The sequence below is a fragment of the Pseudomonas sp. YY-1 genome (assembly GCF_002843095.1).
Taxonomy (GTDB): domain Bacteria; phylum Pseudomonadota; class Gammaproteobacteria; order Pseudomonadales; family Pseudomonadaceae; genus Aquipseudomonas; species Aquipseudomonas sediminis_A.
The window spans coordinates 54,366-169,708 of sequence record NZ_PJLX01000001.1 but is presented as its reverse complement, the minus strand read 5'-3'; the positions used below and the strand labels follow the sequence as shown (position 1 = coordinate 169,708).

The 115,343-nt window shown below is 62.7% G+C and carries 100 protein-coding genes and 3 pseudogenes (2 of these 103 cut by a window edge); 50 read left to right on the top strand and 53 right to left on the bottom strand.

Features of this window, described 5'->3' with window-relative positions:
- On the bottom strand, positions 1-1,252 hold the 5' portion of the coding sequence (locus CXP40_RS00790) for a hydroxymethylglutaryl-CoA reductase, degradative (protein WP_106732207.1). Its footprint begins 35 nt before the window's first position; 1,252 of the gene's 1,287 nt are visible here — the first part of the coding sequence; it begins with the start codon at positions 1,250-1,252; its stop codon lies off the left edge, out of view.
- A gap of 117 nt (positions 1,253-1,369) precedes the next feature.
- On the opposite strand from CXP40_RS00790, the gene CXP40_RS00785 reads away from it, so the two are divergent.
- The 11 genes from CXP40_RS00785 to CXP40_RS00735 all read left to right on the top strand — a co-directional run bounded on the left by CXP40_RS00785 (position 1,370) and on the right by CXP40_RS00735 (position 13,046).
- Positions 1,370-2,755: a PLP-dependent aminotransferase family protein gene (locus CXP40_RS00785; RefSeq protein WP_106732206.1), complete on the top strand. Its 1,386-nt coding sequence runs from the start codon at positions 1,370-1,372 to the stop codon at positions 2,753-2,755.
- Between the two features lie 87 nt (positions 2,756-2,842).
- Positions 2,843-3,955, top strand: coding sequence for a tRNA 2-thiouridine(34) synthase MnmA (gene mnmA / locus CXP40_RS00780; protein WP_106732205.1), 1,113 nt, complete (start codon positions 2,843-2,845; stop codon positions 3,953-3,955).
- Positions 3,952-4,572 (top strand): high frequency lysogenization protein HflD, encoded by a 621-nt coding sequence (gene hflD, locus CXP40_RS00775; protein WP_099523925.1) that lies wholly within the window; start codon positions 3,952-3,954, stop codon positions 4,570-4,572. The genes mnmA and hflD overlap by 4 nt, the downstream gene beginning before the upstream one ends.
- A 2-nt stretch (positions 4,573-4,574) precedes the next feature.
- Positions 4,575-5,438 (top strand): DMT family transporter, encoded by an 864-nt coding sequence (locus CXP40_RS00770; RefSeq protein ID WP_106732204.1) that lies wholly within the window; start codon positions 4,575-4,577, stop codon positions 5,436-5,438.
- 148 nt (positions 5,439-5,586) lie between these two features.
- Positions 5,587-6,957: an adenylosuccinate lyase gene (purB, locus tag CXP40_RS00765; RefSeq protein ID WP_106732203.1), complete on the top strand. Its 1,371-nt coding sequence runs from the start codon at positions 5,587-5,589 to the stop codon at positions 6,955-6,957.
- 78 nt (positions 6,958-7,035) lie between these two features.
- Entirely contained in the window at positions 7,036-8,202 is a 1,167-nt protein-coding gene (locus CXP40_RS00760; protein WP_021489191.1) for a cupin domain-containing protein, read from the top strand.
- Positions 8,195-8,620 carry a GNAT family N-acetyltransferase gene (locus tag CXP40_RS00755; RefSeq protein ID WP_036999437.1) on the top strand — a complete coding sequence of 142 codons (426 nt, stop codon included), beginning with the start codon at positions 8,195-8,197 and terminating at the stop codon, positions 8,618-8,620. The genes CXP40_RS00760 and CXP40_RS00755 overlap by 8 nt, the downstream gene beginning before the upstream one ends.
- An 8-nt stretch (positions 8,621-8,628) precedes the next feature.
- Positions 8,629-9,270, top strand: coding sequence for a histone acetyltransferase HPA2 (locus CXP40_RS00750; RefSeq protein WP_106732202.1), 642 nt, complete (start codon positions 8,629-8,631; stop codon positions 9,268-9,270).
- Positions 9,267-10,076, top strand: coding sequence for a secretin N-terminal domain-containing protein (locus CXP40_RS00745; protein WP_059392148.1), 810 nt, complete (start codon positions 9,267-9,269; stop codon positions 10,074-10,076). Before CXP40_RS00750 ends, CXP40_RS00745 begins: the two co-directional genes overlap by 4 nt.
- A gap of 559 nt (positions 10,077-10,635) precedes the next feature.
- Positions 10,636-12,231 carry an isocitrate lyase gene (locus CXP40_RS00740; protein WP_106732201.1) on the top strand — a complete coding sequence of 532 codons (1,596 nt, stop codon included), beginning with the start codon at positions 10,636-10,638 and terminating at the stop codon, positions 12,229-12,231.
- A 152-nt stretch (positions 12,232-12,383) separates the two neighbouring features.
- Entirely contained in the window at positions 12,384-13,046 is a 663-nt protein-coding gene (locus tag CXP40_RS00735; protein ID WP_106732200.1) for a hypothetical protein, read from the top strand.
- 45 nt (positions 13,047-13,091) lie between these two features.
- Here CXP40_RS00735 and CXP40_RS00730 read toward each other — a convergent pair whose 3' ends face one another.
- On the bottom strand, positions 13,092-14,489 hold the full coding sequence (locus CXP40_RS00730) for a pectin acetylesterase-family hydrolase (protein ID WP_106732199.1): 1,398 nt from the start codon (positions 14,487-14,489) through the stop codon (positions 13,092-13,094).
- Between the two features lie 568 nt (positions 14,490-15,057).
- Here CXP40_RS00730 and CXP40_RS00725 point away from each other — a divergent pair.
- The 13 genes from CXP40_RS00725 (at position 15,058) to nuoN (ending at position 29,880) form a co-directional block, all read left to right on the top strand.
- Entirely contained in the window at positions 15,058-15,471 is a 414-nt protein-coding gene (locus tag CXP40_RS00725) for an NADH-quinone oxidoreductase subunit A (RefSeq protein WP_024308132.1), read from the top strand.
- 10 nt (positions 15,472-15,481) lie between these two features.
- Positions 15,482-16,159, top strand: a complete 678-nt coding sequence (locus CXP40_RS00720) for an NADH-quinone oxidoreductase subunit B family protein (protein ID WP_013715478.1) — start codon at positions 15,482-15,484, stop codon at positions 16,157-16,159.
- Between the two features lie 63 nt (positions 16,160-16,222).
- On the top strand, positions 16,223-18,004 hold the full coding sequence (nuoC, locus tag CXP40_RS00715; RefSeq protein ID WP_106732198.1) for an NADH-quinone oxidoreductase subunit C/D: 1,782 nt from the start codon (positions 16,223-16,225) through the stop codon (positions 18,002-18,004).
- Positions 18,001-18,501 carry an NADH-quinone oxidoreductase subunit NuoE gene (gene nuoE, locus CXP40_RS00710; RefSeq protein ID WP_106732480.1) on the top strand — a complete coding sequence of 167 codons (501 nt, stop codon included), beginning with the start codon at positions 18,001-18,003 and terminating at the stop codon, positions 18,499-18,501. The genes nuoC and nuoE overlap by 4 nt, the downstream gene beginning before the upstream one ends.
- Positions 18,498-19,844: an NADH-quinone oxidoreductase subunit NuoF gene (gene nuoF, locus CXP40_RS00705; RefSeq protein ID WP_106732197.1), complete on the top strand. Its 1,347-nt coding sequence runs from the start codon at positions 18,498-18,500 to the stop codon at positions 19,842-19,844. The genes nuoE and nuoF overlap by 4 nt, the downstream gene beginning before the upstream one ends.
- 58 nt (positions 19,845-19,902) lie before the next feature.
- Complete coding sequence (gene nuoG / locus CXP40_RS00700) at positions 19,903-22,611, top strand: NADH-quinone oxidoreductase subunit NuoG (protein ID WP_106732196.1); 2,709 nt, start codon at positions 19,903-19,905, stop codon at positions 22,609-22,611.
- Entirely contained in the window at positions 22,608-23,600 is a 993-nt protein-coding gene (gene nuoH / locus CXP40_RS00695) for an NADH-quinone oxidoreductase subunit NuoH (RefSeq protein WP_106732195.1), read from the top strand. The genes nuoG and nuoH overlap by 4 nt, the downstream gene beginning before the upstream one ends.
- 11 nt (positions 23,601-23,611) lie before the next feature.
- Entirely contained in the window at positions 23,612-24,160 is a 549-nt protein-coding gene (nuoI, locus tag CXP40_RS00690; RefSeq protein ID WP_013715472.1) for an NADH-quinone oxidoreductase subunit NuoI, read from the top strand.
- Between the two features lie 9 nt (positions 24,161-24,169).
- Positions 24,170-24,679, top strand: coding sequence for an NADH-quinone oxidoreductase subunit J (nuoJ, locus tag CXP40_RS00685; protein WP_041979356.1), 510 nt, complete (start codon positions 24,170-24,172; stop codon positions 24,677-24,679).
- On the top strand, positions 24,676-24,984 hold the full coding sequence (nuoK, locus tag CXP40_RS00680) for an NADH-quinone oxidoreductase subunit NuoK (RefSeq protein WP_003460477.1): 309 nt from the start codon (positions 24,676-24,678) through the stop codon (positions 24,982-24,984). Before nuoJ ends, nuoK begins: the two co-directional genes overlap by 4 nt.
- Positions 24,981-26,831: an NADH-quinone oxidoreductase subunit L gene (nuoL, locus tag CXP40_RS00675; RefSeq protein WP_106732194.1), complete on the top strand. Its 1,851-nt coding sequence runs from the start codon at positions 24,981-24,983 to the stop codon at positions 26,829-26,831. The genes nuoK and nuoL overlap by 4 nt, the downstream gene beginning before the upstream one ends.
- Before the next feature lie 15 nt (positions 26,832-26,846).
- A complete protein-coding gene (nuoM, locus tag CXP40_RS00670) occupies positions 26,847-28,376 on the top strand; it encodes an NADH-quinone oxidoreductase subunit M (protein ID WP_106732193.1) in 1,530 nt (509 codons plus the stop codon).
- 19 nt (positions 28,377-28,395) lie between these two features.
- A complete protein-coding gene (nuoN, locus tag CXP40_RS00665; protein WP_106732192.1) occupies positions 28,396-29,880 on the top strand; it encodes an NADH-quinone oxidoreductase subunit NuoN in 1,485 nt (494 codons plus the stop codon).
- A 128-nt stretch (positions 29,881-30,008) separates the two neighbouring features.
- On the opposite strand, the gene tam is transcribed toward nuoN, so the two are convergent.
- Complete coding sequence (tam, locus tag CXP40_RS00660; RefSeq protein WP_106732191.1) at positions 30,009-30,770, bottom strand: trans-aconitate 2-methyltransferase; 762 nt, start codon at positions 30,768-30,770, stop codon at positions 30,009-30,011.
- Between the two features lie 312 nt (positions 30,771-31,082).
- On the opposite strand from tam, the gene CXP40_RS00655 reads away from it, so the two are divergent.
- A complete protein-coding gene (locus CXP40_RS00655) occupies positions 31,083-32,090 on the top strand; it encodes a TRAP transporter substrate-binding protein (RefSeq protein WP_106732190.1) in 1,008 nt (335 codons plus the stop codon).
- Between the two features lie 24 nt (positions 32,091-32,114).
- On the opposite strand, the gene CXP40_RS00650 is transcribed toward CXP40_RS00655, so the two are convergent.
- The 9 genes from CXP40_RS00650 to CXP40_RS00610 all read right to left on the bottom strand — a co-directional run bounded on the left by CXP40_RS00650 (position 32,115) and on the right by CXP40_RS00610 (position 50,416).
- Complete coding sequence (locus CXP40_RS00650) at positions 32,115-34,163, bottom strand: bifunctional diguanylate cyclase/phosphodiesterase (protein ID WP_106732189.1); 2,049 nt, start codon at positions 34,161-34,163, stop codon at positions 32,115-32,117.
- 154 nt (positions 34,164-34,317) lie between these two features.
- Positions 34,318-35,844: an efflux transporter outer membrane subunit gene (locus CXP40_RS00645; protein WP_177429605.1), complete on the bottom strand. Its 1,527-nt coding sequence runs from the start codon at positions 35,842-35,844 to the stop codon at positions 34,318-34,320.
- Positions 35,841-38,945 (bottom strand): multidrug efflux RND transporter permease subunit, encoded by a 3,105-nt coding sequence (locus tag CXP40_RS00640; RefSeq protein ID WP_106732188.1) that lies wholly within the window; start codon positions 38,943-38,945, stop codon positions 35,841-35,843. Before CXP40_RS00640 ends, CXP40_RS00645 begins: the two co-directional genes overlap by 4 nt.
- A gap of 118 nt (positions 38,946-39,063) precedes the next feature.
- Positions 39,064-42,156, bottom strand: a complete 3,093-nt coding sequence (locus CXP40_RS00635; protein WP_106732187.1) for an MdtB/MuxB family multidrug efflux RND transporter permease subunit — start codon at positions 42,154-42,156, stop codon at positions 39,064-39,066.
- Complete coding sequence (locus CXP40_RS00630) at positions 42,153-43,382, bottom strand: MdtA/MuxA family multidrug efflux RND transporter periplasmic adaptor subunit (protein WP_106732186.1); 1,230 nt, start codon at positions 43,380-43,382, stop codon at positions 42,153-42,155. Before CXP40_RS00630 ends, CXP40_RS00635 begins: the two co-directional genes overlap by 4 nt.
- 238 nt (positions 43,383-43,620) lie before the next feature.
- On the bottom strand, positions 43,621-44,121 hold the full coding sequence (gene tpx / locus CXP40_RS00625; RefSeq protein ID WP_099523878.1) for a thiol peroxidase: 501 nt from the start codon (positions 44,119-44,121) through the stop codon (positions 43,621-43,623).
- Between the two features lie 174 nt (positions 44,122-44,295).
- Complete coding sequence (locus CXP40_RS00620; protein WP_106732185.1) at positions 44,296-47,979, bottom strand: translocation/assembly module TamB domain-containing protein; 3,684 nt, start codon at positions 47,977-47,979, stop codon at positions 44,296-44,298.
- On the bottom strand, positions 47,976-49,703 hold the full coding sequence (locus tag CXP40_RS00615; RefSeq protein WP_106732184.1) for an autotransporter assembly complex family protein: 1,728 nt from the start codon (positions 49,701-49,703) through the stop codon (positions 47,976-47,978). Before CXP40_RS00615 ends, CXP40_RS00620 begins: the two co-directional genes overlap by 4 nt.
- An 80-nt stretch (positions 49,704-49,783) precedes the next feature.
- Positions 49,784-50,416, bottom strand: a complete 633-nt coding sequence (locus CXP40_RS00610; RefSeq protein WP_106732183.1) for an N-acetyltransferase — start codon at positions 50,414-50,416, stop codon at positions 49,784-49,786.
- 135 nt (positions 50,417-50,551) lie between these two features.
- Between CXP40_RS00610 and xthA the strand changes: the two genes are divergently transcribed.
- From xthA to CXP40_RS00590, 4 genes are all read left to right on the top strand, one after another.
- A complete protein-coding gene (gene xthA, locus CXP40_RS00605; RefSeq protein ID WP_106732182.1) occupies positions 50,552-51,364 on the top strand; it encodes an exodeoxyribonuclease III in 813 nt (270 codons plus the stop codon).
- A 101-nt stretch (positions 51,365-51,465) separates the two neighbouring features.
- Positions 51,466-52,848 (top strand): substrate-binding domain-containing protein, encoded by a 1,383-nt coding sequence (locus tag CXP40_RS00600; protein WP_106732181.1) that lies wholly within the window; start codon positions 51,466-51,468, stop codon positions 52,846-52,848.
- Positions 52,849-53,010: 162 nt separating this feature from the next.
- Positions 53,011-53,997, top strand: coding sequence for a TerC family protein (locus CXP40_RS00595; protein ID WP_106732180.1), 987 nt, complete (start codon positions 53,011-53,013; stop codon positions 53,995-53,997).
- 9 nt (positions 53,998-54,006) lie between these two features.
- On the top strand, positions 54,007-54,186 hold the full coding sequence (locus CXP40_RS00590; protein ID WP_106732179.1) for a hypothetical protein: 180 nt from the start codon (positions 54,007-54,009) through the stop codon (positions 54,184-54,186).
- Between the two features lie 62 nt (positions 54,187-54,248).
- Here CXP40_RS00590 and CXP40_RS00585 read toward each other — a convergent pair whose 3' ends face one another.
- Positions 54,249-55,478, bottom strand: a complete 1,230-nt coding sequence (locus CXP40_RS00585; RefSeq protein ID WP_099523860.1) for an acyl-CoA dehydrogenase — start codon at positions 55,476-55,478, stop codon at positions 54,249-54,251.
- A gap of 149 nt (positions 55,479-55,627) precedes the next feature.
- On the opposite strand from CXP40_RS00585, the gene CXP40_RS00580 reads away from it, so the two are divergent.
- Entirely contained in the window at positions 55,628-56,563 is a 936-nt protein-coding gene (locus CXP40_RS00580) for a LysR family transcriptional regulator (protein WP_099523858.1), read from the top strand.
- Between the two features lie 63 nt (positions 56,564-56,626).
- Here the strand turns inward: CXP40_RS00580 and CXP40_RS00575 are convergent, their stop codons facing one another.
- Both CXP40_RS00575 and CXP40_RS00570 read right to left on the bottom strand, forming a co-directional pair.
- Positions 56,627-57,061, bottom strand: coding sequence for a DoxX family protein (locus CXP40_RS00575; RefSeq protein ID WP_106732178.1), 435 nt, complete (start codon positions 57,059-57,061; stop codon positions 56,627-56,629).
- Positions 57,062-57,166: 105 nt separating this feature from the next.
- Entirely contained in the window at positions 57,167-58,582 is a 1,416-nt protein-coding gene (locus tag CXP40_RS00570; RefSeq protein ID WP_106732177.1) for a transglycosylase SLT domain-containing protein, read from the bottom strand.
- Positions 58,583-58,856: 274 nt separating this feature from the next.
- Between CXP40_RS00570 and CXP40_RS00565 the strand changes: the two genes are divergently transcribed.
- Positions 58,857-59,684, top strand: a complete 828-nt coding sequence (locus tag CXP40_RS00565) for a TatD family hydrolase (RefSeq protein WP_106732176.1) — start codon at positions 58,857-58,859, stop codon at positions 59,682-59,684.
- Positions 59,685-60,123: 439 nt separating this feature from the next.
- Positions 60,124-61,230: a methyl-accepting chemotaxis protein gene (locus CXP40_RS00560; protein ID WP_371916921.1), complete on the top strand. Its 1,107-nt coding sequence runs from the start codon at positions 60,124-60,126 to the stop codon at positions 61,228-61,230.
- Between the two features lie 149 nt (positions 61,231-61,379).
- On the opposite strand, the gene CXP40_RS00555 is transcribed toward CXP40_RS00560, so the two are convergent.
- From CXP40_RS00555 to CXP40_RS00520, 9 genes and pseudogenes are all read right to left on the bottom strand, one after another.
- Positions 61,380-62,177, bottom strand: coding sequence for an acyl-CoA thioesterase II (locus CXP40_RS00555; protein WP_106732478.1), 798 nt, complete (start codon positions 62,175-62,177; stop codon positions 61,380-61,382).
- A gap of 106 nt (positions 62,178-62,283) precedes the next feature.
- The gene (locus CXP40_RS00550; RefSeq protein ID WP_106732174.1) at positions 62,284-63,054 is read right to left on the bottom strand and encodes a CHAD domain-containing protein; all 771 of its coding nucleotides are present in this window, start codon (positions 63,052-63,054) and stop codon (positions 62,284-62,286) included.
- Between the two features lie 72 nt (positions 63,055-63,126).
- A complete protein-coding gene (locus CXP40_RS00545) occupies positions 63,127-65,112 on the bottom strand; it encodes a DUF3488 and transglutaminase-like domain-containing protein (RefSeq protein ID WP_106732173.1) in 1,986 nt (661 codons plus the stop codon).
- The gene (locus CXP40_RS00540) at positions 65,109-66,062 is read right to left on the bottom strand and encodes a DUF58 domain-containing protein (RefSeq protein WP_106732172.1); all 954 of its coding nucleotides are present in this window, start codon (positions 66,060-66,062) and stop codon (positions 65,109-65,111) included. Before CXP40_RS00540 ends, CXP40_RS00545 begins: the two co-directional genes overlap by 4 nt.
- Positions 66,062-66,979: a MoxR family ATPase gene (locus tag CXP40_RS00535; RefSeq protein ID WP_106732171.1), complete on the bottom strand. Its 918-nt coding sequence runs from the start codon at positions 66,977-66,979 to the stop codon at positions 66,062-66,064. Before CXP40_RS00535 ends, CXP40_RS00540 begins: the two co-directional genes overlap by 1 nt.
- A gap of 95 nt (positions 66,980-67,074) precedes the next feature.
- Entirely contained in the window at positions 67,075-67,791 is a 717-nt protein-coding gene (locus tag CXP40_RS24155; RefSeq protein ID WP_371916920.1) for a methyl-accepting chemotaxis protein, read from the bottom strand.
- A gap of 141 nt (positions 67,792-67,932) precedes the next feature.
- Positions 67,933-68,163: pseudogene (locus CXP40_RS24150) on the bottom strand (HAMP domain-containing protein); the annotation flags it as partial.
- A 1,021-nt stretch (positions 68,164-69,184) separates the two neighbouring features.
- Positions 69,185-69,790, bottom strand: coding sequence for a flavin reductase family protein (locus tag CXP40_RS00525; protein WP_106732169.1), 606 nt, complete (start codon positions 69,788-69,790; stop codon positions 69,185-69,187).
- Positions 69,790-70,068, bottom strand: a complete 279-nt coding sequence (locus CXP40_RS00520) for a hypothetical protein (RefSeq protein ID WP_106732168.1) — start codon at positions 70,066-70,068, stop codon at positions 69,790-69,792. Before CXP40_RS00520 ends, CXP40_RS00525 begins: the two co-directional genes overlap by 1 nt.
- 233 nt (positions 70,069-70,301) lie before the next feature.
- On the opposite strand from CXP40_RS00520, the gene CXP40_RS00515 reads away from it, so the two are divergent.
- Entirely contained in the window at positions 70,302-71,312 is a 1,011-nt protein-coding gene (locus CXP40_RS00515; protein ID WP_106732167.1) for a patatin-like phospholipase family protein, read from the top strand.
- Here CXP40_RS00515 and CXP40_RS00510 read toward each other — a convergent pair whose 3' ends face one another.
- The 11 genes from CXP40_RS00510 to CXP40_RS00460 all read right to left on the bottom strand — a co-directional run bounded on the left by CXP40_RS00510 (position 71,313) and on the right by CXP40_RS00460 (position 80,905).
- Positions 71,313-72,398, bottom strand: coding sequence for an AI-2E family transporter (locus tag CXP40_RS00510; RefSeq protein WP_106732166.1), 1,086 nt, complete (start codon positions 72,396-72,398; stop codon positions 71,313-71,315).
- A 74-nt stretch (positions 72,399-72,472) separates the two neighbouring features.
- A complete protein-coding gene (locus CXP40_RS00505) occupies positions 72,473-73,276 on the bottom strand; it encodes a DUF4892 domain-containing protein (RefSeq protein WP_106732165.1) in 804 nt (267 codons plus the stop codon).
- A 139-nt stretch (positions 73,277-73,415) separates the two neighbouring features.
- A complete protein-coding gene (locus CXP40_RS00500; RefSeq protein WP_106732164.1) occupies positions 73,416-74,279 on the bottom strand; it encodes an alpha/beta fold hydrolase in 864 nt (287 codons plus the stop codon).
- Positions 74,276-75,079, bottom strand: a complete 804-nt coding sequence (locus CXP40_RS00495; RefSeq protein ID WP_106732163.1) for an alpha/beta fold hydrolase — start codon at positions 75,077-75,079, stop codon at positions 74,276-74,278. The genes CXP40_RS00500 and CXP40_RS00495 overlap by 4 nt, the downstream gene beginning before the upstream one ends.
- Positions 75,080-75,178: 99 nt before the next feature.
- A complete protein-coding gene (locus CXP40_RS00490; protein ID WP_106732162.1) occupies positions 75,179-75,811 on the bottom strand; it encodes a LysE family translocator in 633 nt (210 codons plus the stop codon).
- Between the two features lie 41 nt (positions 75,812-75,852).
- On the bottom strand, positions 75,853-76,656 hold the full coding sequence (locus tag CXP40_RS00485) for an AraC family transcriptional regulator (protein WP_106732161.1): 804 nt from the start codon (positions 76,654-76,656) through the stop codon (positions 75,853-75,855).
- Between the two features lie 58 nt (positions 76,657-76,714).
- Positions 76,715-77,158: a hotdog fold thioesterase gene (locus CXP40_RS00480; protein WP_106732160.1), complete on the bottom strand. Its 444-nt coding sequence runs from the start codon at positions 77,156-77,158 to the stop codon at positions 76,715-76,717.
- 53 nt (positions 77,159-77,211) lie between these two features.
- Positions 77,212-78,879: an AMP-binding protein gene (locus tag CXP40_RS00475; protein ID WP_106732159.1), complete on the bottom strand. Its 1,668-nt coding sequence runs from the start codon at positions 78,877-78,879 to the stop codon at positions 77,212-77,214.
- 171 nt (positions 78,880-79,050) lie between these two features.
- On the bottom strand, positions 79,051-79,509 hold the full coding sequence (gene sixA, locus CXP40_RS00470; protein ID WP_106732158.1) for a phosphohistidine phosphatase SixA: 459 nt from the start codon (positions 79,507-79,509) through the stop codon (positions 79,051-79,053).
- Positions 79,506-79,853 carry a DUF4389 domain-containing protein gene (locus tag CXP40_RS00465; protein ID WP_106732157.1) on the bottom strand — a complete coding sequence of 116 codons (348 nt, stop codon included), beginning with the start codon at positions 79,851-79,853 and terminating at the stop codon, positions 79,506-79,508. Before CXP40_RS00465 ends, sixA begins: the two co-directional genes overlap by 4 nt.
- Positions 79,854-79,882: 29 nt before the next feature.
- A complete protein-coding gene (locus tag CXP40_RS00460) occupies positions 79,883-80,905 on the bottom strand; it encodes an NAD(P)H-dependent glycerol-3-phosphate dehydrogenase (RefSeq protein ID WP_106732156.1) in 1,023 nt (340 codons plus the stop codon).
- Positions 80,906-81,187: 282 nt separating this feature from the next.
- Here CXP40_RS00460 and CXP40_RS00455 point away from each other — a divergent pair, with 282 nt between their 5' ends.
- The 3 genes from CXP40_RS00455 (at position 81,188) to fabB (ending at position 85,318) form a co-directional block, all read left to right on the top strand.
- Positions 81,188-83,086: a response regulator gene (locus CXP40_RS00455; protein ID WP_177429604.1), complete on the top strand. Its 1,899-nt coding sequence runs from the start codon at positions 81,188-81,190 to the stop codon at positions 83,084-83,086.
- 484 nt (positions 83,087-83,570) lie between these two features.
- Positions 83,571-84,086, top strand: coding sequence for a 3-hydroxyacyl-[acyl-carrier-protein] dehydratase FabA (fabA, locus tag CXP40_RS00445; protein WP_106732153.1), 516 nt, complete (start codon positions 83,571-83,573; stop codon positions 84,084-84,086).
- Between the two features lie 11 nt (positions 84,087-84,097).
- Complete coding sequence (fabB, locus tag CXP40_RS00440) at positions 84,098-85,318, top strand: beta-ketoacyl-ACP synthase I (protein WP_017677145.1); 1,221 nt, start codon at positions 84,098-84,100, stop codon at positions 85,316-85,318.
- 58 nt (positions 85,319-85,376) lie between these two features.
- Here the strand turns inward: fabB and CXP40_RS24145 are convergent, their stop codons facing one another.
- From CXP40_RS24145 to CXP40_RS00415, 6 genes and pseudogenes are all read right to left on the bottom strand, one after another.
- Positions 85,377-86,240 carry a methyl-accepting chemotaxis protein gene (locus CXP40_RS24145; protein WP_371916919.1) on the bottom strand — a complete coding sequence of 288 codons (864 nt, stop codon included), beginning with the start codon at positions 86,238-86,240 and terminating at the stop codon, positions 85,377-85,379.
- Positions 86,235-87,002 (bottom strand): annotated as a pseudogene (locus tag CXP40_RS24140) (MCP four helix bundle domain-containing protein); the annotation flags it as partial. The gene CXP40_RS24145 and the pseudogene CXP40_RS24140, both read right to left, overlap by 6 nt.
- Before the next feature lie 135 nt (positions 87,003-87,137).
- On the bottom strand, positions 87,138-87,488 hold the full coding sequence (locus CXP40_RS00430) for a hypothetical protein (protein WP_106732151.1): 351 nt from the start codon (positions 87,486-87,488) through the stop codon (positions 87,138-87,140).
- Positions 87,489-87,492: 4 nt separating this feature from the next.
- Positions 87,493-88,173, bottom strand: coding sequence for a dual specificity protein phosphatase family protein (locus CXP40_RS00425; RefSeq protein WP_106732150.1), 681 nt, complete (start codon positions 88,171-88,173; stop codon positions 87,493-87,495).
- The gene (locus tag CXP40_RS00420) at positions 88,170-88,895 is read right to left on the bottom strand and encodes a phosphatase PAP2 family protein (RefSeq protein WP_106732149.1); all 726 of its coding nucleotides are present in this window, start codon (positions 88,893-88,895) and stop codon (positions 88,170-88,172) included. The genes CXP40_RS00425 and CXP40_RS00420 overlap by 4 nt, the downstream gene beginning before the upstream one ends.
- A 9-nt stretch (positions 88,896-88,904) precedes the next feature.
- Positions 88,905-90,863: an LTA synthase family protein gene (locus CXP40_RS00415; RefSeq protein WP_106732148.1), complete on the bottom strand. Its 1,959-nt coding sequence runs from the start codon at positions 90,861-90,863 to the stop codon at positions 88,905-88,907.
- Between the two features lie 103 nt (positions 90,864-90,966).
- Here CXP40_RS00415 and CXP40_RS00410 point away from each other — a divergent pair, with 103 nt between their 5' ends.
- The 5 genes from CXP40_RS00410 (at position 90,967) to CXP40_RS00390 (ending at position 94,768) form a co-directional block, all read left to right on the top strand.
- Positions 90,967-91,650 carry a response regulator transcription factor gene (locus CXP40_RS00410; protein ID WP_099523789.1) on the top strand — a complete coding sequence of 228 codons (684 nt, stop codon included), beginning with the start codon at positions 90,967-90,969 and terminating at the stop codon, positions 91,648-91,650.
- On the top strand, positions 91,640-92,908 hold the full coding sequence (locus tag CXP40_RS00405; RefSeq protein ID WP_106732147.1) for a HAMP domain-containing sensor histidine kinase: 1,269 nt from the start codon (positions 91,640-91,642) through the stop codon (positions 92,906-92,908). Before CXP40_RS00410 ends, CXP40_RS00405 begins: the two co-directional genes overlap by 11 nt.
- Positions 92,909-92,989: 81 nt before the next feature.
- Positions 92,990-93,679: a class I SAM-dependent methyltransferase gene (locus CXP40_RS00400; protein ID WP_106732146.1), complete on the top strand. Its 690-nt coding sequence runs from the start codon at positions 92,990-92,992 to the stop codon at positions 93,677-93,679.
- A gap of 1 nt (position 93,680) precedes the next feature.
- Positions 93,681-94,385 carry a lipopolysaccharide kinase InaA family protein gene (locus CXP40_RS00395; RefSeq protein WP_106732145.1) on the top strand — a complete coding sequence of 235 codons (705 nt, stop codon included), beginning with the start codon at positions 93,681-93,683 and terminating at the stop codon, positions 94,383-94,385.
- Entirely contained in the window at positions 94,382-94,768 is a 387-nt protein-coding gene (locus tag CXP40_RS00390; RefSeq protein ID WP_099523781.1) for a diacylglycerol kinase, read from the top strand. The genes CXP40_RS00395 and CXP40_RS00390 overlap by 4 nt, the downstream gene beginning before the upstream one ends.
- Here the strand turns inward: CXP40_RS00390 and CXP40_RS00385 are convergent, their stop codons facing one another.
- On the bottom strand, positions 94,769-95,233 hold the full coding sequence (locus tag CXP40_RS00385) for a DUF3859 domain-containing protein (protein ID WP_106732144.1): 465 nt from the start codon (positions 95,231-95,233) through the stop codon (positions 94,769-94,771).
- A 66-nt stretch (positions 95,234-95,299) separates the two neighbouring features.
- Positions 95,300-96,310, bottom strand: a complete 1,011-nt coding sequence (locus CXP40_RS00380) for an amidohydrolase family protein (protein WP_106732143.1) — start codon at positions 96,308-96,310, stop codon at positions 95,300-95,302.
- Positions 96,311-96,557: 247 nt separating this feature from the next.
- On the opposite strand from CXP40_RS00380, the pseudogene CXP40_RS24135 reads away from it, so the two are divergent.
- The 8 genes and pseudogenes from CXP40_RS24135 to CXP40_RS00345 all read left to right on the top strand — a co-directional run.
- A pseudogene (locus CXP40_RS24135) lies at positions 96,558-97,388 on the top strand (methyl-accepting chemotaxis protein); the annotation flags it as partial.
- An 18-nt stretch (positions 97,389-97,406) separates the two neighbouring features.
- Entirely contained in the window at positions 97,407-97,952 is a 546-nt protein-coding gene (locus CXP40_RS24130) for a hypothetical protein (protein ID WP_371254543.1), read from the top strand.
- A 59-nt stretch (positions 97,953-98,011) separates the two neighbouring features.
- The gene (locus tag CXP40_RS00370) at positions 98,012-98,413 is read left to right on the top strand and encodes an OsmC family protein (RefSeq protein WP_099523773.1); all 402 of its coding nucleotides are present in this window, start codon (positions 98,012-98,014) and stop codon (positions 98,411-98,413) included.
- Positions 98,410-99,270 (top strand): pirin family protein, encoded by an 861-nt coding sequence (locus CXP40_RS00365; RefSeq protein ID WP_106732141.1) that lies wholly within the window; start codon positions 98,410-98,412, stop codon positions 99,268-99,270. The genes CXP40_RS00370 and CXP40_RS00365 overlap by 4 nt, the downstream gene beginning before the upstream one ends.
- 59 nt (positions 99,271-99,329) lie before the next feature.
- The gene (locus CXP40_RS00360; RefSeq protein WP_106732140.1) at positions 99,330-100,142 is read left to right on the top strand and encodes an FG-GAP repeat protein; all 813 of its coding nucleotides are present in this window, start codon (positions 99,330-99,332) and stop codon (positions 100,140-100,142) included.
- Positions 100,143-100,261: 119 nt separating this feature from the next.
- Entirely contained in the window at positions 100,262-100,810 is a 549-nt protein-coding gene (locus CXP40_RS00355; protein WP_106732139.1) for a sigma-70 family RNA polymerase sigma factor, read from the top strand.
- Positions 100,807-101,520 (top strand): anti-sigma factor domain-containing protein, encoded by a 714-nt coding sequence (locus CXP40_RS00350; protein WP_106732138.1) that lies wholly within the window; start codon positions 100,807-100,809, stop codon positions 101,518-101,520. Before CXP40_RS00355 ends, CXP40_RS00350 begins: the two co-directional genes overlap by 4 nt.
- A gap of 184 nt (positions 101,521-101,704) precedes the next feature.
- Positions 101,705-102,484: a DUF4394 domain-containing protein gene (locus CXP40_RS00345; RefSeq protein WP_106732137.1), complete on the top strand. Its 780-nt coding sequence runs from the start codon at positions 101,705-101,707 to the stop codon at positions 102,482-102,484.
- A 61-nt stretch (positions 102,485-102,545) separates the two neighbouring features.
- On the opposite strand, the gene CXP40_RS00340 is transcribed toward CXP40_RS00345, so the two are convergent.
- The 7 genes from CXP40_RS00340 to CXP40_RS00310 all read right to left on the bottom strand — a co-directional run bounded on the left by CXP40_RS00340 (position 102,546) and on the right by CXP40_RS00310 (position 112,481).
- Positions 102,546-103,334 (bottom strand): dienelactone hydrolase family protein, encoded by a 789-nt coding sequence (locus tag CXP40_RS00340; RefSeq protein WP_017677161.1) that lies wholly within the window; start codon positions 103,332-103,334, stop codon positions 102,546-102,548.
- Between the two features lie 107 nt (positions 103,335-103,441).
- Entirely contained in the window at positions 103,442-104,434 is a 993-nt protein-coding gene (locus tag CXP40_RS00335; RefSeq protein ID WP_106732136.1) for a two-component system response regulator, read from the bottom strand.
- Positions 104,431-108,072, bottom strand: coding sequence for a PAS domain S-box protein (locus tag CXP40_RS00330; protein WP_256579200.1), 3,642 nt, complete (start codon positions 108,070-108,072; stop codon positions 104,431-104,433). Before CXP40_RS00330 ends, CXP40_RS00335 begins: the two co-directional genes overlap by 4 nt.
- Positions 108,073-108,258: 186 nt before the next feature.
- Entirely contained in the window at positions 108,259-110,157 is a 1,899-nt protein-coding gene (htpG, locus tag CXP40_RS00325; RefSeq protein WP_106732134.1) for a molecular chaperone HtpG, read from the bottom strand.
- 84 nt (positions 110,158-110,241) lie between these two features.
- Positions 110,242-111,489, bottom strand: a complete 1,248-nt coding sequence (locus CXP40_RS00320) for an MFS transporter (RefSeq protein ID WP_106732133.1) — start codon at positions 111,487-111,489, stop codon at positions 110,242-110,244.
- Positions 111,490-111,558: 69 nt separating this feature from the next.
- Entirely contained in the window at positions 111,559-112,005 is a 447-nt protein-coding gene (locus CXP40_RS00315; RefSeq protein WP_099523753.1) for a PaaI family thioesterase, read from the bottom strand.
- Positions 112,002-112,481: a PaaI family thioesterase gene (locus CXP40_RS00310; protein ID WP_106732132.1), complete on the bottom strand. Its 480-nt coding sequence runs from the start codon at positions 112,479-112,481 to the stop codon at positions 112,002-112,004. The genes CXP40_RS00315 and CXP40_RS00310 overlap by 4 nt, the downstream gene beginning before the upstream one ends.
- A 174-nt stretch (positions 112,482-112,655) precedes the next feature.
- Between CXP40_RS00310 and CXP40_RS00305 the strand changes: the two genes are divergently transcribed.
- On the top strand, positions 112,656-112,952 hold the full coding sequence (locus CXP40_RS00305; RefSeq protein ID WP_106732131.1) for a hypothetical protein: 297 nt from the start codon (positions 112,656-112,658) through the stop codon (positions 112,950-112,952).
- 42 nt (positions 112,953-112,994) lie between these two features.
- Here CXP40_RS00305 and CXP40_RS00300 read toward each other — a convergent pair whose 3' ends face one another.
- The 3 genes from CXP40_RS00300 to brnQ all read right to left on the bottom strand — a co-directional run.
- Positions 112,995-113,390: an MAPEG family protein gene (locus CXP40_RS00300; RefSeq protein WP_106732130.1), complete on the bottom strand. Its 396-nt coding sequence runs from the start codon at positions 113,388-113,390 to the stop codon at positions 112,995-112,997.
- Positions 113,387-114,121 carry a DUF599 domain-containing protein gene (locus CXP40_RS00295; RefSeq protein WP_106732129.1) on the bottom strand — a complete coding sequence of 245 codons (735 nt, stop codon included), beginning with the start codon at positions 114,119-114,121 and terminating at the stop codon, positions 113,387-113,389. Before CXP40_RS00295 ends, CXP40_RS00300 begins: the two co-directional genes overlap by 4 nt.
- A 105-nt stretch (positions 114,122-114,226) precedes the next feature.
- Positions 114,227-115,343: the 3' portion of a branched-chain amino acid transport system II carrier protein gene (gene brnQ, locus CXP40_RS00290; protein WP_106732128.1), read on the bottom strand. Its footprint extends 200 nt past the window's final position; only the last 1,117 of its 1,317 coding nucleotides appear in the window; its start codon lies beyond the right edge, outside the window; it ends in the stop codon at positions 114,227-114,229.

The following is a 115,343-nucleotide window of genomic DNA, read 5'->3' as shown; positions in this document are numbered from 1 at the left end:
CGCGATCCGCGCGCACATCTCGCGCCTCGACCATCCGTTTGACCAGCCAGTCCACCTCATCACCACGAGCACCGGCCGACAACGCGACATTACGCGCATGCAAGGCCATGTGACCGCGCTGAATGCCTTCGGTGGCCAGGGCACGCAGAGCCCCCAGGTTCTGCGCCAGCCCAACGGCGACTGCGATTTCGCCAAGCTCTTGGGCACTCTTGACGCCCAGAATGCGCAGCGACAACTGCGCCAGGGGATGAGTCTTGGTGGCGCCGCCCACCAGCCCCAGCGGCATGGGCATTTCAATAGTGCCGACCAGGTGACCTTGGCTGTCCTTCTCCCAGGTGGTCAGGGAACCGTAGTGACCATTGCGGCAGGCATAGGCGTGAGCACCGGCCTCAACCGCTCGCCAGTCGTTACCGGTGGCCACTACCAATGGATCGATGCCATTCATGATGCCTTTGTTGTGGGTCGCGGCTCGGTAGGGATCGATCGCCGCAAAGGTATAAGCATCGATCACCCCTTCGATAACCTCGGCGCCTTTGTACTCCGGCGTATCCAGCTGCTCCGGCGCGATACGCACCTGAGCGCGGGCCAGACGCAGATCGGCGAGGTTGGAGAGAATGCGCAAACGCACCTTGCCTCCGGTGAGCTGCTCCATCAGCGGCGCCACCGCCTCTGCCATGGTATTGACCGTATTGGCGCCCATGGCATCGCGCACATCGACGATCAGGTGAGCCACCAGCATCGGCCCGCGCGGGCTATCGATGAAGGTGTGCACCTCGATATCACGACAGCCCCCACCCAGGCTATTCAGCAACTGATCCTTGCTGTTGGCCAAGGCGATGATCTCGTCCTTACTGCGCAGCAGGCTGAGCCGAGCATTGTAGGGGTCGCTGACGCCAATGATCTGCACCTGAGCACGCATCAGTGGCGCGCTACTGGAAGTCTGGAAACCACCTGTCGGACGCGCCAGCTTGGCCATGAACGAAGCCGCAGCAACCACCGAGGGCTCCTCCACCACCAGTGGAATCACTACATCCCTGCCATTGATGCAAAAGTTGCTCGCCAACGCGTAGGGCAGCTCGAACGTGCCGATCACGTTCTCGATCATGCCGTCGGCGATTTCTATCGGCAGTGCACCGGCATCGCGGAGCAGAGCCGAGTCCTCGGCAGACAGACCGACCAGTTGCTGAACGTAGTCGAGTCGTTTCGAAGGCGACAGATTGCGGAAATTGGGCAGGCGGGAGTCGATGGACATCGGGAGGCTCTCTTGGAGTCGTTTGTTCTTGGTTGCGGAACACTATCCGCACTGTATCCCTGAAAAAAGGTACAGTTTGCCCAGACACTTCTTCCTTGTACCCACGACCTTTTCACCATGCCCAAACAAACCCTTGCACAAAAAGTGGCCGACGCCATTGCCAGGCAGATAGCCGAAGGCGCCCTGCAAGAGGGCAACAAACTGCCTTCGTTGCGCGAGTACATGCGCTTGCACGGGTACGCCAAGAACACCGTTATCACCGCCTACGAACACCTGGCATCACAGGGACTGGTGGAGGCTCGGCATGGCAAGGGGTTCTTCGTCTGCAAGAACCTCAAAGCACGCAAGGAGGAGGACGAACCACAGCCTTACACCCGAGCGCTGGACACCATCTGGATGATGCGCCAGCAGTTCGTGCGCGACCCTGGCCACTCACACCTGGGCGAAGGGTTTCCGCCGATTGAATGGCTGATGGACATGCGCCTGGACAAATTCCACCGGCAAGTGGTGCGCGGCGGCGTGTCGACCCTGTTTCGCTACGGGACACGGCTGGGCAATCCCGATTTGCGCCAGCGCCTGGTGCAGAAGCTCGCGGACTACCAGATTGCCGTGTCACCACGGCAACTGGTCACCACCTTGGGCGCCAATCATGCAATGGACCTGATCATCCGACGCTACGTGGCCCCTGGTGACACGGTGCTGGTCGAGGACCCTGGCTACTACCCGCTGTTCGGCAAGCTGCAACTGCAAGGAGCGCGCATGCTCGGCATTGCGCGAGAGACCGATGGCCCGGACCTGAACACACTGGAAAGTCTGCTAAAGAAGCACCGTCCCAAGCTGTTCTTCCTCCAGTCCGTGGGCCACAACCCGACCGGCTCCGACCTGTCTCCAGCCAAGGCACACCAGCTGCTGCAGCTTGCAGAAGCGCATGACCTGCTGCTGGTGGAAAACGACGCCATGGCTGACTTCAAGCCCAGCTCGGCGATAAAGCTGACAGCCCTGGACCAGTCCGAGCGCACCCTCTACCTGGGCAGTTTCTCCAAATCGATTTCAGCCGCCTTGCGCGTCGGCTTCATTGCCGGCAGCAAAAAACGCATCGAGGAACTGGCCGACCTGAAGATGCTGCTGCACAACAGCGGCGCCGAGTACAGTGAACGCACCATCGATGTGATCCTCGCCGAAGGGCACTTCCTGCGTCACCTGTCGCGCCTTCAGGAGCGATTGCGCGCCGCCACGCAACGAGGCCTGGAAGTACTCAATGGGCTGGGTGCCGAGGTGTTCTGCCGGCCCGAACAAAGCCTCTATCTGTGGGCTCGTTTTCCCGGAGCCGATGACGCCAACACCCTCACCCGCCAGTGCCTGAGCCAGGGCGTGATGCTTGCCCCAGGCTCGATCTTCGCAGTCGACCGGCAGATGCCCGTAGCCTGGACGCGGCTCAATGTCGCCTACCTGGATGACCCGGCCTTTCGCCGCAGCCTCACACACCTGGGGCTGGCGCGATAACCTCGCCCGCCTCCTCGCCTGCGCACTGAACGGGCGCGGGCTTTCTGGTAGACTCGGCAGCTTTTCAGGCTTCACTCGCAGACTCCCATGCAAGCACCTAGCACCCAACGCGTGATCGTCGGCATGTCCGGCGGCGTCGATTCGTCCGTTTCCGCCCTGCTGCTGATGGAACAGGGTTACCAGGTCGAAGGCCTGTTCATGAAGAACTGGGACGAAGACGACGGCACCGAATACTGCACCGCCATGGACGACCTGGCCGACGCCCAGGCCGTATGCGACCGCATCGGCATCAAGCTGCACACTGCCAACTTCGCCGCCGAGTACTGGGACAACGTGTTCGAGCACTTCCTCGCCGAATACAAGGCCGGCCGTACGCCGAACCCGGACATCCTGTGCAACCGCGAAATCAAGTTCAAAGCCTTCCTCGACTATGCCCTATCGCTCGGTGCCGACCTGATCGCCACCGGTCACTATGTGCGTCGCCGCGACATCGATGGCCGTACGGAGCTGCTCAAGGGCCTGGACCCGAACAAGGACCAGAGCTATTTCCTGCACGCCGTCGGCGGCGAGCAGATCGCCAAGACCCTGTTCCCGGTTGGCGAGCTGGAAAAGCCGCAGGTACGCGCCATCGCCGAGAAGTACGAGCTGGCCACGGCGAAGAAGAAGGACTCCACCGGCATCTGCTTCATCGGTGAGCGCCGCTTCAGTGATTTTCTCAAACAGTACCTGCCGGCCCAGCCAGGCGACATCGAGACCACCGAGGGCCAGATCATCGGCCGCCATCACGGCCTGATGTACCACACTATCGGCCAGCGCCAGGGTCTTGGCATCGGCGGCCTCAAGGACGCCAGCGATGATCCCTGGTACGTGTTGCGCAAGGACCTGACACGTAACGTACTGGTCGTCGGCCAGGGCAACGAACATCCCTGGTTGTTCTCCCGCGCCCTGCTCGCTTCGGACATTTACTGGGTCAACCCAGTGGACCTGAGCAGCCCTCGCCGCCTGACCGCCAAGGTGCGCTACCGCCAGAACGACCAGCGCTGCACCCTGGAGAAGACCGAGACCGGCTATCGCGCCGTGTTCGATGAGCCGCAGCGCGCCGTCACTCCGGGTCAGTCCGTGGTGTTCTATGACGGCGAGGTGTGCCTGGGTGGTGGCGTGATCGAAACCGCAGAAGCCTGGTACGAGGACGCCCAATGAGTCCGCTGCAGGAGCAACTGGTCGCCCTCGGCGCCGTATTCGAGGCAGCAGTGCTGGCCGACAAGATCGCCCGCACCGGCCAGGTCAGCGAAGCCTCGATGGGCTGCATGCTCGGCAGCCTGCTGGTACGCGATCCGAAAAGTACGCTGGACGTCTACGGCGGTGACGACCTCAACCTGCGCGACGGTTATCGCGCACTGATCAGCTCGCTGGAACGCAATCCATCCGCCCTGCAGCGCGAGCCGCTGCGCTATGCACTGGCGATGGTCGGCCTGGAGCGCCAACTGGACAAGCGCGGCGACATGCTGCAGGTGATGGGCAGTCGCCTCGACCAGATCCAGCAACAGGTCGAGCATTTCGGCCTGGTCCATGACAACGTCATCGCTGCGTGCGGCGGCCTGTATCAGGACACCATCAGCACCTTCCGCCAGCGCATCCAGGTGCATGGCGACATGCGCTTCCTGCAGCAACCGAACAACGCCGCGAAGATCCGCGCCCTGCTGCTAGCCGGTATTCGCTCGGCGCGCCTCTGGCGTCAGCTCGGCGGCCACCGTTGGCAGTTGGTGTTCAGCCGCAGCAAGCTGCTCAAAGAACTCTACGAACTGACGCGAAACTGACCATGGAACCCGCCAGCCGCAGCGTAAAACCCCTACAGGGTGCCCTGCTGCTGGCGCTCTCGGCGCTGCTGTTCGCTTTTACCGGCGTCGGCATCCGCGAGATATCCAGCAGCGTCAACAACGAGTCGGTGGTGTTCTTCCGCAATCTGGTCGGCGTGTTGTTCTTCCTGCCTTTGCTACTGGTGCGCGGCGTTCGCCCGTTGCGCACGACACGCCTGAAGTCCCATCTGTGGCGTACCACCTACGGCCTGGCGGCGATGTACTGTTTCTTCTACGCCATCGCCCACCTACCATTGGCCGACGCCATGCTGTTCACCTACTCGGCGCCGGTGTTCACCCCGCTGATCGCACATATCTGGCTAAAGGAGCCGCTGACTCGACGCATGCTGGTCAGCAGCCTGATCGGCCTATGCGGGGTACTGCTGGTGGCCAAGCCCAGCGCCGCCCTGTTCGAGGGGCCCGCGCTGTTTGGCCTGGCCGCCAGCCTGCTGGCCGCCTTCGCCTTCGTCTCCATCCGCGAAATGAGCGACAGCGAACCGGCCACGCGCATCGTCTTCTATTTCTCGCTGTTCAGTGCACTGTTCTCCGCCATCCCGCTGACCTGGAGCTGGCAACCGCTCGACTCCACGCAACTGAGCTGGCTGCTGGGCATCGGCCTGCTGGCCACCGCCAGCCAGGTGATCATGTCACGTGCCTACGGCCTGGCACCGCCCGGGCTGATCGGTCCAGTGGCTTACCTGGCCATCGTCTTCGCAGGCATCATTGCCTGGCTGCTCTGGGGCGAGACGCCAGACACGCTTTCGCTGCTCGGTGCAGCATTGATCTTCGCCGCCAGTCTGTTATCGGTCGCAAGACGCAGGGCATAGGCGGCCAAGCGCTGGTTTTCATGTATGATATGCGCCCTTTTCGTCAGAGGTCGTCCCGGCACCTGAGCTAGCGCCCGCTTCATCGAAGCCAGCACGATGCGCAGTGACCCAGGATGGCTTTTCAGCCCGACAGCCCGAGAACGCCTACATGCAGCTTTCCTCGCTCACCGCGGTTTCCCCCGTCGACGGCCGCTACGCCGGCAAAACCAGCGCCCTGCGCCCTATCTTCAGCGAATACGGCCTGATCCGTAGCCGCGTACTGGTCGAAGTGCGCTGGCTGCAGCGCCTGGCTGCCCACGAAGGCATCCCGGAAGTCGCGCCCTTCTCCGCCGAAGCCAACGCCCTGCTCAACGAGCTGGCCGAGAACTTTGCCGTCGAGCACGCCGAGCGCGTCAAGGAAATCGAGCGCACCACCAACCACGACGTCAAGGCCGTGGAGTACCTGCTCAAGGAGCAGGCCGCCAAGCTGCCAGAACTGAACAAGGTCAGCGAGTTCATTCACTTCGCCTGCACCAGCGAGGACATCAACAACCTGTCCCACGCTCTGATGCTGCGCGAAGGCCGTGACAATGTGCTGCTGCCGCTGATGAAGCAACTGGCCGGCGCAATTCGTGAACTGGCGGTGAAATTCGCCGACGTGCCCATGCTCTCGCGCACCCATGGCCAGCCGGCCTCGCCGACCACCCTGGGCAAGGAACTGGCCAACGTCGTCTACCGCCTGGAGCGCCAGATCGCTCAGGTCGCGGCTGTACCGCTGCTGGGCAAGATCAACGGCGCCGTGGGCAACTACAACGCGCATCTGTCGGCCTACCCGAGCATCGACTGGGAAGCCAACGCCCGCCAGTTCATCGAAGGTGACCTGGGCCTGAGCTGGAACCCCTACACCACCCAGATCGAGCCGCACGACTACATCGCCGAGCTGTTCGACGCCATCGCCCGCTTCAACACCATCCTGATCGACTTCGACCGCGACGTCTGGGGCTACATCTCCCTCGGTTACTTCAAGCAGAAGACCGTGGCCGGCGAAATCGGCTCCTCGACCATGCCGCACAAGGTCAACCCGATCGACTTCGAAAACTCCGAGGGCAACCTGGGTATCGCCAACGCGATCTTCCAGCACCTGGCCAGCAAGCTGCCGATCTCCCGCTGGCAGCGCGACCTGACCGACTCCACCGTGCTGCGTAACCTGGGTGTCGGCTTCGCTCACAGCGTCATCGCTTACGAGGCAAGCCTCAAGGGAATCAGCAAGTTGGAGCTCAATGCTCAGAAAATCGCTGAAGACCTGGATGCCTGCTGGGAAGTGCTCGCCGAGCCGATCCAGACCGTCATGCGTCGCTACGCCATCGAGAACCCGTACGAGAAGCTCAAGGAGCTGACCCGCGGCAAGGGCATCAGCCCCGAGGCCCTGCTGGCCTTCATCGACAGCCTGGACATGCCGGCCGCCGCCAAGGAAGAGCTCAAGCAACTGACCCCGGCGCGCTACATCGGTAACGCCGTGGCCCAGGCCAAGCGGATCTAAGCGCGATCAGCCTCGAGGACGCCCGGCTGAGCCGGGCGTTTTTGTTTTAAGGTTTTTATCTATTTCAAGGGCTTACTGATGAATCCTGATACTCCGCTGCAATTGCTGGGTGGCCTCACGGCTCGTGAGTTCCTGCGCGACTACTGGCAAAAGAAGCCGCTGCTGGTGCGTCAGGCGATCCCGGACTTCGAAAGCCCGATCAGCCCGGACGAACTGGCTGGCCTGGCGCTGGAAGAAGAAGTCGAATCGCGCCTGGTGATCGAGCACGGGGAACGCCCCTGGGAGCTGCAGCGCGGCCCGTTCAACGAGGACACCTTCCAGGACCTGCCCGAGCGCGACTGGACCCTGCTGGTACAAGCCGTCGACCAGTTCGTCCCGGAAGTGGCCGAACTGCTGGAAGACTTCAAATTTCTGCCCAAGTGGCGCATCGACGATCTGATGATCAGCTTCGCTGCCCCCGGTGGTGGCGTCGGCCCGCATTTCGACAACTACGACGTATTCCTGCTGCAGGCGCACGGCCATCGCCGCTGGCAAATTGGCCAGATGTGCGATGCCGACAGCCCGCTGCTCCCCCACGCCGATCTGAAGATCCTGGCTCAATTCGAACCAACCGATGAATGGGTGCTGGCACCCGGCGACATGCTTTACCTGCCGCCATGCCTCGCCCACTGTGGCACCGCTGAGGATGATTGCATGACCTATTCCGTGGGCTTCCGCGCGCCGAGCGCCGCCGAAGTACTGACCCATTTCACCGACTTTCTCGGCCAGTTCCTGCCCGACGAAGAGCGTTACAGCGATGCCGACATCCAGCCGAGCGAGGATCCCAACCAGATCCAGCGCGACGCTCTGGAGCGCCTCAAGGCCCTGCTCAACGAACACATGAGTGACGAACGTCTGCTGATGACCTGGTTCGGCCAGTTCATGACCGAGCCCAAGTACCCGGAGCTGGTCGCCGGCATCGAGATCGAGGAAGAAGACTTCCTTGGCGCACTGGAAGATGGCGCGATCCTCATCCGCAACCCCAGCGCACGCATGGCCTGGTCGGAAGTCGGTGAAGACCTGGTGCTGTTCGCCAGCGGCCAGAGCCGCCTGGTTTCTGCCCGCCTGCGCGAGCTGCTGAAGCTGATCTGCAGCGCCGATGCGTTACATGTGGAAAACCTCGGCGCCTGGCTGGCCGACGACGAGGGGCGTACCCTGCTATGGGAACTGGTCAAGCAAGGCAGCCTGGGATTTGCCGATGAGTGAGATCACTGTCCGTGTCGCGGACTGGCACAGGGACAATGCCGAGCTTCGTCGTATCCGCGACAGCGTTTTCGTCGCCGAGCAATCGGTACCGCCGGAGCTGGAATGGGACGCCGAGGATACCGACGCCGTGCACTTTCTCGCAGAGGAAGGCGATTACCCTGTTGGCACCGCGCGCTTGCTGCCCGACGGCCATATCGGTCGCGTATCGGTGCTCAAGGATTGGCGCGGCCTCAAGGTCGGCGAGAAACTGATGCAGGCGGTGATCGCCGAAGCGGAAAAACGCGGCCTGCATCAGCAAATGCTCACCGCTCAGGTGCACGCGACACCGTTCTATGAAAGGCTAGGCTTCAGGATTGTCAGCGACGAGTACCTCGACGCCGGCATACCTCACGTGGATATGGTGCGCACCAGCCAGTAGAGACTGAAATGAACGACAAAGACGCCCCGGTCGAACCGAACGATACGCCAGACTCCATTGAACTGGCGGCCATCGAATTCGAGTCGCCGGGGCGTTTTGCCGTGCACAACCCCGCCCCCGTCACGCCAGATGCGGCGCAATGGGAGCCGGCCCCGTTCATGATCGGCCAGCACGAGCGCCTGGAGCGCTTCAGCCAGCCACAGCAGGCTCGCGCCCACATCCTGGCGTTGATCCAACAGGCCCAGCGCAGCCTATGCCTGTACAGCGATGACCTGGAGCCCTGGCTCTATCACCACAGCAGTGTGCAGCAGGCCTGCACCCGGTTCTTGCTGAGCAGCCCACGAGCGCGCCTGCGTATCCTGCTACGCGACCCGACTCGCGCCGTGAAGGAAGGCCATCGTCTGCTCGCTCTGTCACGCCGACTGTCGTCCAACCTGCATATCCGCAAGCTACACCCGGACTACGCCAACGAGGAACTTGCCTACCTGATTGCCGATGACAGAGGCCTGTTCCTGCGGCCTGAACTCGATCAGCAATCCGGCTACGCCCTGTACAACGACCCGGCGCGCGTGCGCCAACGCCAGGCCCAGTTCGACCAGGCCTGGGACACCAGCATCACCGACCCCGACCTGCGGAGCTTTCTGCTATGACCCTGCGCACGCTGTTCGCCGCCCTGCTTCTCGGCCTGTGCCTGCCACTGCAAGCGGCCACCGAGGTAATCCCGCTGAATTACCGCACCGCCGACGACGTACTCGGCGTGGTGCAATCGATGCTCGGCAACGAGGGCAAGGTCAGCGCCTATGGCAACCAACTGATCGTCAATGCATCACCGGCCAAGATCGGCGAGGTGCGCGTCCTACTGCAGCAACTCGACACCCGCCCGCGGCGCCTGCTGATCACCGTCGAAAGCGCTGACAGCAATTACCAGAACGACCGCGGCTATCGCGTCGACGGCACCCTCAGCGCCGGCAATGCCGAGGTTCAGGTCGGCCGCGGCGAAGTGAACGGTCGCGACCAGGTGCGCATCATCCGCCGCAGCACCGACAGCCGTGGTGGTGGCACCCAGCAGGTACAGGCAACCGAAGGTTATCCGGCACTGATTCAGGTCGGCCAGAGCGTGCCGCTGACCACCACCAGTACCGGCCCGTACGGCCAGGTTTACCAGGACACCCAGTATCGCGACGTGACGCGAGGTTTCTACGTGACAGCCAGCCTCTCTGGCGAACTCGTCCACGTTGCCATCAGCAGCCAGCGCGATCGCGTCAGCAACAGCCGCCCCGGCGTGATCGACGTGCAAAGCACCGACACGCGCGTCAGCGGCCGTCTCGGCGAGTGGATTACCTTGGGCGGCGTCAGTGAGGAAACCAGCTCCAGCGGCCGTGACGTGTTGCGTCGACACACCACCCAGGGCCGCGAGGACATGTCGCTGCGCCTGAAGGTCGAAGCGATCGACTGACCCCCCGACCAAAGTCGCATCCCTTTCCCTCGCAAGAACCATGGACAACTCACGCAACCCGCGAAATGCCTGAAACGCCCACCCCATGGGCTGCACAGCGTGACCAGGCAGTCGCCGACTGAATATGTAGTAGTTTTAAAAAACCACTACAAAACGTTTGACGAAGCATTTTCCCAGAGGCATGATGGCCTCGCTCCCGCTAGCCAGGGGTCCTGAAAAGGATCTCCAGACCGCCCGCGAAGTACTTCGCGACGGTCCGTGTCCCAACAGCCCACAAGGCCGTACGACGAGGTTGCGACTGGAACGAAGTTGTCCTGAGGGACGGGGAAGCGTTTAGCGTCAGACAGATCGAAAACCCAGCAGGTGCCCAAGGTTTCCACGAGCCAACCGGCAAACGCGACGTTCTCGAAATGCTCGCCACATCCCCCCTCCTCGCGGTCAATCCTCGCCCCAGCCGTATTCTCGCCGTCAAAGTGGAAGCCTCCCGCAGCCGCTGCATCCGTGCACGCATTGCGTGGGTAGTCGGTGCTCAACCAACACATTTTTTGAAGGATTGACCATGTCCGCATATCAAAACGACATCAAGGCTGTAGCCGCTCTGAAAGAGAAGTTCGGCAGCAGCTGGAGCGCTATCAACCCCGAGTCCGTCGCCCGTATGCGCGCTCAGAACCGCTTCAAGACCGGTCTGGAAATCGCTCAGTACACTGCTGACATCATGCGCAAGGACATGGAAGAGTACGACGCCGACTCCTCCGTCTACACCCAGTCGCTGGGTTGCTGGCACGGCTTCATCGGTCAGCAGAAGCTGATCTCGATCAAGAAGCACCTGAAGACCACCAACAAGCGCTACCTCTACCTGTCCGGCTGGATGGTCGCTGCTCTGCGCTCTGACTTCGGCCCGCTGCCGGATCAGTCGATGCACGAGAAAACCGCCGTCTCCGACCTGATCGAAGAGCTGTACACCTTCCTGCGTCAGGCCGACAGCCGCGAACTGGACCTTCTGTTCACCGCCCTGGACGCTGCTCGCGCAGCTGGCGACCAGGCCAAGGCTGCCGAGATCCAGAACCAGATCGACAACCACGAAACTCACATCGTGCCGATCATTGCCGACATCGACGCTGGTTTCGGTAACCCGGAAGCCACCTACCTGCTGGCCAAGCGCATGATCGAAGCCGGTGCTTGCTGCATCCAGATCGAGAACCAGGTTTCCGACGAGAAGCAGTGCGGCCACCAGGACGGTAAAGTGACCGTTCCTCACGCCGACTTCCTCGCCAAGATCGCTGCCGTTCGCTACGCCTTCCTCGAGCTGGGCATCGACAACGGTGTGATCGTTGCGCGCACTGACTCCCTGGGCGCCGGCCTGACCAAGCAGATCGCCGTAACCAACGAGCCGGGCGACCTGGGCGACCTGTACAACAGCTTCCTGGATTGCGAAGAAGTTTCCGCTGCCGATCTGGGCAACGGCGATGTCGTGATCAACCGCGGCGGCAAGCTGCTACGTCCGAAGCGTCTGCCGTCCAACCTGTTCCAGTTCCGTGCTGGCACCGGCGAAGCGCGCTGCGTACTGGACTGCATCACCAGCCTGCAAAACGGCGCCGACCTGCTGTGGATCGAAACCGAGAAGCCGCACGTTGGCCAGATCGCGGCCATGGTCAACGAAATCCGCAAGACCATCCCGAACGCCAAGCTGGTTTACAACAACAGCCCGTCGTTCAACTGGACCCTGAACTTCCGTCAGCAGGTATTCGATGCCATGGCTGCCGAAGGCAAGGACGTTTCCGCCTACGACCGCGCCAAGCTGATGAGCGTCGAGTACGACGAAACCGAACTGGCCCAGGTTGCCGACGAGAAGATCCGTACCTTCCAGCGCGACGGTTCGGCTCAGGCTGGCATCTTCCACCACCTGATCACCCTGCCGACCTACCACACCGCAGCTCTGTCGACTGACAACCTGGCTAAAGGCTACTTCGCCGACCAGGGCATGCTGGCCTACGTGAAAGGTGTTCAGCGTCAGGAACTGCGTCAGGGTATCGCCTGCGTCAAGCACCAGAACATGGCTGGCTCCGACATCGGCGACAACCACAAAGAGTACTTCGCTGGCGAAGCTGCTCTGAAGGCGAGCGGTAAAGACAACACCATGAACCAGTTCCACTAAGAACGGTTCACCTGCTGCGGACCACGCATCCGCAGCAGCCTGTTTGCCTAATCCGCCCCGGCTTGCCGGGGCTTTTTTTCGTCTGCGTTTATTGTCCAGGCAAACCGGTCTTTCAGCTCCTAAGCTCAAATGACGCCTCCTGGAACCTGCCTATGCCCTCGCCTCGTTACGCCCTGCTATTGGGCAGTTGCCTTCTGATCGGCAGCGCAACCCTGACCTGGTACTGGCAACGCCCCGCCATTGAAGAACGCCTCAGCCTCGAGCCCGAGCAGCTGCCGACACCTCAAGCCGCGCAAGCCAGCCCGACGCCTGCATCGTCGCCCCTCAGCACGGAGCAGCTGCAACTGCTGGCCCGCCCGGAGATCCAGCAACAGGAACAACGCCTGGGATTTCATCAGCGCTATAGAGACTTCATCGAGCATGCAAAACAGCTAGACGCCGAAAAGCGCGAAGCACAGGCGGAGGACCTGAGCAAAGGGCTCGATGCGATGGAGCAGCGAGGCGAGCTTGCATTGAGCGAGACCCTGCTGCTGCAGATTGCCCTGATCAAGGCCGTCAGCGAGGACGAAGCTGAGCAGAAAACACGCGCCGAAGCGCTGATCAAACGCTATCAGGTCATCAGCGCAGAGCGCGAAGCCAGACTGGAGCAGCAGCCTGACCGCAACTTCGAGCGCTACAAGGCCGAGGAAAAACGCATCGTCGAGGAGGTGCTCGAACTGCAGACCATCCCCGATGGACTCACACGCGACCAATATCTACGACAACGCCTGCAAGAGGCCCGCGAGCGCAATTACCGACAAGCTCCCAATGACTGAACGCGGCGACAACCCAAGTTGTCGCCGCGTTGGTTCAACCCCTGTTCAGAGCATCTGGTCCAGCAGGTAATAAAGCAGATTGAAGGGTTTGTTGCGGTCAGCCATATCACTGCTTTCCGAAGCATCCAGTACCTGTCCACTGCCATCGAGAACGCTGCTGACGAAGCTGTCCAACTGCAGATTCTGCTCCTGGATATCGGAGTTGGCGAACTCGATGATGCTGGTGCAATGGCTTTCGTTGACGTTACGGAACTGCGGGAAATAACCACCGACATTACCCAGGCTGGCCAGTTGGCTGCGCAGACGCGTGGTGTCCGTCGCCCAGCGCTGCTTGATCAGGGCTTCCTTGGCAGCCTGATTCGGCGCATTGACGATCTCCGGGTAGAAGCGCTCATAGGAATAGGACGAATAGTTCAGGTCCTGCCAGAAATGCGTATGCCCCATGCGATCACCCGGCAGATTGCTTGAAAGCGCCGGATACAGGCTGCCCAGGTCGTTGCTGTTGAAGCCCGGCAGACGCGCCTGCAGGTACTGCAACGGCCCCTGAGCGGCATCGAGGCCCCAAGCCTGACGGATCAGGGTCTGCAGCGGATAAGAGGGGTACGCCTGATTATCGCCAGCCAAGGCGGTGTACACCGGCCCGGAGTCGTTGATCAGATAACCACGATCCGGCGCGATGTCCTGGCGCAGGTTGGCGTAGTTGGTCAGGCTGCCGGCGCCGCCTGCACTGCATCCCGTGGTGAGCATCTGCGTCGGTCGTGGCAGGTTGTCCTTCAGCCACCCGACAACCGCGCGCATGTTCCGCAAGCCGTTGTGGTGCCATACCAACGGCGGATTTGCCCCTTGCGGGTCTTCGTAGATCGCCACCTTGTCGCCGGAGTAGATATCGCCCGTGCAATACGGCACATAGACCATGTTCCAGTTCTGCGTCTTGACGCGCGTCCAGGGGTGCAGACGCACGACGAAGGGGCTGACCAGACTTGCGCCCGGATTGAGCAGCGACATGTAGTCATTGGCAATCCCATCCGGATTGCGCGCACCACGTATGCCACTTTGCCCGCTGCAACTGGCGTAGTCCCAGCAGGCACCACCGCCCTCCAGGTAAACGATGGTATTGCGCGTGTTCGGCACGCGATTGATGAAGAACTTGTATGGCGAGCCATTGCCGCACACCGCACCGGTCTGCGGCGCCATCTGAATCGTTTGCCAACCGTAGTAATTGCCGGGATTGAAGCCGCTGTTGAAACCACTCGGGTTAGCCAACAACGGGTAGGGTCCGACACGCTGCGCAGGCGTCACCGGATTGTCGGCCCTGGGCGGCGACACCAGATTGCTCAAGCTCTGCCAGAAATTGTAATCACCCAATTCCGCGCTGGCAGGCGCGCTCAGGGCTAGCAACAGAACGGCTGGGACAATACGCGGCAACGACTGGACAACAGGCATGGCATAACCCCTCATATTGTTATTCGTACGAAGGGTCGGCATACCCAGGCAGGGCAACATCGCAGACCCAGCGGATGGTGGGCACTGCTCGATCAACTGCGCATCGCCATGGGGCGATTCATGCACGCTAGTACAAGATCAGTTAGACGGCACCTGGAGATGAATAACGTTTAGTGATAAGCCATGCCGCCGGCTATACGCTTTGAGAATCCAGCAAGCCATTCGATGCTTTCGCCTTAACACCAAAGTGGCAGCGAATTGCTCATCTCGCTGAGGGCAATAACGCTGCGAAATGAGGCAAATTAGCCGGATGAATGCGCCTTGAAATTGCCAGAGCAGAGTCATCAGCTATAGTCCTGAAACGCCAGCCCACATGGCTCGCTTCAGAATTACACCGATGCGACAAATCAATCAGCAATGATCGAATTTCAGGAATAATTTTTCTCTGAAAAATTTACTTACAGTTGGTCTGCACATAGTATTGTATACACACTTCGCGCCAACGCCCTCGACGGTGTCTGGTCGCTAAATAGATTAAAAGCCGTTCCTTAATTCAAGGAGTACCGGCATGCCTGATGCGGTAACGACCATGTCCCAGAACTGGGCTTTCGCTGTTTTCTTGCTGGGTGTCTGCGGGCTCATCGCCTTCATGCTCGGTCTTTCCAGCCTGCTCGGCAGCAAGGCCTGGGGGCGCAGCAAGAACGAACCCTTCGAGTCGGGCATGCTTCCCACCGGCAGCGCGCGCCTGCGCCTGTCAGCCAAGTTCTATCTGGTCGCGATGCTCTTCGTGATCTTCGACGTTGAAGCCCTCTATCTCTTCGCTTGGGCAGTCTCGGTGCGCGAAAGCGGCTGGGCGGGCCTGATCGAAGCTACAGTTTTCATAGCAATTCTGTTGGCAGGTCTTGTCTATCTTTGGCGTATCGGCGCGCTCGATTGGGCACCGCAGGGACGTCGTGAACGGCAGGCGAAGCTAAAACAATGAGGCTTTGGCGATGCAATACAAACTTACTCGGGTCGACCCGAATGCGCCCAACGAGGCGTATCCGATCGGCCAGCGGGAGGTCGTCTCCGACCCGCTGCTAGAGGATCAGGTTCACAAGAACATCTACATGGGCAAGCTCTCGGACGTGCTTAACGGCGCGGTCAACTGGGGGCGCAAGAACTCCTTGTGGCCTTACAACTTCGGCCTGTCCTGCTGCTATGTGGAAATGACCACCGCCTTCACCGCCCCGCACGACGTGGCGCGTTTCGGTGCGGAAGTCATTCGCGCATCACCCCGCCAGGCCGACTTCATGGTCATCGCCGGCACCTGCTTCATCAAGATGGCGCCGGTCATCCAGCGCCTCTACGAGCAGATGCTGGAGCCCAAGTGGGTCATCTCCATGGGTTCATGCGCCAACTCCGGCGGCATGTACGACATCTACTCGGTCGTTCAGGGCGTGGACAAGTTCCTCCCCGTGGACGTCTACATTCCCGGCTGCCCGCCCCGTCCGGAGGCGTTCCTGCAAGGCTTGATGCTGCTGCAGGAATCCATCGGCCAGGAGCGCCGCCCGCTATCCTGGGTAGTTGGCGATCAAGGCATCTACCGTGCCGAAATGCCTTCGCAGAAGGAACAGCGACGCGAGCAGCGAATCGCCGTTACCAACCTGCGTAGCCCCGACGAAGTCTGAGCCGATGCTTGCCTGCGCAAGCGTCATGCCCACTTTCTACGTTGATCGACAGCGACCGAGACCATGACTCAAGACACCGTTGTGTCCATACCGCCTTACAAGGCTGACGACCAGGACGTCGTCGCCGAACTGCGCGCCCGTTTTGGCGACGACAGTTTCACCCTGCAAGCGACCCGCACCGGCATGCCGGTTCTCTGGGTCGCCCGTGAGCGCCTTATCGAAGTGCTCACCTGCCTGCGCAACCTGCCGCGTCCCTACGTGATGCTCTATGACCTGCACGGCGTCGACGAACGCCTGCGTACCCAGCGTCGCGGCCTGCCGGACGCCGACTTCACGGTGTTCTATCACCTGATGTCGCTGGAGCGTAATAGTGACGTGATGATCAAGGTCGCCTTGTCCGAGCGCGACCTCAACCTGCCCACCGCCACCGGTATCTGGCCCAACGCCAACTGGTACGAGCGCGAAGTCTGGGATCTGTACGGCATCACCTTCACCGGCCACCCGCACCTGAGCCGCATCATGATGCCGCCGACCTGGGAAGGTCACCCGCTGCGCAAGGACTACCCGGCGCGCGCCACCGAATTCGATCCGTTCAGCCTGACCCTGGCCAAGCAGCAGCTTGAGGAAGAGGCAGCGCGCTTCCGCCCCGAAGACTGGGGCATGAAACGCGGCGGTGAGCACGAGGACTACATGTTCCTCAACCTCGGCCCCAACCACCCGTCCGCCCACGGCGCGTTCCGCATCATCCTGCAGCTCGACGGCGAAGAGATCGTCGATTGCGTGCCGGAGATCGGTTACCACCACCGTGGCGCCGAGAAAATGGCCGAACGGCAGAGCTGGCACAGCTTCATCCCCTACACCGACCGCATCGACTACCTCGGCGGGGTAATGAACAACCTGCCCTACGTGCTTTCGGTTGAGAAACTCGCCGGTATCAAGGTGCCGGCCCGTGTCGACTTCATCCGCGTGATGCTCGCCGAGTTCTTCCGCATCACCAGTCACCTGCTGTTCCTCGGTACTTACATCCAGGACGTCGGCGCCATGACCCCGGTGTTCTTCACCTTCACCGACCGCCAGCGCGCCTACAAGGTGATCGAAGCCATCACTGGCTTCCGCCTGCACCCGGCCTGGTACCGCATCGGCGGCGTCGCCCACGACCTGCCACGCGGCTGGGACAAGCTGGTCAAGGAATTCGTCGACTGGCTGCCCAAGCGCCTCGACGAATACGAAAAGGCGGCGCTGAAGAACAGCATCCTCAAGGCCCGTACCATCGGCGTGGCGCAGTACAACACCAAGGAAGCGCTCGAGTGGGGCACCACTGGCGCCGGCCTGCGCGCCACCGGTTGCGATTTCGACCTGCGCAAGGCGCGCCCCTACTCCGGCTACGAGCACTTCGACTTCGAGGTGCCGCTGGCGGCCAATGGCGACGCCTATGACCGCTGCATGGTGCGCGTGGAAGAGATGCGCCAGAGCATCCGCATCATCGATCAGTGTCTGAAGAACATGCCGGAAGGCCCGTACAAGGCCGATCATCCGCTGACCACGCCGCCGCCGAAAGAGCGCACGCTGCAGCACATCGAAACCCTGATCACTCACTTCCTGCAGGTTTCCTGGGGCCCGGTCATGCCGGCCAACGAAGCCTTCCAGATGATCGAGGCGACCAAGGGCATCAACAGCTACTACCTGACAAGCGACGGCAGCACCATGAGCTACCGCACCCGGATTCGCACCCCCAGCTTCGCCCACCTGCAGCAGATCCCTTCGGTGATTCGCGGCAGCATGGTGGCGGACCTGATCGCCTATCTTGGCAGTATCGACTTCGTCATGGCCGACGTGGACCGCTGATCATGAGCACGCTAATTCAGACCGACCGTTTCACCCTCAGCGAAACCGAGCGCTCGGCCATCGAGCACGAGATGCATCACTACGAAGACCCTCGCGCCGCCAGCATCGAGGCGCTGAAGATCGTGCAGAAGCAGCGTGGCTGGGTGCCGGACGGCGCCGCTGACGCCATTGGCGAAATCCTCGGCATTCCCGCCAGCGACGTCGAGGGCGTGGCCACCTTCTATAGCCAGATATTCCGCCAACCCGTTGGTCGTCACGTGATTCGCGTGTGCGACAGCATGACCTGCTATATCGGCGGCCATGAGTCGGTGGTCAGCGAGATGCAGAAGCAGCTCGGCATCGGCCTTGGCCAGACCACCAGCGATGAGCGCTTCACCCTGCTGCCGGTGTGCTGCCTGGGCAACTGCGACAAGGCCCCGGCGCTGATGATCGACGACGACACCTTCGGCGATGTCCAACCTGACGGCGTCGCCAAGCTGCTGGAGGCCTACAAATGAAGACCCTGACCTCCATCGGCCCGGCCAACCGTATCGCCCGCAGCGAAGAAACTCATCCGCTGACCTGGCGCCTGCGTGACGACGCCCAGCCGGTTTGGCTGGAGGAATACCAGCAGAAGAACGGCTACGCGGCCGCACGCAAGGCACTGACCGAGATGGCTCAGGCTGACATCGTGCAGACCGTCAAGGAATCCGGCCTCAAGGGTCGCGGCGGCGCAGGTTTCCCCACGGGCGTGAAGTGGGGCCTGATGCCGGCCGACGAATCCATGAACATCCGCTATCTGCTGTGCAATGCGGACGAAATGGAGCCCAACACCTGGAAAGACCGAATGCTGATGGAACAGCTGCCCCACCTGCTGGTGGAAGGCATGCTGATCTCCGCGCGCGCGCTCAAGGCCTATCGCGGCTACATCTTCCTGCGCGGCGAGTACGTCGACGCCGCGGCCAACCTCAACCGAGCCATCGAGGAAGCCAAGGCCGCAGGCCTGCTCGGCAAGAACATCTTTGGCAGCGGCTTCGATTTCGAGCTGTTCGTGCACACCGGCGCCGGTCGCTACATCTGCGGCGAAGAGACCGCGCTGATCAACTCGCTGGAAGGCCGCCGCGCCAACCCACGGGCCAAACCGCCCTTCCCGGCCGCCGTCGGCGTATGGGGCAAACCGACCTGCGTCAACAACGTCGAAACCCTGTGCAACGTGCCGGCCATCGTCGGTCAGGGCGTGGACTGGTACAAGGGCCTCGCCTGCCCGGGCAGCGAAGACCATGGCACCAAGCTGATGGGCTTCTCCGGCAAGGTGAAGAACCCCGGCCTGTGGGAACTGCCATTCGGCATTACCGCGCGCGAGCTGTTCGAGGACTATGCTGGCGGCATGCGTGACGGCTACAGGCTCAAGTGCTGGCAGCCTGGCGGTGCCGGTACCGGCTTCCTGCTGCCCGAGCACCTCGAGGCACAGATGTACGCCGGTGGCATCGGCAAGGTCGGCACGCGCATGGGCACCGGCCTGGCGCTGGCGGTCGACGACTCGATCAGCATGGTCTCGCTGCTGCGCAACATGGAAGAGTTCTTCGCCCGCGAGTCCTGCGGCTGGTGTACGCCGTGCCGCGACGGCCTGCCGTGGAGCGTGAAGATTCTGCGTGCCCTGGAGCGTGGCGAAGGCACCCGCGAGGACATCACCACCCTGCTCGGCCTGGTCAACTTCCTCGGCCCGGGCAAGACCTTCTGTGCTCACGCGCCGGGTGCCGTGGAGCCGCTGGGCAGCGCGATCAAGTATTTCCGTGAAGAGTTCGAGGCCGGTGTGGCCAAGGTGGCGAGTACGCCCCGCACGCCGGCAACCGCGAGCTGAACAGACGAATTCCCTTAGCCAGCCGCTTTAACCAGCGGGCAAACGAAGACTTGAAGAAATGGCCACTATCCACGTAGACGGCAAAGATTTCGAAGTCGATGGTGCAGACAACCTCCTGCAGGCCTGCCTGTCCCTCGGACTCGATATCCCCTACTTCTGCTGGCACCCGGCGCTTGGCAGCGTCGGGGCGTGCCGCCAGTGCGCGGTCAAGCAGTACAACGACGAGAACGACACCCGTGGTCGTATCGTCATGTCCTGCATGACGCCTGCCACCGACAACACCTGGATCAGCATCGACGACGAAGAGTCCAAGGCGTTCCGCGCCAGCGTCGTCGAATGGCTGATGACCAACCACCCGCACGACTGTCCGGTCTGTGAGGAAGGCGGCCACTGCCACCTGCAGGACATGACGGTGATGACCGGGCACAACGCCCGTCGCTACCGCTTCACCAAGCGTACCCACCAGAACCAGGAACTCGGCCCCTTCATCGCCCACGAGATGAACCGCTGCATCGCCTGCTATCGCTGTGTGCGCTACTACAAGGACTACGCCGGCGGCACCGACCTGGGCGTCTACGGTGCGCACGACAACGTGTACTTCGGCCGTGTGGAGGACGGCACGCTGGAAAGCGAGTTCTCCGGCAATCTGGTCGAGGTCTGCCCGACAGGCGTATTCACCGACAAGACCCACTCCGAACGCTACAACCGCAAGTGGGACATGCAGTTCGCCCCGAGCATCTGCCATGGCTGCTCCAGCGGCTGCAACATCAGCCCCGGTGAGCGTTACGGCGAACTGCGCCGCATCGAGAACCGCTTCAACGGCTCGGTGAACCAGTACTTTCTCTGCGACCGTGGCCGCTTCGGCTATGGCTACGTCAACCGCGAGGATCGCCCGCGTCAGCCGCTGCTGGCTGGCCAGGCCATCGGCATCGATGCCGCGCTGGACAAGGCCGCCGAGCTGCTCAAGGGCAAGCGCGTGATCGGCATTGGCTCGCCGCGTGCCAGCCTCGAATCCAACTTCGCCCTGCGCGAACTGGTCGGTGCCAATAACTTCTATAGCGGCATCGCCGCTGGCGAGCTGACCAATATCCGCCTGATCCGCGACATCCTGCAGAACGGCCCGCTGCCGACGCCGACCCTGCGCGACGTCGAGCTGCACGACGCCATCTTCGTCCTCGGCGAAGACCTGACCCAGACCGCCGCACGCATGGCCCTGGCCCTGCGCCAGGCGGTCAAGGGCAAGGCCACCGAGATCGCTGCCGGTGCGCGTATTCAGGATTGGCACATGGCGGCCGTGCAGAACGTTGCGCAGCATGCTCGTCACCCGCTGTTTGTCGCCAGCGTCACGGAAACCCGCCTGGACGACGTGGCCGCCGAAAGTGTGCACGCCGCGCCGGCCGATCTGGCTCGCATCGGTTTCGCCGTGGCTCACGCCATCGACCCGAGTGCACCGGCCGTCGACGGCCTGGAAGCCGAGGCGCAAGCGCTGGTACAGCGCATCGCCGAGGCCCTGCTGGCAGCCCAACGCCCGCTGATCGTCTCCGGCGCCTCGCTGGGCGACAAGGCCCTGATCGAAGCTGCCGCCAATATCGCCAGCGCGCTGAAGAACCGTGAGAAGAACGGCTCGCTGAGCCTGGTGGTGCCGGAAGCCAACAGCCTGGGCCTGGCGCTGCTGGGCGGTGAATCCGTCGATGCCGCGCTGGATGCCTTGAGCAACGGCCAGGCCGATGCCGTGATCGTGCTGGAAAATGACCTGTACCGCCGCGCCGATGCCGCCAAGGTCGATGCCGCGCTCAGCGCCGCACAGACAGTGATCGTCGCCGATCACCAGCGCACCGCCACCAGCGAACGCTCCCACCTGCTGCTGCCGGCGGCGAGCTTCGCCGAAGGCGACGGCACCCTGGTCAGCCTCGAAGGCCGCGCTCAGCGCTTCTTCCAGGTCTATGAGCCGAGCTACTACGACAACAATTTTCTGATCCGCGAAGGCTGGCGCTGGCTGCACGCGCTGCACAGCACCCTGCAAGGCAAGGTCGTGGACTGGACGCAACTGGATCAGGTCACCGAGGCCTGCGCCGCCAGCAACCCGCATTTGTCCGGCATCAAGGATGCCGCACCGAGCGCCTCGTTCCGCATCAAGGGGCTCAAGCTGGCGCGCGAGCCGCATCGCTACAGTGGCCGCACCGCCATGCGCGCCAACATCAGCGTGCACGAGCCGCGTCAGCCGCAGGATCAGGACTCGGCCTTCGCCTTCTCCATGGAAGGCTATGCCGGCAGCAAGGAAGACCGGCAGCAGATTCCGTTCGCCTGGTCGCCGGGCTGGAACTCGCCGCAGGCCTGGAACAAGTTCCAGGACGAGGTCGGCGGCCATCTACGCGCCGGCGACCCCGGCGTACGCCTGCTCGAAGCTGCCGGCAACGCCCTGCCCTGGTTCGCCGTGAACGCCGCGTTCAACCCGGCAGCCGGCACCTGGCAGGTGGCGCCGCTGCACCACCTGTTCGGCAGCGAGGAAAACTCCGCGCGCGCCAAACCGATTCAGGAGCGCATGCCCGAACCTTACGTGGCCCTGGCCCGCGATGAAGCGGCACGCCTGGGGGTGAACGACGGTGCGCTGCTGGCCCTGCGCGTCAATGGCCAGGCCCTGCGCCTGCCGCTCAAGGTGCGCGATGACCTGGCCATCGGCCTGGTCGGCTTGCCGCTTGGCCTGCCTGGGATTCCGGCGGTCATCGCCGGTGCCAGCGTGACCCTGCTGCAGGAGGTCGCGCAATGAGCTGGTTGACGCCCGAACTGATCGAGATCGTCATCGCGGTACTCAAGGCCATCGTCATCCTGCTGGTGGTGGTGGTTTGCGGCGCGCTGCTGAGCTTCATTGAGCGCCGTCTGCTCGGCTGGTGGCAGGATCGCTACGGCCCCAACCGCGTGGGGCCGTTCGGCATGTTCCAGATCGCCGCCGACATGATCAAGATGTTCTTCAAGGAGGACTGGACGCCGCCGTTCGCCGACAGGTTCATCTTCATCCTGGCACCGATGATCGCCTTCTCGGCGATGCTGATGGCCTTCGCCATCATCCCCATCACCCCGAACTGGGGCGTGGCGGATCTGAACATCGGCATCCTGTTCTTCTTCGCCATGGCGGGTTTGTCGGTCTACGCGGTGCTGTTCGCCGGCTGGGCCAGCAACAACAAGTTCGCCCTGCTCGGCAGCCTGCGTGCCTCGGCCCAGACCATCTCCTATGAGGTGTTCCTGGCCCTGGCGCTGATGGGCGTGGTGGCGCAGGTCGGCTCGTTCAACATGCGCGACATCGTTGATTACCAGGCGCAGAACCTGTGGTTCATCATTCCGCAGTTCTTCGGCTTCTGTACCTTCTTCATCGCCGCCGTCGCCGTGACCCACCGTCACCCGTTCGACCAGCCGGAAGCCGAGCAGGAGCTGGCCGACGGTTACCACATCGAATACGCCGGGATGAAATGGGGCATGTTCTTCGTTGGCGAATACGTGGCCATCGTCACCGTGTCGGCGCTGCTGGTAACCCTGTTCTTCGGTGGCTGGCACGGCCCGTTTGGCATCCTGCCGCAGATTCCGTTCTTCTGGTTCGCGCTGAAAACGGCCTTCTTCATCATGATCTTCATCCTGCTGCGCGCGTCGATCCCACGCCCGCGCTATGACCAGGTCATGGCCTTCAGCTGGAAGTTCTGCCTGCCGCTGACCCTGATCAACCTGCTGGTGACCGGCGCCGTCGTGCTGGCCACGGCCCAGTAAGGAGAAAAGCAATGTTCAAGTACATCTGGGACGTGCTGGTCGGTACCGGCACCCAACTGCGCAGCCTGGCCATGGTCTTCAGCCATGGCTTTCGCAAGCGCGACACCCTGCAATACCCGGAAGAACCGGTCTACCTGCCGCCGCGCTACCGTGGCCGCATCGTCCTGACCCGCGATCCCGACGGCGAGGAGCGCTGCGTGGCCTGCAACCTGTGCGCCGTGGCCTGCCCGGTAGGCTGCATCTCGCTGCAGAAGGCCGAGACCGATGACGGTCGCTGGTATCCGGAGTTCTTCCGCATCAACTTCTCGCGCTGCATTTTCTGCGGCCTGTGCGAGGAAGCCTGCCCGACCACCGCGATCCAGCTCACCCCCGACTTCGAGATGGGCGAGTTCAAGCGCCAGGATCTGGTGTACGAGAAGGAAGACCTGCTGATCAGCGGCCCCGGGAAGAACCCGGACTACAACTTCTACCGCGTTGCCGGTATGGCCATCGCCGGCAAGCCCAAGGGCGCCGCGCAGAACGAGGCCGAACCGATCAACGTGAAGAGCCTGCTGCCTTAGGAGTTTCTGATGGAATTCGCGTTTTACTTCGCCGCCGGTGTGGCGGTGGCAGCAACGGTCGGGGTGGTCACCAATACCAACCCGGTGCATGCCCTGCTCTATCTCATCGTCTCGCTGCTGGCGGTATCGATGGTGTTCTTCGCCCTCGGTGCGCCCTTTGCCGGCGCGCTGGAAATCATCGTCTACGCCGGCGCCATCATGGTGCTGTTCGTCTTCGTGGTGATGATGCTCAACCTCGGCCCGGCTGCCGCCGAGCAGGAGCGCAAGTGGCTGACGCCCGGTATCTGGGTCGGCCCGGCAATCCTCAGTGCCTTGCTGCTCGGTCAGTTGCTCTATGTGCTGCTGAACCACGTCAGCGACGCCCATATCGGCCACACCACAGTGGAAGCCAAGGCCGTCGGTATCAGCCTGTTCGGCCCCTACCTGCTGGCCGTGGAGCTGGCCTCCATGCTGCTGCTCGCCGCACTGGTCGCTGCCTACCACCTGGGCCGCCACGACGCCAAGGAGCCCACCGTATGACCGGCATACCTCTGGAACACGGCCTGGCCCTGGCAGGCGTGCTGTTCTGCATCGGCCTGGTCGGTCTGATGGTGCGGCGCAACATCCTGTTCATCCTGATGAGCCTGGAAGTGATGATGAACGCCGCAGCGCTGGCCTTCGTGGTTGCCGGCGCACGTTGGGGCGCGGCTGACGGCCAGGTGATGTTCATTCTGGTGATCACCCTGGCAGCCGCCGAGGCCAGCATCGGCCTGGCGATCCTGCTGCAGTTGTATCGCCGCTTCAATACCCTGGATATCGACGCTGCCAGCGAGATGCGCGGATGAACCTTCTAGTCCTGACTCTATTCTTCCCGCTGCTCGGCTGGCTGCTGCTGGCCTTCTCGCGCGGACGCTTCTCGGAAAACACCAGTGCGCTGATCGGTGTCGGCTCCATCGGCCTGGCCGCCGCCAGCGCCAGCTGGGTCATTGCCGCCTTTCTCGGCAATCCGCCGGCTGACGGCACCTACAGCCTGACCCTATGGCAGTGGATGAGCGTCGAAGGCCTGGCGCCGAGCTTCACCCTGCATCTGGATGGGTTGTCCGCGACCATGCTCGGTGTGGTCACTGGTGTGGGATTCCTGATCCACCTGTTCGCCAGCTGGTACATGCGCGGCGAGGAAGGCTATTCGCGCTTCTTCGCCTACACCAACCTGTTCATCTTCAGCATGTTGCTGCTGGTATTAGGCGACAATCTGCTGGTGCTGTTCTTCGGCTGGGAAGGCGTCGGCCTGTGCTCGTACCTGCTGATCGGCTTCTACTACAAGCACGTACCCAACGGTAACGCAGCGCTCAAGGCCTTCATCGTCACCCGCGTCGGCGACGTGTTCCTGATGATCGGCATGTTCCTGCTGTTCATCAACCTCGGCACCCTGAACATCCAGGAGCTGATGGTGCTGGCACCGCAAAAATACGTGGCCGGTGACGCCTGGCTGTGGCTCGCCACCCTGATGCTGCTGGGCGGCGCGGTCGGTAAATCCGCCCAGTTGCCGCTGCAGACCTGGCTGGCCGATGCCATGGCAGGCCCGACGCCGGTGTCAGCGCTGATCCACGCGGCGACCATGGTCACCGCCGGGGTGTACCTGATCGCCCGTACCCACGGCCTGTTCCTGCTGACCCCGGAAATTCTCGAGCTGGTCGGCATCGTCGGCGGCGTGACTCTGGTGCTGGCCGGTTTCGCCGCGCTGGTGCAGACCGACATCAAGCGTATCCTCGCCTATTCGACCATGAGCCAGATCGGCTACATGTTCCTCGCCCTGGGCGTCGGCGCCTGGGACGCGGCGATCTTCCACCTGATGACCCACGCCTTCTTCAAGGCCCTGCTGTTCCTCGCCTCCGGTGCGGTGATCCACGCCTGCCACCACGAGCAGAACATCTTCAGGATGGGCGGCCTGTGGAGGAAGCTGCCGCTGGCCTACGCCAGCTTCGTCGTCGGTGGCGCGGCACTGGCCGCCCTGCCACTGCTGACCGCCGGCTTCTACTCCAAGGACGAGATCCTCTGGGAGGCCTTCGCCAGCGGCCATAGCGAGCTGCTCTACGCCGGCCTGGTCGGTGCCTTCCTGACTTCGATCTACACCTTCCGCCTGATCTTCATCGCCTTCCATGGCGAGCAGAAGACCGAGGCGCACGCCGGCCATGGCATCGCCCACAACCTGCCGCTGATGGTGCTGATCGTGCTGTCGACCTTCATCGGCGCCTGGATCACCCCGCCGCTGGCTGGCGTGCTGCCGGAAAGTGCCGGCCATGCCGGTGGCGAGGCCAAGCACAGCCTGGAACTGCTCTCGGGGCTGATCGCGGTGAGCGGTATCGTCATCGCCGCCCTGCTCTTCCTCGGCCGGCGCCGCGTTGCCTCTGCCGTGGCGCAGAGCGCACCAGGCCGCCTGTTGAGCGCCTTGTGGTTCGCCGCCTGGGGCTTCGATTGGCTCTACGACAAGCTGTTCGTGCGCCCCTACCTTGCGCTCTGCCATCTGCTGCGCCGCGACCCCATCGACCGTGGCATTGGCCTGATTCCACTGCTCGTGCGTGGCGGCAACGCCGCACTGGTACGCAGCGAGAACGGCCAGGTGCGCTGGTACGCCGCTTCGATCGCCGGGGGCGCCGTGCTGGTGCTCGCCGCCATCCTCTTTCTGAGTTAAGGAAAACAGCCTGTCATGATTCTGCCCTGGCTAATCCTGATTCCCTTCATCGGCGGCCTGCTGTGCTGGCAAGGCGAGCGCTTCGGCCACGTCCTGCCGCGCTGGATCGCCCTGATCACCATGGGCCTGCTGTTCGGCCTGAGCCTGTGGCTGTGGGTCAGCGGTGACTTCACCCTGGCGCCGGCCCCGGACGGCGGCCCGCGCTGGGCCCACGAGTTCGTCATCGACTGGATCCCGCGTCTGGGCATCACCATCCACCTGGCGATGGATGGCCTGTCGGTGCTGATGGTGGTGCTCACCGGCCTGCTCGGTGTGCTCTCAGTACTCTGCTCGTGGAACGAGATCCAGAACCGCGTCGGCTTCTTCCACCTCAACCTGATGTGGATTCTCGGTGGCGTGGTCGGCGTGTTCCTCGCCGTCGACCTGTTCCTGTTCTTCTTCTTCTGGGAAATGATGCTGGTGCCGATGTACTTCCTCATCGCGCTCTGGGGTCATAGCGGCAGCGACGGTCGTACCCGTATCACCGCCGCTACCAAGTTCTTCATCTTCACCCAGGCCAGCGGCCTGATCATGCTGGTGTCGATCCTGGCCCTGGTGTTCGTGCACTTCAACCAGACCGGCGTGCTCAGCTTCAACTATGCCGACCTGCTGAAGACCGAACTGGCGCCTGGCACCGAATACCTGCTGATGCTCGGTTTCTTCGTCGCCTTCGCGGTGAAGTTCCCGGTGGTGCCGGTGCACTCCTGGCTGCCGGATGCCCATGCCCAGGCGCCGACCGCTGGCTCCGTTGACTTGGCGGGTATCCTGCTGAAAACCGCCGCCTACGGCCTGCTGCGCTTTGCCCTGCCGCTGTTCCCCAACGCCTCGGCCGAATTCGCACCCATCGCCCAGTGGCTCGGCGTGTTCGCCATCATCTACGGCGCGCTGTTGTCGTTCGCGCAGACCGATATCAAGCGCCTGGTGGCCTACTCCAGCGTCTCGCACATGGGCTTCGTACTGATCGCCATCTATTCGGGCAGCCAGATCGCCCTGCAAGGTGCGGTGGTGCAGATGGTCGCCCACGGCCTGTCCGCTGCTGCGCTGTTCATCCTCTGCGGCCAGCTCTACGAGCGCGTGCACACCCGTGATCTGCGCCAGATGGGCGGGATCTGGGCGCGCATGCCCTGGCTGCCGGCCATCAGCCTGTTCTTCGCTGCCGCCGCACTGGGCCTGCCGGGCACCGGCAACTTTGTCGGCGAATTCCTCATTCTGCTCGGCAGCTTCCCCAGCGCGCCGTGGGTCGTGGTGCTGGCTGCCACCGGCCTGGTGCTCGGCTCGGTGTACGCCCTGGCGATGATCCACCGCGCCTACTTCGGCCCGGTGCAACAGGACGCGCCGCTGCCCGGCCTCAAACCACGCGAGCTGGCCATGGTGCTCGGCCTAGGCGTACTGCTGATTCTGCTTGGCGTTTACCCGCAACCGGTGCTCGACACCTCCGCTGCCAGCATGCACGGCGTGCAGCAGTGGATGGCTGGCGCCCTCGATCAACTCGCCTCGGGCCGGTAAGGGTAAGGATTAGAGACTCATGGAACATCACGCTGTCGACTTCACCCTGCAACACCTGATCGCCCTGCTGCCGCTGCTGGTGACCAGCCTTACCGCAGTCGTGGTGATGCTGGCCATCGCCGCCAAGCGCAATCACACGGTGACCTTCATCCTCTCGGTGGTGGGCCTGAACCTGGCGCTGCTGTCGCTGATCCCGACGCTGGAGGTGGCGCCGCTACAAGTCACCCCGCTGCTGCTGATCGACACCTTCGCCTGCTACTACATGGCCCTGGTGCTAGCGGCCAGCCTGGCCTGCATCACGCTGATCCATGCTTACCTGGGCGGCGATTCGGGCAAGGGTTATCCGGGCAACCGCGAGGAGCTGTACCTGCTGGTATTGCTGTCCGCCGCTGGTGGCCTGGTGCTGGTCAGCGCGCAGCATCTGGCCAGCCTGTTCATTGGCCTGGAGCTGCTGTCGGTACCGACCTACGGCATGATCGCCTACGCCTTCTTCAACAAGCGCTCGCTGGAAGCCGGCATCAAGTACATGGTGCTGTCGGCCGCAGGCAGTGCCTTCCTGCTGTTCGGCATGGCGCTGTTGTATGCCGAGTCCGGCAACCTGGCTTTCGCCGATATCGGCGCCAGCCTGATGCGCGAGAGCAGCCAGCTGGTGCAGATCGGCATCGGCATGATGCTCATTGGCCTGGCCTTCAAGCTGTCGCTGGTGCCCTTCCACCTGTGGACGCCGGACGTTTACGAAGGTGCTCCTGCACCGGTGGCGGCCTTCCTGGCCACTGCCAGCAAGGTGGCGGTGTTCGCCGTGCTGCTGCGCCTGTACCAGATATCCCCGGCGATGAGCGGCGGCTGGCTGAGCGAGCTGCTGACCCTCATCGCCATCGCCTCGATCCTGGTCGGTAACCTGCTGGCGCTGCTGCAGAACAACCTCAAGCGCCTGCTGGGTTACTCCTCCATCGCTCACTTCGGTTACCTGCTGGTGGCATTGGTGGCGAGCAAAGGTCTGGCAGTGGAAGCCGTGGGCGTGTACCTGGCCACCTACGTGCTGACCAGCCTGGGCGCCTTCGGTGTGATCACCCTGATGTCCACGCCCTACAGCGGTCGTGATGCCGATGCGCTGTACGAGTACCGCGGCCTTTTCTGGCGCCGCCCGTACCTGACCGCCGTGCTTACGGTGATGATGCTGTCGCTGGCCGGCATTCCGCTGACCGCAGGCTTCATCGGCAAGTTCTACGTGATCGCTGCCGGTGTCGAAGCGCAGCTGTGGTGGCTGCTCGGTGCCATGATGCTGGGCAGCGCCATCGGCGTGTTCTATTACCTGCGGGTGATGGTCACCCTGTTCATGCGCGAACCCAACCTGCATCGCCACGATGCGCCCTTCGACTGGGGCCAGCGCGCCGGCGGCATCATGCTACTGGTCGTTGCCCTGCTCGCCTTCTTCCTCGGCGTGTACCCGCAGCCGTTGCTGGAGCTGGTGCAGCAGGCAGGACTGGTCGCCCTGGCGCAGTAAACAAAGCCCCGTAAACGAATAGCCCCCGCATCTGCGGGGGCTTTCTTTTGCGGATCGCGGCTAAAGCCCCTCCCACACAGATTCATGGTGACTTGTGGGAGGGGTTTTCGCCGCGACAGCTTGTTGCGCTATCGACGAGCGACCAAAAACAGCCGCGGAAACGGCAACAATACTCGACCATCGGCCTGCGCCGGGTAGGCTTCCCTGATCGCCGCCTGATAGCGTTCGAGAAAAGCTGCCTGCTGCTCGGCATCCAACGGCTGCAGGAATGGCAGCAACGCAGTGGATTTGAACCACTCCACCACCGCAGCAGCATCGTCCAGCACATGGAAGTAGGTGGTACGCCAGATATCCAGCTCACTGGCCTGAGTACTAAGGATGTCGTAGTAAGTCTGTGCGCTGTGCCGCTCGGCATGACGCACGTCACCAATCAGTTCAGCCCACGGCCCTTTTGCCGCCACTTCGCGGGCCAGGCGATGCGCGGGCTCTTGCAGATTGTCCGGTGTCTGGATCGCCAACCAGCCGCCGGGCGCCAACTGCGCCAGCAATCTCGGGTATAGCTGGGCGTGATCGGGCAGCCATTGCAGCGAGGCGTTGGCGAGGATCAGCTGCGGCGCGCACTCGGCCTGCCAGTGCTGGATATCCGCCAACTGGAAAGTCACCTGCGGCAACCGTTCGCGCGCCGCACGCAACATGTCTTCGCTGCTGTCGATACCCATCACCCGTGCCTCGGGCGCATGCGCCTGCAACACGGCCGTGGAGTTACCGGGGCCGCACCCCAGGTCGACGGCCAGCTCGACAGCATCGCGCGGTACCGCTGCCAGCAGGTCATGTACCGGACGGGTACGCTGACGTTCGAACAGGGAATATTGCTGGGCAGACCAACTCATCAGAAAACTCCTGGCTTCATTCGACCGACAGAGGATAACAGGCCACGCGCCGCACTCCGCCACCGGCAATTTTCCGCTGTAAAGCTGCTGGCACATGGCGGTTATCCGCCACCACCTGTGCGTCAGATCACAGGCTTTTTACCAGCCCTGGCAGGCTGGCGGAAATTCGCCACACTGGCATAACCCTTGCCATACAAGGATCAGCTCTGAACTGTCTGGGATGCTGCCTATATCCCCATAGCAGAACAGTGGAGCGACCAACACGAGGCCGCCGTAAAGGCGTCGCAACCGACAAGAAGAAAAGGAAGCAGTATGTTCAATCCAGTCCGCGCCCTGGCCGCATGCGCCTTGGCGTTAGCCTCTCTTGGTGCCAATACGGCACTGGCCGATGAACCTATCCTGATCAAGTTTTCCCACGTCGTCGCCGATGGCACGCCCAAGGGCCAGGGCGCACTGATGTTCAAGCAACTGGTCGAGGAGCGCCTGGCCGGCAAGGTCAAGGTCGAGGTCTACCCAAACTCCAGTCTTTACGGTGACGCCAACGAGCTGGAGGCACTGCGCAACGATGAGGTGCAGCTGCTGGCACCCTCCCTGGCCAAATTCGAGCAGTACACCAAGCAACTGCAAGTGTTCGACCTGCCCTTTCTGTTCGACGACATCGAAGCGGTCAATCGCTTCCAGAAGCGCTCCAAAGGCCGCCAACTGTTGCGCTCGATGGAAGACCACAACATCGTCGGCCTGGCCTATTGGCACAACGGCATGAAGCAGCTTTCCGCAACGCGCGCGCTGCATACGCCCGGTGACGCCAATGGTCTGAGCTTCCGCATTCAGCCCTCGGCGGTGCTGGAGGCGCAATTCGGCCAGGTTGGCGCCAGCACCCAGAAGCTGCCCTTCGCAGAAGTGTTCAAGGCGCTGCAGAGCGGCCAGGTGCAAGGTGCGGAGAACCCCTGGTCGAACATCTACAGCCAGAAATTGCACGAAGTACAACCGTTCATCAGCGAAACCAACCATGGCGTGCTGGACTACATGCTGGTGAGCAACTCACGCTTCTGGTACGGCATCCCGCATCACATCCGTGTGGAGTTGGAAGCCATCATCGATGAAGTCACCTATGCGGTGAACAAACAGGCCGAAGCCGCCAACCAGGCTGACCGCCAACGCATCATCGACTCCGGCCGTAGCCAGTTGATCACCCTCAGCAGCGAAGAGCGCGAAGCCTGGCGCAACGCCATGCGCCCGGTCTGGCAGCAGTTTGAATCGGTGATCGGCAGCGACGTGATCAAGGCCGCACAGACGGTCAATCGCAAGCAGCGCAATTGATGGCGGATATCCGCCAAGCACCGATCAGCTGGGAATATGCTCGGGCGGCAGTGGATGCCCGAGCAGGTAACCCTGCAACGAGTCACAGCCCAATTCGGTAAGGAACGCCTGTTGCTCGGGCGTCTCGACCCCTTCGGCGACGATGCGCAGGTCAAGCGCCTGGCCCAGGGCAACGATGGCGGATACGATGGCCATGTCATCGCCGTCGTGCTCCAGGTCTCGCACGAAACCACGGTCGATCTTCAGTTCGTTAGCTGGCAAACGCTTGAGATAGAGCAGGCTTGAATAGCCGGTACCGAAATCGTCGATGGCGATGTCCACCCCCATTTCGGCGAGCTGTTCGAGAATCACTTGGCTGGCGCTCACATCATGCATGGCAGTGCTTTCGGTGATTTCCAGAGTCAGGCAATTGGCCGGTAGCGCATGCCTGGCCAAGGTCTGGCGCACGGTTTCGACCAGCTCACCATGGCAGAACTGTAGTGCCGAGAGGTTCACCGCCACGCGCCAGTCCTGATGACCCTGCTCGTACCACAAGCGCATCTGCCGACAGGCTTCATCCAGCACCCAATCACCAATCGGGATGATCAACCCGGTCTTCTCTGCCAGCCCGATGAAGCGCACCGGTGCCAACAACCCCTGTTGCGGATGCTGCCAACGCAGCAAGGCCTCGGCCCCCAGCATGCGCCCAGAGCCGCTGGCGAACTTTGGCTGGTAGTGCAGACGCAGCTCGCCGCGCTCCAGGGCAACGCGCAGGTCATGCAGCAACTGCAGCTGCTGCCGCGCATTGGTGTTCATCGAACTCTCGAAGAAGCTGTAACCGTTCTTGCCCAGACTCTTGGCGTGATACATCGCGGCGTCAGCATTGATCAGCAGCTCCTGCTGGTCGACACCATCTCCCGGATACAGGGCAATTCCCACGCTGGTGGAAACGCGCAGCTCATGACCGTCGATCTCGAAGGGTTGACTGAGCAGCCCCACCACATGGCTGGCCACGTTGCTTGCATCATCCGGATGACGCAGCTCGGCCAGCAGCACGAACTCGTCACCACCGATACGCGCCAGGCTGTCATTGGCGCGTAGATGGGCACGCAGACGCTGCGCCACCGCGACCAACAACTGATCGCCAACGTGATGACCAAAGGCATCGTTTACCGGTTTGAAGCCGTCCAGGTCCATGAACAGCAAGGCGAAATAACCGCCGTTGCGCTGCAACTTGAGGATGTTCTGATTGATGCGATCTTCCAGCAACAGACGATTGGGCAGCTTGGTCAGGCCATCGTGCAGTGCCAATTGAGTCAATTCGGCGTTGGCCTTGGCCAGCGAACTGCTCAACAGCTCGGTGCGCGCTTCCAGACGTGCGTCGAGAATCGAGGTCAGCAAGGCGATGGCCAGCACGGCAAGGGTTGTGACGATCACCAGACTGGCCAGCCAACCGCTGTCCAGGCCGCTGAAGGCTGCGCCGCAGAAGCTGCCTTCGGGGAAATTCGCAGCTGCCATGCCGGTGTAGTGCATGCCGACGATGGTAAAGCCCATGATCACCGCCGCCGCGCCGCGCAACAAACGCACATGGCGCGTGTGACGGCGCAGGCGGAAGGCGATGAGCAAGGCAGCGCCAGAGGCGGCGACAGCGATCAGCAGCGACAGCGCGAAGAGCAGCGGGTCATAGACGATACCAGGCTGCATGCGCATCGCGGCCATGCCGATGTAGTGCATGGCGCCGATGCCGGCGCCCATGGCTACGGCGCCCAGGCATAGATGCCAGGCCGGCAGTTCGGGCTGGCTGACCAACCACAAGGCAAAGCCTGAGGCGAGCATGGCGATGGCCAGTGAAAGCAGGGTGATGGCAAGGTCGTAGCCAAGGTCTATCGGCAGTCTGAAGGCGAGCATGCCGACGAAGTGCATGGACCAGATGCCGAGCCCCATGGCCACGGCACCACCGCCGATCCACAGCACCCGGGCCGCGCCTTGGGCGCCAGTAATACGCCCCGCCAGGTCGAGGGCGGTATAGGACGCCAGGATCGCCACGCACAGCGAGAGAAAGACCAGGGCGAAATCGTAACTACCAATCAGCATCGCGGAACTCTGAACAGAAGGACGCACGACCGAAGGGCGATAGCTGCCCTACACCAATAATGGCCAGTTGCGATCACTTGATACTAGAGTGCGAATCTTAGCGGAAACTTAGCTCCCAGGTCAGGCGGTGCATGCACCTGATGCTTATTCTCTTCTACTGACCCTCGCTATCGTGCAATTGCTGCAGCTGCCAGCCGCCACCCAGAGCAGCGATCAACTGCACACTGGCTGTCAGCCGGCTACCCAGCAGGGTGAGGTTGGTACGTTCGTTGTTCAGCGCAGTGGCCTGTACGGTGACCACGCTGTTGTAATCGACGGTACCGGCGCGGTACTGGTTTTCGATCAGACGCAGCGACTCGCGCGCCGCATCCAACGCCTCCTGCTGCACCCCGCTCTCCTGCTCCAGCACGCGCAACTGCACCAGGTAGTCCTCCACCTCGCGGAAGCTGTCCAGCACCGCCTGGCGATATTGCGCCACGGTCTGGTCATAGATGGCTTCGCTGCGCTCCAGCTCCGCGCGGCGCGCACCGCCATCGAACAGGGTCAGCGCCAGTTGCGGGCCTAGCGACCAGAAGCGGTTGGGCACTTCGATCCAGTCGGCGAAGCTGCTGCCCCGATAACCACCGCTGGCCGAGATAGTCAGATCGGGGAACCACGCCGCCTCGGCTACGCCGATCTGCGCGTTGGCCGCCATCACCCGACGCTCGGCCGCGGCAACGTCAGGGCGGCGCTCGAGCAACTGCGAAGGCAGTGCCATGGGCACCTGGGGCAATGCCGGCAAGCTCTCGCGTGGCGCGATGGACAGTTCGGCCGGGCTGACGCCGACCAGCACGGCAATGGCATGTTCGAGCTGCGCGCGCTGCCACTCGAGATCGATTGCCTGCGCCTGGGTGCTCTTGAGCTGAGTGGTGGCCTGGGTCACGTCGGACTTGGGCACGATGCCGGCTCGATACTGGTTCTCGGTCAGGCGCAGCGAGCGCGCGTAAGCGGCCACTGTCGCGTCGAGCAGGCGCTTCTGTTCGTCGAGGATGCGCAGTTGCAAATAGTTCTGCACCAACTCGCTCTGCAGGCTCAGGCGCGCAGCGGCAAGGTCGGCGGCGCTGGCCTCGAACTCGGCGCGGCTGGCCTCCAGCCCCCGGCGCAGCTTGCCCCAGAGATCCAGCTCCCAGGCTGCATTGAGGCTGAGGTCATAACTCTTGGAAATGCTTGACGCTCCAGAACCGCTGACGGTGACGCCATCGGCGGTACGGATGGTGCTGTCACCACCACCCTGCCCGGCCCGAGTCACCCCGGCGCTGCCGGACAGCGATGGATAGAAGCTGGCCCGCGCACCGCGTACCAACGCCCTTGCCTGGCGGTACTGGGCCTCGGCGGCGGCCAGGTTCTGGTTGGACAGCTGCAGGCGCTCGGCCAGTGCATTGAGCTCGGCGTCGCCGTACAGCGCCCACCAGTTGCCACGCTCCAGAACATCTGCCGGCGCGGCGGCTTTCCAGCCCTCGACCTGTTTGAACTGTGCAGGTGCCGCCAGTTCGGGGCGCTGATAGTCAGGCCCCAGGGCGCAGCCGCCCAGCACACCGAGCAGCACGAACAGACTGTAGGAGCGAGCTCTGCTCGCGAATGGGTTGTATCGAGGCTCTTCGCGAGCAGAGCTCGCTCCTACCGGAACGGTATGCATGGTCATAGCGGATTTTCCAACGAAGCATCGGTGCGCACGCCACGCCAGCGGTTGACGCGATGGCGCAGGCGGTCGAAGTAGAGGTAGACCACCGGAGTGGTGTAGAGGGTCAGCATCTGGCTCAGCACCAGACCACCGACGATGGTGATACCCAGCGGCTGACGCATCTCCGAACCTTCGGCACTGCCCAGCACCAGCGGCAAGGCGCCAAGGATCGCAGCCAGGGTGGTCATCATGATCGGTCGGAAACGCAGCAGGCACGCCTGGCGGATGGACTCCTGCGGACTCAGGCGCTCACCGCGCTCCAGTTGCAGAGCCAGGTCGACCATCAGAATGGCGTTCTTCTTGACTATACCGATCAGCAGGAACAGACCCAGCAGCGAGATCAGGCTGAACTCCATGCCCACCAGCTGCAACGCCAGCAAGGCACCGACCCCGGCAGACGGCAAGGTCGAGAGAATCGTCAGCGGATGCACGTAGCTCTCGTAGAGCACGCCCAACACGATGTACACCACCACCAAAGCCAGCAGGATCATCAGCGGTTGATTGCCCTGGGTCTGCTGGAAGGCCGCGCCGGTACCGCCCAGCATGCCCTGCACCTCGACGGGCAGGCCGACGCGCGCCACGGCGTTATCGACGACGCGGCTGGCCTGATCCAGGCTGACACCTTCGGCCAGGGAAAAGCCGATGCTCTCCGCGGCGAACTGGCCCTGGTGGTTGACCCGATCCTCTTCCAGGCTGCGCTCCCAATGGGCGAAGGTGGACAGCGGCACCCGTGCGCCATCGGCGGTAATCAGCTGAATCTGGTCCAGCGCCTCGGGATGCTGGGCGTAGCGTGGGTTGATCTCCATCACCACGCTGTACTGGTTCAACGCTTCGTAGATGGTGGAAACTTGACGCTGACTGAAGGCGTTATTGAGCACCGCAGTGATCATGCTCATTTCCACGCCCAGGCGCTGCGCAGCCTCGCGATCCACTACCAGGCGAATCTGCTGGGCTCCACTGTTCTCGCGGGCGTCGATATCGGTCAGCTCGGGCAGCGCCCGCAGCGCCTCGCGTACCTTGGGTAGCCACTCACGCAGGGCATCGAGATCGCCCGAGAGCAGCATGTACTCGTTCTCCGAACTACGCCCCTCGCGCCCGCCGATCTGCAGGTCCTGATCCGGCATGAGGAACATGCGCCCACCGGGCACCTTCGGCACCGTGGCACGCAGGCGGTTGATCACCTGTTGTGATGACACGCCACGCTCGCTGATGGGCTTCAGGCGCACGATCATGAAGGCATTGTTGATCCCGCCTGCGCCGCCGATGAAGCCAGCCACGCTGTCCACCGCCGGATCGGCCAGCACCGCCTTGCGGAAAATTTCCATCTTCGGCTGCATGACCTGGAAGGACAGCCCATTGTCGCCGCGGATGAAGCCGATCAACTGGCCAGTATCCTGCTGCGGCATGAAGGTCTTGGGAATGCTGACGAACAGATAGACGTTCAACGCGATGGTCGCCAGCAGGCTTATGACCATCAGCAACGAATGACGCAGCGCCCAGTCCAGCGAACGCCCGTAGATGGCCAGCACCCGCGTCTGCAGGCGGTCTCCCCATTGCTGCAGGCGGCCGCGCGGCTGTTCGTCCTCGGCCTTGAGCCAGCGCGCGCAGAGCATCGGCGTCAACGTCAGCGACACCAGCAGGGAAATCACCACCGCCACGGCCAGGGTGATGGAAAACTCACGGAACAGCCGCTCGACGATGCCGCCCATGAACAGGATGGAGATGAACACCGCCACCAGCGACAGGTTCATCGACAGCAAGGTGAAACCCACCTCACGCGTGCCTTTGAACGCCGCCGCCATCGGCTTCTCGCCGTTATGGATGTGCCGGGCGATGTTCTCCAGCACCACGATGGCATCGTCCACCACCAGCCCAGTGGCGATGATCAGCGCCATCAGCGACAGGTTGTTCAGCGAGAACCCCAGCAGGTACATGGCGGCGAAACTGCCGATCAGCGACACCGGCACCGCCAGCGCCGGAATCAGCGCTGCGCGCCAACGCCCGAGAAACGCCAGCACCACCAGGATCACCAGGCCCACGGCGATCAGCAGCGTCTGCTCGGCCTCGTGCAGGGTGGCGCGGATTACCGGCGAGCGATCCATCGCCACTTCCAGCTCGACACTGGCTGGAATCACCTCGCGCAGCGCCGGCAGCTCGGCGCGGATGTCGCTGATGGTCTGCAGGATATTCGCCCCGCTCTGCCGGTTGATAACCAGCAGCACCGCTTCCTTGTCGTTGTAGAAGCCGCTGTTGTAGCGGTCTTCGACGCCATCGGTGACCGTGGCTACGTCGCCCAGGCGCACGGCAGCGCCGTCCTGGTAGCGGATGATCATCGGCAGGTAATCGGCGGCCTTGGCCAACTGGTCGCTGGCCTGCACCTGCCAGCGGCGCTGCTCGTCCTCGACCGCGCCCTTGGGACGCAGGGCATTGCTCGCGGCGATGGTCTGGCGCACTTCGTCCAGCGCAATGCCATAGTGATCGAGCAGGCGCGGCTCCAGCGACACCCGCACAGCTGGCAACGAGCTGCCGCCGACCTGCACCTCGCCCACGCCACCAACCTGGGACAGTTTCTGCGCCAGGATGGTCGAGGCCACGTCGTACAGCTGGCCCTTGTTCAGCGTGGCACTGGTCAGCGACAGCACCATGATCGGTGCCTGCGACGGGTTGATCTTGCGGTAGCTGGGCATGGTGCGCATGCCGCTGGGCAGCAGTTCGCGCGCCGCATTGATCGCCGCCTGCACCTCACGCGCGGCGGTGTTGATGTCCTTGTCCAGGTCGAACTGGATCATGATCCGCGTGCTGCCCTGGCTGCTACGGCTGTTCATCTGGCTGACCCCGGCGATCGAACCGAGCGAGCGTTCCAGCGGCGTGGCCACGGTCGAGGCCATGATCTGCGGACTGGCGCCAGGCAGGCTGGCCTGCACGGTGATGGTGGGGAAATCCATCTGTGGCAACGGCGCCACCGGCAGCAGGCCGAAGCTGACGCCGCCGAGCAGCATGATCGCCAGGCTCAGCAGCAAGGTCGCCACCGGACGGCGGATAAAGGGGGCGGAGAGGTTCATGCTCGATTGGCCCCAAGGCTTCGCCGACCCTGTAGGAGCGGCTGGGCGGCATTCCGCTTCAGCCGCGAATCCCATGCAACGACCTGTTCGCGGCTGAAGCCGCTCCTACGACGGCGGTTCATACCGCGACCCCGGCGGCGCTACGCCCGCTGAAACGGCGCGACAGGCGATCGAAGTACAGATAGATCACCGGTGTGGTGAACAGCGTCAGCACCTGGCTGACCAGCAGGCCGCCGACCATCACCAGGCCCAGCGGCTGGCGCAGCTCGGCGCCGGAGCCAGAGGCGAGCATCAGCGGAATGGCCCCGAACAGCGCCGCCAGGGTGGTCATCAGGATCGGCCGAAAGCGCAGCAGCGCCGCCTGATAAATCGCCGCCTCAGGCGCCATGCCCTGATTGCGTTCGGCCTCGAGGGCGAAGTCGATCATCATGATCGCGTTCTTCTTGACGATGCCGATCAACAGGATGATGCCGATAATGGCGATCAGGCCCAGGTCGTTGCCCGTCAGCAGCAACGCCAGCAGCGCACCGACTCCCGCCGACGGCAGCGTGGACAAAATGGTGATCGGGTGGATATAGCTCTCGTAGAGTACGCCCAGCACGATGTACATGGTGACGATGGCCGCCAGGATCAGCAGCAAGGTCGATGACAACGACGCGCGGAACGCGTCTGCAGCGCCCTGAAACTGGGTGTTGATGCCGCCCGGCATGCCGATTTCCTGCTCGACCCGCTCGATCACCGCCACTGCCTCGCCCAGCGACACGCCAGAGCCCAGGTTGAACGACAGGGTCACCGCCGGGAACTGACCGATATGGTTGATCAGCAAACTGGCGGGCCGCTCCTCGATATGCGCCAGGGATGACAGCGGCACCTGCTGGCCATCACCGGTGGCCACATGAATCTGACGCAACGCGGCCAGGCCGATACGCCCGCCATCGCGGCTCTCCAGCACCACGCGGTACTGACTGGCCTGGGTGTAGATGGTGCTGATCTGGCGTTGGCCGAAGGCGTCGTACAAGGCATCGTCGATGCTGCCGACGTTGATGCCCAAGCGCGCCGCGGCGTCGCGATCGATATCCAGGAACACCTGCAAACCGCGGTTCTGCAGATCGCTGGCCACGTCGGTCAGCTCCGGCTGCTCGCGCAGCGCCTCGACCAGACGCGGCGTCCAGGTTTCCAACAACTGGCTGTCAGGCGACTCCAGGGTGAACTGGAACTGGGTACGGCTGATGCGATCCTCGATGGTCAGGTCCTGTACCGGCTGCATGAACAGTTCGATACCGGGAACCTTCGCCAGCTCCGGACGCAGACGCTCGATCACCTCGCTGGCGGTGACATCGCGTTCGGCGTGGGTTTTCAGGTTGATCAGCAGACGGCCGCTGTTGAGCGTCGGATTGTCGCCATCCACGCCAATCGACGAGGACAGACTGGCCACCGCCGGATCACGCAGGATGACATCCGCCAGGCGCTGCTGACGCTCGCTCATGGCGGCAAAGGAAATCGACTGCGGCGCCTCGGAAATACCCTGGATCACGCCGGTGTCCTGCACCGGGAAAAATCCCTTGGGCACCGCCATATACAGCAGCACGGTCAGGCCCAGCGTAGCCACGGCCACCAGCAGGGTCAGCGGCTGATGCCTGAGCACCCACTGCAGCCACACGCCATAGCGTTCGATCATGCGGTCGATCACGCCACCTGCCGCGTGGTAGAAGCGCCCTTCCGACTCGGGCTTTTCGGCCTTGAGCAGGCGCGCGCACATCATCGGCGTCAGCGTCAGCGATACCACCAGGGAAATCAGGATAGCCACCGCCAGGGTGATGGCGAACTCACGGAACAGCCGCCCCACCACATCGGCCATAAACAGCAGCGGGATCAGCACGGCGATCAGCGACAGGGTCAGCGAGACCAGGGTGAAGCCGATTTGCCGGGCGCCCTTGAGCGCAGCGTTGAGCGGCGTTTCGCCCTCCTCCAGATGACGGGCAATGTTCTCCAGCATGACGATGGCGTCGTCGACCACGAAGCCGGTGGCAATGGTCAGCGCCATCAATGTCAGGTTGTTGATGGTGAAACCGGCCAGGTACATCACGCCGAAGGTGCCGATCAGCGACAGCGGCACGACGATGGACGGAATCAGGGTCGCCGACAACTTGCGCAGGAACAGGAAGGTCACCATCACCACCAGGGCGATGGCCAGTAGCAGCTCGTGCTGCACGTCGCGTACGGCAGCGCGGATGGTCTGGGTGCGATCGGTGAGCACCTTGACCTCGACGCTGGCCGGCAGGCCTTCGGTCAGGTGTGGCAACAGGGTTTGGATGCGGTCGACCACATCGATGACGTTGGCGCCGGGTTGGCGCTGCACGTTCACCAGCACCGCCTGGTTGCGATTGGCCCAGGCGGCCAGGCGCTCGTTCTCGGCGCCGTCGATGATCTCGGCGACATCTTTCAGGCGCAATGCCGAGCCGTTCTCGTAGTTGAGGATCAGCTCGCGGTATTCGTCGACCGACTTCAACTGGTCGTTGGCGTCGAGTTGGGAAACCCGTGTCGGCCCGTCGAAGTTGCCCTTGGGCTGGTTGACGTTGCTGGCCGTGATCAGGCTACGCACGTCGGCCAGGCTCAGGCCGTAGGAAGCGAGCGCCTCCGGGTTGACGCGAATGCGCACGGCTGGACGTTGCCCGCCGGCCAGGGTCACCAGGCCGACGCCACTGGTTTGCGCCAGCTTCTGCGCCAGACGGGTATCGACCAGGTCGTTGACCTGCGGCAATGGCATCGTCTTTGAGCTCACCGCCAGGGTCAGCACCGGTGTATCAGCGGGGTTGACCTTGTTGTACACCGGCGGTGCCGGCAGATCGCCAGGCAAGAGGTTGCTCGCCGCGTTGATCGCCGCCTGCACTTCCTGCTCGGCCACCGCCAGGGAGACATCGAGATTGAAGCGCAGGGTGATCACCGAAGCGCCGCCCGAGCTGGTCGAGGACATCTGCTTGAGCCCGGCCATCTGCCCGAACTGGCGCTCCAGCGGCGCGGTCACGGCGCTGGTCATCACATCCGGGCTGGCGCCTGGATACAGGGTCAGCACGCGGATGGTCGGGTAGTCCACCTCAGGCAGCGCCGACACCGGTAGCAGTCGGTAGGCGATCAGGCCGCTGAGGAAGATCGCCACCATCAACAGCGTGGTAGCGACCGGCCGCAGGATGAACGGGCGGGAGATGTTCATGCGTCATTCCGCACGGGGGCCTGGCCCGGCTCGGCCTGCTCTTCGGCGTCCGACTTCTGTGCAGCACTCGGCTCGATCACTTCCACTTCGCTGCCATCGCGCAGGCGGTCGGTGCCTTCCGTGACCAGGCGCTCGCCCTGCTGCACGCCCTCGTTGACCATGCTGCGCTCAGCGTCGCTGGCAACGATGGTGACCGCACGAATGCTCACCTTGTTATCGTCACCCACGACATAGACGAAGGTACCCTGCGTGCCGAACTGCACCGCAGCGGATGGAATGATGGTGGCCGCCGTGTGGGTTTCAACGCGCAAACGGGCGTTGACGAACTGATTAGGGAAGAGCATCTGCTCGGCGTTGTCGAAGCGCGCCTTGAGCTTGACCGTACCGGTGGTGGTGTCGATCTGGTTATCCAGGCTTTCCAGTACGCCCTCGGCCAGTTTCAGGCGTTCGCCACGGTCCCAGGCCTCGACGGCCAGGGGCGTGCCGTCGCGGCGGCGCTGCAGCACAGCAGGCAGATCGCCCTCGGGGATGGTGAAGATCACCGCAATCGGATCGGCCTGGGTGATCACCACCAGGGGTGTGGTATCACCGCTGCTGACCAGGTTACCGATATCCAGCTGACGCAGACCGAGACGCCCATCGATGGGCGCGCGAATCTGGGTGAAGTCGAGGTTGAGCTTGGCCGTGGCGACGTCGGCCTGGTTGCTCTGCAGGCTGCCACGGTACTGATTGACCAGCGCCTGTTGGGTGTCCAGGGTCTGTTTGGCGATGCTGTCTTCGTCGTACAGCCCCTTGTAGCGCTGCAGGTCCAGCTCGGCGTTCTTCAGTTGCGCCTGGTTTTCCTGCAGCGCCCCCTGCGCCTGCTGCAAGGCCACCTGGTAAGGACGTGGATCGATCACCGCCAACAGATCACCGGCCTTGACCTGCTGGCCCTCCTCGAACAGCACCTTGACCAGCTCGCCATCTACCCGCGAACGCACGTTGACCGTGTTGTAGGAAGTCACCGTGCCAAGCGCCTTGAGCTCGATGGCGAACTCACCCTGCTTGACCTCGGCCACCCGCACCGGCACCGGCCCCATGTCACCGAAGCGGCCACGGCCCGTCTGCTGGCCTTGCGGCGCACTCGGCCAGAACCACCACAGCAGCAGAAGCAGCACGGCGAGCAACGTCAGGCCAATCAGCCACTGACGGGAGGAATTCGATGGGGACGGAGAAGCATTCGACATGGCAGGCGCTGTATCACTTTTTGTGGGAGTCGGCACGATAAGCACTGGCCGGCGTCAAGCAAAGCCCATTTACCCGCTTTTTACGCTGCCCTTACGTTACTAACTGTTTGTATCCGACCATCCCTGACGACCGTCTTGGTGGCGTCGCAAGCGACGCCACGAAAGGCTCCAGGCGTTTTTGCCAGGGGCAAATAAAAACGGCCTGCTAGGCAGGCCGTTTCACCGAGCGCGCGGCGCGTTACTTCAATACCGCCAGGGCAGCGGCGTAGTCCGGCTCGTGGGCGATTTCGCCAACCAGCTCGCTATGCAGCACCTTGTCGTTTTCATCCAGCACAACCACTGCGCGAGCAGCCAGACCAGTCAGCGGGCCGCTGGCGATGGCAACGCCGTAGTTCTTGAGGAACTCGGCACCGCGCAGGCTCGACAGGTTGACCACGCTTTCCAGACCTTCGGCACCGCAGAAGCGCGCCTGGGCGAATGGCAGGTCAGCGGAGATGCACAGCACCACGGTGTTGTTCAGTTGACCGGCTTCGGCGTTGAACTTGCGCACGGAGGTGGCACAGGTCGGGGTGTCGACGCTCGGGAAGATGTTCAGCACCTTGCGCTTGCCAGCCAGGCTGGCCAGGGTGACGTCGCTCAGGTCGCCAGCGACCAGGCTGAACGCCGGCGCTTGTTGGCCGGCCTGCGGGAGTTGACCGTCGACCTGCACCGGGTTGCCTTTGAGAGTGACTTGCGCCATGGGAGTTTCCTTATCATTCAGGGAGTTGAAGGGCAAATATGTGACATGGGGTTCGCCGAGGCGACTGGCCCATCGAATGGCAGGTCACGGCCCGACCATCCGTCCAGACTAGCGCAGAAGCGCGGCCGATACACCCGCAGCCATGTAGGGATTTAGCAAAAGATCGTGCGACCATCAGAAGTCCCGGCGATAGAACAGGTCGAGCGAACTGGCCAGGCCACTGGCGGCCTCAAGGTACAGACGCCGACTCAGCTCATAACGCAGGGCGATGGTATTGGCCGGCTCGAACACGCCAACGCCGTAACGCAGGCTGAGGCGCTCGGTGATATTGCCGCTGGCCACCACACTGGTGGTCACGCCACTGCCCTCGGTGTCGAGCTGGAAGTCCTGAATACCCAGGCTGTTGGCCAGGCCGGTGGTAATCGAGCTGCTGCCGGCCAGGCCGAGTGCTAGTGCCGCCTGGCCCAACATATTGTTGTCACCACTGCTCTGCCCCAGTGGCCGGCCCAGCACCAGATAGGACAGTGCCTGCTCCTGACTCATGGCAGGTTCGGCGAATACAGCAGTCGTGGGCTGCTCGGCGCTGCCGGACAGGCGGATACCGGCCACCACGGTGTCGACCCGGCGAATCGCTTCGACATCGAGGAACGGCTGGTCGATGGGCCCGGTAAACAACAGGCGCGCGCGGCGAATGGTCAGGCGCTGGCCATAGGCGCGATAACGTCCGTTGACCAGATCCAACTCACCACGCGTATCGAGGTCGTTTCCAATATGCACCCGTCCACGCAGGTCGGCAGTCAGGCCGAAACCGCTGAAGGCCAGCTTGTCCTGGCCAACCTCGACATCGACATCCATGGCAATGCCCATGCCTTGCTCGGCTTCCGGCACTTCACGACCGACCACCCGCGCGTCGTTGGAGACTTTCACGGTAGACGGCGGCAACTCGCGCACGCTGATCAGGCCGCGCGGCACACCAACTTTTCCGCTGACCGCCAGACGCTGGGCACGCAGTTGTAATTGCAGATCGGGCTCGACCTCCAGCTCAGCGTAAGGCTCGACCTTCACCGGCAGACGCTGCCCCTGCATCGACAGATCACCAATCAATCCATCGGCCCAGTTCAGTTCACCGCTCAGGTTACCGCGGCCGTTCTCACCACTACGCCAGTTACCCGATAGCTGCACCTGCTCACCCGCGATCAACGCCTGTAGCTGCAAATCCTCCAGGCTTACCGGCAGTTGGTTACCGGACAGCTCGCCGCCTTCCAGGCGTATCTGGCCGTTGATCTGCGGCGTCAGCAGATACCCGGAAATATTGCCACTGCCCTGCAGGCGCCCTTCGATTTTATCGGCGACTGGCACGAACGGGCGCAACACCGCCAGATCGAAGCCGCTCAGGCGGAACTCGCCATTCAACGGTTTGTTCTCCGGACGGGGGTCGATCTGCGCCTGCAACACCAACTCACCCAGACGGCTACTGACGAAACGCAGTTCACTGTCTACCCGCTGCGGGCGTAGCGTGATATCCAGGCGCAGGCTGTCGTAGGGGAAGTCCAGCCACTGCTCTTCATCCGGCTGACGAATACGCAGGTTGCCACTGCCGGCATTCAGCGAGACCTGGCCGTTGGGGCCACTGTCGGGCAGCTCCACCTTGAGCTGTCCGTCGAGACGACCCTGCCAGGCGAAATCATCGGGCAACCAGGGCTGCAGGCTGGCCAGGGGCAAATTCTCCAGGCGCCAGTCCAGGCTGGGCTGCGGCATCAGCCGTTGCTGCCCGCCACAGAGGCTGGCGTCACCGGACTGCCAGCAATGCGCACCCAGGTTCAGGCGGCCGCTGGCCAGGCGCTCCAGGCTCGCCGCCTGCTGCAGTTGCCAGTCCTGGCCGCCGCTCTGCACACGGCCACTGGCAATGCGCCCGCGCCAATCCCCCTGCTCGCTGAGGTTACCGTCCAGTGCCAAGGCCAGCTGCAGCAGCGGGCCTTGCAGATCCACCTCCAGTGCCTGACGGCGCTGGTCGCCACGCCCCTCGGCCTGTAGGCGCCCAAGATAGGTATCGCCGATACGGATACCGCGCAGATTCAAACCGATGCGCGCCTGCTGGCGAGCATCCAGCGTCGCGTCCAGCTGCAGGCGGCGCAGACTGGGGTCGCCAAAAGCAACACGCTCGCCGCTCAACGCAAGCTGGCCTTGCGGCGCTTGCAGCGTACCGGCCAGGGACAGCTGGCCCTGTATCTGGCCTTGCAGGCCGGGCCAGAGCTGACCCAGACGCGGCAACGCCAGTTCCAGCTGGCCACGCAAACGCTGATCCAGCGCGCCCTGACCGCTGATCCGGTTATCGCCCAGGCGCACCAGTAATCGCTCGAGCTGCCACTGCTCGCCGGCACCTGCACCCTGTACCTGTAATTGCGCTGGCTGGCCACGCAGACGGCCGTTGAGGTCGATATCGGCCTTGGCCTGCAGCGCACCGGCATTGAAGCTACCCGAGGTATTCAGCGGCCCCGCCAGATTACCCGGCATCTCAGCCAGCCAGTAACCCGGGTCGAGGGCACTGAGCTGCAGCATGGCCTGCCAATCGATGCCGTCGGCGAAACCGATCTTGACCACCCCTTCGGCACGGCCCTGGCCAGCCACCAGCTGCAATTGCGGCAAGCTGACCTGGCCGAGATCGCCACTGACCGGACTGCTCAGGCTGAAGTCCCCTGCCGGCCCCTTGAGCTGCGCAGCGAAGTTACCCAGGTAATTACCTTCGCTGTAGCTGACTTCGGCCTGCAGTTGCTGCAGTGCCACGGGCGGCAGCTCATCCAGCGAGTACAGGCGCTGCCAGGGGAAATTCAGCCAATCGAGCTTGGCATCAGCCTGAAACGCCTCGCTCCAGGCAAGCATGCCGCTGAGCTGCAGATGCTGCTGCTCCTCAGCCTCGATGCGCAGCAATTCGATATCCGCGCCCTTGGCATCGACCCTGCCACGCAAGCTCAGCGGCATCGGCGCCTGTTCGGCAGGCAGAGTGGCGCTGCCGTCGATGCGATAGCCGCTGCTCAGGTCACCCTTTGCCGACAACGTCAGCGCCTGCAAGTGCAGCGTCTGCGGCAATGCGCTACTGGCCTGGAAATCCTGGCTGGTCAGGCGCAGTTCAGCGGGCAGATGCTCGGCCAGTGCCTGCACCTGTCCTTCCAGACGAGCATCGAGATAGCCACTGCTATCGGCCTCGATCGTCAGGTTGCGTTGCAATTCGCCGCCCACCTGCAGCGCCACCTGCCAGGCCTTGCCATCGACCTCCGGCAACTGCAGGCGACCACTCAGGGCCAAGGGCCAATCGCCCTGCGGTGTCAGCTGACCACTGACGTCCAGACTCAGGTCGTCACGCTGCAAGGCCAGGCGCTGCAACTCCACGCCCTGCTCGTTCCAACTGGCGATCAGTTCGAGATCGCTCAGTTGCGTCTGGCCGTCCAGGCGCAGTTCGCCCAGCTGGATATCACCCAGTTGCAGGCGCAGTGGCAGGTTGAGGTTCGGCAGGCTCAACGGCTCATCGCTGGCCTCCCCACTTTCGGGCAGAGTCACGGCGACCTGCTGCAGATGCAGACGATCCAGGCACAGCGTCAAGCGCAGCAGGCAGGACGGCGACCAGGCCATGTCCAGTTGCTGCAGCTCAACACGCATCTCACCTTGCTGCCAAAGCAGCGCATCGGCCTGCCAGGCACCCCCCAGGCGACCTGAGAAGTTGTCGACCTGCAGCCCAGGCACTTGGGCCAGCAGCCAACGGCTGCCGCCCTGCGTACCGAGCATCGCCCATAAAGCGGCTACGAGCAGCAGCACAAGACCAAGCAGACCGCCGGCCAACCATTTCAGCAGGCGCCGGCTCATAGTTCAGGCCCCATGGAGAAATGCAGGCGTACTCCACCGTCATCATCCAGCGCGTGGGCAAGGTCCAGGCGCAGCGGGCCCACCGGCGAAACCCAGCGCACGCCGAAGCCGACACCCGTCTTCAAGGTGGGGATGTCCAGCGAATTGAAGGAGTTGCCCTGGTCGATGAAGGTCGCCAGACGCCACTTGTCAGTGAGGCTGTACTGGTACTCGGCGCTGGCGGTGAACAGGTAACGGCCGCCGATCTTGTCGCCTCGGTTGTTCTCCGGCGACAGACTCTGATAGTCGTAACCGCGCACGCTCTGATCGCCACCGGCGAAGAAGCGCAGCGACGGCGGCACAGCGGAGAACCCATTGGTTTCGGTACCGCCGAACTGCACGCGGCCGAGCAAACGGTGATTGTCGAATACAGTGGTCAGGCCCTTGAGCATGACGTTGCCATGCAGCACGTTGGCATCGGACAGCACGCCCTCGACGGCGCCGCGCAAATCGAACTGCACCCGGTAGCCCTGGTTAGGGTCGAGCCGGTTGTCGCTGCGCAACAGCGAATAGCTGACGCCAGGCATCAGCAAGGTGCTCAACCCGGAATCGTCGCCCAGACGATATTCCTCGCGCTGCCATTTCACCGACAACACGCGTTGCCAGCCACCGGGGCGCTGGCTGTGCCATTCCGGGCCGAGGGTGAGCAGCCGGCTCAGGCTGTCCTTGCTGGCCAGTTCTTCATACTGATAACCGCCGGCCAGGCGCAACTTGTCGGTCAGTGGCGGATCACCGGGAATGTCGTACCACAGGCCAACGTTCTGCCGCGGTGTGGATAGCTCAGTTTCGATCCCGTAGCTATGCCCCTGCGGATTGCGCCAGTGGCGCGTCCAGTTGGCGCGAAAGCGCGGCCCAACGTCGGTGGAAAAACCCAGCCCCAGACCCATGGTGCGCGGCTCACGCACCTGCAGCGCCACCGCCACGGGAATGCGCAACTGGTCGGCCTGGGTCGGGATAGCATCGACCCGCACCGATTCAAAATAACCACTGGACTGCAGCGCCTGATACAGCTCGGCGATCAATTCGGAGTCGTAGGGGGTGTCCGGATCGAACGGCACCATGCGCAGCAGCAGCTCTTCATCGAACGGGAAGTCACCGCTGAAAGCGATATCGCCCAGGCTGTAGCGCGGCCCACTGACGAATACCAGCTCGATATCGGCCACCCCGGCGGCCGGATCGATCTCCAGGCTCTGGCGAGAGAAGCGACCGTCGAAGAAACCGTAGCGCGACGCCTGATTCTGGATCAGCCGCTTGGCGTCCTCATAGCGCCCATGATTGAGCACCGAGCCGGCTTTCAGACGGCTGGCATTGGGCACGCGAAAGGCCGGTAGCTCGCTGGCAGGCCCCTCGATGCGGATGTCGACGTTGCGCAGACGAATGCGTTCGCCGGGCTCCACCTCGAGCACCAGGCGCGGTGTTTCACCCTCTGCGATACGGCTACGAATGCGCGCCTGGTAATAACCCAGGGCCTGAGCCGCCTTGTCGGCCTCGCTCTCGGCGATACGACGCAAGCGCCGCAACGACTGCGCGTCGCGCCCATCCAGGCTGCCGACATAACCTTCGATATTGGCCTTGAGAGCCGAATTGCTCGGGGTGATTCGTACGTCGAGTTCGCTCGCTGCGAAGGCGCCCGTACTGATCAGCAGCAGCGCCAGGCTGCGCTGAATATGTCCATATACACTCATGGCGAGGGATGCTACCACGGACTACAGCCCGCGCCGGAGCCGTTGCGTTTCTGCCAGACAGCCGGGGTTCAGGCGCTTGCTTAGACCACTGGCTGAGGGTTGGGATGGAAGAATACGTGCTCGACCACCGGGCCAATGGCCAGCTCACCAATTTCTTCGTAACCCTGGCGCCGATAGAACTCCAGATAGCGCGCGTTGCCGGTGTCCAGCACCACCCCTTGCGAGCCGCTGTCCTGCGCGCACCAGTCGTGCAGCGCCTCGAGCAGTTGTTCGCCGCGATGCTGGCCCTGGAACTCCGGGTGAATGCCCAGGAGCGGAAGCACGTGATAAGGACCGGGAGGCAGGCTGGCGAGCACCGCATCGTGGTATTCGAGGTAGCGCCTGGTGCAGCCAAAGCCGGTGCTCAGCAGCATGCGCAGACGCCAACCCCAGCTCTCGGTGATATCCAGGCGACGCTGTGGCGGTGCGATCAGCGCTGCGCCGATCAACCGATCATCAATCAGCAGGCCGATGGCCGGCTGGTCTTCAGCGAAGTGCTGCTGCACCAGCTCGCGAATCGTCGCGCGCACGCGCTGATCGAAACCCGGGCGTTCGGCTTCGAACAGGTAAGCGAAGGTCGGCTCATGACGATAGGCATGGTAGAGCAGCGAACGCACCTCGCGGGCGTAACCACCGTCGAGCATGCGCACTTCTGCTGGGGTGTTATGGGGCATGGCGGACCTCTGTTTTTATAAGTTGTGGTTCAGCGCGTCACAGCCAACTTAGCACCAGCGCATGACACCCGCCAGGCGCTGGCCGCGAGCGCCGAGGATCGGCTAGCATCGCCTTTTGCCCAGGACCCGCTGCCCATGAAAATCGTCTCCTTCAATATCAACGGCCTGCGTGCGCGCCCTCATCAACTGCAAGCTCTAATCGAAAAACACCAGCCGGACGTGATTGGCCTGCAGGAAACCAAGGTGTCCGATGAGCAGTTCCCCGAAGCGGAGATTCGCCAGCTCGGCTACCACGTGCATTACCACGGCCAGAAAGGCCACTACGGCGTCGCCCTACTCTCGCGCCAGGAGCCGCTGAGCCTGCACAAGGGCTTCCCCGGCGACAACGAGGATTCCCAGCGGCGCTTCATCTACGGCACCTTCGCCGATGCCAATGGCAACCCGGTGACCGTCATGAATGGCTATTTCCCACAAGGCGAAAGCCGCGATCACCCGGTGAAGTTCCCGGCCAAACAGCGCTTCTATGCCGACCTGCAGCAACTGCTGGTCGAGCATTTCGACCCGCAGCAGGCGCTGGTGGTGATGGGCGACATCAACATCAGCCCGGAAGATTGCGACATCGGCATCGGCGAACCCAATCGCCTGCGCTGGCTGAAAACCGGCAAGTGCAGCTTCCTGCCGGAAGAGCGCGAGTGGCTGGCGACCCTCAAGAGCTGGGGCCTGGTAGACAGCTTCCGCCACCTTAACCCCGAGGTGAATGACCGCTTCAGCTGGTTCGATTACCGCAGTCGCGGCTTCGAGGACGAGCCCAAGCGCGGCCTGCGCATCGACGTGATCCTCGCCAGTCAGCCGCTGCAGGCGCGCTTCAAGGATGCCGGCATCGACTACGATCTGCGCGGCATGGACAAGCCATCGGACCATGCGCCAATCTGGCTGGAACTGGCCTGAAACCAGGGGCGCGAGAGATGACGCGCCCCGTCACATGACTGCAATCTGACTGACTTAATCTGCGTGGCACTTTCTCTCACCCACTAGAAGGTGCCTGCCGCATGCCGCGCGCCCTGCCTGCCATCGACCGTGACCTCTGGGGTCGCACTCTGTCTCTGCTGCTGATCGGTTTCATCTGCTACGCCCTGCCTCTCTCCGTTTTTGCCGCGCTGCCTGCCTCCGAAGGTGGCCAGCCGGTGCTGCGCATCCAGGGTTCCAACACCATTGGCGCCAAGCTCGGTCCAGAGCTGGTCAAAGGGTTGTTCGAAGCTCAAGGCCTGCACGATATCCACAGCGAAGACGGCGCCCGGGAAAACGAACAGCGCGTGCTGGCGCGCCAGAACGACGGCCGTTTGGTCATCGTCGAGGTCGCGGCCCATGGTTCGGGTACCGGTTTTACTTCGCTCAAGGATGGCAGCGCCGACCTGGCCGCCTCGTCGCGACCGATCAAGGATGGCGAAGCCGCTACCCTGGCCACGCTGGGCGACATGCATAGCCCGCAGAGCGAGCAGGTCATCGCCATCGACGGCCTGGCTATCATCGTCCACCCGTCAAACCCGGTTTCCGCCCTCAGCGTCGAACAGATCGCGCAACTGTTCTCCGGCGAGATCAATGACTGGGCAGCGCTGGGTGGCAAGCCCGGCAAGGTTCGCGCTTATGCGCGCGATGACAATTCCGGCACCTATGACACCTTCAAGGAGCTGGTGCTGGCTCCGGGCGGACGCACGCTGACGGCCAATGCCCAACGCTTCGAATCCAGCACCCAGCTGTCGGATTCGGTGAGCAGCGACCCCAATGGCATTGGCTTCATCGGCCTGCCCTATATTCGTCAGACCAAGGCTGTCGCAGTCGCGGCTGGCGATTCTCACCCCATGCCGCCGAGTACCACGCTGATCGCTACCGAGGACTACCCCCTGGCGCGTCGCCTGTTTCTCTACAACGACCCGCAACTGGCCAACCCATGGGCACGCGCGCTGATCGACTTCGCCCATAGCCCACGCGGCCAGGCCATCGTCGACAGCAGCGGCTTCATCGCCCAGACCGTCCAGGCGATACAGGTCGACGCGGATGCGCAGATGCCAACCGAGTACCAGCAACTGGCACAACAGGCCCAGCGCCTGTCGGTAAATTTCCGCTTTCAGGAAGGCAGCGCAACGCTGGATAACAAGGCTCACCGCGATTTGCAGCGCGTACTGGACTACCTCAAGCAGCACGACAAGCTGCAGCACAAGGTCGTGCTGGTCGGTTTCGGCGATCCGAAAAGCGACCCTGAGCGCGCCGAACTGCTGTCGAAACTGCGAGCCATGGCGGTGCGCCGCGAGCTGGCCAGACAGGGCGTACTGTTTCGCGAAATCACCGGCATGGGCAGCGAACTGCCGGTGGCGGCCAATGATCAGGACAACGGCCGCATCCGCAATCGCCGTGTCGAGATCTGGGTGTACTGACGCCAGAAAATATTCCTCTGCAGGGGGCTTGGCAGCTTCTCGACTCGGCGTTAGCCTTTGCACCGCGTGACGCCGGGCCCCTCTGGCGGTGAGTGTTCTCACCGTGATGTCGGAGTCACTGAGTGGATTTCTTTCAACTCAGGCAGACATAAGGGAGGGCTCATGGACGCTCTACTTGCCTTTTTGACATCCCCCATCTTCGGTACCCCCGGCTGGTTCTGGCTAGCTTTCCTGGTACTGATCATCACTCTACTGGTACTCGACCTCGGCGTGCTGCATCGCGATCAGCATGAAATCGAGATGCGCGAGAGCCTGCTGCTGTATTCCGGCTACTTCAGTGTTGGGGTCGCCTTCGGCGGCTGGATCTGGTGGCAGCTCGGCGGCACCAAGGCGATGGAGTACTACACCGGTTTCCTGGTGGAGCAATCGCTGTCGATGGACAACGTCTTCGTCATGGCGATGATCCTCGGCTACTTCAACATCCCGCGTAAGTACCAGCATCGCGTGCTGTTCTGGGGCATTCTCGGGGTCATCGTGCTGCGCGCGATCATGATCGGCCTGGGCACGGCTCTGGTGCAGGAGTTCGACTGGATTCTCTACATCTTCGGCGCCTTCCTGCTGTTCAGCGGCGTCAAGATGCTGCGCAGCGGTGACGAAGAGTCGCATCCAGACCTGGCGCAGAATCCGGTGATCCGCTTCGTGCGCAAGCACATTCGCGTCACCGATGACCTGCACGAAGGCAAATTCCTGGTGCGCCTGAAAGACAAGGTCAGTGGCAAGCCGCTGCTCTATGCCACCCCGCTGCTGCTGGCACTGGTGCTGATCGAACTGGCCGACCTGGTGTTCGCCGTGGACAGCGTACCGGCGGTTCTGGCCATCTCCCAGGACCCGTTCATCGTCTACACCTCGAATATCTTCGCCATTCTCGGCCTGCGTGCGCTGTACTTCGCCCTGGCCGCACTGATGCACCGCTTCATCTACCTGAAGTACGCCCTGGCGCTGGTGCTGATGTACATCGGTGGAAAGATCTTCCTGCACGACCTGATCAAGGTTCCCGCCCTGCTCTCACTTGGCGTAACCTTGGGTCTGCTGGCCGGTGGTGTACTCCTGTCGCTGCTGAAGACGCGAGACAAGGCCAGCGCTACCTGAGGAGAAGCGATGCGCGAAGTCTGCATAGAACTCATCGAGCGCCAGGGTCAACGGTTCTGGCAGGTGAAACTCGGACGACGCGCATTGACCTTTCAGGACGAGGCCGCTGCACGCGCCTTCGCCGCCCAACTGCATATGCGCCTGGGCTGGCTGGGCCAGGAGCAGCGTTCGGACGACAGACTGCCCTGACCCTGCAGACACAAAAGAAGAGGCCCGCATAAAAGCGGGCCTCTTTTCTTACCACCACTGCATCAGCGGCTGGCTTTCATCACGTCACGCGGCACGTACTTGCCGATCTCGAACTTGCCGATGGCGGCGCGGTGCACCTCGTCCGGGCCGTCGGCCAGACGCAGAGTGCGCTGCATGGCGTACCAGTAAGCCAGCGGGAAGTCGTTGGAGACACCGGCACCGCCATGCATCTGGATCGCCCGGTCGATCACCTTCAGTGCCACGTTGGGCGCCACCACCTTGATCTGGGCGATTTCGCTGGCGGCGATCTTGTTGCCAACGGTATCCATCATGTAAGCCGCGTTCAGGGTCAGCAGGCGGGCCTGGTTGATCTCCATGCGCGAATCGGCGATGTGATCGATATTGCCACCCAGGCGTGCCAACGGCTTACCGAAGGCCGTGCGGCTCACGGCGCGCTTGCACATCAGTTCCAGGGCACGCTCGGCCATGCCGATCGAACGCATGCAGTGGTGGATACGGCCTGGGCCGAGGCGCCCTTGGGCGATCTCGAAGCCACGGCCCTCGCCCAGCAACACACTGTCGTATGGCACGCGCACATTCTCGAACAGCACTTCGGCATGACCATGCGGCGCATCGTCGTAGCCGAATACCGGCAACGGACGCAGTACGGTGACGCCTGGGGCATCCATCGGCACCAGAATCATCGAGTGCTGCTGGTGACGCGGCGCGTCCGGGTTGGTCAGGCCCATGAAGATCATCACCTTGCAGCGCGGATCACAGGCGCCCGAGGTCCACCATTTGCGGCCGTTGATCACCCACTCATCGCCCTCGCGACGAGCATTGGCCTGCATATTGGTGGCGTCGCTCGACGCCACGCCCGGCTCGGTCATGGCGAAGGCGGAGCGAATCTCGCCAGACAGCAACGGCTCCAGCCATTGCTGCTTCTGCGCCTCGTTGCCGTAGCGCACCAGCACCTCCATGTTGCCGGTGTCCGGCGCGGCGCAGTTGAACGGCTCCGGGCCGATCAACGAGCGCCCCATGATCTCGGCCAGCGGCGCGTATTCGGTGTTGGTCAGGCCGGCGCCATAGTCGGACTCGGGCAGGAACAGATTCCACAGACCTTCGGCTTTGGCCTTGTTCTTCAGCTCTTCCATGATCGCGGTCGGCTGCCAGCGATCACCTTCTGCCACCTGCTGCTCGAATACCGCTTCGGCCGGATAAACGTGCGCCTCCATGAATGCGCTGACACGTTCACGCAGCTCTTGAACCTTCGGGGAATAGGCGAAATCCATGGGGTTACCTGTTTGTGACAAAGGGTGAGAGGTTGTGGAAATGATGCTAGAACAGCGCTTAAGATTTATCGAACCTATTTTCAGCGTGTATGAACATTCATAACCGATATATGATCGACTGATATCGACGCCCCTGGAGCACTGCCGGCATGAACCTGACCAAGGTGGATCTGAATCTCTTCATCGTCTTCGACGCCATCTACACCGAGGCCAATCTGACCCGCGCCGGACAAATCGTCGGCATCACCCAGCCGGCGGTGTCCAACGCCCTCGCCCGCCTGCGCGAAACCTTCAACGACCCGCTGTTCGTGCGCACCGCCCAGGGCATGGTGCCGACACCCATGGCGCAGAACATCATCGGTTCGGTGCGTAACGCCCTGCAGCTGCTGCGCGTTTCAGTGCAGGAAAGCCGCACCTTCAACCCACAGCAGGCCGGCAAGACTTACCGCATCAGCATGACCGACCTGTCCGAGCAGATTCTTCTGCCGCCGCTGTTCCAGCGCCTGCGTCGCCTGGCGCCGAGCGTATGCATCGAGAGCTTCCTGGCCAAGCGCCGCGAAACCACCAAGGAGCTGGCAGCCGGCCGCCTCGACTTCGCCGTCGACGCGCCATTGAACACCGACCCGCAGGTTCGTCACGTCAAGCTGCTCGATGATCGCTACGTCTGCGCCATGCGCCCTGGCCACCCGCTGGCCAAGGAAAAGATCAGCCTCGACGAATACCTGTCGCTGACCCACATCCACATCTCCAGCCGCCGCAGTGGCCTCGGATACGTCGACCTCGCGCTGGGCAAGATGGGCATCCAACGCAAGATTGCCCTGCGCTCGCAACACTATCTGATGGCCAGCAGCGTGATGCAGCAGACCGACATGGTAATGACCGTGCCGGAGCGTTTTGCCCGTCGCCACAACCTGCACCACGTGACGCTGCCGGTCGGTGACGTCCCGGCTCTGGAAACCCACCTGTATTGGCACGAGAGCACCGATCAGGACCCGGCCAACCGTTGGATGCGCGAACAGATGATCGAACTGGCGCAGCAGGTCGCCGCGCAGGAGAAGAAGACCGAACAAACCCCTGCCGCATGATTGCCCACCCCAGAACGCAAGAAGGCCCGCATTAGCGGGCCTTCTCGTTGTTACGGGGTCGAATCAGCGAGCAAGTTTGCTATCGACCGACAGCTTGCCAGCACCTTCGAACACCAGCGCGACGCTGATGGCCAGCAGGGCCAGGGCGAACTCGTAACCGTTGTTGCTCATGAAGAAACCGTTGGCCAGGTGCACGGTGAAGATCGCCACCAGCATGGTCACCGCCAGTACCGCCGCAGCCGGACGTACCAGCAGGCCGATGATCAGCGCCACACCGCCGAAGAACTCGGCACTACCGGCCGCCAGCGCCATCAGGTAACCGGGAGCCAGACCGATGCTCTCCATCCACTGCGCAACACCCGCCAGACCATAACCGCCAAACCAACCAAACAGTTTCTGCGAGCCGTGGGCGGCGAAGGTAATGCCGGCGACGATGCGCAGGATGGTGATACCCAGGCCGGCTTGGCTAGCGGTAATGCTTTTTATCAGGTTGTTCATTGCAAGGCATCCTTCGTTGTGTGGGGTAGATGGCGCATAGAATATCCAATTTATTTGATCATAAAACAGCAAAATACCGCTTATATAAATCGATTAATTTGATATTTAGTTGGCCGTCAGACGCCGTAACTGCGGCTCGAGCAAATAGCGCTCACGGTCATAAGCAAGGTAGTACTTATTCACCGCATTCACATAACTCACCACGCCCATGCCCATCTCTTCCATGGCCACACGCTCGACCTGAAAGAACCACTGATTGGGGTTGAGGCCACGTCTGCGTGCCTCGGCACGCAGACTCTGCACCCGTTGCGGCCCCAGGTTGTAGCCCGCCAGGACGAACGCCATGCGCTCGCGCTCATTAAGCTGCGGGCTGTTGAAGAAGTTGCGGCGGATCATCGCCAGGTACTTGCTGCTGGCCTGAACGTTACCGTCGAGGTTCTGGATATTGCTCACCCCCACGCTACGCGCCGCCGCCGGGGTGATCTGCATCAGACCGGTCGCGCCGCTGGCGCCGCGCGCCGATGGGTTCAACGTCGACTCCTTGAATGCCAGCGCAGCCAGCATCAGCCAATCGAAACCATGCTGCTCGGCATGCTGCTGCAGCACCGGGCGCACTTTCTCCAGGCGCTGTCGTTCAGTGCGCCCTAGTGGCGAATGCACCTTGTACAAGCGGCGATAGACACGTTGAAACGCCGCATCCTGATCGGCCGGGCTCTGATAGCTGCTGAAGAAACGGTCGATGCTGGCACGCAGCATCGGCGCATCGGGGCGCACGAACCATTTCATGTCGCCATCACGCGCCAGGATCAAATGCTTGTCGACGCGCAACTTGGGCATCACCTTGGCCCAGCGCTCGGCGATCGGCAGCTCTACCGCCGTACGTTCGAAGATGCCGGCCTGGACCATTTCCAGTACATCTTCAACGGCCAGACTGGGGTCGACCCACTCGACCACAATGGGCGGCAGCTTGCGATCTGCCAGTTGCTGGTTGATCAACCTCAGCGCTTCGCCCACAGCGCTACCCGCCGGTAACGAGAGGCTACGCCCGGCCAATTGTTCAAGGCTGCGGTAATGCCGATTGCCCTGCTTGGAGACCAGCACCAGAGGCACCTCACGGCGAATCGCCGTGCTGGCACTGACATCATGCCCGGTGCGCACATTGAGCAATTCGCCGGGCGCGACCAGATCGCCCTCGCCGCGCTGCAGGGCGCCGAGTAACTGGTCCTTGGCCTTGGGGATGATCTTCAGCCTGAGGCTGCGGCCATCACGGGAATTGCGATTGAGGTACTGCTCGAACGCACGCAGGCGGTGGTACTCCACGCCGATGCTCTGGCCCTTGACCGAGCCCGAGCTGTTGCGGCTCTGGTTGACCAGCACGCGCAGCTCACCGCTGCTGCGAATCGCCGGCAGATCGCGTGCACTACGGGCCTGACTGCCTACCTCCGGCGGACCGGCCACGCGCGCACTGACCGACAACGGCAGCGCGGCCAGCAGGCACAGGATCAGCAGCAATCGCGACATCGACTCTCCAGAGAAGGCGGTTGGCCGCCGAAACCTGATCCGGTTGGCAACCGGCTGCACGCCCTTGCGCGACAGACCGCCACCAGCCGTAAACCCGCCAAACAGGTTCCCAAGGCTGGCGGGGCGCGGAGATTGGCACAGCCAGACGCTGCAGCGCCACCCCACAACCTTGCATCAACCTTAAAAACAGCGACCAACTTATTGTTTTAAATCGACTTCCTGACGAACGGACACCATCTGCTATTCTGCCCCTTCGCGTTCAACAGGTGGCACCATGCAACTCATCGATATTGCCGTCAATCTCACCCACCCCAGCCTCGCTGTGCAGGCCGAGGCGCTGCTCGAACGTGCCTACGCAGCCGGCGTGTGTCAGCTGGTGCTGACCGGCACCAGTCTGAATGAAAGCGAGGCGAGTCTCGCACTTTGCCGACAGCTGGATAGCAGTGGCCAACGTCTGTTCAGTACCGCCGGGGTTCACCCGCATGATGCCAGCTCGTGGAACGGCGCCAGCAGCAATACTCTCAAGGCGCTGCTGGCGCAACCGCAAGTACGCGCCGTGGGTGAATGCGGCCTGGACTTCGATCGCGACTTCTCGCCGCGTCCGGCGCAGGAAAAAGCCCTGGAAGAACAGCTGGCCCTGGCCGTCGAACTGCAAATTCCGGTGTTTCTGCATGAGCGCGACGCCAGCCAGCGCCTGCTGGAGATCCTGCGTGGCTATCGCGATCAGCTGCCCGCAGCGGTGGTGCACTGCTTTACCGGCGAACGCCGTGCACTCTATGCCTATCTCGATCTCGACCTGCATATCGGCATCACCGGCTGGGTCTGTGACGAACGTCGCGGCACGCATCTGCACCCGCTGCTCAAGGACATCCCCGGCGAGCGCCTGATGTTGGAGACCGATGCGCCCTTCCTGCTGCCGCGCAGCCTGCGACCCAAACCCAAGAGCGGGCGTAACGAGCCCGCCTTTCTCGGCGAGGTGCTGCGCGAGGTGGCGTTGCACCGCGGGCAAAGCGAGGAAACCCTGGCAGCACAGACCACAACCTGTGCGCGAGCGTTCTTCGGTATGCCAGCCATAGCGGAAGACTCGGCACCAGAGTATTGATTGACGTCAAGGTTCTGGCTGCCAGTCAAGGCATACTACTGGCACTTGGCCAATAGAACGCAGCGAGACGGATAACAACAACATGAGCGCCTGGATAAGCGATCTTTCTCTTAAATACAAATTCTGGGCGGTCAACGCCGTTGTCCTCGTCATCAGCCTGATCCTGGTGCTATTCGCCTTGCACATCGAGCAGCAGGCGCGCAGCGCCGATGCGCGCCAGGCAGCTCTGTCCCAAGCGCGCGTGCTGCAGCAGTGGCCAGAGCAGGCCACCTTGCCCAACGTAGCCGATATCCAGATGGTGCAAGGCAGCCTGCCGGTCGCTAAGGGAGCTCCTGACGCCAGCGGCTGGCAGGCACTGTCGCACGACGCCCTATTCGGTGATTCGCCGGTGATCGGTGTACAGCGCTTCATCCTCGGCAATGGACGTGATCTGGCGATCATGGTGCGCGCACCCAGCCTGCTCGACCTGTTCACCCAGCACGCGCTGACCTATGCCGTCGCGGTCGCCGTGTTGATGCTGTTGCTGTTGGCTGCCTCGCAGTTGTTGATACGTTTTCTACTCAGTCACCTCAACACCCTCAAGGATGTGATGCTGCAAGCCGAACGCAGCGGGGACCTGTCCCTGCGCGTGCCGCTGGACAGCCGTGACGAGGTCGGCCAGATGGCCGCCGCCTTCAACGCCATGCAAGCCGGCTATCAGCACGTGGTCGGCACCGTCGGCCAGGTGGCCAGCGAGCTGGACAGCAGCACCCGCGATATGGCCGAACGCATGGGGGCCGTGCGTCAGGGCATGCTCAGCCAGCAGAGCGAGACCGATCAGGCCGCTACCGCAATCAACGAGATGTCGGCCACCGTTCAACATATTGCCGACCACGCTGGTACTACCCGCGATCAGTCACTGAATGCCGACCAGCTGGCTCGTGCAGGCCAGCAGGTGGTCGAGCGTGTCGAACAATCCATCGCGGCCCTGTCGCAAGGTGTACGCCAGAGCGCCGGCAGCATCGAGCGCCTGGCCGAGGACAGTCAGCACATCAGTCGCGTGGTCGGCGTAATTCACGGCATCGCCGAGCAAACCAACCTGCTCGCCCTCAATGCCGCCATCGAGGCCGCCCGCGCCGGTGAAATGGGCCGCGGTTTCGCCGTGGTCGCCGACGAGGTGCGCAACCTGGCCAAGCGCGTGCAGGACTCAACCGACGAAATCACCCAGATGATCGGCAACCTCCAGGGTGGCACCCGCGACGCTGTCGAATTCATGCGCGAAAGTTCGGAAAACGCCAATCACTGCGTGCAACTGGCGCAGGAAGCCGGGGAATCGCTGGCCGCCATCACTGCCGCCGTGGCCCTGATGCGCGACAGCAACACGCAGATTGCCGTGGCTGCCACGCAGCAGAGCCAGGTGGCCGAAGAAATGAGCCGCTCGGTGGTGGGCATCCGTGACGTGACCGAGCAGACCGTCGGCCAGACCCTAGAATCGGCCGCCACCAGTCAGCAACTGGCACAGCTGGCGGGCGAGCTGAACAAGGCCATCGGCCAGTTACGCCTGTAAAGACCCTGCCAGGCAATCGCATATGCGGCTCGTGCCTGCTGGAAACCTCCCTGGTGCGGCAAGCCCACGGCCGAGCCCGCAGAGCCTCTCACCAACAGGGGCGCTGCCCTGAAGCGCCTGTTACTGAAGCGCTGCCTGGCGCCACTGATTCAACCAAAGACGGTGACGGTCTGCCGGCTCAGGGCGATCAGCTCACCTGCGGGGGTCCACATCGCCGCCGCTACGTGCCCGTAACCATCGCGGGCATATTCGATGTCTGCGCGATACAGGCACCAGTCTTCGCTGCTGAGAGTGTGTAGCGGCTGGACGAACTCGATGGTCCAGGTCAGCGAGCTGCCCGGCGCGGGGCTTTTCAGATAGGGCAGCACCGCAGGCGGCCAGGCATCGACCAGTGCCAGCAAGTGCGCCTCGCTGAGCGCCTGTGGCTCGCGCTCACCACGCAAACGCACCCAGCCGCCCATCTGCCGCGATGGCGTGTTGCTGAAAGGCATGCCGCCGATGCCCCAGCGCATGGCCAGAAAGCGCGTGAACTCCGGCGTGACGTTGCGCACGTAGGGTAACTCCTGGCACTGCTCCACCGGCGTGATCTGCGGCGCGGCAAGCGCCTCCACGGCAATCGCCGAAGGGCGCGATGCGCCAAAGCTGCCCTGCACCACGGTCACCACCTGCCCGTCCTGAACCGCGCGTAGGAACATCTGGCTGACCGCCTTGCCCTCGCGTAGCACCTCGGCCTGAAAACTGACGGGAACATCCGGCGCCACGGGGCCGACGAAGGTGATAGCCAGCGAGCGCACCGGACGACCCTGCGGCACCTTGGCGCGCATGGCCTCGAACGCCAGAGCCGCCACCAGGCCGCCGAAACTGGCGCGGCCCTGCCCCCACTCAGCCGGGATCACCACGGCATTGGGATCGCGGCGCACCGCCTCAAGCATTTCGGAAAAGATCATATGCACCTCGGCATTCATCGATGGCGACGATCTTAGGGGATGCTGACGACTGAACGATAGTCCGCAAGGATGCCTATTCGGTCATATTTGCGGCGAGAATGACACCTTAGTCTGCGTTCGGCAGGTCGCCATACAGCGCCAGCAAGGCATCATCGGCGCGCCCCTCTGCAGTCAGCAGAGCCTGCAGCCAGATGGCCCGGCAAGGTTCCAGGGACACCATCGCATCAGCCTGTGCCAGCCACTGCAGCCGATCGTGCCAGTCGCCTAGCGCGCTTTGCGCACGCTTGAGCCTGAGCTGCGCCGCCTTGCTCAAACGACTTTGTGCGGGGTAGGTTTCAGCGGCGTAACGCACGCGCTTGATCAACAGGCGCAGGCGGTGACGATCATGCGCCGGATCGCGCAACGCACGGGCCAGTTGTCGTTGCTGACGGCACAGGCGACGCCGGATGCGTTTGTCTATATCGTTCAACTGGCCTTGCCTGGCGGCTTCACGCCAATTCGCCGGCCAGCCGTCGAGCAACAGCATCAGATCCGCCAACTCGCGACTACTGGCAATAGCAGCGTAGCCTGCGGCGCGCTGCGCCTCATCGACAGGCGCCAGATGGGCAAGGCCCATGCGCGCCAACTCGGCGACCAGGACTTCGCGATCACGCAGTGGCCCGCTGAGGCGGCCCAGCACCGCTGCTCCCTGCTCCAGAACATCTACAGCCGGCAAACCGCGTAACGGACGCAACAGGCTGCGCAATTGCCGCAGGGCGATGCGTAAATCGTGCAATGCCTCGGTGTCGGTACAGTCGGCCAGCCGTGCCTGGCAGGCGTACAACCGCACTTGCAGAGCCAGGACGCGGCCCAGGCAATGCTCGATGAAATCGCTCATGATCGCTCCTCCAAACGAAGATGCATCAAGCTAACAGCCCGACCACCCACTCAAGCAAGTGGCCAATGGTCGCTAACGCGACAAGCGCCAGGGCAAGGCTCTGCGCAAATCACTCAGTGCTTGCCGCAAAGCATCACGTGACGCTGGCCCGCCGGCATAGCGCTGCTGCTCGAAGCACCGGGAAAATGTCTCGATCTGCTCCGCCTGCTCGGGCAACTGCCGCGCCGCGCGCAACGCGAAGGAGCGTGCGCCCTCACCCGCTTCCCGGCGCACGTCATACCGCGCCAACAGCCGCTCGAACTTGCGAAACGCCTGGCGTTGCGGATCAGGCCGCTGTTGCCAGGGTTTGAGCAGCCACAGCGCCAGCAGGCCAATCAAAAGCGCTCCAGTGCCCACCAGAGCGAGCGCCAGACGCTGCCAATCGAGGCTGCCGAACCAGTTCTGCAGCAGTTTCAGCTGCTGCTCACCCTGGTAACCCAGCACCCAGCGCTGCCAGCCGTAATTGAGATTCTCCCAGCTCATGCGCAGCTGATTGAGCCAGGCCAGCTCGCGGTAGCGCAGCGGCGAGAAGGGTTGATCATCGAGAAAGCCATCCTCCGCGCTCAAGGCCTCTTCCAACCCTTGCTCGATGCGCTCGGGGGCGACCTGGAACGTTGGATCGATGCTGCGCCAGCCACGGCCCGGCTGCCAGTACTCGACCCAGGCATGGGCATCGAACTGGCGTACCTGGATGTAGTTGCCGTTGGGATTGAGCTCACCGCCCTGATAACCGGCGACGACTCGTGCAGGAATGCCCGCCGCACGCAGCACGAAGGTCATCGCGCCAGCGTAGTGCGCGCAGAAACCACGCCGGGTGTCGAACAGGAACTCATCGATGCTGTCACGCCCGAGAGGCTGCGGGCGCAGCGTGTAGACGTACGGTTCACGGTTGAAATGCTGCAGCACTGCGGCCACCAGCGCATCGCTCTGCGGGTACTTTGCCTTAAGCTCAGCCGCCCAGGCGCGACTGCGCGGCTCGCCCTGCTCGGGCAGTTGCAGTGCCTGGCGCAAACCGGGTGGCTCGGCCGATGCTTCACGTGCTGCGTCAGGCCAGGAACGCACCTGGTACAGCAGGGGCCGATCTACCGGACGCAGCCTCTGCCAACGGAAGTCGTTCATCATCCGCCCGCTGTCTTGCGCCATCTCGCCGACATCCAGCGCATACAGCCAACGCTTGCCGCTGGGCTGCATGATGATGCTGTAATCGAGCGATTCGCCTGCCTTGCTCCACTGCGGCGCGACGGGTACATCAGCGTAACTGGACTGCGACCAGCGTCTGCCATCGAAGCGCTCCAGCGTCAAAGCACGCCAATACAGCTGCCCTCTCGCCGGCACCTCACCCTCGAAGCTGGCGCGAAAGGCCAGTGCCGAGGAGCGACTGAGCTCAGCGATATCGGCTGGCTCCATGCTGTCCGACAGGCCAGTGACGCCCTTGTCGCTGGGCATTGGCAGTGACCACAACGGCCCCATGCGCGGAAAGAACACGAACAGCAACAGCATCAGCGGTATCGCTTGCAGGACCAGGCCACCCGCCAGACGCAGGGGTGGCCAGGGGCGTTCGGCAAAACCACTGTGCTGCAGGCCGACCAGCGCAGTCAGCAGCGCCGTAACCGGCAGCAGGCTGTAGAGCGCGGCAAGAATGCCGTCCTCGAACAGATAGGCGGTCACCACGCAGAAGAAACCGAGGAAGATCAGCACCAGCGCATCACGCCGCGTGCGCATCTCCAGCAGCTTGAGGGTGAAGGTGGCGATCAGCAGCACCGACGCGGCATCCAGCCCCACCAGTGTGCCGCGCGAAAGCAGGATGCCAGCCACCACCAGCAGCACCAGGCCGCCCTTGGCCCAACCATTGGGATAGCGCGCACGCATGCGGAAGATCTGCACACGCCAACCGGCAGCACCAAGCCACAGCGCGATCATCCACAGCGGCAGATGCACCAGGTGCGGCACGATCACCAGCACCTGGGCGACCAGCAACCAGGTCAGAGCGATCCTTGGAATACCCGGCAGGCTGCTCATGCCCGCGCTCCGAACAACGCCAGGGCGCGCAGGCAAGCATCGCGATGCCCCTCACCGTAATCCGGTGCGATCACCTGCCCAGGCAGTTGCAAGCCGAATGCCTGTTGCCGCTCGGTGAACTGCAGCACCCAGTAACAGAGCAGCGACAAACGCATTTCGCTGTCGCCACCCAGACTGTCGAAGTCCAACCATAGATCGCGGCCGCTGAGCATGGCGAAATCCTTGACCAGCAGGCCCTGGCCACGTGAATAGGCCTTCCAGTCCAGGCGCCGTTTCGAATCGCCCGGCTGATACTCGCGCAGACCCTGGAAATCATCGGCGCCCTGACCGCGCGCGCGCATGCCCTCTTCCTCCTCGGCGCCAAGGCCTGCCGACAACGGCAGCTCCCCCTCCAACGGCCGCGGGTAGACCAGCACCGCCTGATCCAGATCGACCCAGCTCCAGGCCACCAGCAAACCCAACGGAAAACGGCTTTCCACCCTCAGACGCTCGGGTCGCAGCCAGCCACGTCTCACGGCTGGCTGGCTCAAATCCACTTCGGTCTGCCCCTGGCGCGGCACATCGCGCACCACCAGCTCAGACGGTGGCCAGCCCAGCGCCACGGCCTGGTGCTCGCGCTCAGGGCTCTCAAGACGCACGCGAAAGCGCGCCTGCTCGCCGACGAACACTGCCCCGCCACCACCAGCCTTGAGCACCAGCCCGGCCAGGTTGCGGTAGGTATGCAGGATGGTGACAACGAACACCGATACCAGCAGGAAGGTCAGGCCATAGGCCAGGCTGTTCTGATAATTGATGCCCACCAGCAGCATCAGTAGAAGTGCCACGGCAAACACAGCCCCGACCCGACTGGGCAGAATGAAAATGCGCCGCTGATTCAAACGCACGCTGGCCGCTGGCGGAATACGCCTGGCCAACCAGCGCCGCCAGAGCGGCTTCAGCGCTGCACGCATCAGAGCGCCGGCACTTCGCGCAGCAACCATTGCACCAGACTGCCGCCACCATGACCGGTAGGGTCGGCGCGCTCGCGCAGACGGTGCCCCACGACTGAAGGCAGCACCGCTTGCACGTCTTCGGGAATCACGTAATCACGTTCGGCCAGCAGCGCCCAGGCCCGCGCTGCAGCCAACAACGCCAGACTAGCCCGCGGTGACAAACCCCAGGCGAACTGCGGCTGACTACGCGTCGCCTCGACCAGACGCAGCACATAGTCGATCAGCGCATCACTGGCACGCACCTTGGGCACTTGCGCCTGCAGACGGGCCAGTTCGGCATGGTCGAGAATGGATTCCATACGCGGCAACAGATCACGCCGGGCATCGCCCAGCAGCAAAGCCCGCTCCGCCGCTTGCGCCGGGTAGCCCAGCGACAGACGCATGAGAAAGCGATCGAGTTGGGATTCGGGCAAGGCGAAGGTGCCGCCGCTGCTGACCGGGTTCTGCGTGGCGATGACAAAGAACGGCTCGGGCAGCGGCCGGGTCGCACCCTCGATGGTCACCTGCCCTTCTTCCATGGCTTCGAGCAGCGCGCTCTGGCTCTTCGGCGTGGCGCGGTTGATCTCGTCCGCCAGCACCAGCTCAGCGAAGATCGGCCCGGGATGAAAGACGAACTGGCCGCTGTCCTTGTCAAATACCGAGGTGCCAAGAATGTCGCCCGGCAGCAGGTCAGAGGTGAACTGGATACGCTGAAAGCTCAGCCCCAGCACGCGCGCCAGGGCATGGCTGAGGGTCGTCTTGCCCATGCCCGGCAGGTCTTCGATCAGCAGGTGACCACGCGCCAGCAGGCAGGTCAGTGCCAGGCGCACCTGCGCCTCTTTGCCCAGCAATACCTGATTGACCGAGCCGAGACAGGCATCCAGTTTGGTTCGCATCGTTGGCTCCTTATGCAGAACACTGATGCTACTGGGGCGCCGAGGCGTGGCATAGCGCTATGCAAAGTTTGCTCACGAAACTGTGAGGGCAGACGCTATGTCAGGCGAAAGTGCCCTGCCATGCCCTGCAGCTCCCGCCCCAGCTCAGCCAGCTGGATGCTCGACGCGGCGGTTTCGTCCATGGCCGTAGCTGACTGATCGGCAATATCGCGGATTGAAGTGACGCTGCGGTTGATTTCCTCGGCCACGGCGGTTTGCTGCTCCGCTGCTGCAGCGATCTGCTGGTTCATCTCCGAGATCAGGCTCACCGCCTCGGCAATGGCCGCCAGAGCGCCTTCGGTCTGGTTGGCGTCGCCAACCGTGAGGTTCACCAGGCTGGCGCTCTGCTCCATGTCCGTCACGGCGCGGCGGCTACCCTCGCGCAAGGCCGCGATCAGCGACTCGATTTCCGCGGTGGATTGCTGAGTGCGTTTTGCCAACGCCCGTACCTCATCGGCAACCACAGCAAAGCCACGCCCCTGCTCTCCGGCACGCGCCGCTTCGATGGCCGCGTTGAGCGCCAGCAGGTTGGTTTGTTCGGCAACGCTCTTGATCACGTCGAGTACCGCATCGATACGCTGAGTGTCCTGGCTCAGGCGCTGAATGCTCTCGGTGGTGGCGTCCATGGCGCGAGCCAATTGTTCGATGCGCTGCAGGGTCTGGCGCACTACCTGGCTACCGGCACCGACACGCTGGTCAGCCTGCTCGGTGGAAGCTGCTGCGGCCTCGGCATTGCGCGCCACCTCATGCACCGTGGCCGTCATCTGACTCATGGCGGTGGCGACCTGGTCGGTCTCCAGCTTCTGACCATTGACGCCCTGACGCGTCTGCTCGGCAGTGGTCGAGAGGGTCTGGGCAGAACTGGAAATCTGCGCCACGCCCCCCTGCAGGCGCCCAACCATATCGCGCAGGTTGGCGGACATTCCCTGCATGGCAGCGAGCAGTTGACCGATCTCGTCACGACGATCCTGTTCGATGCGCACACTGAGATCACCAGCGGCGATGGATTCAGCGAGGCCGATCACTCGCTTGAGCGGACGCACGATGGCCAGGCTGATGATGATTGCCGCGCTAAGGCCAAACAGCAACGCCAGGGCCGCCGCCGCGATGATCAGACCACTGCTGGCCTGACGCTCGGCATGCATGGCCTGACGCTGGGTTTCCAGGGCCAGCTCGACCCGCTGCAGCAACTGCTCGACCTGAGCAACCAGTTGCCCATATACCTGTTTTTGTTGCTGCAGCTGGGTGGCGTATTCCTTCAGGCGCTCGTTGAAGGAGTCGACATTGACCACCACCTCACCAAGCACCGCGGCATAACCGGGATCATCCAGCGCATCGCGCAATTCGGCAGCCAGGGCTTGCGCCTCACCGGCCTGGGCAATTTCCGCCTGCCCGCTGCTATCGCTACGTCGACTGGCCTCCAGACGCTGGCGTGCCTGATCCAACGCCTGCAGCAGCAACTGATGGATCTTGCTGACCTTGCCAGCCTGCGCAACCGAGTCGCCACCGCGCTCACCCTGGGTGCTCTTGAGCAGGTCGACGCCATCTTCGGCCAACCCCTCCTGCAGCAGATCCAGGCTGTTGGCCGCGCTGACCACCAGCCAGTCAGCGGCTTGCAGGGACAGCTGCATGTTATCGGTGAGCTCAACGTAACGGGCAAAAGCGCTGCGGTAGTCGGCCAGTGCAGGCTCGACCTGCGCCAGAATGGCAGCTGTGTCGCTATCGAGCTCACCTTGCAGTGCCTGTCCGGCCTGCAAAATACTCTCAGCCTGCTCTGCCAGCCGCTCGGCGTGCTGGCTGTCGCCACTCAGCGCGAACGCCAGCTCGCTCTGGCGCATGCGCAGCACCTGCTCGCCAAGCGCACTCATGCGTTGCTGCAGCTCGGCGCCAGCACTGACTTCACGCAAAGCCAGCAGACCAGTAACAGCCACCAGAGCGGTCAGAATCAATACCAGAGCAAATCCCAGCATCAACTTGCTGGCCGTGCTCAGACTGGCCAGCCGCTTGCTCAATGAGCCACCCATGACAACCCCCTGCCTACTGCAGCCAGCCCAAACAGGCTGTTGAAAAACTACCTGGAACATAGGAGCGCAGCGCTACTGGCGACAAGCCAGCAGACGCCAAGATGGCCGGGAGAGTTAACTCGACGTCGTTTTCAGAACGGGTTCAGGGCCGCTGCATCTGGAAAAGATCCCGTGTGCGGCAGTAGGCGCTGCCCCCCAGGCGACCGACCAGATCGAGCTTGAGCGGGTCGATACGCCCCTGCTCGTTGAGCACCGCATCATCGATATGCGCCAGCAGTACTTCGGCGAAGATCAGGTGACAATTGGGCTGTTGCGGCGGATAGGGCTGGATCTGCGCCACGCGGCATTCGAAGGTCACCGCTGCGCCAACGACGCGCTGCACGTCGATGCGCTCGCACGGCTGGCTGGCGATGCCACAGTGGGCGAACTCGCTGACCTCATGAGGCAGGATCGCAGCGCTGGCGTTCATCGCCTCGGCCTGGACGAAGCTGACCAGTTGGATCGCCAGTTCGCCACTGGCCTGGGCATTGCGCAGGCTGTCCTTGAGGCTGCCGTCATCGCGAGTATTGATGTTGACCAGCAAGGTCGGGGGGTTGTCGCTGATCACCTGAAAGAAACTGAACGGCGCCAGGTTGGCCACGCCGTCGGTCGAGCGGGTCGAAACCCAGGCGATGGGCCGCGGGGTGACACTGGAGGCCAGCCAGCGGTAGGCCTCAAGCGGGCTCAGATCGGCGAAATCGAGTTGCATCAACGCCCCGCTCGCGATTCACGAATGTAGAAGCGCGCACGTTCGGCCTTGCTGGTACAGCCTGCGTAGGCTTCGAACTGCTGCTGGGTCTTGGCAGCGGTGAGCAGAGAGAATGCCTTGGAATAGCTCACGGTACCGGCGAAGCCTTCGGCCTCGGCGATGCTCAGTTCCTTCCAGGCGGCATCCAGCTGATTGGCGCAGGTCTCACGGTAGACGGTCTTGCCGGCACAGCCGGCGAGCGTCACCACAAGCAGCGGCAAACAGATCCAGTGTTTCATCGACCACACTCCTCGAACGGATATGACTACGGGTTGGCCCAGACTATGACGCTGCGGCATGGGGAAAGTGCCCGGCGCCCGCCGCTTCGCTTGCCCGATCATACCGGCGCCGACGAACGGATGGCGAGCCCATCGCCCCTGCGAAGCGTCAGCCGACAGATTCTAGCAAACGCGCCCTTGGCTGAGCCTCAGCGCCCGAGTAAGGTCGGAGCCTTCACAGAGGGAAGTTATCGATGAGCAAGAAAGTGGCGCTGGTGCTGGGCTCGGGAGGTGCGCGCGGCTATGCGCACATCGGCGTGATCGAGGAATTGCAAGCGCGCGGTTATGAAATCGGCTGCATCGCCGGCTGCTCGATGGGTGCGGTGGTCGGCGGTATTTTCGCTGCCGGCAAGTTGCGCGAATACCGTGAATGGACGGAAAGCCTGGATTATCTCGACGTGCTGCGCTTGCTCGATGTCAGCTTCCGTCTCGGTGCGATTCGCGGTGAGCGCGTGTTCGGGCGCATTCAGGAAATCGTTGGCGACGTGGATATCGAAAACCTCGCCATCCCCTTCACCGCCGTCGCCACCGATCTCACCAACCAGCAGGAAATCTGGTTCCAGGAAGGCTGCCTGCACCAGGCGATGCGTGCCTCGGCGGCGATCCCAAGCCTGTTCACCCCGGTCATCCAGGGCAAGCGCATGCTGGTCGACGGCGGCCTGCTCAACCCGCTGCCGATCGTCCCGGTGGTGTCCAGCCACTGCGACCTGATCATCGCGGTCAACCTCAACGCCACCAACCAGAATCACTACCAGTTGCCAGTGATCGAACGCCCTGCCGCTCTCAAGGGGCGCATCGACCAGTTGATGACGTCGCTCGGCTCGCGTCTGCCCAGTTTTCGCCGCAAGAGCGAGGACGAAACCCTGCTGCTCGCCGAGGAGCAGAGCCTCGCCGATGACATCAGCCCGGCCGCGGCACCTAGTCGCAAAGAGGACGATGAACCCGCGCCAAAATCCGCCAGCGGCTCACGCGTAGCCGAATTCAGCGGGCCAGCGTCACTACTGGAACTGGTCAACCAGAGCTTCGAGGTGATGCAGACCTCATTGGCGCAGTACAAGATCGCCGGCTACCCGCCGGACATCCTGATCAACGTACCCAAGCGTGCCTGCCGCTTCTTCGAGTTCTACAAGGCGCCGGAGCTGATCATGCTGGGTCGGCAGATCGCTCGCGACACCCTCGATAAATACGAAAGCGAACGCGGCTGATCAGCCGCGTGTTTCCTCGCCCGGCAGTGGTTTGTCGACCACCGCTTCGGCCGGCGGCGCCTTGTCCGCCACCCAGTCGCTGAGCAGGCTGTAGGCCACCGCCAGCAGGGTCGGGCCGAGGAACAGGCCCATGAAGCCGAAGGCCAGAATGCCGCCGAACACGCCGAGCAGCACCACCACCAGCGGCAGGTTGCCGCCACGGCTGATCAGGTAGGGTTTGAGGATATTGTCCACCCCACTGATGATGAAAAAGCCCCAGATCCCCAGGAAGATCGCCATGCCGATCTCCCCCTGCCACACCAGCCAGGCCACGGCGGGGCCCCAGATCAGCGGCGGGATCATGATGAAGCTGAAGGCGAAGGTCAGCAGGCCCAGCACCAGGGCGCCCGGCACCCCGGCGATGACGAAACCGATGTAAGCCAGCACGGCCTGCGCGGCGGCGGTGCCGATCACACCGTTGACCACACGTTGCACGGTGCCAGCGACCAGCTCCAGATAATGATCGGCACGCTCGCCGATCAGTCGTTCCAGCAGGCTGTGCACGAACACCGCCAGGCGCGGCCCGTCACGGTAGAAGAAGAACACCAGTACCAGGCTCAGGGCCAGCTCGACCATGCCCGCACCGATCTTCGCACTACGTGCCACCAGCCAGTTGCCAACCTGGCCCAGATAGGGCCGCAACGTGTCGAAGAAGGCTGCGCCCTGCTGATCGATGGTGCGCCAAAGCTCCACCAGGCGATCACCGACCAGCGGAATACTGCCTAGCCAGCTTGGCGGTGGCGGCAGACCTTCGACCTGCAGATCCTTGACCAGCGCGTTGGCGTCCTTGATATGGTCAGCCAGGTTGAACCCCAGCCAGACCAGCGGCACCGCCACCATGATCACCCAGACGCCGGTGAGGATGCCCGCTGCCAGCGACATGCGCCCATTGAGCAACTGCGTCAGCAGACGCATCAGCGGCCAGCTGGCAAAGGCCAGCACGGCGGCCCAGAACAACGCCGACCAGAATGGCGCCAGCACCCAGAGGCTGGCAGCCAGTAGGCCGAGCAGAAGAATCTGCACCAGCAGACGATCATTAGTGGCCATCAAGCGAAACTCCCTTCGACGAAACGACAAAGCGCCCTTACGGGCGCTCTGTTATGGCGATTGCGAGTGCTAGCTTAACGCAACAAACGCACGCTCAGTGTTTCATCCGAACTTTCACCCAACTCCAGGCGGGCTTCGCGCACACGCTGCTCGATCAACGCCTCGCGCCAGGCTTCGGCCTGGCTACCGGCGAGGCTGACGCGCAAGGTGCTGTCGAGATTGAGACTGCGCGCCAGCACTTCCACCCAGGCGCTGTCGGCCTTGGCTTCGTCGGGCAGTTTCAGTTGCCCATCGGTACGCAACTGACGCAGCAAGGTCGCGGGCGTCGGCAGCAATACCCCCAGAGGGGCTTCAGCATCCAGTTGCTCGGCATGCAAGTAAGCGCGGCGATTTCCACGGGTGATGCTGTACAGCGCCAGCAAGCTCTCGTGGTTCGGCTCGGCCAGGCGCAACAGTGCATACGCCTGCTGGTCGTCGGAGCCATACAGCGTGGCGTTACCGAACACCGAGTTGGCCCACAGGCTGCTCGCGCCACATTCTCGGCCTTGGCACCAGTAAAGCAGTTCCGCGCCCTTCTCCAGCAGGGTTTCCCGCGCTTCGGTGAAGACCTGATCGGCACTGTGGGTGCGTGGCAGTTCATAAGTCACCGCGCTGTGCTGGCCCTGTACCAGAACCTCCCGCTCATAGCGCAACCGCCCGCTGATGCGGCGAATGGAGCCTTGCGGGTAGATGCGCTCAACATCAGGCGCTTCCTTGAAGGCGACGATGTGACTGGCGGGGAAACGCGGCAATACCTCAAGGTCGCGACTGCCAGGCAGATCGGCTGCCAGCACGGCCCCACTGCAAAAGGTGGCAAGCGCTGCCGAGAACAGCTTCATGCGCCCCGTCATCGAGTGGAAACCTGTTGAAGGGAAGCGGCAGACGGGCTTGCTGAGCAGCGAGTGGCGACGTTTAACGGGTCGATCATGCGATCCTCCATGGCAGACCGCCACACCTTTCCCCACGACTGCAGGCAAGTCAAGGCAAGCGCAGGAATGGATTGAAACAATCCGCTACGAGCTGCGCGCCGGCTTCATCATCCAGATGCAGGTGGTGTCCGCCGGGCAGACGGTGCACGTCGAACGGCAGATTCTGCAGCAAGCTGCGCACGGCCGACTGCGCGCCCATCATGCCCTGCTCCGCCAACACCAGGCTGACCGGGCATTGCAGCGCGCGAACGAACGCTTGGGCATGGGCCCAGCTCAGACGCAGCGGCGACGGCAGGGTCAGGCGGCTATCGGTACGCCAGGTGTAACCGCCCGGCACCGGCATCAACCCTCGCTGCGCAAGCAGTTCGGCCGCCTCACGACTGACCGCCCCCACGCCCTTCATACGAGCTTCGACAGCACGCGCCATCTCGGCATACACCGGCTTGCGCTTGTCGGTGAGCGCCTGCCTGGCGCGCAGCGCTTCACCCAGCTTTTCCGGCGCCTGTTCGGCCTCACCGGTATAAGGCACCAGCCCGTCAATCAGCGCCAAGCGCGCGATCCGCTCCGGCATCGCCCCTGCCAGCAACACCGCAGTGATCGCGCCCATGGAGTGACCGAGGATGGAGAAACGCTCCCAGCCAAACTGCTCGGCGACCTGCAGGACGTCAAAGGCATAGTCCCATAGCGCGTAACCGGCGCCAGCCGAACGATGCTCGGAGTGACCATGACCGGCGAAGTCCAGGGCGACGATGCGCACCCCCTCGAGCTTCGGCGCCAGCCGCGCGAAGCTCGCCGCGTTATCCAACCAACCGTGCAGCGCCAGCACCGGCACACCGTCCTCCGGCCCGTAGAGATGAGCGGCCAGCTCGATATGCGGCAAGCTCAGACGAACTTCCTCGAAACCCATGCTCATGCACGTTGCTCCTGGCTACCAGCCCAGCGGGTGAACAGCTGACGCAAAAGGTCGGCAGTCGCCTGAGGGCGCTCCAGCGGGAACATGTGTCCGCCCGGCAGGTTGTGATATTCGGCCCGCGGCATGCGCCGCAGCAGATGCGCATGATGCGGTAACACCACTCTACTGTGGCGGCCACGCACCAAGGCCAGCGGCACAGCCAGCTGCTGCGGCCTACCCGGCGAGGTATGTGGCACGCTGCGATAGATGCTGATCTCGGTGGCCGGGTCGAATTTCAGGCGCAGCCCCTGCTCCGACCGTTGCAGACCGTGACTGACATAGGCATCCAGACACTCGGGATCGAAGCGGCGGAACAGGCTCTTGCCGGCGAAGTAATCGCGCGCCTCGACAAGATCGGCAAAGGCTTCGCGGCGCCCCAGGGTACGGCCGGCGGGCGTGATACGGTCGATGAAACCGAAGCGCTTGGCGGCGCGAATCACCATGCGGTCAGCCAGGGTCAGCACCGGCGAATCGAGCATCACCACCCCGCGATATAGCTCGGGGCGAAGCAAAGCGGCGTGATAGTGCAGCACGCCGCCGAGCGAATGACCGACACCCCAGACCGGCTCACCACCGTCCTCGAGATGATGGATCAGCTCATCGACCAGATTCGACCAGTTGTCATTGACCGGAAAACGCGAGTCATGGCCGTGCTGCTCCAGGTGCTGCACCTGAAAGTCCGGTGTCAGCGCGGCGAAAAGCTTGCCGTAGGTGGCGGACGGAAAGCCGTTGGCATGAGCGAAAAAGACCGGCTGCGGCATGCTTCGAACTCGAGAAGGCGAATGTGCCCGGATTCTCCGGCAGCTGCGCAGCAGTGGCAATGACCGTAACGGCCATTGATGGCGGCGCAATGGTCAGAGCTATAGCAGCAGACGTCCGACGATACTGGCCGCCACCAGCAGAAATACCAGACCGCAAACGAAGTCGATGGTCGGCGCCACCTGCAGCAGCCGCTGACGCATCAGCGGTCGGCTCAGGGTCATACCGAGCAGGCCAAACCAGAACAGGCTCAGGCCGAACAACAGAGCAGCACAGGCCACCTTGCCGGGCAGCGACATGTCCGCCGGCACCAGACTGCTGAGCAGCGCCAGGAAGAACACCAGTGCCTTCGGGTTGCCCAGGTTGGTGAATACACCGCGCAGCCAAGGACCGAACAGCGAAGGCGCCAGCTCGCCCTCCAACCGTGTGGGTCCGGCGCCGCCCTGCCACCAGGCCCGCACCGCACCAATGCCCAGCCAGCCCAGATAAAGCGCGCCGCCGACCTGCACCAGGTCGAACAACCATTCAGTGCGACTGAGCAGCAAAGCCACGCCACTGAGCACCAGCGTGCCATGCAGAAGAATGCCGCACGCCAGCCCAAGCGCACTGAGCAAGCCTGCACGCTGCCCCTGATGTAGGGCGGTGCGCACCACTAGCGCCACATCCGGGCCGGGACTGATAAGGGCCACCGCGAACACGGCAGCCAGCGACAGCAAGACGGACGTCTCCTGCATGGTGATCTCCAGGAACATGAAAAACGGGATGTGTGAGTGGGTCAGCCCTGACGCAGACGCGCCGGTGGCAGACCATAGGTGCGGCGGAACAAGCGCGAGAAATGCGCCTGGTCGTAGAAGCCCAAGCGCAAGGCGATCTCGCTCAGAGGCTCACCTGCCAGCACCAGCGGCAATGCCCGCTGCAAACGCAGCTGCGTCAGCCACTGATGCGGTGGCAGGCCGGTGTGCTCGCGGAAACGCCGCAACGCCTGCCACGGACTCATGGCGCAGAAAGCGGCGATTTCATCCAACGAAGGCGGATCGTCCAGACGACTTTCCAGCCAGTCGCGCAGCCGCTGCCAGGTGCGCGGATCGAAAACGCGATGCGGCTCGCTGACACGCAACGTCGAACCCATCTCCAGCAAATGGGCCAACGCCTGCCAGAGCGCTTCTTCCTGGGCCAGTTGCGAGCCGTCCAGCATCGCCGCGTGAAAGCGCTGCAGATGCAGCGATAACAGGGGGTGACGCAAACTGCTGGTGATCAGTCTCGGCGCGCCTTGACGCCCCTCACTCAGGGTGCGACTGGCTTCATCCAACCAGGAGGGATCGAACGCCATCACCCGAATGCGGTAACTCTGGCCATCGAGGCAGGCGCCGTCATGAATCCCTTCCGGCGCCATCAACAACACGTCCCCTGCCCCGACATGCCGGCGCTCACCGCCATAGGCGTAGCGATGCTGCCCCTGGATCAGCAGGCCGACGTGGTATTCCAGATGAAAATGCCGAGGAAAGGCGAAGCGGCGGTACTCGGCGTCGATCAGACGAACGCCGGGCAAGCTGCTTTGAATGTGAGTGATGTGATCCATGGCGCGTACTGTAGCGCCATGGATCAGGCAAATCTTGGATGAAATTGCAGGCCGAAAATTATAGTTTCGGCGGTTGGTCACCCAGAGGCACGATGGCCATGGTCAGCCGCGAGATGCAACTGGCCTTGCCGTCATCGCCCCTCAGGCGAATGTCCCAGACATGCGTGGTGCGGCCCAGATGCACTGGCCGCGCCACGGCATGCACGCGCCCGCTGCGCAAACCGCGCAGATGGTTGGCATTGACCTCCAGGCCGACGCAGTAGAAACGGCTGCTGTCGATACACAGGTAGCTGGCGGTGGAACCGAGGGTTTCCGCCAGTACCACCGAGGCGCCACCGTGCAGCAGGCCGTAGGGCTGATGAGTGCGCGAGTCGATCACCATGCTGGCGCTGAGCGATTCGTCGTCGAAGGCGTCGAAACGAATGTCCAGCACCTCGCCGATGCTATTTTTCAAGGTCGCGTTGAGTGCATCGATATCGGGCGTTCGTTGCCACAATCCCATGAGCGTGTCCCTTGTGCGTTGAAACCGGGCCGGTCAGCCCGGCCCACTGATACTCAATCGTGCCAGAGCACGGCTTCGCTGCGCTGCTGCCATTCGGCGAAACGCTCGCCGTAGGTGCCTTCGATAACCGCGCGCTTGATCTTCAGGGTTGGGGTGAGGAAACCGTTCTCCACCGCCCAGACCTCCTTGACCAGCACCAGACCTTGCAGCCGCTCATGATGATCGAGACGACCATTGACCTCGGCGAGCAAGGCCTTGAGGCTGCTTTCAAGCTCATCGCGGCTGTCATTGGCCGCCTCCTGGCGCCCCACATCGGAGAGCACGCATAGAGCGATGGGTTGCGGCAAGCCGTCGCCAACCACGCACACCTGCTCGATACGCGAGTGTTCACCGATGCGATTTTCGATCGGTGCCGGCGCGACATACTTGCCCTTGCTGGTCTTGAAGATTTCCTTGATACGCCCGGTAAGACGCAGGTTACCTTCGGCGTCCTGCTCGCCCTTGTCCCCGGTACGCAGAAAGCCGTCGTCAGTCAGCGTCTCGGCGGTCTTCATCGGGTCCTTGAAGTAGCCCTGCATGGTCGCACCACTGCGCACCTGAACTTCGCCATCCTCGGCAATGCGCACCTCGACACCCGGGTTGTTCTGGCCAATCCAGCCCTGTTTGAACTTGCCTGGCAAACAGACGTGGGAGTAACCACAGTTCTCGGTCATGCCATAAACCTCCTGGATCTCCATACCCAGGCGGCGATACCAGTTGAGCAATGTTTCTGGCACTGGCGCGGCGCCGGACAGCGCGTAGCGAATGGCGTCCAGGCCAAGGCCGGCGAGTACCTTACGACCGATGAAATGGCCGACGATTGGCAGCCGCAGCAGACGCTCGAGCTTCTGCGCCGGCATCTTGCTGTACACGCCCATCTGGAACTTGGTCCAGATACGCGGCACACCGAACATCACGGTCGGCCGCGCGCGCTTGAGGTCCTCCAGAAAGGTATCCAGGCTCTCGGCAAAGAAGATCGTCTGCCCCGCGTAGATGGACGCTAACTCGACGAACATGCGCTCGGCCACGTGACACAGCGGCAGGTAGGATATCAGCCGATCATCCTCGCCCACACCGAACAGCTTGATGGCGTTGCTGGCGGCGAAACCGAAATTGGAGAAGTTGTGCATCACGCCCTTGGGCGTGCCAGTGGTGCCTGAGGTGTAGATGATGGTGGCCAGCTGGTTGGCTGCGGGCTTGGGGTCATCCTGAATCGGCGCGCTGCGCTGCAGGTCATCCCAGCTGTAGTCGAAGCTGCCCTGCGGATGTAGCGGCAGGCTGACTGTCGGCAAGCCCTGCGGCAGGGCCGGCGCCATCGACGCCCAATCATCGAGCTTGCCGACGAAGGCCAGAGCAGCCTCTGAATGTTCCAGCACCTGGCGCATCGAGTCGGCGGTCAGGTTGGGATACAACGGTACCGAAACGTGGCCCGCCATCCAGATCGCCAGATCGGCAACGATCCAGTGCGCGCAGTTCTTGGAGATGATGGCGATGCGGCTACCCTGTGGCAGCTCGCGACTGCGCAACCAATTGGCTGCGCGACGAGCCTGCTCACCAACATCGGCCCAGCTCAGCTCCAGCAGCTGGCCGCCCCCCAAAGGTTGCACCATGTAGCGTTTGTTCGGGTGCCTTGCTTCACGTTCGTAAAACAGCTCGAGCGGCAAACGGATTGCATCAGCCACAGGGCTTCCTCCTTTGTTGTTTTTGTAGGAATCAACCAAGCACTTGCTTGGTTGAATATTCCACGCAGACAAAAGAGGTGCAAGTTAAGAAATGTTTCTCGCCTGGAACATTTGCCGCCAAAGCGCGACAGGCCAGGCATGACGCAGCTGTGACGCCACAAGCGGCGCCGGTCAACGAGGGTGGATCAGCGCCAGCAGCTCCATCAGCCCGGCAGCCGGGATATCACCTTCCAGCTCAGCCAGACTGGCGGTGCGCATGGGGAGTGGCTCCTGCCGGTGACCGTGCACCAGCAACCCGCCCAGTGCACCGACCAATGGCTGATGGCTGACCAGCAGCACCTCGGCACGCTCGCGCTCATCGAGATACTTCAGGGCTTCACGGGGATCGCTATCGGGGGTCAACCAGGCCACGGTGTTTATCTTGCCAGTGAGCCCCAGCTCGCTGCGCACAAGCTCGGCAGTCTGCTGGGCACGCACATAGGGGCTGGCGACGATGGCCGTCAACGGCCGGCCGGCGAGCTGAGCCGCGGCCTGCTGCACTTCCTTGCGACCATGAGCGGTGAGCTCGCGCGCAGCATCACTGGCAGCCTGTGGCTCGGCCTCACCATGGCGCAGCAGCCATAACCTCACAGCTTTGGCTCCTCATCGCGCACAGGATGCGGCGCAGGAGGAATGCTGTGCGCGGTTTCGCCTTCAGGCGCACGTGGCGTTGGCCAATCGGCGAACGGCCAGGGTTTTTCATCGGTGTTGAAGGTACCGAAACGACCGATCTGCGCCAGGTACTGGCTGAGGCTGTCGCCAAAGCCAAGCAGGCTGGCGTTCGGCGCGTCGTAGAACAGACGATAACCAAGCTGCAGCAGCACCACGGCGCCGAGCAGCAATTCGGCCAGCTGCCAGATGATGAGAAAGATCACCATCCACAGAATGCGCAACAGAATCGATTCACGCGCCAATTCCTGCTTTTCATCGCTCATGAGTCACTCTCCTTGATTGGCTACCGGGTTCAGAAACCTGCAGTGGGGATGAAATCGACGTCGGTCTTGGGTTCACCGAGCATCAGTAATTCGATGACCTGAGCCAGCGTACGCCCCTCGAAGAGGATGGCATGCAGGCCAGCGACCAGCGGCATGTATACGTCCAGTTCTTCAGCACGGGCCTTGAGCACCTTCAGCGTATTGACCCCTTCGGCGACTTCGCCAAGGCGCTGCACCGCGTCGTCCAGGCTGAGACCTTCGCCCAGGGCGAAGCCGACCTGATAGTTGCGGCTTTTCGGTGACGAACAGGTGACGATCAGGTCGCCGACGCCAGCCAGGCCGAGAAAGGTCATCGGGTTGGCGCCGAGCCTGACCGCGAAACGGGTCATTTCCGCCAGGGCACGGGTAATCAGCATGCTTTTGGTGTTCTCCCCCATGCCCAGCGCCGCCGCCATGCCGGACATGATGGCGTAAACGTTCTTCAACGCGCCGCCGAGCTCGACGCCGAAACGGTCGGCACTGGCATAGACGCGGAAGGTCCGGCCATGCAAGGCCTGCTGCACGCGCAAGCACAGCTCTTCGTCTTCACTGGCGATCACTGTCGCGGTCAGCGCGTGATCAGCCACTTCCTTAGCCAAGTTCGGCCCGGACAGCACGCCAATACGCGCCTCGGGAGCGATCTCCTCGAGAATCTGGCTCATCAGCTTGAAGGTCTTGGCCTCGATGCCCTTGGTGGTGCTGATCAGCATCTTGCCCGCCAGCAGTGGCGCAACCGGTTGCAGAGCATCGCGCAAAGCGCTGGAAGGCAATGCGACCAGCACCAGCTCGGCCTGCTGCAGTACACCACTGAGGTCACTGGTCGGCTCGATACCGCTATGCAGCTTGACCCCCTTCAGGTAGCGCGGGTTTTCGCCACTCTGGCGCATCTGCTCGGCCTGCTCGGGGTCACGCATCCATTGCAGGACGCGCTGGCCGTTCTCTGCCAGCAGGTTGGCCAGAGCGGTGCCGAAGCTGCCGCCGCCGAGTACAGCAATGGGTTGGAGCTGTGTCATAGGTCTTCCGAATGAGGCCATTGGTAATGGCGGTCTGCGTGCATTATACGGAGCCGAGAGTGCCCGGCCAGGGCAAAAGTTCAGCGCTGGCCGTCAGTTAGGTGGGGCAAACGAGAATTACCGCAGAGTGCAGACACCTGGCGCTGGCAAAGCGCGTCGGGTCGGTTAACATGCTGGATCGACGTTAATTGCCAAGGACGATTCGTGCCCACAGGCAGCCCCTTGCCCCCACCCTGCACCTCTCGTCAGGCAGCAGCGCCGCTTTCCAAGGATGGTAGAGCCATGAACCAGCGTCGCGGCTGGAACATTCACACCCGCACCCAGCTGATCAGTGTCGGCCCGGCCCTGCTGCTGACCCTGCTGCTGACCGGCTTCCTCACCTTCACCCGCCTGCAGGACCTGCGCCTGGAGCAGGGCCATATCGGCCAGCTGATCGCCAATCAACTAGCGCCAGCCACCGAATACGGCGTGCTCAACGACAACCTCAACACACTGGAAAGCCTACTGCGTGCCACCCTGAGCACCCCCGACGTGCGCTTCGCCGAAGTGCGCGACCGTGACGACAATATTCTGGTATATGTCGAACGCCCCAAGGAACAAGGCCATAGCACGCCGCAAGTCGAGGTGTTCCAGGCCCCCATCCGCCTGCAAGGCCAGCCTGCCCGCACGCAAGCGCTGCCACCTTTGGGCAAGACACTTGGCGACGGTTACCTGGGCCGGGTGGTAGTGGGCATGTCCAACGACACCTTCAATACGCGCCAGCAGGAGATACTGTTCAAGGCCGGGATTCTGTCGCTGCTGGCGTTGCTGCTGACCTTTCTCCTCGCCAGGCGCCTGGCCAGGCGTCTGGCGCAGCCGTTGAGCGCCATGGGCCAAGCTCTGGAACGCATCCAGAGCGGCGATTATCGACCTTCGCTGATAGAGCGCGGTAATGACGAGCTAACCGACCTCGCCCGGCATATCAACAACCTCGCCTGCGCCCTCGAGCAGAGCGGTCACGAGCAGCAACAGGCGATTGCCGAGCTGATCCAGGCGCGTGAGGAGTCCGAGCAGGCCAACCGCGCCAAATCCGACTTCCTGGCGATGATGAGCCACGAACTGCGCACGCCGATGAATGGCGTACTGGGCATGCTGCAACTGCTGGAAACCACCAGCCTGAATGACGAGCAAACCGAATACGCCGCCCTGGCCACCGAATCCACCGAACACCTGCTCAAGGTGATCAACGATATCCTCGATTTCTCGCGGATCGAACGCGGCGCACTGGAGCTCGAGGCCATCCCTTTCAGCCTGCTGGAGCTACTGCAGGGTTCGGTTCAGGTGTTCCAGCACAGCGCCCAGCAACGCGGCCTGCAACTGCTGCTGGAAAACCAGCCAGGCCTGGAGCAGTTGGAGATGCAAGGCGACCCCACTCGCATCCGGCAGATTCTGGTCAACCTGATCGGCAACGCACTGAAGTTCACCGAAGAAGGCCAGATTCTTGTGCAAACCCGCTGGCAGCAGCTGGACGACCAGGTGCTGTGGTTCACCTGCGCCGTGCGCGACAGCGGTATTGGCATAGACGACGAGCGCCTGGAACACATGTTCGACGCCTTTCAGCAGGCCGACACCTCGATATCCCGCCGTTACGGCGGCACCGGCCTCGGCCTGCCGATCGCTCGCACCTTGGCCGAACGCATGGGCGGCACCTTGCGCGCGGAAAGCCGACTGGGCGAAGGCTCGGTGTTCACCCTGGAGATACCTTTACCCTTTCTGGCCCGCAGCGAGCAGGCACAAAGCAGTGACAGTCAGAGCCTGAGCAGCGGCGACGGCCAGGCAGTGCTGCTGGTGGAAGACAATCCGGTCAACCAGACGGTCATCGAAGCCATGCTGCGCAGTCTGGGCTATCAGGTCAGTCTGGTCGGCGATGGTCAGCAGGCCGTACAAAACTGCAGCCAGCACGACTACGCCGCCATCCTGATGGATTGCAGACTGCCGCTGATGGACGGTTACGAGGCGACGCGGCAGATCCGCCAACTCCAGCAATGCCAACAGGTGCCGATCATCGCCCTGACCGCCAATGCCCTGCAGGGTGACCGCGAAGCCTGCCTGGAAGCGGGAATGAACGATTACCTGGCAAAGCCGTTCAAACGAGCAGACTTGCAACGCATTCTGTTGCGCTGGCTGCCACCCCGACCATAGGCGAGTAGCGCCCGTGACAAGCCGGCGTTACAAGGGGAAACTGCGAGGGTCTGCTCCGGTTTCATTCGCGGTCGCGCCGGAGCCTGTTTTGTCGCGAGGCAAGGCGCGAGATGCGAAGTTTGGTCGCCCAAATGAGCCATCGAGTAACGCCGCATCGCGACAAAACAGGCCCGGCCCTTCGGGTTGCACGGGAAATGGCCCCCGCTGTTGTTGCAGGACTTGGCAAGGGGCGGCCATTACCGGCGTCCTGCGCCTAACCGGGGGCCATTTCTCGCAGCAACGCGGCTCGCGAATGAAACGGGAGCAGACCCTAATGTGACAATGCAGAACCAGCAGAGTACAACTGTACTCACTGCGCTGTGACTTTCACCACAACGCAACAGTCTATGACTAGGCTGCCGGCAGACGCCTACATTTAGAAAGACGTCGCCGGCCAGGACGATTCGCCCAGCCTTAGAAGCGTGGGGACAATTGAGGAGCTCGCATGACAAGACAAAACGCCTACACCCGGGAAGACCTGCTCGCCTGCAGCCGCGGCGAACTGTTCGGCCCGGGGAACGCGCAACTGCCCGCCCCAAACATGCTGATGATCGATCGTATCGCTCACATCAGCGAAACCGGCGGCAAGTACGGCAAGGGCGAAATCGTCGCTGAGCTCGATATCAATCCGGACCTGTGGTTCTTTGCGTGCCACTTCGAGGGCGACCCGGTAATGCCAGGCTGCCTCGGTCTCGACGCCATGTGGCAACTGGTCGGCTTCTACCTCGGCTGGCAAGGCAACCCCGGCCGCGGCCGCGCCCTGGGTAGCGGCGAAGTGAAATTCTTCGGTCAGGTACTGCCGACCGCCAAGAAGGTCACCTACAACATTCACATCAAGCGCACCATCAGCCGCTCGCTGATCCTCGGCATCGCCGATGGCACCGTGGCCGTCGACGGGCGCGAGATCTACAGCGCCGAAGGCCTGCGCGTCGGCCTGTTCACCTCCACCGACAGTTTCTGAAGGACTTGCACATGCGTCGTGTAGTGATCACCGGTCTGGGCATCGTTTCCTGCCTGGGCAATGACAAAGAAGCCGTTGCCGGCAGCCTTCGCGCGGGCAAATCAGGCATCCGTTTCAACCCCTCGTACGCCGAAATGGGCCTGCGCAGTCATGTCTCCGGTTCGGTCAACCTGAATCTGGAAGAGCTGATCGACCGCAAACTGTTCCGCTTCATGGGCGACGCTGCGGCTTACGCCTACCTGTCCATGGAACAGGCGATCAAGGACTCCGGCCTCAGCGAAGAGCAGATTTCCAACCCGCGTACCGGTCTGATCGCCGGTTCCGGTGGTGCTTCCACCGTCAACCAGATGGAAGCCATCGATACCCTGCGCGAGAAAGGCGTCAAGCGCATCGGCCCATACCGTGTAACTCGCACCATGGGCAGCACCGTATCCGCGTGCCTGGCCACTCCGTTCAAGATCAAGGGCGTCAACTTCTCCATCTCCTCGGCCTGCGCCACCAGCGCACACTGCATCGGCCAGGCCATGGAGCAGATCCAGCTGGGCAAGCAGGACGTGGTCTTCGCCGGCGGCGGTGAAGAAGAACATTGGAGCCAAAGCTGCCTGTTCGACGCCATGGGTGCCCTCTCCACCCAGTACAACGAGACCCCGGAAAAGGCCTCGCGCGCCTACGACGCCAAGCGTGACGGTTTCGTCATCGCCGGCGGTGGCGGCATGGTCGTGGTCGAGGAGCTGGAGCACGCTCTGGCCCGTGGCGCCAAGATCTACGCGGAAATCGTCGGCTACGGCGCGACCTCCGATGGCTACGACATGGTCGCTCCGAGCGGTGAAGGTGCGATCCGCTGCATGCAGCAGGCGCTGGCCACTGTCGACACCCCGATCGATTACCTGAACACCCACGGCACCTCGACGCCGGTTGGCGACGTTGCGGAAATCAAAGGCGTGCGCGCCGTGTTCGGCGACAAGGCCCCGGCCATCAGCTCGACCAAGAGCCTGTCCGGTCACAGCCTAGGCGCTGCCGGCGTGCAGGAAGCGATCTACTGCATGCTGATGATGGAAGGTAACTTCATCGCCGCGTCGGCCAACATCGACGAGCTCGACCCGGAAGTGGCTGATATGCCGATCCAGCTCAGCACCGTCGAGAACGCCAAGCTCGATACCGTGATGAGCAACAGCTTTGGCTTCGGCGGCACCAACGCCACCTTGGTGCTCAAGCGCTGGGCCGGCAAGTAACTGCTGCTGCGGTAAAGCAAACGGCGCCCTAGGGCGCCGTTTTCGTTTCTGTCTCGCCTCAAACCTTGAAGCGCGCCACCAGATTGTTCAAATCGACCGCCAGGCGCGACAGCTCCTGACTCGCCGCACTGGTCTGATTGGCCCCCGCCGAGGTCTGCATCGACAGGTCGCGAATGTTGACCAGGTTGCGATCCACCTCGCGGGCCACCTGCGCCTGCTCCTCCGACGCACTGGCGATCACCAGGTTGCGCTCGTTGATCGAAGAAATCGCCTGGGTGATCTGCTCCAGCGCAACACCGGCAGCCTGGGCCACCTCCAACGTGGAACGGGCGCGGCCGTTGCTGCTCTGCATGGCGCTGACGGCGCGATCCGTACCGCTCTGGATGCCGCCGATCATCTGTTCGATTTCCTGGGTCGATTGCTGCGTACGGTGCGCCAGCGCCCTCACCTCGTCGGCAACCACGGCGAAACCGCGACCGGCGTCGCCAGCCCGCGCGGCCTCGATAGCAGCGTTGAGCGCCAGTAGGTTGGTCTGCTCGGCGATAGAGCGAATCACATCGAGCACCTTGCTGATCTCGTGCACTCGCTCGGCCAATTGCTCGACCTCGTCCGAAGTGGTGGTGACATCAGCTGCCAGTTGACCAATGGAGTCGACGGTCTGGCGCACCTGCTCACGTCCCTGCTGCGCCGTGACGTTCGATTCGCGCGAGGCCTCGGACGTGCTGACGGCGTTGCGCGCCACCTCCTCGACCGCTGCTGTCATCTCGTTCACCGCAGTAGCGGCCTGCTCGATCTCGGTGTTCTGCTGGTGCAGGCCGCGAGTGGAATCCTCGGTCACTGCATGCAGCTCCTCGGAGGCCGAAGCCAGTTGGTTGGACGAGTCGGAAATGCTTTGAATAGTGCTACGCAGGCTCTGCTGCATGCTTTTCAGCGCCTTGAGCAACTGTGCAGGCTCGTCACGACCTTCGACGTGGATGTTCAGTGTCAGATCACCCGACGCCACTACCTCGGCCAGACGCACCGCTTCCGTCAGCGGCGCGACGATGCTGCGGGTCAGCAACAGCGCCAAAACCACGGTGGCCAACGCCGCCAGCGCCATCATCACCACCACCCAGGTACGCGCCGAATCGAACACCTGCCCGGCTTCGCGAGCCGCCTCGGTAGCGCCCTGGCGGTTCAGCTCGGAAAGATCGCGTAACGCACGGGTCATTTCATCGGCATGCTGATTGAGCGTGCCACGAGACACGACAATGGCATCGTCGAAATTGCCCTGGCGAACGGAGGCGACGATCTTACCCTGCTCCTGCAAGTAGGCCGCTTCAGCGCGGCGAAAGCCTTCATAAAGGCCTCGCTCATCGCTGCTGGAAATCAGCTTTTCGTAGGTTGAATTGGCCGTACTGAGCGCATTACGCAGATCATCTGCCAGGCGAAGATTGCGCTGTAGTTCCTCCGACTCGCGGTTGAGCATCAGCCGTAGCGTCACGGCACGCAGGCGCAGTATGTCCTGGCTGACCTCGCCCAGCGCCATCACGCTTGGCAGCCAGTCCTGATCGACGGCCTCGGCCTGCTTGCGCATCTCGGTCATCTGGAACAGTGAAAATGAACCGAGCAGCAACACCAGCAAAGCCACCAGGCCGAACCCCAAGGCAGCCCGTGGAGCGATTGAAAGATTACGCAGCGACATGTCGTGAAACTCCTATTGCGCGCAGAATTCGGGTCATACCTGGCCATACCTGGCTAGAAATCGGGTGAGATTGCGCCGATCCCGTGTTGCTTATCGGCTCTATTTCCGCGCACTTTATAAGTACAAGCGAAAAATCTAGCGCCGCAGCGCCTTGGCCATCGCCTGGTCGACATGCTGGCGCCATTCATCATCGCGCCGCCGCTCCTCCCATCGCGCCTGCCAGTCATCGGCGCGCTGCACGTCCTCACACTGGCGAAACCCGTCATCCCAACCCTGCGTGTAGAGTGGCTCGGCCATATAACGTGGTACGTCCTTGTCGAACTGACCCAGCGGTCCGACTGCCGAACGCCCACTGCTGCAGCCGGCCTCGAAACCGTCGACGAAGGCCGGCGGGTAATTGGCCGCCAGCATCTGTTCGCGCAGGCTTTGGCAACCGAACAGGTTCAGTAGTGCAAGCACACAGATCAGCAAGCGTGTGAGGCGCATGGCGTCATGCTCCTTCGATTACACCCATCAGGCGATCCTTGAGCGCACACATTGCCCAGGGGCTGGTGCTGCAGGCGCCAGAGGCCAGGGCCGAACGCAACGCTGGAATATCGGCGTCACGCAAATAACGTTCGGCGTCGCCCATACGCTCCTGGCCACCGAAGCCGCCGCCGGCCATTTCTGCCAGGGCCTGTTCCTTGCTCCAGTTTTGATAGATGACGCGATACAGCGCGGCGATCAACCCGGTGCGATTCTGTCCATGCTTGCAGTGAATCAGCACCGCGCCACGCCCCTGTGCCTGGCGGATGCTGCGCAGCACTTCGATGACGTCGGTGTCGTCGATACGGTCCGTGCGCAGCGGCAGATGAACCTGCTGGACGCGCGGGTCGACCAGCCATCGATCGTCGCCGCGCTGGTAGAAATTGATCACCGTCGTAACACCGAGTGCCTGCAGTTGCGGCCAATCTTTTGCCGTCGGCAGTGCGCTGCGGTACAGATCGGGCGCCATGCGATAGAGGTTGATACGGGTATCCAAGGGTTGTGCCCAGTTGGCCGGGCGTACACCCTGCACGAGTGCCGGCGAAGTCGTCGCGCCCCAGGCCATGCTCAGTGGCAGCGCCAGCACTGCACCCGCGAATACCAGTGCGGCCAGCGTCAGGCGCAGGCTCTGTACGAGTTTGTTCATCGGCAGGTTTCTCCCCAGGCGGTTTCTTGAAACGGACGTTGCGCCAACGGAGCGCGGTAAAGTAGCCAGCGATAAGTCAGCGCGCAGATCACCCAGTCGATCAGCAGCGTCCACAGGTTGTGCGAAAGAAAGTGCGCGCCCTGCAACATGCGCCCCAGGGAAAACAGTGAGCCGAGCCCCAACGCGACGACCAGCGCGATGCGCGCAGCACGTGGGCGGCGATCGCGCAGCGCGAAAAACAGCGCCAGCAGTGAGAACCCGGCCGAGGCATGTCCGCCTGGCCAGCAACGCCCGGGATTGGCCGTAGGCGCGCGTTCAGCGAGCAGCGGTGTGAACTGCTCCTGGCCACCGAACTCGCTCAGACTCCATGGGCAATGCATGCCGGTCAGCGTCTTCAGCGGCGTAACCACCGAGGTGGACAGCCCCAATGCCAGCACCAGATAACCGAGCTGACGGCGCCAGGCGCGCAAGCGCGTCGGCAGCAGACTGAGCACAAAGCCGGCAATAGCCAGCACACCCAGCACGATCACCGCCTGCTTGGCGCGGTCATGCAGGATGTCTTCGAGCCAGAAGCTGCTGCGCCCGATGAACCCCTGCCCGGGCTCGTAGAACAGATGAGCGAGGGCGAAATCCACAGGGCTGGGGTCGATCAGCAGTAGCAACGTCATCAGCAGCAGTGGAATACCCAGCGCCAGACGAAAATCGAAATAACGAGACGGCATGGTCGTTCCCTAGCGCTGGCTGAGCTGCTGGCTCGGTTGATCATCGGGCTGCCAGGCGATCAGTCGCTTGCCGAAGGCGTGACTGGCGCCCTGGTAGTACGCGATGTCGCGACGCAGTAACGGATCGCTGCCATCCACCCGCCATTCATGGCTCAGGCCCAAGGCATCGTCGTGGCGGCGCATGCCCTGGCGTGGGCTGAGAATCGCCAGGTTCTGCCCGTCGAACAGGCCCAGATGCTGGTAATTGCCGAGCAGCGCTCGACCGGGTGCATGGTCGGCGCGCAGCAGGTTGCGACCGAAGAAGGTGGAAACGTAGTCCAGGTTGAGCAGCCCCAGCAGCGTCGGCGCCACGTCGATCTGGCTGGCCACGTCGACGTACTCGGCAGGCTCGATGTGTTTCGGCGAGTAGACGAACAGCGGGATATGGTAGCTGGCCACCGGCAGGTCTTCCTGCCCGGCACTGCCTGCCGTGTGGTCAGCGACGAAGACGAACAGCGTGTTGTCGAACCAGGGCTTGCTACGCGCTTCGGCGAGGAACTGACCAATGGCGTAGTCGGTGTATTTCACCGCCCCTTCACGCCCGTCACCGGAAGCAATATCGATGCGCCCGTCCGGATAGGTGTAGGGCCGGTGGTTGGAGGTGGTCATCAGTTGCAGGAAGAAGGGTTTGCCGGCCGTATGGTCGCTATCGGCCACCTTCAGCGCCTGATGGTAAAGGTCCTCGTCGGCCATGCCCCAGGCGTTCTGGAAGCTCATCTCGGCCTCGTCGACGCTGCTCTGATCGACGATGCGGTAGCCGTTACCGCCGAAGAAGGCGTTCATGTTGTCGAAGTAGCCGCGACCGCCATAGACGAAGACGCTGTCGTAACCCTGCGCGCCAAGCTGCTGGCCGAGGCTGGCATAGCCGGATTCTCGGCCGATACGTTTGACGATGGAGCGCCCCGGGGTCGGCGGTACCGACAGGGTCAGCGCCTCCAGCCCGCGGTCGGTGCGCGTACCCGTGGCGTAGAAATTAGTGAAGGTCAGGCTGTGCTTGCGCAGCTCGTCGAGATTCGGGGTCAGACCGCGCTTATCACCAAAACTGCCCAGGTACTTGGCGCTGAGGCTTTCGATGGTGACCAGCACCACATTGAGCTTGCGCGGCTGCCCAGGGTTATCGATCACCCGACGAATGTCCTGCGGGTCGCTACCGATGAAGCGGGCGTTGGGCTCGGCCACCTCGGCGCGCAGTTGCTCGGCCACCGCGGCATCAGGCAGGGTGGCGTAGAACTGCTGGTAATCCAGCTCGTTGTTACGAAACGCGGCGAAGAACTGGTACGGGCCGTTGCTTGCGAGCTCGCGCTGGTAGGTGTTGCCGCCCAGCCCGCGCGGCGCGTCCTGCCCCACCAGGCCGCTGCACAAGCCTGCCAGCAGCGCCAGCATCAGTAGTGCGTAGGCCGCCTGCAGCCGGGGCAGACGCGGGGCCTGCAAGGCTGCGCGCAGTGGCCGCCGTAGCGCCAGGGTCAGGCCGATGGCCAGTGCCGCGAGCAGCGCCAGCAAGGGGTAGATCGGGTAGGACTCTAGGATGTTGTCCACCACCTCCTTGGAATAGACGAGGTAGTCCACAGCGATAAAGTTGAAGCGCACGCCGAACTCGTCCCAGAACAGCCATTCGGCCACCGCGGTGAAGAACATCGCGAACAGGCTGATGGCCACCAGTGCGACCAGCAAACGCTGATGCCAGCGCCGCTGCCATAACCAGGCAGGGCACAGCAGCAGGTACAACGTCAGCGGTACGGCGGCGTAGACCAGAAAGCTGAGGTCGTAAACCAGCCCCACCCCATACAACCCGAACAGCGCCGGCAAGGTCACGTCGGCATCGCTCAGGTGGCTGAGCAGCAACGCGCTACGGGTGAGGAAGAAAACGGCCAACCAGGCCAGCAGAATGATCGACAGATAACGAAGTTGCGCGTATTGAAGCCGAGGCATCGTATGATCCTTGTAGGATGAACGTGCCGCAGTCTGCGAGGCGAGCCGTGAGCCTCTCGTCAAAGCCGTGTGAAAAAATCGTCAAACCCAGGAATTACTCGCGATGCGCATTCTGGTCATCGAAGACAACCGAGACATCCTCGCCAACGTTCTCGACTACCTACAGCTCAAGGGTTTTTCCGTCGACTGCGCGCAGGACGGCCTGAGCGGTCTGCACCTGGCCAGCAGCGGTCATTATGATCTGATCGTGCTGGACATCATGCTGCCCGGCATCGACGGTTATCAGGTGTGCAAGCGCCTGCGCGAGGATGGGCGCAGCGAGGTGCCGATCCTCATGCTGACCGCGCGCGATGCCCTGGATGATCGTCTGCAGGGGCTCAATGCCGGCGCCGATGACTACCTGATCAAGCCCTTCGCGCTGTCCGAACTGGTGGCGCGCATCGAGGCGATCCTGCGCCGCAGCCGTGGCAGTCGCAAACGCCAGCTGCAGGTCGCCGACCTCAGCTACGACCTCGACACCCTGCATGTCAGCCGCGCTGGTCAGCCGCTCAAGCTCAACCCGCTGGGCCTCAAACTGCTGGCCATCCTCATGCAGCGCAGCCCGGCGGTAGTGCGCCGCGAGGCGCTGGAAGAATCACTGTGGGGCGACGACTGCCCGGACAGCGACAGCCTGCGCAGCCACATCCACCAACTGCGCCAGGTGCTCGACAAGCCCTTCCCCACGCCCTTGCTGCACACTATCCATGGCGTCGGTTATCGCCTGGCGGAGAGCGCCGATGCCGTCTAAGCAGCCGTTCGAACGGCGGATTCTGATCGCCTTCGTATTGATGACGGCCATGGTCAGCGGTCTGTTCTCGCTGAGCATCGTCGGCGTGGTGCACTTCATCGAAGAGCACCTGGTTTCCCAGGAAATGAGCCGCGAGCTGGGCGAAACGCTCAACGAGGACATTCGTCAGGGCCGCCCACCACGCCTGGACAGCAGTACGCAGTTCTTCTCCTCCTACCACGACCAGTACCTGATTCCTGAGCAGTACACCGGCTTGCAGGAGGGATTCAACGAAGTGGTCAGCGGCAACGAGGCGTTCTACGTCTACGTGCAGAAGATCAACGCCGAGACCTACATGCTGGTGCAGGAACAGCAGGAATTCGAAGCCCGCGAGAATGCGCTGTTCAATGTGGTGCTGGCAGGCTTCCTGCTGACGGTGGTCGCGGCCTGGGGCCTGGGTTTGATGATGGCGCGCAAGGTCATGGCGCCAATCAGCCGTCTGGCCCAGCAGGTGCGCCATCGCGACCAGTTGCACCCGCTGGCGCCGCCCTTGGCACCGGACTACCCCGATGATGAAATCGGCCAGTTGGCCGCTGCCTTCGACAGCACCCTGGGCCAGGTGCGTCAGTCCCTGGAGCGCGAGCGGTTGTTCACCAGCGATGTCAGCCACGAACTGCGTACACCGCTGATGGTCATCGCCACCTCCTGCGAACTGCTTGCCGAGGCGCCCCTGGGGCCGCGCGAGAAGGACCAGGTGGCGCGCATCGCCCGCGCCAGCGAGGAAATGCGCGAGCTGGTGCAGACCTTCCTGCAACTGGCGCGGGACAAGAGCAACGAGGCGGCCTTTGGCGGCGACCGAACGCTCGCCAGCATCGCCCATGAGCAAGCAAGCCGCTGGGGCGCCTTGATGAAGGAGAAGGGTCTGGACTTCCAATTGATCGTGGAAGGTCAGGACGAAGGCCGTTACAACGCCACCTTTCTCGGCACGGTGATGGCCAACCTGCTGCGCAATGCCCTGCACTACACCGAGCGCGGCGGTGTGCGTCTTACCCTCGAACAGGGCGCCTTCCGTATCGAGGATAGCGGTGCCGGCATTCCCGCCGAGCAGCACGAGCGCATCTTCCAGCCCTTCGTGCGCGGCGCGCAGGCCCGCGGCGAGGGGCTTGGCCTGGGGCTGTCACTGGTCAAACGCATCTGCGCCAAACAGGGCTGGCAGGTCAGCCTGCAGAGCGAACCGGGTCATACACGTTTCCGGGTGACACTGAATAACGGCGCTTGACGAAATTTTCACGCCCCTTTGACGCGGCCTTGATGCCCTGCTGTTTAGGGTGACGAACGTATCCACCAAGGGACGTTCGTCATGCCCAAGCCTAGCCCCATCGAACTGGATTTTTCCCGCAAGTACGATTTCGAGCACGCCCAGCAATACCTGCACAAGCATCAGGATGGCCTTTCCCGGCGTCTGTCGCACTGGCGCGACGTGCAGGTGGCGCGCCGCGCGCTGCAGATGGCCGATGAACCGAATCTGGTGCTCGACCTGCCCTGCGGTGCCGGACGTTTCTGGCCAATGCTCTGCGAACAACCGAACCGGGTAATCTTCGCCGCCGACAACTCGGCCGACATGATCGCCACCGCACGTGCCGCCCAGGCACCCGAGGTGGTAGCACGGGTCAACAGCTTCCGCACCTCCGCTTTCGCTATCGACCTAGGCGCCAACGCGGTGGACTGCATCTTCTGCATCCGCCTGCTGCATCACATCGAATCGGCCGAACACCGCCTGGCGATCCTGCGCGAGTTTCATCGCGTCAGCCGCGATACGGTGATCGTATCGCTGTGGGTCGACGGCAACTACAAAGCCTGGAAACGCCGCCGTCTGGAGACCAGCAGGATGGCTCAAGGTCGCGCGGCGGAAAACCAGAACCGCTTCGTCGTCGCTCGGAGCACGGTAGAACGTGAATTCCACCAGGCCGCTTTCAGCATTCTCGGCCACCTTGACTTCCTGCCCGGCTATGCCATGTGGCGCACCTACGTCCTGCGCAAGGAGGCCTGAGATGGGCATTCTCAGCGAACAGGCACTAGCCGCCCTACCCTCGACCGAATTCGACCGCTGGTGGCACAGCCCCGGCGAATGGGTCGAACCCGCCAATCAACGCCGCGGCGGCGAAAGTGGCGTGTGCCTGCTACAACACTGGGACACAAACCGACCGCGACTGTATTGCAAGCGCCAGAGCGGGCATCTCTACCGCTCACTACGTCATCCGTTGGGACGGCCGACCATCCTGCGCGAGCTGCAGGCCTACCGAGCCCTCGCCCGCCTCGGCATCCGTACACCGAATATCGTCTACTGCTCGGCGCGCAAACAAAGTGGCCAGTGGCAGGCGCTGCTGGTCACAGAAGCCTTGCCAGGTTTCATCAGTCTGGAACAGTGGTACGAAGAGGCCCATGCCCCCAAGCTCAACCAGGCCATGCTACAACGCCTGGCGGTCACCCTTGCGCGCCTGCACTTGGGTGGTTGGCAGCATGGCTGCTGCTACGCCAAACATCTGTTCGTCAAAGTGCGCAGCGATGGGGAGGTGGACATTGCCCTGCTGGATCTGGAGAAAAGCCGCCGCCATTGGCGTATTACCAGTGCTTCGCGGCGTGATCTCGGCCAGTTGCAACGCCATGGCGGCAGCATGCCCGAAGCTGACATGCTCTACCTGCGTCAGGCTTACCAGCGAGCCTTGAACGATCCGTGGGGTGGGCTGCAGCCATGAACGACGGCTCCGATCTTGACGCCCTGTCCTTCAAGGGCCGCCGCGGCCTGACGCGCATCTTCGACGCCACCGGTTATTCGCTCGCTGGGCTGCGCGCTGCCTACCAGGGTGAAGCCGCGTTCCGTCAGCTGGTGTGGTTGAACCTGGTGCTGCTGCCGCTGGCCTGCCTGGTCGATGTCAGTCGCGCGGAGCGGGCCCTGCTGGTGCTGGTGCCACTATTGGCGCTGGTGGTGGAACTGCTCAATTCCGCCATCGAGGCGGTGGTCGACCGTATCTCGCTGAACCTGCACCCGCTGTCCAAACAGGCCAAGGACATGGGCAGCGCAGCACAAATGGTCGCGCTGCTGATGATCGCCCTGACCTGGGCGATCATCCTGCTCTGATCAACGCACCATGAAGCGCTGTTCGGCCAGCTTGCGATCGCCCTGATAGACGATGAAATGCCATTCGCCGGGCACCACTTCGTGGTGTTCGGTGAACTCGAAGGCCATCACGTCCTGCGGTGCACCGACCACCAGTTTCTGCTGCACTTCGAACTTGTCATGACGCTGACCATCCGGCGTGACAACGCCCGGCGTGAGGTATAGCAACGTCAGTGGGATGTCACCCTCGCGCTTGCCGGCGAGGCTGTAGCGCATGCCGAACTTGGTACCAAGCTTGGCGGGAACCTGCTCGGTGCGCTCAATATCCTGATTGCTGCGGGTCAGCACCCGCTCGCCGGGCTGGAAGTCCTGATACTGGCTGCTGAAGATGCCGTATTCCACCGGCCCTTCGACGCGGACATCAGCCTGGCTCAGCCCGGCCCAGGCGCATAGACCGGCCATCATGGCCATTCGGGTGTAATGCATGGTGCGCTCCTCGTTGAGATGAGCGCGAGCCTATGACGCACGAATGACAGCCTGATGACAGATAGGCTAGCGATCCAGCTCGGCCTGCACCTTGCGCGGCAGAATGGACAGGAAGTTATCGCGCGCCACCTTGTGCGCCACGTCCTCGGGCAAGGCATCGAGGAAGGGATCGAAGCCCTTCATGTAGTCGCCCAGACTGCCGAAGCGGCCGACTACATCCGAGCCCAGCATGAAGCGCTCCGGGTAACTGCTGACCAGGTGCACCCACTTCGCGTCCGGTTTGCCGTTTTCGTCCAACAGGTAGGGACGCAGCATGGTCCAGGACAGATCGATATACAGGTTGGGGTATTGGCCGATCATGCGTTCGACCGTGTCCAGGAGGAAGTCGAGTTTCTCCTGATGACGATGAATCTCGGCACTGGTGCCGGCATGCGCCCAGATGAAACGCACATGCGGATGGTTGCGCAGCGGCGCCTCGATCTCTTCCAGGAACAGCGGCTCACGTTCACGCTTGGAGGTGATGTTCGAATGCAGCATTACCGGCAAGTCATATTCGGCAGCCAGGTGGAACACCCGCGCCAGCGCCTCGTTGTTGGCGCGCGGCGCACTGCCATGGATCAGCGCGGTGAGGTCGTCGTGGCGGGTAAAGACCTCGCCGATGCCCTGCCACAGGCCGGGGTCCAGCTCCAGCATGCGGCGGATGTGCGCATCGGCATTCTTGTCGTTGGGATTGAAGCCGGAAAGAAACGGATGGAAGCGCTTGCGCTGCTCGGCGGGCAGACGCTTGTAGGCGGCCGCGATGAACACGTCGGTAGCGCTGTACCAATAGGCATTGGCGTCATCACCAGCGTAATAACGCGGGCGCTTGGGCTCGTCCTCATCCCACTTCTTGGCCACCGGAATACCGGAGAACATCACATGATCGACGTTGTTTTCCGCCATCTTCTCCAGCAGTTCGTCCATGCCGGCGCTTTCCTGGAAGAAGTCGACGTAGTGCAGGTGGGCGTCGCTGTAGCGGTATTCGCGGGCCTGGGCGCTGCAGACGATAGCGGCACTGAGCGCGAGTATCCATGGCATCGTTCGAGATGTGAGCAAGGCGAGTCCTCCTGACGGTACGAGCAGCATAGACCGCCGAGCGGCCCGGCAAGTTCGGAGATCACCCCACGCCATTCGCATCAGCGCCCTCAAAAGAAGCAGGCAACCAAAGGCCGCACCAAGCCGGAACATGAATAGCTGGCTAACGGCCTGAAACGGCCATGGGTACGTCAGCCAATGATGGCACCTCGCTTGCAGTGACTCAGGCAGACCAGACAGGGGAATCACCATGTTGCAGTTGCTGCGCAAGCCAACCCGCAAGGCCCAGGACGAGGCCGCATTGGACGCTTTGTTCCAACAGCACGACCTTACGACTCGCCTCCCGGAGGACTACCAGTGGATGGTGCGCCTGAATGATTTCAGCGCCGGCCTCCAGCAACGTATCCGCGCCAGCCTCGGCGCCGCCGTCGGCATCGCCGCGCATGCGCCACAACTGGCGCGCATCGCCGCTGCCAACCAACAAAGCGGGCAGACGCTGGCACAGTCATCGGAGCTGATCGCCAGCGCCAGCGAGCAGGTCACCACCACACTGGACGCCGAACTGGTGCCCGGTGCCGGCGAAGTCGCGCGCTTGTCCGCCGAGGTTTCCGCCACCCTCAACCAATGCCAGCAAAGCGGCCAGGCTGTACTACGGCAGGTTGAAGTGATCGATGCCAGCGAGGCGCAACTGGCTCAGGTGATCCAGCAACTGGCCGGACAGCTCGATGAAGTGAGCAAGGTCATCGGCGTGATCGCCAGCATCTCCCAGCAGACCAATCTGCTCGCCCTGAACGCCGCCATCGAGGCCGCCCGCGCCGGCGAACATGGTCGGGGCTTCGCCGTGGTCGCCGAGGAAGTACGGCGTTTGGCTGGCCATACCACCGATGCCACCGGCCAGGTCAGTGGCATCATCGAGCGTTTCCGCGAAGGCATGCAGCAGCTCGGCAGTGCCGGCCAGCACATGAACCAGGCGGTGGCCGACGGCCGCGCCGGTATTCTCGCCGTCAGCGGCGGACTGGACAGCACGCGCCAGGCCATGGACCGCCTGGACGCTCAGGTCGGCCAGATCGCCGCCGGCACCGAGCAGATCGGCCAGGCGGTGCGCTCGATCAACGGCGATGTGCAAAACATCGCCCAGGTCGCTGGCGAGCTGCTTGGCAAGGCTGGTCAGGTGCTGCATCACAGCAAGGCCGTGCGCGAAGACGGTGATCGCCTGCTCGCCGGGCTCGGCGACTTCCGCCTGGAAATTCACGCAGCCGTGCGCGCCAGCGTCGAACAACTGGCCAAACGCCCCGAGCTGGCCAGCGATGTGACAGCGGCCGAACGACTGCTTGCCGATACGCTGACGCGCGACAGCCGTTTCGAGCTGTTCTACTTGGTAGACAGCCGCGGCGTGCAGATTTCCGAGAACGTCTTCGCCGCCGATGTGGCACACGGCGAGGATGCCAGCTGTCGCGGCCGCGACTGGAGCCAGCGCCCCTGGTTCCGCGCCGTGGCCGAGCGCATGGAGAGTCATATCACCCAGGTCTACCGCTCCTCGGCCACAGACGACTTCTGCTTTACCGTTTCAGTCCCCATTGTCGATGAGCGCGGGCAACTGCTGCGTGTGCTGGGAGCGGACGTGAGGCTCTCGGCGCTGGTGTGATCGGTGCAGGCTGGGCTAGGCTGGCCACTGTCGATTTGTCACACCTCAAGAGAAGCGCCATGATCCGCATTCACAACAACAAGGGCCTGCAGCAGCAGATCGAAATCGGCTCGCACCAGCTCCTAGGCGATGTTTCGACCGAGCTCGGTGGTGAGGGCGCCGGCCCCGATCCGCACGACCTGTTCGACGCCTCGCTCGGCACCTGCAAAGCCATGACCCTGCTGCTCTATGCACGCCAGCGCGGCCTACCGCTGGAAGGCATCGACGTCAGCGTCGAACGTGACGACAGCGAAGAACGCCAAGGCAACTACCACCTGATCGTCGAGCTGTCGCTCAAGGGCCCACTGGACGATGCCCAGCGCCAGCAACTGCTGCGTGTCGCCGACAAGTGCCCGATCCACAAGCTGATGACCACTACAGACATCCAGGTCGAAACCCGCCTGGCGGGAGCCAAGGCATGAGCGAACTGCAACTGATTCGCCCGCGCGCCGAAGACATCTCCGGGCAACCGATCCTGCGCCCCCTGCCCTCGGCCCGCTTTCGCAGCATCGGTCCCTTCGTGTTCTTCGACCATATGCTCGAGCACGCCTACCCCGCCGGCAGCGGCATGAATATCGCCCAGCACCCGCACATCGGTCTGTCCACCCTCACTTACCTGTTCGAAGGTCAGTTGCAGCACAAGGACAGCCTGGGCTCGGATCAGGTGGTGGGCCCTGGCGATGTCAGCTGGATGACCGCAGGGCGCGCCGTCGCCCATGTCGAGCGTACGCCGCCCGCGCAACTTGGTCAGGACAAACGAACGCATGGCCTGCAGGTCTGGCTGGCGCTGCCAGAGGCCGACGAGCAGTGCGAGCCGAGCTACAGCCATCACCCGGCTGAGTCGCTGCCGCGCAGCGATGCCATGGGCGTACAGATCACCTTGATCGCCGGCAATGGCTTCTGCCTCGAATCGCCAGTACCGGTTCGTTCACCGACCCTGTATGCCGAGCTGCGCCTGACCGCCGGAGCCAATCTGCTGATACCCGCCGAGCACAGCGAACGCGCGCTGTACCTGATCGACGGCGAAGCGGAACTCGATGGCGAAGCGCTGCCCAGACACACCATGGCCGTGATCCCGGCTGGTGAAACACCCGTCCTCAGTGCCTGCAGCGAATGCCACCTGGCCCTGATCGGCGGCGAACCCATTGGCCCGCGGCGAATCAACTGGAACTTCGTCGCCACTACCCCGGAGCTGATCGACCAGGCGCGCCAGCGCTGGGCCGCGGGCGACTGGCCGCAAGTACCAGGCGAAACCACGCGTATCGAACTGCCGCGCTGAAACCGCGCCATCAATGACAGGCGCGCAAAGGCGCCTGTCGCTCGCAAAGGATTGCCCTCTTGCCCTCGTATCGCCCCCTCGCCGGCCTGCTGTTGTTGCCCACATTGGCCCTGGCTGATCTACCCCGTTTCGAACCTGAGCCCGGGCGGCATGCCCAGGTACAGCAGCAAGGCGAAGGCTATTTTCTGCAGCAACCCGACGGCAGCCATCTGGAACTAAGCATCACCGAAGGCAACGACGCAGAACCGCCGAGCTTCGCCGTCGAGGACTACGATTTCGACGGCCACCCGGATCTGGCGATTCGCGTGCCGGCCGGGATGGTCAACTCCGCCTACCACGTTTACCTCTACCGTCCGGCCCTGCGCCGTTTCGAGCAGTTGCAGATACCGCCAGCACTGATGGAACGCGTCAATTGCACATGGCTGTCGGAGCTGCAGCCCGACAGTGAGGAACGAGCGCTCTACAGCCACTGCCGCAGCGGACCACGCTGGTACTACGACGCCTATCACTTCGCTGAATCCGGTGTCCCCTGGCTGTACAAGACGCTGCAAGTACGTCACGACTACGATCCGGATGCACCTGTGTTTTTTCCTGTGTTCGAGAAAACACTCGACCCTCAAGGCCGGGTCATCGCCAGCCGCGCGGTCGACGACGGTGACCAGCCAATTACCTGGACTGTGCCCGCCCCACGTCTTTATCTCCACGCACGCCCTGAAGAAACCAGCCGGACCAAGGCCTACCTGATCGAAGGGGACGTCTGCGAAGTCCTGGATCAGCAGGGACGCTGGCTACAGATTCGCTACGCCTCGCGCAAGGGCCCGGTGCAGCGCTGGGTTTCACTCGACGAGGCCTACGCCCAGGCTCAGCCCTGAAGCCTCACCCATTGAATGCATTGCAACGCCTTCGCAGTTTTTTGTTACCTGTGCGTGATCCAGAAGCGCAGTAGCCGGGTATAAGCTGCATGCGGATTTCTCAGGCCAACGGATGACCCATGGCAGATCGCGAGCTCGATTACGAAAGCACCCTGGAAGCCTGCGCACGCGGCGACGAACGTGCCTTCCAGACGCTCTACCGGCAAGAGGCCGGGCAATTGCTCGGCCTGGCCATCAGCATGCTGGGCCGCCGTGATATTGCCGAGGACTGTCTGCACGACGCTTTCGTGCGTATCTGGCAGCACGCCGCGCGCTATAGGCGCGAACTGGGCAGCGGTCGCGCCTGGGTGCACAGCATCCTGCGCTACCGCGTGCTGAATGCGTTGCGCAGTGGCAACCGGCATGCCGAAGTGGACGATGACTTCATCGAACGTGTGCTAGACGACAGCCCGCAGGCCGAAGCACAAGCGCTGGAGCAATCCGAGCAGCGCCTGCTGCGTCGCTGTTTGCAGCGCCTGGAAAGGCCGCGCCGCCATCCGATCCTGCTGGCCTTCTACCGCGGCCTGACCCACGAGCAGATCGCCAGCCGCCTGAGCACACCGCTGGGCACCATCAAAGGCCGTATCCGCGCCGGCCTGCGCGCGCTGCAGGAGTGTCTGCAAGCATGATTCCGCACGAACCCGAAGAACGCCGTGCCCTGATTGGCGAATACCTGCTCGGCTTGCTCGATGAGCATGAAGCGGCCGAGGTGCGCCAGTTGCTCGAAGAGGATGAGAGTGCCGCTCGTATGGCCCTGGAATGGGAACGACACTTTCTCGAACTGAGCGACCAGCTACCGGCACATGCGCCCTCCCCGGCACTCTGGACACGTATTCGGCAGAGTCTGGGCCTGCACGTTGAGCCACATCCGAGCCCGCTGGCCAACTGGTGGAACAGCCTGCTGACCTGGCGCCTGACTGCCGCCGCGCTGGCCATGGCGCTGCTGGTCGCCGTGCTGATGCCGCTGCTGCGCACCCCGGACATCGCCGGCGAACGCTATACCGTGGTGCTGCAGCAGCCAGGCGAAGCGGCCAAACCCGGTTGGGTGATCCAGGTCAGCAGCGATGGCACGCTCTCGCTCGATCCGCTGGTCGCCGATCAGGTCCCCGAAGGTCGCGACTTGCAATTCTGGACGCTGATCGATCCGGCCGACGGCCCACGCTCGCTGGGCCTGGTCGAGGCTGGCCAGCCGCTGCGCCTGCCTGCCGAACAGATCGGTGCGGTGCAGGCGGGGCAACTCTTCGAGCTGACCCTCGAACCTGAAGGCGGCTCGCCCTACAACCGCCCCAGCGGCCCGGTGCTGTATATCGGTCGCGCCGTGCTGGCCAACGCCAACTGAGTGGGTTGCCGGCCACATGGCCGGCAATCTTTCCACCCCCGATTACCCTGCGGAAAAAATATTTTCCTCCGCCGACATCCAACTCCGTTCCTCGCGGGTATAGCTCACAGGTGTTTCGTCGAGGCACCTGCGAAGCCGGCCAGCCGGCTTCGTCTCGATGCTGAAACCTTTATGAGGAACAACCATGAAACGCATCACTACCCTTTGCACCGCCAGCCTGCTGACCCTGAGCGCAGGTGCCGCCAGCGCCACCGAACTGCTCGCACTAAGCGCCGATGGCAAGCTGTTCAAGGTCGATGTCGCCAGCCTCAAGGTCACCGCCAGCATGGCGGTCAGTGGCGCCAGCGACCTGCGCGGCCTGGATGTGCGTCCGGCCAGCGGTCAGCTCTACGCCCTCAGCGGTACCGATCAGCTCTACACCCTGGACGCCACAAGCGGTAAAGCAACTGCAGGTAGCAAGCTGCAAACTGCGCTGTCCGGCAGCGGCCAGGCGGTGGTCGATTTCAACCCGGTGGCCGACCGCCTGCGCCTGCTCGGCCCGGACGGCACCAGCCTGCGGGTAAACGTCGATACCGGTGAAGTGGCCGTAGACGGCAAAGTCGCCTACGCCACCGACGGCCCCTACGCCGGCAAGCAGCCCAAGGTGGTCGCCGGTGCCTACACCAATTCCTATGCCGGTACGCAGAGCACGGCGCTGTACAACATCGACCTGGCCAGCAGCAGCCTGATGCTGCAGAACCCACCAAACGATGGCGTGCAGCAACTGGTCGGCAAGGTCGCCGATGGCCTCAAGGCAGCTGCACTGGATATCGCCAGCGACGGCAAGGGTGGCAACACCGCCTACGTATTGACCGGCAAGACCCTGCACCAGCTGGATCTGACCAGCGGCAAGCCCACCACCCTGGGCGACGTCGCCGATCTGCCGGACGGCATCATCGACATCGCCGTGCTGCCCGCGAAGTAAGATGAAAAAAGGCTGCGCCCATCGGGCGCAGCCTTTCGTTCAACGCATCGCAAACCTGGCGTCACTGCTCGGCGAATACCTCATCGAACAGATCGTTCATCGCCTTGAATGCTCGCGCGGCGACCACCGGATGGTATTCGTTGCGACCCGGCACGTTGGCCTTGGGGTTGGTGAACGAGTGCACGGCACCGCCATAGCTCACCAATTGCCAATCAGTCTTGGCCGCCTTCATCTCGGCGATGAAGCCGTCGACCTGCGCCTGCGGTACGGCGGGATCATCAGCCCCATGCAGTACCAATACCGGCGCCTTGATGTTCTGGGCATCGGCCGGATTGGGCGTATCCAGATTGCCGTGGAAGGATACGAAGCCTTTCAGCGGCGCCCCAGAGCGCGCGAGTTCCAGCACCGTGCCGCCACCGAAGCAGAAGCCGATGGCACCCAGCTTGCTCAGATCCAGTGCCACCTCGCCGTTCTGCGCCTTGAGTACCTCGACTGCAGCCTGCGCACGCTTACGCATCAGCGGGCGATCTGCACGTACGGCAGTGGCCGCGGCCCCTGCTTCTTCGGCATTGCTGGGACGAATGGATTTACCGTACATGTCGGCGACGAACACCACGTATTTGTCGCCTGCCGCGCGGGCGGCCTTGGCCACGGTGTCTTCATTCACCCCCATCCAGTTGGGAACGGCGAGCAGCCCAGGGCGCGGCGTGGTGACCGAATCGTCGTAAACCAGCACGCCTTCGAAGGCTTCGCCATCGATTTCGTACGCAACTGTCTTGGTCACGACCGCCGCATCGGCAAGACCGGCGAATGCGGCGCACAACAGGGGAACCAGTGTCTTCTTCTGCATGATGAGACCTGCCCTTGGCAATGGTAGGCCCCTAACAATAGCCTCACCTTCGACAATGACCAAGTCGAGAGGAGGCGGGTTTTAGACAGGAGATTTCAAGCGGCAGGTTATTCGGCCCAGCGTTCCTTGATCTGCAGAATCTCGGGCAAACAAGCGATGAACAGCTCGACCAGACGGGGATCGAAGTGGCGCCCACTCTGTTCACGCAGGAAACCGACTGCATCGTCCACGGACCAGGCCTGTTTGTAGGGGCGCACGCTGGTCAGCGCGTCGAACACATCGGCAATGGCGACGATGCGGCCCTCCAGGGGAATGTCCTCGCCACTCAGACCGTTGGGGTAGCCGCTGCCATCCCACTTCTCATGGTGCGACAGGGCAATGCGTTGCGCTGTGCGCAGCAGCCCCGAGCTGTGCTCGCCGATTATCCGCGCACCGATCTCCACGTGCTGGCGCATCACCTGCCACTCCTGCTCGTCGAGCTTGCCCGGCTTGCGTAGCACCGCATCGGGAATGCCGATCTTGCCGACATCGTGCATCGGCGCGGCGTTGAGCAGCTCCTCGGCCGCGCTTTCGCTGAAGCCGGCGGCCAACGCCAGCACCTTGGAGAAATGGCTCATGCGGATAACGTGCAGGCCGGTCTCGTTGTCCTTGTATTCAGCCGCCATGCCCAGGCGCTGGACGATCTGCAAGCGAGTCTGTTTCAGCTCGTCGACCCGCACCAGTGACAGGTGGGTACGCACACGCGCACGCACGATCGGCGGGCTCACCGGCTTGGTGATGTAATCCACCGCGCCGACCTCGAAGCCACGCGCTTCATCGTCGACATCGCCCAAGGCGGTAACGAAGATCACCGGAATCGTATGTAGTAACGGATTGGCCTTGAGCTGTTCGCACACCTCATAGCCAGTCATGCCCGGCATCATCACGTCGAGCAGAATCAGGTCGGGCCGCTCACGCTCGACCATTTCCAGGGCGCGCGGCCCTTCCTTGGCGAACAGCAGGCGATAGTCCTCCTGCAGGATATGGCGCAACACCTGCAGGTTAGTGGGTTCGTCGTCGACCAACAGTAATAGCGGGCGAGTATCGGCAGCCAGGGTCATGATGCAGTCGCGTCCTCATCTTGCAGTCGCAGCAACAGTCGATCGAGCACCTGCAGGGCCTGATCGAAATCAAAGTCATCCAGCGCCTGGCGTATGTCGTTCAGGGCCGCGCTGTAGGCCGTACTCTCGGTGGTCTGCGCCATGGCTGCAAGGACTTCATCGTCCAGACCGCCCCGCTGCAGCGCCTGTCGCAGCTGACTTGCCTGTTCACGCAGCGAGCGTGCGTCAACAGCCGAACTTTCGCTCGTAGACGCCGTATCCGGCACCTGCGGCACTACGTCCTTGACCGTCAGAAGGGCCTGCCCAAGCTCCGCAATCAATGCGGGCAACCCCTGCTCGTCCTGCGCCTGAAACGCCCGCTCGACCGACTGCCCCAAACTGGCAAGGCTGCTCATGGCCAGGTTTGCGGCGGCACCATGTAGGCGATGCGCAAGCGCCTCGCCCTCTTGCCAGTCGCGTGCCGCCAGCAGTCGACTGAGGCGCACCGCCAGATCATGCTGTTCGCCAATGAACGTATTGATCGCCTGAGCCATACGCAGCGGCCCGCCCCACAGGCTGCTGCCGCGAACCCAGTCGAACAGGCCTTCGTCGGCGACACGAGTGGCACTGACCACTGCGCTGGGCACATCGGTCAGACCCAGCAGACGGGCAACTTCCCAAAGCAGTGCGTTGAGATCCAAAGGCTTCGAGGCGAAACCATTCATCCCCGAGTCCAACGCTGCCTGACGGTCCTGATCAAGTACGCTGGCGGTCAGAGCAATGATCGGAATCGGCTCTCGCGCCTCGGCGGCCTCCAGCTGGCGGATTCGTCGCGACGCTTCCAGGCCGTCAACACCCGGCATCTGCACATCCATCAGGATCAGATCGAAACGCTGCTGGGTGAACGCCTGTAGTGCGCCTTCACCATCGGCGACGCAGTGTACGCGATGGCCGAAATGCTCCAGGGTCAGTTGCAACAATTCGAGGTTCTGCGGCACGTCATCGGCCGCCAGAATATTCAGCCGCCCCAGTTCAGGCAGCACGGCGCGTTGCTGCGACGCCAAGCGCTTGCCGGCGCGCAGCGGCAATTCGATGCTGAAGCAACTGCCCTGCCCTTCGGTACTTTCGACCCGCAAGCGCCCCCCCATCAACTCGACCAATTGCCGAGAGATGGTGGTACCGAGTCCGGTACCACCGAAACGTCGACTCATCGACGCATCGGCCTGGGCAAACGGCTCGAAGATCTTCTCCAGGCGGTCGGCTGCGATACCAATGCCGGTGTCTTTCACCGCCAGACGCATCGCGCCCGGCTCACCCGTCACTTTCAGGCGAACCTCGCCGTGCAGGGTGAACTTGACCGCATTACCGAGCAGGTTGGTCAGCACTTGTTGCAATCGCAGTGGGTCCCCGCAGAAGAACTCGTTGGTCGTTGCCGGGTAATCCAGATGCAGTTGCAGGCCTTTGCTTTCGGCCGTCAGGCGCTGCGTTGCGAGCACCTGCTCGCACAGTTCGCGCAGGGAGAAATCCAGTTGCTCCAGCTCGATGGCGCCCCGGTCGAGCTTGGCCGTGTCGAGGATGTCATTGAGCAAGCCCAATAATGAACGCGACGAATGCTGCACGGTACTCAGATGGCGACGCTGTTCACTGGAAAGCGGGGTTTCCAGCAGGAGGTCGGTAAAACCGATGATGGCATTCATCGGCGTACGAATTTCATGACTCATGTTGGCCAGGAAGCTGCTGCGCGCGGCAGCGGCGGTCTCGGCGCGATCACGGGCAGCCCGCAGATCCTGTTCCATGACGCGGCGCGGGGTCAGGTCGGTTGCCAACTTGACGACCTTGAACGGCTTGCCGTCGGTGTCGAGGATCGGGTTGTAGCTGGCCTGAATCCAGACATCCCGTCCGCCCTTACCAAAGCGGTGGTATTCGCCTGCACGAAAATGACCTGCACGCAGATCCATCCAACCCTGGCGATAGGCATCGCTTGCTACCAGCTCAGGAGCGCAGAACATACCGTGATGGCGCCCTACCACTTCCTCCTTTTCATAACCAAACAACGCCAACGCATTGTCATTGACCTCTAGGATATTGCCGTCGAGGTCGAACTCGATCAGTGCCATCGCCTTGCTGATCGCGGTGACCTTGCCCTCGTACTCTGCATTGCGCCGTTTGGTTTCGGTCTGGTCGAGCAACACGCCGTCGATCCAGCGCGGCATACCATTCTCGTCGCAAACCGGGCTACCACTTTCCCATATCCAGTGCTCGGTTCCGCTACGATCAAAGAGACGATATTCGACGGTATAGTTGCACCCTTGCTCAACGGCCTGAACGACCTCGTCAACGACCCGCTGGTAGTCGTCCGGGTGATACATATCGGCAATCGAACAGCGGCGACTGATGAAGTCGTCCGCGCTCCACCCCGTGAGGGTCTGCACCGCATCGCTGATAAATATCATGGTCCAGTCCCGGTCCAGCATGCAGCGAAACGACACACCAGGAATGTTGCTGATCAACGAGCGGTACTGCTGCTCGCTGTCACGCAGGGCTCTCTCCATGGCCTGTCTTTCGCTGATGTCGGCGACAAATACCACGAACAGCGGCCGGCTGCCTGAATGGGTAACGCCGACGCTGATGCGCACAGGTTTTTCTTCACCCTCTCGAGTCAGGCACACCAGCTCCTGCTCGCCCGCCGGCATCGTCAGGCGTCCGGTTCTGAGGTAGCTCTCCAGCAGTGCCTCCACCTGTTCGACATGGCTGGCAGGCATCAGCGAGCGCATGTGCATGCCCACCAGCTCGTGCGGTGACCAGCCGAATAGGCGCGAAACCGCACGATTGGCCGAGCGCACAGTGCCGGTGTGATCAACGGTGACGATGGCATCCAGCGCGGTATCGAAGATCGAGCGCAGATGCTGTTCGCTGGCCTTGAGCTGGAGGCTCATGCGGCGATAGCGCAGCAGCGTGTTGGCCGCCACCACGAAGACGGTCAGAGCGACGGTCAGCAGCGTGATGGCAATGGCGATATAACCACTGTCGACCACTGCCATCGGCACCTCGGACTCAGGCGTACCGACAAAACGCGCCGCGGCCATGCCGGTGTAGTGCATGCTACTGATCGCCAGCCCCATCACCAGGGCGCTGAGCAGAAGCGCCCAGAGCGTCGGCAAACGCCCCTCCAGACCGAAGCGTACCCACAACGCCAGGATGGCCAGGGCAACGGCGACAACGATGGACAGGGCGAACATCCAGGGGTCATAGCGCAGCAGAGGCGCCATCTGCATCGCCGCCATACCGCTGTAGTGCATGGTACCTATACCGGCCCCGACCAGCACACCCCCAACACAGAGTTGCAGCAGGCTCAAGTCGCGCCGCGCCAGCAGAGTAAGTGCGACCCACGAAGCAGCCAGGCTCGGCAGCATCGATAACAGCGTGAGGCCCGGATCGAATCGCACTGCCGCACACAGTTCGAAGGCGAGCATGCCGAGCACATGCATGGACCAGATGCCGCCGCCGAGGGCGAGTGAGCCGGTGAAAATGGTGATCTGCCGGGCGACCGGATGCGAATTGACGCGCGCTTCGCCGGCCAACTGCAGCGCCATGCCGGCGGCGAATACGGCAATGGCCAGCGACAACAGTACCAACTGCGGGTCGTAACGACTGAGCACGAGGACACCGGGATCCGCGCCCATGATGAAAAAAAGCTCGAGAATCGACATACAACCCCAGGACGCGACAGACCGCCAGCTAATTGCCAGCATCTGAAACGACGGGGCCTCGCTTGTCAATTAAAGCCGATCAATCACACCCATAGAAAAGCCCGCCGAAGCGGGCTTGTCCTATTGCCAGATAGATCAGGCGGAGAGCTCCACCAGCAGCTTGTTCAGGCGCTGCACGTAAGTGGCCGGATCCTTCAGGCTGTCGCCTGCGGCCAAAGCGGCCTGGTCGAAGAGGATGTGCGAGAGATCGGTGAAGCGATCCTCGTCCGGCTCGGCATCCAGGCGCTCGATCAGCGGGTGCGCAGGGTTGAACTCGAAGATCGGCTTGGCATCCGGCACCTTCTGCCCGCTGGCCTCGAGAATCTGGCGCATCTGCAGGCCCAGATCCTGTTCACCAATGGCAAGAATCGCCGGAGAATCGGTGAGACGGTGCGAGACGCGCACCTCGGCGACCTGCTCACCCAGCGCACCTTTCAGACGCTCGATCAGCCCTTCCTTGGCCTTGGCCACTTCTTCCTGAGCCTTCTTGTCCTCTTCCGAGTCCAGCTCACCCAGATCAAGATCGCCACGGGCCACGTCGACGAACTGCTTGCCGTCGAACTCGGTCAGGTAGCTCATCAGCCACTCATCGATACGATCGGTGAGCAGCAGCACTTCGATGCCCTTCTTGCGGAAGACCTCCAGGTGCGGGCTGTTCTTGATCTGCGCGTAGGATTCGCCGGTGAGGTAGTAGATCTTGTCCTGACCTTCCTTGACCCGGCCCAGGTAATCGGCCAACGACACCGACTGCTCGTCGCCCTCGCCGGCAGTGGAGGCGAAACGCAGCAGGCTGGCGATCTTCTCCTTGTTGGCGAAGTCTTCCGCCGGACCTTCCTTGAGCACCTGACCGAAGGCCTTCCAGAAGGTCTTGTAGTCGTCCGGCTTGTCCTTGGCGAGTTTCTCCAGCATGTCCAGCACGCGCTTGGTCAGCGCCGATTTCATCGAATCGATGACCGGGCCGGACTGCAGAATTTCGCGGGAAACGTTCAGCGACAGGTCGTTGGAATCGACCACGCCCTTGATGAAGCGCAGGTACAGGGGCAGGAACTGGTCGGCCTGATCCATGATGAATACGCGCTGCACGTAGAGCTTGAGGCCCTTGGGCGCTTCGCGGTGGTACAGATCGAACGGTGCGCGAGCCGGCACATAGAGCAGCGAGGTGTACTCCAGCTTGCCTTCTACCTTGTTGTGGCTCCAGCTCAGCGGGTTCTCGAAATCGTGGCCAACGTGCTTGTAGAACTCTTGATATTCCTCGTCCTTGACCTCGGTACGTGGACGGGTCCACAGGGCGCTGGCACGGTTGACGGTTTCCCACTCCACTTCCGCGGGCTTGTCTTCACCGTGGTGCTCCTTCGGCAGTTCGATGGGCAGCGCGATATGGTCGGAGTACTTCTTGACGATGTTGCGCAGGCGCCAACCATCGGCGAACTCTTCCTCACCGCTCTTGAGGTGCAGAACGATACGCGTACCGCGCTCGGCCTTGTCGATGGTAGCAACCTCGAACTCACCCTCGCCCTTGCTCGACCAGTGCACGCCTTCGCTGGCCGGAGTACCGGCGCGGCGGCTGAACACCTCGACCTGATCGGCGACGATGAATGCCGAGTAGAAGCCCACACCGAACTGGCCGATCAGGTGCGAATCCTTCTTCTGGTCACCAGAGAGGTTCTTCAGGAAGTCTGCCGTGCCGGATTTGGCGATGGTCCCCAGGTGCGCGATGACTTCCTCGCGGTTCATGCCGATACCGTTGTCTTCGAGGGTAACGGTCTTGGCATCCTTGTCGAAGGACAGGCGGATCTTCAGATCGGCGCCACCTTCGAGCAGTTCGGGCTTGGCCAGCGCCTCGAAACGCAGCTTGTCAGCGGCGTCGGAAGCGTTGGAAATCAACTCGCGCAGGAAAATTTCCTTGTTCGAGTACAGGGAATGGATCATCAGATGAAGCAGCTGCTTCACCTCGGTCTGGAAGCCCAGGGTTTCTTTTTGAGTTTCCACACTCATGGTCTTCTAACTCCACATGCAGGACTATGCCGCGCGAGCGGCGGATGTCATGCAGATGGGGGCAGCGCGATCAATTTCAAGGGCTTAGGGTTCCAGCAACTGCAAACGGCCGATTTCTTCCGGCTTGAAACTGAAACTGGCCTGCCCGCCGCCACTGCCCATCTGCTGAATGAGGCGAATGCTGCCATCGGCGTCGACGCCGACGAAGCGCCCCTCGACCGTACCGCCACTGGCGCGACTCAGGCGCATGCTGAGGTTGCGATACTGTTCCGGATTGCGCTGCAGGCGCGCGAGACTGAAGCGTTGCCGGCGGTCGACCGGGCGACTCAGGCGCTCCTCGATCGGGGCCGCCTCGCGCTGCGGCGTAGCCTGAGCGGTGGCAGTGGCAGGCAATGCCGGGAAGCGATCACCTTCCACCGCCCAGCCCTGCTCGGCACGCTTGTGCAGGCGCACAGGCAGACGCTCGCTACGCCCGTCAATCTGCGCTTCGACCTGCAGCTCCAGGCTGTCACCCTCGAAGGTGAACACCGGCAGCTTCAGCTCGCTCACCTTGCGCGTGGCGAAGCGCCGCTGCAGATAGTCCTGCAGCACATGGGCAATGGTGTCACGGGAATCGAAACGCGCATCGACCTGGCCATCGACATAGCGCAGGCGATCACGGTACAGCTCGACCCGGCCACTGAGGCTGGTTTTGAAGCGCGGCGGCAAGACCAGATGGAAATCGCCGACCAGTCGGTTCGGCTCCTGCGGCTGCAGGTCCAGATGCAGGGTGTAGCCACGACTCAGACGACGCGCCTCGGGCAGATCTTGCTCCGGTAACAGCCAGCTCAGCTCTACCTCTGGCAGGCTACCGCTGTCCTGGGGCAGCACGTCGATACGTACAGGACCCTCGACTGGCTGCGGCAGGCGGATACTCAGTTCACGCAGGGCGAAGAAATCCAGGCCCTCGCGCAGCACCAACACACCATCGATCAGTTCACCCTGCTGCGGGCGAAAGGGCTGGCCGTTTAGCTCACCGTCCAGATTAATGGCAAGCTCGGCCGGCGCCTGCACTTCGGGCTTGAGCCAGTCCAGGCGGACGATCGCCGCCAGACGTTCGGCATCCTTACTGGCCAGCAACGTGAGACCTACCACGAGGGGAATTACACCAAGCCCGATCAGAGTGACCGCACTGCGCGCTCGCTGCCAGTGGCGCACGATGTAAATCAGGGTAATCGGCGGGATCAGGCTGCCCCAGCCCCACAACAGGCTGGTGGCGAACGCCCGCATGACCAGCCATATCAGACCAGCCAGCATCAGCAGCAGGCCACCAATTATCAGCAACGCATCCATCTACAGGGTCCTTGTCATGATTTCGCTGCGCTGCCGATCCGTTCCAACTGCCGGGCAAGTCTCAAGCGCTCAGGGCTCATCGACCTTGAAGTGGGCACGGGCGGTGGCAATCGGTTCGGTCTGCTTGGTCTGCCAGGCGGTAATCGCCACGTTGGCCACCCGACGCCCCTGCCGCCAGACCTGGCACTGCGCATAGGTGTCACGATAATGGCCGGCGCGCAGGTAATCTATCGAGAAGTCGATGATTTTGGGCAAATGTGGAATGCCCATGAACATCAATAGATGAAGCATGGCCGCATGCTCCATGAAACCGGCGATTACGCCACCATGCAGCGCCGGTAGTACCGGGTTGCCGATGCAATCGCGATTGGCTGGCAGGCGAAAGACCATGTCGTCGCCCAGGCGCAGGCACTCGATACCCAGCAGTTTGGCGTAAGGGATCAGACTGATCAGCGGGTCGTAGTCGTTCTGCTGGTGCGCACGCGCCACCAGTTGTTCCAGGCTCAACTCGCTCACGCTCCACCGCCTTGCTGAATATTCTGTTTCAGCTCAGCGCCACCCTGCGCGGCCTTGCCCATGCGCATGAAGGTGCCAACCACGTGGGCAATCGGTTGCTGCGGGTCGTCCTGATAGGCGTAGCCGCGGGTGAAGATGATGTTGGGGGTAACGCGATAACACTCGGCGAAACCGAACACATCCTTGCCGGGCTCGGCCGGGTGCATGTAGTCGATGCGCAGATCAAGCGTCGGACAGATCTCGAACTCCGGCAGTACGCAGACCGTGGAGATACCACAGGTGGTGTCCATCAGCGTAGTGATGGCACCACCATGGATCACACCGGTGTCCGGATTGCCAACGATATGTGGTGTGTAGGGCAAGCACAGCGTCAGTCCCTTGCCGTCGGCCGACTCGACACGCATGCCCAGCACCTGACAATGACGCAACGCGGACAAAAACCGCTGTGCCCGCTCCTGAATCGACTGTTCGCTCATCACCCTGCCGCTCTGCTATGGCAAAAACAGCGAATGATAGCGCCTTGCGCCTGGACTCACACCAGTCCCTGTGCCGCTCTCATCGCCTTGGGAACTTATTGGCACTACCGACATTCAAAGTGACTGTGTGTTCTGGGGTCAACCCAGCCACTTATAACTCTCACACATGGAGTGATGACCGTGAACAAACCTCTGACTTATGCCCTGCTGCTTGCCACTGCCCTGGGTCTCGCCGCCTGCGAGAAAACCCCGGAAGACAAGATGGAGTCGGCCAAGGAGTCAGTCTCCGAAGCGATGGAGAACCTGGGCGATGCAGCCAAAGACACCGGCGAAGCCATCGAACAGAAAACCAATGAAGCCCTGGGTAACGAACCCACCGCCGGCGAGAAAATTGAGGATGCGGCCAGCGATGCGGCCGACGCCATCGAGGATGCTGGCGACGAAGTCAAAGACGCTGTCGACGGTCAGTAACCTAAGCTGAAAACCAAGAAGGCCCGCAATGCGGGCCTTCTTTCATTTCAGCGCCGGGCTGATCATCAGCAGCAGGCTACAGGCCAGGCCCACCACCCATACCAGGCTGCGCTGCCAGTGCAGATCCCACCAGTAGAACAGCATATACAGCACGCGACTGACGACAAAAGTGACGGCCAGAATATCGATCAAAAAGCCGTAAGTCTGCGTGGTATGCGCCATCAGCACACCAACCGCGAACAGCGGGAACGCCTCGATGCTATTCAAATGCGCGGCCAGAGCGCGCGCGCCGAAACCCGTTAGCCGCGCCTGCTGGGCGCGCGGGTGATGGTTGTCATAGCGACCACCGCCCTCCTCGGCCATGGCCTTGGCCACCGGTGCCTTGGCGATGAAGATCAACAAGGCGCTGATGAAGACGCACCAGAACGGCAGGCTCATTCACTCTTCTCCTTGGCCACCTCAGCGGCCGGCGTTGGCGTATAGACCATCACTTCCAAGACATCGGAATGGAATTCTCGGCGATAAAGCACCACGACAACGCCGGCAGTCACCAGCATGAAGAACCATGGATTGATGAACCAAGACAGGGTTGCCATACCGAAATAATAGGCGCGCAAACCGAAGTTGAACTGGTTGGCCGCCATCGAAATCACCCGCGCCGTGCGCTCGGCGAAAGCCTTGCGCTCCTGCTCGGTGACATGCCGCTCGCCCAACATTGGCGCTGAACCCACCAACACCGCTGCGAAGTTGTACTGACGCATGCACCAACTGAAGGTGAAGAAGGCATAGACGAAGATGATGCCCAGGCACAGCAGTTTGATCTCGGATAGACCACGACTGGCTTGCTGCACGAAGGGAATGTCGGCCAGCAGCGACAGAGCGCGGTCGGAAGCGCCCAGCACGGTGAGGATACCTGCCAGGATAATCAGCGTGCTGGAGGCGAAGAACGAGGCATTACGCTCGAGGTTACCGATCACGTTGGCGTCGGCAATGCGATTGTCGCGCAGCAGCATGCGGCGCATCCAGTCTTCACGGTACAGATGCAGCACACTGGCGAGGCAGGGAGTGGTTTGCGCCTTTACCGAGGCATAACGGGTGTAGCCGCCCCAGCACAGAACGAACCACAGCGCGGCCAGAAAATGAGGCAAATACGGATAGCTGTTGAGCATGCCAACTCCTTGTAAGACTGCCAAGGATTATAGCCAGGCTGCCTCTTTCCTTGTTCGACAAAAAAGGCCGCTTCGTGGGCAGCCTTATTTTGTTTCGAGCGCGCCTTACGCAGCAGTAGCGCTCTGACGCAGGCTCAGGATGCGATCCAGTGCCACCACCAGAACCAGCGTCACCGCCACCGGCAGCAGCCAGCCCAGGCTCTGGCCGGCCAAAGGCAACTGCCCGAACCACGAGGGGACCTTGTCCGCCCAGGGAGTCGCGGCAATACCGTCGGCAACGCCGAAGACCAGCGTAACGGCCATCACCGGCACGAAAACCAGCGACTGGGAGATCCACAGGCGGTTGGCCAGGCTCAGTGCAACCAGAACGATAGCCAGCGGATAAAGCCCTACCAGAACCGGAATCGAGAAACTGATCAGTTGAGTCAGGCCCTGATTGGCCACCACCAGACTGAACAAGCCGAAGACGATCACCACGCTACGGTAGGAAACCGGCAACAGCTTGCTGAAGAACTCACCACAGGCAGTCAGCAGGCCAACCGCAGTGGTCAGGCAGGCCAGGGTGATGACCACCGCCAGCAGCAGACTACCGGTGGTGCCGAAGGTGTGATGCACATAAGTCGTCAGTACCTGCACGCCATTTTGCGCATCACCGGCGATACCCTGGCTGGTGGCGCCGAGGTAGAACAACGCCAGATAGACCAGCGACAGGCCGATGGCTGCGATGATGCCGGCGATGACCGAGTAACGGGTGACGAGCCCTGCTTCGCTGACTCCGCGATCACGGATGGCGCTGGCGATTACGATGCCGAAGACCAGTGCACCCAGGGTATCCATGGTCAGGTAGCCCTGCAGGAAGCCCTGCACCAAAGGTGCATCACGGTAGCTGTCAGCTACCACACCAATCTCGCCAGCAGGCGCGAACAGCGCAGCGCCGCCCAGCACCAGCAGCGCAGCCAGCAGTACCGGCGTGATGAATTTGCCGATGCGATCGACCAACCGTCCCGGATTGAGGGAAAGGAACAACACGGCAGCGAAATACACCAGAGTGTAGATCAGCAGCGGTGCACCTTCATTGCCGGTGAACGGCGCGATGCCCATCTCGAACGACACCACGGCCGTGCGCGGCGTGGCGAACAACGGGCCGATCGATAGGTAAACCGCTACCGCGAGGATTGCGCCGGCAATCCTGCCCAGGGGCGCGGTGAGCAGGTCCATACCG

Excerpts from the sequence above, each read along its gene's own strand:
- CXP40_RS00720 (WP_013715478.1), top strand. The coding sequence starts at position 15,482 with ATGCAATACAAACTTACTCGGGTCGACCCGAATGCGCCCAACGAGGCG.
- CXP40_RS00385 (WP_106732144.1), bottom strand. The coding sequence starts at position 95,233 with ATGCATTACACCCGAATGGCCATGATGGCCGGTCTATGCGCCTGGGCC.
- CXP40_RS00490 (WP_106732162.1), bottom strand. The coding sequence starts at position 75,811 with ATGCAGGAGACGTCCGTCTTGCTGTCGCTGGCTGCCGTGTTCGCGGTG.
- CXP40_RS00365 (WP_106732141.1), top strand. The coding sequence starts at position 98,410 with ATGAGCGAACTGCAACTGATTCGCCCGCGCGCCGAAGACATCTCCGGG.
- CXP40_RS00740 (WP_106732201.1), top strand. The coding sequence starts at position 10,636 with ATGTCCGCATATCAAAACGACATCAAGGCTGTAGCCGCTCTGAAAGAG.
- CXP40_RS00340 (WP_017677161.1), bottom strand. The coding sequence starts at position 103,334 with ATGCAGAAGAAGACACTGGTTCCCCTGTTGTGCGCCGCATTCGCCGGT.
- CXP40_RS24155 (WP_371916920.1), bottom strand. The coding sequence starts at position 67,791 with ATGAGTCAGATGACGGCCACGGTGCATGAGGTGGCGCGCAATGCCGAG.
- CXP40_RS00770 (WP_106732204.1), top strand. The coding sequence starts at position 4,575 with ATGGAACCCGCCAGCCGCAGCGTAAAACCCCTACAGGGTGCCCTGCTG.
- CXP40_RS24145 (WP_371916919.1), bottom strand. The coding sequence starts at position 86,240 with ATGCAGCAGAGCCTGCGTAGCACTATTCAAAGCATTTCCGACTCGTCC.
- CXP40_RS00370 (WP_099523773.1), top strand. The coding sequence starts at position 98,012 with ATGATCCGCATTCACAACAACAAGGGCCTGCAGCAGCAGATCGAAATC.
- nuoN (WP_106732192.1), top strand. The coding sequence starts at position 28,396 with ATGGAACATCACGCTGTCGACTTCACCCTGCAACACCTGATCGCCCTG.
- nuoL (WP_106732194.1), top strand. The coding sequence starts at position 24,981 with ATGAACCTTCTAGTCCTGACTCTATTCTTCCCGCTGCTCGGCTGGCTG.
- nuoH (WP_106732195.1), top strand. The coding sequence starts at position 22,608 with ATGAGCTGGTTGACGCCCGAACTGATCGAGATCGTCATCGCGGTACTC.
- CXP40_RS00620 (WP_106732185.1), bottom strand. The coding sequence starts at position 47,979 with ATGAGCCGGCGCCTGCTGAAATGGTTGGCCGGCGGTCTGCTTGGTCTT.
- CXP40_RS00295 (WP_106732129.1), bottom strand. The coding sequence starts at position 114,121 with ATGCTCAACAGCTATCCGTATTTGCCTCATTTTCTGGCCGCGCTGTGG.
- CXP40_RS00525 (WP_106732169.1), bottom strand. The coding sequence starts at position 69,790 with ATGCAACTCGATTTCGCCGATCTGAGCCCGCTTGAGGCCTACCGCTGG.
- CXP40_RS00535 (WP_106732171.1), bottom strand. The coding sequence starts at position 66,979 with ATGCGAACCAAACTGGATGCCTGTCTCGGCTCGGTCAATCAGGTATTG.
- CXP40_RS00590 (WP_106732179.1), top strand. The coding sequence starts at position 54,007 with ATGCGCGAAGTCTGCATAGAACTCATCGAGCGCCAGGGTCAACGGTTC.
- CXP40_RS00390 (WP_099523781.1), top strand. The coding sequence starts at position 94,382 with ATGAACGACGGCTCCGATCTTGACGCCCTGTCCTTCAAGGGCCGCCGC.
- nuoK (WP_003460477.1), top strand. The coding sequence starts at position 24,676 with ATGACCGGCATACCTCTGGAACACGGCCTGGCCCTGGCAGGCGTGCTG.
- CXP40_RS00500 (WP_106732164.1), bottom strand. The coding sequence starts at position 74,279 with ATGAGCATGGGTTTCGAGGAAGTTCGTCTGAGCTTGCCGCATATCGAG.
- nuoF (WP_106732197.1), top strand. The coding sequence starts at position 18,498 with ATGAAGACCCTGACCTCCATCGGCCCGGCCAACCGTATCGCCCGCAGC.
- CXP40_RS00460 (WP_106732156.1), bottom strand. The coding sequence starts at position 80,905 with ATGACACAGCTCCAACCCATTGCTGTACTCGGCGGCGGCAGCTTCGGC.
- CXP40_RS00570 (WP_106732177.1), bottom strand. The coding sequence starts at position 58,582 with ATGTCGCGATTGCTGCTGATCCTGTGCCTGCTGGCCGCGCTGCCGTTG.
- CXP40_RS00555 (WP_106732478.1), bottom strand. The coding sequence starts at position 62,177 with ATGATCTTTTCCGAAATGCTTGAGGCGGTGCGCCGCGATCCCAATGCC.
- CXP40_RS00725 (WP_024308132.1), top strand. The coding sequence starts at position 15,058 with ATGCCTGATGCGGTAACGACCATGTCCCAGAACTGGGCTTTCGCTGTT.
- CXP40_RS00355 (WP_106732139.1), top strand. The coding sequence starts at position 100,262 with ATGGCAGATCGCGAGCTCGATTACGAAAGCACCCTGGAAGCCTGCGCA.
- CXP40_RS00415 (WP_106732148.1), bottom strand. The coding sequence starts at position 90,863 with ATGCCTCGGCTTCAATACGCGCAACTTCGTTATCTGTCGATCATTCTG.
- CXP40_RS00565 (WP_106732176.1), top strand. The coding sequence starts at position 58,857 with ATGCAACTCATCGATATTGCCGTCAATCTCACCCACCCCAGCCTCGCT.
- CXP40_RS00465 (WP_106732157.1), bottom strand. The coding sequence starts at position 79,853 with ATGAGCGATGAAAAGCAGGAATTGGCGCGTGAATCGATTCTGTTGCGC.
- CXP40_RS00560 (WP_371916921.1), top strand. The coding sequence starts at position 60,124 with ATGGTGCGCGCACCCAGCCTGCTCGACCTGTTCACCCAGCACGCGCTG.
- CXP40_RS00300 (WP_106732130.1), bottom strand. The coding sequence starts at position 113,390 with ATGAGCCTGCCGTTCTGGTGCGTCTTCATCAGCGCCTTGTTGATCTTC.
- CXP40_RS00735 (WP_106732200.1), top strand. The coding sequence starts at position 12,384 with ATGCCCTCGCCTCGTTACGCCCTGCTATTGGGCAGTTGCCTTCTGATC.
- CXP40_RS00580 (WP_099523858.1), top strand. The coding sequence starts at position 55,628 with ATGAACCTGACCAAGGTGGATCTGAATCTCTTCATCGTCTTCGACGCC.
- CXP40_RS00380 (WP_106732143.1), bottom strand. The coding sequence starts at position 96,310 with ATGCCATGGATACTCGCGCTCAGTGCCGCTATCGTCTGCAGCGCCCAG.
- CXP40_RS00335 (WP_106732136.1), bottom strand. The coding sequence starts at position 104,434 with ATGACCCTGGCTGCCGATACTCGCCCGCTATTACTGTTGGTCGACGAC.
- CXP40_RS00405 (WP_106732147.1), top strand. The coding sequence starts at position 91,640 with ATGCCGTCTAAGCAGCCGTTCGAACGGCGGATTCTGATCGCCTTCGTA.
- CXP40_RS00610 (WP_106732183.1), bottom strand. The coding sequence starts at position 50,416 with ATGCCCCATAACACCCCAGCAGAAGTGCGCATGCTCGACGGTGGTTAC.
- CXP40_RS00480 (WP_106732160.1), bottom strand. The coding sequence starts at position 77,158 with ATGGGATTGTGGCAACGAACGCCCGATATCGATGCACTCAACGCGACC.
- CXP40_RS00585 (WP_099523860.1), bottom strand. The coding sequence starts at position 55,478 with ATGGATTTCGCCTATTCCCCGAAGGTTCAAGAGCTGCGTGAACGTGTC.
- CXP40_RS00540 (WP_106732172.1), bottom strand. The coding sequence starts at position 66,062 with ATGCGTGCAGCGCTGAAGCCGCTCTGGCGGCGCTGGTTGGCCAGGCGT.
- CXP40_RS00400 (WP_106732146.1), top strand. The coding sequence starts at position 92,990 with ATGCCCAAGCCTAGCCCCATCGAACTGGATTTTTCCCGCAAGTACGAT.
- CXP40_RS00410 (WP_099523789.1), top strand. The coding sequence starts at position 90,967 with ATGCGCATTCTGGTCATCGAAGACAACCGAGACATCCTCGCCAACGTT.
- CXP40_RS00755 (WP_036999437.1), top strand. The coding sequence starts at position 8,195 with ATGAGTGAGATCACTGTCCGTGTCGCGGACTGGCACAGGGACAATGCC.
- CXP40_RS00420 (WP_106732149.1), bottom strand. The coding sequence starts at position 88,895 with ATGCCGTCTCGTTATTTCGATTTTCGTCTGGCGCTGGGTATTCCACTG.
- CXP40_RS00745 (WP_059392148.1), top strand. The coding sequence starts at position 9,267 with ATGACCCTGCGCACGCTGTTCGCCGCCCTGCTTCTCGGCCTGTGCCTG.
- CXP40_RS00615 (WP_106732184.1), bottom strand. The coding sequence starts at position 49,703 with ATGAGTGTATATGGACATATTCAGCGCAGCCTGGCGCTGCTGCTGATC.
- CXP40_RS00320 (WP_106732133.1), bottom strand. The coding sequence starts at position 111,489 with ATGGATGCGTTGCTGATAATTGGTGGCCTGCTGCTGATGCTGGCTGGT.
- CXP40_RS00485 (WP_106732161.1), bottom strand. The coding sequence starts at position 76,656 with ATGGATCACATCACTCACATTCAAAGCAGCTTGCCCGGCGTTCGTCTG.
- hflD (WP_099523925.1), top strand. The coding sequence starts at position 3,952 with ATGAGTCCGCTGCAGGAGCAACTGGTCGCCCTCGGCGCCGTATTCGAG.
- CXP40_RS00395 (WP_106732145.1), top strand. The coding sequence starts at position 93,681 with ATGGGCATTCTCAGCGAACAGGCACTAGCCGCCCTACCCTCGACCGAA.
- CXP40_RS00310 (WP_106732132.1), bottom strand. The coding sequence starts at position 112,481 with ATGAGCGAACAGTCGATTCAGGAGCGGGCACAGCGGTTTTTGTCCGCG.
- htpG (WP_106732134.1), bottom strand. The coding sequence starts at position 110,157 with ATGAGTGTGGAAACTCAAAAAGAAACCCTGGGCTTCCAGACCGAGGTG.
- CXP40_RS00595 (WP_106732180.1), top strand. The coding sequence starts at position 53,011 with ATGGACGCTCTACTTGCCTTTTTGACATCCCCCATCTTCGGTACCCCC.
- CXP40_RS00630 (WP_106732186.1), bottom strand. The coding sequence starts at position 43,382 with ATGTCGAATGCTTCTCCGTCCCCATCGAATTCCTCCCGTCAGTGGCTG.
- CXP40_RS00510 (WP_106732166.1), bottom strand. The coding sequence starts at position 72,398 with ATGGCCACTAATGATCGTCTGCTGGTGCAGATTCTTCTGCTCGGCCTA.
- CXP40_RS00550 (WP_106732174.1), bottom strand. The coding sequence starts at position 63,054 with ATGAGCGATTTCATCGAGCATTGCCTGGGCCGCGTCCTGGCTCTGCAA.
- CXP40_RS00345 (WP_106732137.1), top strand. The coding sequence starts at position 101,705 with ATGAAACGCATCACTACCCTTTGCACCGCCAGCCTGCTGACCCTGAGC.
- purB (WP_106732203.1), top strand. The coding sequence starts at position 5,587 with ATGCAGCTTTCCTCGCTCACCGCGGTTTCCCCCGTCGACGGCCGCTAC.
- CXP40_RS00640 (WP_106732188.1), bottom strand. The coding sequence starts at position 38,945 with ATGAACCTCTCCGCCCCCTTTATCCGCCGTCCGGTGGCGACCTTGCTG.
- mnmA (WP_106732205.1), top strand. The coding sequence starts at position 2,843 with ATGCAAGCACCTAGCACCCAACGCGTGATCGTCGGCATGTCCGGCGGC.
- CXP40_RS00650 (WP_106732189.1), bottom strand. The coding sequence starts at position 34,163 with ATGCTGATTGGTAGTTACGATTTCGCCCTGGTCTTTCTCTCGCTGTGC.
- CXP40_RS00600 (WP_106732181.1), top strand. The coding sequence starts at position 51,466 with ATGCCGCGCGCCCTGCCTGCCATCGACCGTGACCTCTGGGGTCGCACT.
- xthA (WP_106732182.1), top strand. The coding sequence starts at position 50,552 with ATGAAAATCGTCTCCTTCAATATCAACGGCCTGCGTGCGCGCCCTCAT.
- CXP40_RS00655 (WP_106732190.1), top strand. The coding sequence starts at position 31,083 with ATGTTCAATCCAGTCCGCGCCCTGGCCGCATGCGCCTTGGCGTTAGCC.
- tpx (WP_099523878.1), bottom strand. The coding sequence starts at position 44,121 with ATGGCGCAAGTCACTCTCAAAGGCAACCCGGTGCAGGTCGACGGTCAA.
- CXP40_RS00575 (WP_106732178.1), bottom strand. The coding sequence starts at position 57,061 with ATGAACAACCTGATAAAAAGCATTACCGCTAGCCAAGCCGGCCTGGGT.
- nuoC (WP_106732198.1), top strand. The coding sequence starts at position 16,223 with ATGACTCAAGACACCGTTGTGTCCATACCGCCTTACAAGGCTGACGAC.
- nuoM (WP_106732193.1), top strand. The coding sequence starts at position 26,847 with ATGATTCTGCCCTGGCTAATCCTGATTCCCTTCATCGGCGGCCTGCTG.
- CXP40_RS00515 (WP_106732167.1), top strand. The coding sequence starts at position 70,302 with ATGAGCAAGAAAGTGGCGCTGGTGCTGGGCTCGGGAGGTGCGCGCGGC.
- CXP40_RS00505 (WP_106732165.1), bottom strand. The coding sequence starts at position 73,276 with ATGAAGCTGTTCTCGGCAGCGCTTGCCACCTTTTGCAGTGGGGCCGTG.
- CXP40_RS00350 (WP_106732138.1), top strand. The coding sequence starts at position 100,807 with ATGATTCCGCACGAACCCGAAGAACGCCGTGCCCTGATTGGCGAATAC.
- fabB (WP_017677145.1), top strand. The coding sequence starts at position 84,098 with ATGCGTCGTGTAGTGATCACCGGTCTGGGCATCGTTTCCTGCCTGGGC.
- CXP40_RS00520 (WP_106732168.1), bottom strand. The coding sequence starts at position 70,068 with ATGAAACACTGGATCTGTTTGCCGCTGCTTGTGGTGACGCTCGCCGGC.
- nuoI (WP_013715472.1), top strand. The coding sequence starts at position 23,612 with ATGTTCAAGTACATCTGGGACGTGCTGGTCGGTACCGGCACCCAACTG.
- CXP40_RS00545 (WP_106732173.1), bottom strand. The coding sequence starts at position 65,112 with ATGAGCAGCCTGCCGGGTATTCCAAGGATCGCTCTGACCTGGTTGCTG.
- CXP40_RS00785 (WP_106732206.1), top strand. The coding sequence starts at position 1,370 with ATGCCCAAACAAACCCTTGCACAAAAAGTGGCCGACGCCATTGCCAGG.
- CXP40_RS00635 (WP_106732187.1), bottom strand. The coding sequence starts at position 42,156 with ATGAACATCTCCCGCCCGTTCATCCTGCGGCCGGTCGCTACCACGCTG.
- CXP40_RS00425 (WP_106732150.1), bottom strand. The coding sequence starts at position 88,173 with ATGAACAAACTCGTACAGAGCCTGCGCCTGACGCTGGCCGCACTGGTA.
- CXP40_RS00305 (WP_106732131.1), top strand. The coding sequence starts at position 112,656 with ATGACCGTGAACAAACCTCTGACTTATGCCCTGCTGCTTGCCACTGCC.
- CXP40_RS00760 (WP_021489191.1), top strand. The coding sequence starts at position 7,036 with ATGAATCCTGATACTCCGCTGCAATTGCTGGGTGGCCTCACGGCTCGT.
- nuoJ (WP_041979356.1), top strand. The coding sequence starts at position 24,170 with ATGGAATTCGCGTTTTACTTCGCCGCCGGTGTGGCGGTGGCAGCAACG.
- CXP40_RS00495 (WP_106732163.1), bottom strand. The coding sequence starts at position 75,079 with ATGCCGCAGCCGGTCTTTTTCGCTCATGCCAACGGCTTTCCGTCCGCC.
- CXP40_RS00645 (WP_177429605.1), bottom strand. The coding sequence starts at position 35,844 with ATGACCATGCATACCGTTCCGGTAGGAGCGAGCTCTGCTCGCGAAGAG.
- CXP40_RS00430 (WP_106732151.1), bottom strand. The coding sequence starts at position 87,488 with ATGCGCCTCACACGCTTGCTGATCTGTGTGCTTGCACTACTGAACCTG.
- fabA (WP_106732153.1), top strand. The coding sequence starts at position 83,571 with ATGACAAGACAAAACGCCTACACCCGGGAAGACCTGCTCGCCTGCAGC.
- CXP40_RS00750 (WP_106732202.1), top strand. The coding sequence starts at position 8,629 with ATGAACGACAAAGACGCCCCGGTCGAACCGAACGATACGCCAGACTCC.
- nuoG (WP_106732196.1), top strand. The coding sequence starts at position 19,903 with ATGGCCACTATCCACGTAGACGGCAAAGATTTCGAAGTCGATGGTGCA.
- tam (WP_106732191.1), bottom strand. The coding sequence starts at position 30,770 with ATGAGTTGGTCTGCCCAGCAATATTCCCTGTTCGAACGTCAGCGTACC.
- CXP40_RS00730 (WP_106732199.1), bottom strand. The coding sequence starts at position 14,489 with ATGCCTGTTGTCCAGTCGTTGCCGCGTATTGTCCCAGCCGTTCTGTTG.
- CXP40_RS00455 (WP_177429604.1), top strand. The coding sequence starts at position 81,188 with ATGAACCAGCGTCGCGGCTGGAACATTCACACCCGCACCCAGCTGATC.